Genomic DNA, 115,343 nt, shown 5'->3' with positions numbered 1-115,343 from the left:
AATGAAGCCAACTGTGTCTGTCAGAGTGACATTGAGCTGGCCACTTAGGTTGATGTTCTTGGTCGTGGCGTCTAGCGTCGCAAAGAGTTCGTCAGCCTCATACTGACTCTTACCAGTCAAGCAGTTCATGATCGTAGACTTGCCAGCATTGGTATAACCGATGAGGCCGATTTTGAAAATACTGGATTCCAACCGTTTTTCACGAACGGTCGCCCGATTTTTCTCCACTGCCTTGAGCTGGCGCTCAATATCATGAATCTGATTGCGTACACTGCGTCGATTGAGCTCCAGCTGGCTTTCACCAGGACCACGGGAGCCGATTCCACCAGCTTGACGGCTGAGCATAATACCCTGCCCAACCAAGCGAGGCAGCAGGTACTTGAGTTGGGCCAGGTGCACCTGAAGTTTGCCCTCATGACTCCTAGCCCTCATGGCAAAAATATCTAAAATCAGCTGCATGCGATCAATGACCTTAACGCCCAAGCTTTCCTCCAGATTGACATTTTGGCGAGGTGTCAGACGGTTATTGACGATGACGGTCGAAATCTCTTCGGCATCAACCATCTGCCGGATTTCTTCTAACTTACCAGAACCGACAAAGGTCTTGCTGTCATACTTTTCCCGCTTCTGGCTATAGGAGCCGACTACCTCAGCCCCTGCAGTCTTAGCCAGACTTTGCAGCTCCTCCATAGATAGGTCAAAATTCTCCGTGTCTGCTAGTTCCACACCGACCAGAAAGACTCGCTCTGTTTTTTTCTCTGTTTCTATCATCTCATATCCTTACTAAGACTTGGTCAGCCAGCTACTTGTCCAAAAACTTCCTGATGTCCTCCATAACCTGATTTTTATAGTCTGGATTTCCCACCTGATAAAAGGTCACGGACATCCGGTTGCGAAACCAAGTCAGCTGTCGCTTGGCAAAACGGCGGGTATTCTGCTTGAGCTTGTCCACGGCCTCTTCAAGGCTCATCTGCCCTTCAAAGTAGGGGAAAAGTTCCTTGTAGCCGATACCCTTGCTGGCTTGACTGGTCGGAGCTTTCTCAAACAGCCAACGGGCTTCTTCTAAAAGTCCAGCTTCTATCATCAGATCTACTCGCTGATTAATTCGCTCATAAAGCCGCTCCCGCTCATCATCTAGACAAATCAGCAAGGCTTCATAATCTGGCTGACTGTTTTCTAGCGAACCTCCCAGATGGACAATCTCCAGCGCTCTCATAGCCCTACGTCTATTTATCTGTGGAATCTCGATACCCAGCTCTGCTATTTTCCTAAACAAAGCTTCATCTGACCAACTGTCCAGCTGCGCCCGATAGGTCAGAATCTCCTCGTGAGGGACAGTGCCGCCCAGATGGTAGCCCTCAAGCAAGCTCTGGATATAGAGCCCTGTGCCACCGCAAATGATGGGAAGCTGACCTTGAGCCGCAATCTCACGAATAGCCTGAGCTGCCTCAGTCACAAAATCATAGGCTGAGTAGCTTTCTCCAACCTTCCGCACATCCAGCAGATGATGGGGAATGCCCTCTTGCTCCTCCGGACGAATCTTAGCCGTGCCAATATCTAAGCCACGATAGACCTGCTGACTGTCACCGCTGATGATTTGGCCATTGAATCGCTTGGCTACCTCGATACTCAGAGCCGTTTTTCCGACCGCCGTAGGCCCCACTATCACAATTATCTTGGTTTTCATCTTTTTTCCTTGAAAAAATTTTGATTTTTCGTTACTATTAATTATAACATAAATAATAAAAGTTCAGAAAAGGAGAAATCACATGGCTAAAGGATTTGGAAAAGGCGTTCTTACAGGAGTTGCAGCTACTGTTGCTGCTGTGGCAGGCGCAGTATATGCAGTTAAGAAAAAAGTCATCGAACCTGAAGAACAAAAAGCGGCTTTCATCGAAGAAAACCGTAAAAAAGCAGCTCGCAAACGTGTAGCACACTAAGCCTGCACATTTCACTAAAAAGCCTGGAAAAATCCAGGCTTTTTTTGAAAAAACAGCAATCAAATTGACTGCTGCAAACAAAGCTATTATACTCTAAGAGCCCTCTCTTTCTTGGGCGGTTGAATGCCCTGAGAGCTAAAGATATAATTGCTTAAGAGCAAGAATACTAACAACTCAAGCACAAAAAACAAATCGAAAGCAGGATTGGAAGACAGAGAAACGAAAGGAATTGCGAGACACACAATTGTGACATAAAAGATTTTCAAGCGTTTGATATAAAGCCAGAAGAGGTCAAGGCTTTGCCTGCCATTAATCTGCGACTTAGACTTACTTCCCGAGTACCAGATGATAAATACTTCAGCAAAAAAGAATAGACCTAGCAAAAAGATCATTCTCCAAAAATGAACCTGTAGTAGAATTCCCACTGCTAGCAATAACAAAACACCCAAGCTCAGTGCTAGCACTGCTCGCCTAGTATTAGTCATAAAATCAACTCCTTTATATTACTACGAAGAACAGTCAAATTAATTGTTCCTAATCGATTAGATTGCTCTAGGAGAACATATTTTATTTCGGCTTTATTTTACCACTTGGCAAGAAAACTTACAAATAATACGATAAAGCATTGTAGAAGTTATTGGTTACTGAAAAATAGATTAAGACAGAGCTTTAGAAACGTGTTATAATAAGTCATTATCGAAAGGAAGGTTTATGAAAAACACCTACAGTTTTAACAGACTACTGCTTAGCCTAGCACTTCTTACTTCATTATTTTGCATCTTTGTTCCTCGTCACATATTGGCTGACGATGTCGAGAGCAGGATTACATCCTATGTAGGACAGCTAGAGCTGCATAGCGATAATACAGCCACTTTTACAGAGGAAGTAACTTTTGAATACGACAGTTCCTATAACGGCCAATATATCACGCTGGGCCAGGCTGGCAAGATGCCTAAAGGCTTTCAAATCGAAGACAATCCTAAGATAGATATTATCACCAATGGACAGGAAAAATCACCACAAAAGATAAAAGAAGAGGCTGTAAAAGACGGAAAAAAGATTACAATCTATAATTCTGGTAAATCTGGTGATCAAGTCATTATCACTATAACTTGGAAATTACAAAACATGCTTTGGGTGTATCAAGATATAGCTGAGCTGAATTGGATACCTATTTCTGATTGGGATGCGGATATTCGACGATTATATTTTTCTGTTTCTACGGATCGTTTCGATACTAGTGCTCAGCTTTTCGCCCATACAGGCTTCAATAAAAACCAACCAAAGGTAGAAAAATTAAATCAGATTCTGGCGGTTAGGTCAAATAATCTCACAAAAGGAACAAAACTTGAATTGCACGGCGCTTGGGACAAGAGTATATTTACAGATATTGATACTGCCAGTATTATCCCTTCAACCCACCGCAAGCAATTTGAAGAGAAGGAAAAAGAAATTGAACAAAAACAGAAGCAACATAGCTTTATAATTTATGTACTAGGTCCAGTCATTGCTCTCTCGTTTCTGATTATAAGTCTGGCTTGCTTTCTTTACTATTTACTAAGATTTTATTATCTAAACAAGCTTCCTAAAAATACGCGACTCTATGAACCGCCTCAGAATCTTACTCCTCTGCAACTTGCATACAATATCTATAATATATCAATTGAAAAATCTCTTGCTCATACTAGAAAAACAGGAACTCCTAGCTTTTCTAGTTTAGTACAGGCTACTTTAATGGATCTGATTGACAGAGGAAATATAAAATTTCGCATTGGAAGATCAGGAGAGAAACTGGAAATTGTTCACTTAGATAACCTAAGTCGCTACGAGATAAAACTGTTGGAAATGGTCTTTGGCGATAAGGATAAAGTTACTCCTGATACGATGTTCCCAGATTACCAACAAAGCTCCAAGTCTTCTACACGACAGAAATTTCAAGAGGCTCTACGTACTGTTGCGAACTATGTCCGTCAAGAAAGAGTCGATTTAAATCTCCCTATACGATACCGTAAAATAAGCAAAAAAGAAGAAAGACCTGTTTCATTAGCTTATATTTCCTATTATATTGGTATTATTATTCTCTCTTTAGGTTCTCTTTTTTATAATCCTTTTACTACCGGACAGTTTGATTACTCATATTCCTACATTTATCCTTTGCTTCTATTTGTCGCGTGGTTCCTTGGGAAAGCAGCTCAAATAAAATTGAATCGAATGGCAGATAGATACCTAAAAAAGGAATTTAGAGAAGAAGTAATTGAATGGCAGAGCTTCTCCAACATGCTGCGCGATATTTCTCATCTTAGTCAAACTGAGGTAGAGGGAATCATTCTCTGGAATCGAATTCTAGTATATGCGACTCTTTTTGGCTATGCGGAAAAAGTCAGTCAAACATTAAAAGGAAGAGACATTCAATTAAAAGAAACAAATCTTGAAAGTTTCTTCTTCAGTAATATATCTACAGGTTTTGCTACAGGCTTTAGCAATGTTGATATTTCATTGAATCCTCCCAGCTCAAGTAGCTACTTCAGCTTGTCATCTGGTATTTCAGGTGGCTTCTCAGGTGGTGGGGGCGGAGGAGGCGGAGGCTCCTTCTAACATAAACTATAATACAAAAGGCCGCTGTTTGAGCGGTCTTTTGTCATAGTTATTTCCCTTGCATAAACTCTTGGAAACGATGAGTATCAAAGTAAATGTTGGATGCAATTAATTTGTCTGATTCGTCAAATTTTAAAAATTCTGCGACATCCAATTCTAGTTCCTTTCCGTGTGGCGACTGCAGGCGATAGCGATTTAAAGCCGCTACTTCTCGTCCCTCTACCAATAACTTCTTCACTTCAAGATGCTGGTTCAAAGCATAGAATTGACCTGCACCTTGCAGATAAACATCTCGACCTCGCCTGATTTCCTGACTGTCGCACATACCATAATTAAAGTTTTCAGCTACGAAATCTTCCCAGCCACCTTTATTGACTGCGGTAAAATAGCTTTCTGCTAATCTTCTTGTATCCATTTGGAACCTCCAAAAATAATTTAGGCAAGCACTCAAACAATGAGATCTTCAAGCCATTTAAGATTATACAAAAAGCAATATGACTACAGTCTGTCATATTGCTGAAGATTTTTTTGAAGAGAATCAATTAATTTATCCTGTAGTTTTTTTGGCGATATTACTTTTACTTGATGAGCAAAACTTAAAATCAATTCAAAAAAAGCCGGTGTTAATGCTCTGAAAGCATGGACCTTTATTCTGGTTTGCTCAACAGTGATTTCTTCTTCTGTGAAATGGTCATAAATTTTTGGAAGCGCAGATTCTTCAAAAATTAGCTCTATTTCTTCTTTACTGCTCTCAACTTTATCTTTGGATGGATTGAGAAAAAGCTCTAACTTTTCTTGAGATAAAAGCGGATAATCTCCAACGTCGACAGCCTCCTCTACTAACTGCAAATCACGAATCCTGCTGAGTTTGAAAAAACGAAAATCTAACTTGTCTAAGCAATATCCGATAACATACCAAGCATTTAGCTTAAAAATCAGACGATAAGGAAGAATCGTTCTCCGGCTTTGTTCTTGTTTTTTAGAAAAATAAGAAAAGGAAATTTTCTTCCCAGTTTGTATAGCCTGCTCAATTTCAAGTAAATAATTTGTATTGAGAGACCAGGAAGTAAGATCGAAGTAAAAAGGGTTAACCTTATCGGTCGACTCTTGAGAAGCAAACTTATGCTCAAGGCTGCCAAAACTTGGACGACCAACGATTTTGCCGACATTTTGGCTCATATTGATGATAAACTGCTTTTCTTCTTCTGTGAAAAAGCTGCTGTCCATCTTGTAGTCATCTGGTATATAAAAGCCACCCTTATCTCCGCGTTCTGAGTAGATAGGGATTCCAGCTAAGCTGAGCGTATCCATATCTCGATATACGGTACGAGTAGATATTTCAAAACGTTCAGCAATTTCTTTAGCTGTTATCTGTCTTTTATTCAAAAGGGCTAGCAGAATATAAATTAATCGTTCTAATTTCATGAGTTTTCTTTCCTTATTACAATCGGCACAGCATCAAATAGTCATCTTCCCTCTCTTCAACCGTAACAAAGCCCAGTCTTTGATAAAAGCGAACGGCGGGATTATCTTTGGAAACGGAGAGGGAGACACTTGGGTAGCCTTTGGCCTTGAGCAAGTCCAGCATGGCCGTCATCAACTGCTGGCCTAGTCCTTGCCCTCTGAAGTCAGGCAGGAATGAAATGGATAGAGAGGGTGTCTGGTCGTCAAAATAGCCGTAATCTTTCATGATCCGAACCCAAACTACTCCGACCAGCAGGCCGTCCACTTCTGCTGCTAAAGCCCAATCATCTGGCTGCTGACCAAAGTCCTTGATATACATCTCTAAATCTGGCTCTTTCAGGATGCTTCTAGAAAGCGGCGCTAGACCTGAGGGGATAAAAATAGCTTGGTAAAGAAATTCCTCTAAGAGCGGGATTTCCTCTGGTTTTAAGGGCCGGATCTCGGCCATGATTTCTCCTTCTAGATCAACTGCTCTTCACCTATGCCGGCCTCCGCTAAGATTTTGGCAACTCGGTCAAACTGCAATCGGAAATGCTCCAACTTGTGTCCGTCTGATCCCACTGAAAAGCGCTGACCGCCCAGCTCCTTAACTAGATAGAGAGCGTAGATATAGAGTTCCTCGTGACCATATAGATACATGGACTTGCAGTTGAGCTCAAAGGCCAGACCATGGTCAATCATCTTTTGAAAAAGCTGTCGCAGCTCTGGTTCAAAAGTTTTTAACTCCTCTACGGTAAGCGCAAATTTTCGGAAACCATAGTCAAAGTGAGCTAGTACATCTGCTTGCACAGCCTCAATAGCCTCTTCTAACTCTCTCAGGTAGCGGGGAATCAGCTCCATCTTATCCAGCTGCAAGACTGGATCTTCCAGATAGTCAAAACTGCCATTGTGGTGGACAGACAGGAGCTTGAGGTCATAATCCTTGTCCGCTAGGAAAGCTAGGATATCGTCTTTACGCGGAGCGTAATAGCCAATTTCAATGCCCTTTTTGATGCGGTTGCCATATTGCTGGTTCAGCTCTGCTATTTTTGCTGAATAGGCCTCATAGTCAGGCACATCATCGTGGGGCGAGGCAGCTTCGTAAGGGTAAGGATTGGACAAATCGTAGTGCTCAGTGGTGACAATCTCGCCCTCGTAATGGTCCAGATAGTCACAGAAATCCGCCTCAGAATCATAGGAAAAATAGGTATGAAGATGGTTGTCGCGCATGCTAGACCGCCTTTCTGTAGATCTTATATCCGCTTAGTAATGGTCAATTTCAGGTCGGTCGTGAATCCGGCTCTGCTTGCCCTGACGGGCCTGGAGGACGGTCTCGACCTCTTCCAGACTGACGCCGGTCTCGACGAGAGCGACCGCCAGATGGTAGAGCAGATCAGCTGTCTCATTGGCCATCTCGTTCTTATCAGCGTTTTTGGCCGCAATGACTACTTCAGTCGCTTCTTCACCAACTTTTTTGAGAATCTTGTCCAGCCCCTTGTCATAGAGATAGCTGGTATAGGAGCCTTCCTTGGGCTCTTTTTTGCGTTTGAGGGCTTCTTGATAGAGGTTTTCTAGCATAGTATCTCCTTGTTACTGTCCTTATTTTACTATAAAAAGCAATTCTTTCCAATGGCGGGCCGGAGGCTCGATACTGACCTCTTAGTTTTATTCTTGCATTAACCAAGTACTAAAGTAAGGGAGCTTTTAGTCAGTTTTGCCGTCTTCTTCATCCCAGATTGTATGGAAAAAGCAGGATTTAGCACCGGTGTGGCAGGCTGCTCCCAGCTGGTCTACCTCGATCAGCAGGGTATCTAGGTCGCAATCAGCTGTGATTTTTTTGACAGTCTGGTAGTGGCTGCTGGTGGCTCCCTTATGCCAAAGCTCCTGGCGTGACCGGCTCCAGTACCACATCTGACCGCTTGTGCGGGTCAGATGGTAGGCTTCTTCATTGAGATAGGCTAACATGAGGACTTCTTTGCTGGTGTGGTCTAAGATAATGGCAGGTATGAGACCGCCTTGTTTTTGAAAATCTAACTTTACTTCTGTCATCAGATGCGCACCTCCAATCCAGCTTCCTGCATGGCTTTTTTGGTATCTGAGATGGAGACCTGACCATAATGGAAAATTGAAGCTGCCAAGGCACCTGTCGCTGCAGTCTTTTCAAAAACTTCTAGGATATGCTGGCTACTGCCAGCACCACCAGAGGCGATGATAGGAACGGAAACCACTTGAGAGACAGCTTCCAGCATTGGCAAGTCAAAACCAGACTTGGTACCGTCCTTGTCCATACTGGTCAAAAGAAGTTCCCCCGCTCCAAGACTGACAGCTTCTTGGACCCAGTCTAACAGGTCGCGACCGCTGTCCTTTCGGCCGCCAGCCAGATAGACATGCCAGCTGCCATCCGCTTCTTTCTTAGCATCCACGGCCAGCACCACGCATTGCCTGCCGAATTTCTCAGCGCAGTCAGCTAAAAGCTGAGGATTTGCCAATGCTGAGGAATTAACCGCAACCTTATCCGCCCCAGCCTGCAGCATCCGCTTCATGTCCTCAACCGTACGAATGCCGCCCCCGACGGTAAAGGGAATGAAAACCTGCTCCGCTACGCGCCGGACCATCTCGACCGTCGTGTCCCTCTCCTCATGGGTGGCGGTGATGTCCAGAAAGACCAACTCATCGCAGCCTGCTTCATAGTAAGCCTTGGCCGCATCAACTGGATCTCCCACATCAGTCAGATTGACAAAGTTGATACCCTTGACCACCCGGCCGTCCTTGACATCCAGACAGGGAATGATTCGTTTTTTCAGCATGACTAGCCCCTTTCTGCTTCCTTGATCTGCTCTAGGCTAATTCGTCCACTGTAATAGGCCTTGCCCACAATGGCACCAGCCAAGCCCAGTTTTTTCAGCTCTTCTAAGTCATCCGCTGACTGGATGCCGCCAGAGGCAATGACTTGAGCATGCTTGAGGGACGCCAGCAATTTTTGATAATGCTGGATATTGGGGCCAGTGAGAGTCCCGTCTCTGTCCACATCTGTATAGACGAAGAGACGGACACCGATTTTTTCCATGGCCAGCGCCAGACTGATATAGTCCTGACTGCTGGTTTCTAGCCAGCCCTCAGTCGCAACCAGCCCCTTTTTCGCATCAATGCCAATCACGATTTTGCTGCTTCCAAAGCGCTCCAGCGCAGCCTCAACAAATTCAGGATTCTTAACAGCCATAGAGCCAATAATGACACGGTCAATGCCAACCGCCAGGTAATCTTCAATCTGCTCCAGACTGCGGATGCCGCCCCCGACTTGGATAGCTAGACCAGTTTCCGCTTTAATCTGGGCAATCAAATCTCGATTGGCCGCCCGACCTTCTAAGGCTCCGTCCAAGTCAACCACATGAATCATGGTAACCCCGGCTTCTTTGAAAACTCGAGCTTGCTCCAAAACATCGGGATTGACTACCGTCTTCTGACTAAAATCCCCTTTAAAAAGGCGGACGGCCTGGCCGTCTTTGATATCAATAGCGGGCAGTATTTTCATAGACATACTCCTTAAACTTCTCTAGGATACCGAGGCCTACAGCACCTGACTTTTCTGGGTGAAACTGACAGCCAAAGACCGATCCTCGGTGAATCATGGCTGGGATAGGCAGCCCATAATCAGCCGTCACATCCAAGTACTCCTCCGAAACATCCGTATAGTAGCTATGGACGAAATAGACTGACTGGCCATCAAGACCAGCTGTCAAAGCAGACGACTGCTGGATCTGTAAGTCATTCCAGCCCATGTGAGGCACAGGCAGACCAGCCTGATCCGGAATCCGACGGCAAACACCGGGAATCAAGCCCAGTCCAGAGCTTTGACCATTCTCCAATCCAGACTCCAGCAGGAGCTGCATGCCTAAGCAAATACCCAAGAGAGGCTTGCCATCAGCCACAGCCTGCTGGATGACCGAGACCAGCCCTCGCCTTTCCAACTCCTGCATGGCAGTAGGAAAAGCACCAACACCTGGTAAAATCAAACCATCTGCGTCCAAAATTTCCTGCGAATCTGCTGACAGGCACGCTTCTACTCCGACCTGAGCCAGAGCACGGAGGACATTGGCAGTATTACCCGCGTCATAATCAATAACAATCATCATCTCTGCATCAACTCCTTTCACTCAGAAGGACAAGCTAGAGCAAGCCCTTGGTGGAGTTGACTCCATGTATCTCTGGATTTATGGTAATAGCCTCCCGCAGAGCTCGACCAGTCGCTTTAAAGAGGCTTTCCGCCTTGTGGTGGCTGTTCTTGCCATGAAGGATTTTCAGGTGCAGGTTCATCTGCAGATTAAAAGCTAGGGCTTGGAAAAATTCCTCCACCAGCTCGGTATCAAAATTCCCTAGCTTGGGATTATCAAAATCCGCCTCAAAGACCAGATAGGAGCGACCGGATAAGTCCAAACTAGCCATACCCAGTGTTTCGTCCATGGGTACAAAGCTAGTACCGTAGCGGTTGATACCTGCCTTGTCTCCCAAAGCCTGACGCAGAGCCTGTCCTAATACGATGCCCACATCCTCAACCGTATGGTGGCTGTCCACCCAAAGGTCGCCTTCAGCCTTGACCGTCAGAGAAATCCTACTGTGGCGGGCAAAAAGGGTCAGCATGTGGTCAAAGAATCCGACACCAGTCTCAATAGCTACCGGCTCCTGTTGGTCGAGATTGACAGCCAGTTCAATATCGGTCTCCTGTGTTTTACGCTTGATTTCAGCTTGTCTCATGGCAACTCCTTTTATTTTTCCTGTCTGCGGGCTTCGATGGCCTTGGCATGTCCCTGCAGTCCTTCTGCATAGGCCAGACTGGTAATATCTTTGTCAGCCGCACCTACAGCAGCACGGCTGTACTGGGTGTACTGGATGCGCTTGATGAAGTCATAGACTCCCAGAGCTGATGAAAAACGGCTGGTGCTGGTTGTCGGTAAAACGTGATTGGCTCCCGCATAGTAGTCACCGATTGGCTCACTAGTATAATGCCCCAGAAAGACAGAGCCAGCATTTTCAACCTGATCCAGATAGCTGTAGGCATCATCCATGGCAATTTCCAAATGCTCAGGTGCCACCTGATTCATGAGCTCAAACATGGCTTCCTTAGAAGGTGCAAGGATGATGCGGCCGTTGTTCTCAATCGAAGCACGCGCGATTTCCTCCCGCGGCAGCTCTTTCAGCTGTCTGTCTAGCTCTGCTTCCACTTGGTCTGCCAGCTCCTCTGAATCGGTCACCAGAATAGCCCGAGCCAGCTTGTCGTGCTCGGCTTGCGATAAGAGGTCAGCTGCCACATAGACAGGACTAGCTGAACGATCCGCAATAACTCCAATCTCCGAAGGCCCAGCAATCATGTCAATTCCCACGACACCATAAACCATCTTCTTGGCTGTAGCCACAAAGATATTACCCGGCCCAGTTATCTTATCCACCTTGGGAATGGTCTCAGTACCATAAGCCAGAGCTGCTACACCTTGGGCTCCACCAATTTGGAAAATCCGATCCACCCCAGCCAGCTTGGCTGCGACCAAGATCGCTGGGGTAAAGTGCTCTTGGGGCGGTGTAATCATGATGATTTCTTTGACACCGGCAATCTTAGCCGGGATAACATTCATGAGGACGGAGGAGGGATAGGCTGCGGTGCCGCCAGGTACATAGGTGCCGACCCGCTCAATCGGCCGAATCAACTGACCACGGACAACGCCCTCACTGGGACTGTCCTCAAAACCGGTATCCAACTGCTGGCGGTGGTAGGATTCGATATTAGCTTGGGCATTTTTCAGGGCGGCCAAGACCTCTGGATCAATCTCCTCAAAAGCCTGGTCAATTAGCTCCTGCCCAATCTCAAAGTCTGTCACCTCAACCTTGTCAAAGAGCATGGTATAGTCTCTTAAAGCTTGGTCACCGTCTTGTTTGACCGTTTCAATAATCTCAGCCACCGCTTCTTCCACATCTAAGTTCTGCTGACTAAGCTGCAGCTGCTCTTCGTATAAAATCCGTGAAATTTCTTCGTTACTTCCGCTTAAACGCTTGATAATTGTCATTTAAAAGCCACCTCTCTTCTTCCTACTAGGGATTCAATCTTTGCCACAAAAGGCATGATATCCGGGTTATTTTTCAGGGAAGCCTGATTGGCAATGAGCCGGGCCGACACCCGACAAATGTCCTCAAAAACCAGCAGGCCGTTAGCTGACAGGGTATGCCCCGTCTCCACAATATCAACAATGGCATCCGCCAGACCCAGCACCGGTGAAATCTCCACACTGCCTTGGATGGAGATGATTTCTACATCCTCCCCCTTTTGATTAAAATAATCAGTCGCCACCGTCGGGTACTTGGTCGCAATCCGCTTGCGCTTGTGATCATGAGGGTCATAGCTGGGCACCGAGGCCAGTGAGAATTTACAAAGGCCAAAGTTCAGATCCAGCAGCTCCAGATAGCCAGTCGGATGCTCAAAGAGAATATCCTTGCCGACAATGCCCAAATCAGCGACTCCATGGCGCACATAGGTCGTCACGTCAGGCCCTTTGACCAAAAGAAAGCGAAAGCGACTGTCTGGGCTTTCAAAAATCAAGCTGCGCCCCTTGTCTGCCATGAAGGACATATCAAAGCCAGCCTGGGTCAAGAGCTTGACCGTATCTTCCTCAATCCGCCCCTTGGTCAGGGCAATAGTAATCTGACTCATCTGCTGTCACCTTCCTTTCCGCTCTCGTCAGGTAGGTCATCATGAATGGCCTGATAGACACTGTCAATGTCTAAGGACCAGCCGATAGCTGTCAGCTCTGCTGCCCCGAAGCGCTTGAAAAGTTGGTCATAGCGACCACCAGACAGAAAAGCATCTGGCACTCGGTCGCCAAAGACCTTGAAGGTCAATCCAGTATAGTAAGGCATGGTCGCTACCTGACCCAAGTCCATAATTGTCTGCTCCAGCAAGCCTGATAGGCTCTGCAGAACCTGCTCTACATCATCTAAAGCCGTCAATATCCGCTCGTTGTCAACCAGCTCTCTAGCCCTAGCTAAAACCTGTTGGCTAGGACCAAACAGATAGGGAAGCTCTTGTAAAAAATCATCAAATTCACTAGGCCTGGTCTGGGTGAATTCAAAGATTCCCGTCCTGTTTTTCTTGCGAATATAATCTAGCAGCTGGGCCTCCTCCTGCGGATCCAAAGCCAGACTCTCTAAAATTGTCTGCAGGATTGCTGCATGGGAAAACTCGAACTGATAAGACTTTACCTGCGCCAAATCCAGCGACTGCTTGGCTGTCTTGATAGCCTCAAGCACCGCCTCGCGAGCTGGATAGCCGATAATCTCAATACCAGCTTGACTGAGCTCGTTGGCAAGACCTCGCAGCTCTTCTTGATAGTGAAAGACCTTGCCCGAATAGGAAAACTTGGTCGGCGTATGCACCCTGGTCGAAGCAATAACCCGACCAATCTGGCTGGTCACATCTGGCCTCAGCACCAATAGCTCGCCTTTTTTATCGAAAAGATGATAATGATGGGGCTCCACATGGTCACTGAAGACCTCAAAATGCTCCAAAGTCGGCGTGTCAATCCGATTGAAACCCTGAGCCATCAGGAAATCACTGATGTCCCGCTCAATCTCGTAGGTCACACGCGCCCTCTTGAAAAGCTTGTCATGCATGCCAATCGGAAGGGTGATTTTATTCATAGGCTGCTTTCCTTTCTTACTCTATTCTTACACTGGCTGGCTTTGAGTCAAACTCTCAGCAGCTGCAAATTCCCTTGATAGCTGCCAGGACTGCTTCCATCTCTTCTCGCCGTCCGATAGAGATGCGCAGGAAGTCTTTGATTCGTTCTGCCTTTGGAAAATACCGCACATAAATCCGACGCTCCTCTAACTTCTGGAAAAGCTCTGCTGCAGAGATTCTAGTAGGCTGCGCTAGGACAAAGTTGGTCTGACTAGGCAGGACTTGGAAATCCAGCGCAGCCAATTCTCCAGCAAACCAATCTCGGGTCTCTTGAATGGCTCTACCGGTCTCCAAATAATAATCCCAATCTTCCACTACCGCAAGGGCTAAGCGCTCTGCTAACAGATCCACTGAGTAAGGATTGACGGAGTCCTTAACAGCTTTCATGACAGCTATTAAGTCTGAATGACCGATGCCGTAGCCCACCCGCAGACCAGCCAAGGCCGCATCCTTGGAAAAGGTCCGCGTGATAAAGAGGTTGGGATAGGTTTCTAGAAGAGGCAGGGCAGATTGACCGCCGAAGTGAATGTAGGCCTCATCAACCACCACTACCACATCCTGATTGGACGCCAGAATTTCCTCCAACTGATCCAGCGGCAGATAGATCCCCGTCGGAGCATTGGGATTGGCTAGGATAATGCCGCCATTATCTCCAAAATAATCTGACGGATGGACCTCAAAATCATCTGTCAAAGGGATTTCTCGAAAAGGCACATGGTAAAGGTCCGCCCAAACCTTGTAAAAACCATAGGTCAAGTCCGGAAATAAGACCGACTCGCCGCTGTTAAAGAAAGCCAGGAAAGCCATGGACAAGATGTCGTCACTCCCGTTACCAATAATGAGCTGGTCGGGCGATACACCCAGGTTTGCCGCCAAAGCTTGACAGAGCTCCGCCTGATCCAAACTGGAATATTTGCGCAACTCTTGGGCCTCAAAGTTCTGTAGAGCATCTGCCACTTTAGGACTTGGTCCATAAGCATTTTCATTGGTATTGAGCTTAATCATGTCTGGCTCATTGGGCTGCTGCCCTGCTACATAGGGATTGATCTGCCTGAGACCTTTTAGCTTAACCATCTTGCCACCTCTCTTTCACACACTAGCCATTATCTGACACTTATTTTTGGGCTTCTAAAAAATTGAAGACGAAATTTACCACTTTGCTAAAGGAAAATAGGGAAATCTTCTAGTTTAAATATAATAAAAAGCCCTCGCAAAAAAACTTTGCAAGGACGTTGACACGCGGTTCCACCTTTATTCAGCCCTCAGTCGCCTGAGGACCCTCTGGGAGTACGGGACTCCAGATTGATAACGGCAATCAGCCGTCGGACACTAGTCTCAGACTGCTGACTGATTTCGCATCCGCACTCAAGAATGTGTCGTCTAAGGATTGCATGCCGTCTCACCATTAGGCATTCTCTGTTTCTTGTCTTAGACTTTTTCTCTCATCGCTTTCAATTTATTGTTGAATATTCTACATGAATTTTTATTAAAAAGCAAGAGGAAAATTGAAAAAAATTAATTATTTTTTTCTTTCTAAATAAATTAACGTTCTTTCAGCATAGCACTAGACAAGTCCAACAGATTAATCGCTGTTTCAAAATGCTCCCCCATCAGGTCATAGACAGCATCTTCGCTTAAAACGCCGCAAGCCATATTTTCAGGGAAATCCGGTCCATTCGAGAATTCTAAATCATCAAAAAATTCCTGACCGGTATAGTAGTCCCTCAGCTGGATATAATCTGACTGGCAGCGATCCAGCTCAGCTAAAGCTTCCTGAGCTCTTGCCAATACCTGAGAATATTTATTCAGGTGCTTTTCCATTTTTTGAATGCGTTCTAACTGCTCCATCCGCTTCCTTCCTTTCCAGACACGACAAACTAATCAGTCCACCTGAACTACTTGCAGCTGCTCACCGCCTAGCAGAATCAAATATTTTTCAATCTGCGAAATGCCATAAGAACGGCTGAGAGCTTGAGCATATAAGTCTAGCTGGCCACGGTAGCGAGCAATCAACTCAGACGAATCCTTGTATTTATCCGTCTTGTAGTCAAAGAGAATGATTCGGTCCTCAAAAAGCAGGTAACCATCCAAAATACCCCGCAAAACAAATTCCTGACCGCTAGCGTCATCCCTCTTGAGCATGGCAAACGGTGCTTCTCGACGAACTCTGTCACTGTTCTCAATCAAGAGTCGCCCCAAATCCGTCTCGAAGAAAGATGCAATCTTAGGCAGCTGAATCTGCTTTTTGACCGCTTCATCGGCCTGAACCTGAGCCAAGGCAGAACGAAGTACAGCCATGCTGGGACGGCCATCCAAAGGAATCCGCTGCATGAGTTCATGAACGGCACTGCCGACTTGCGCCCCAGTCACTTTGGCTTTCTTGCCAAAATCAGGCAAGTCAAAGTTAGGCTGAGGCCGAAAAGCTGCTCGCTCATCCATGATATCCAGGCCATCCGTATCCATGATCGGCTCATAAAACTTCTTAATCTGGCTTGGAGTTCGCACACTAGGCAGCTCAATGGCAGAACGGTACTGGCTGTTCAGCCGGTCCACACTTTCTAAAATATCCAGAGCCCGACGGATATCATCCGACTGACGATTATCTGCCAAATCATCCAATGGAAAGAGCACAGGCTCATTAACCTGCCCTATCTCTTCAGCAGTTAGCTCCTCATCAGTGACAAAACGAGTCTCGTAGGCAAGATTCTCATCAGAAAAAACAGCCTGAATGGCATAGAGCCAGTCTTGGAAATTGTTGAGCTGGCTGCGCAGACTGGCAGACAAACGCCCTTGTTGGCTCTTGCCCCACTGACGCTTATCCAAGGCCTCTTGACTGCCCTTGCCGACCAGATAGAGCTTGGTTTCAGCTCGCGTCATGGCCACATAAAGCAAGCGCATCTGCTCAGACAGACTAGCCAACTGCAGCTCTGCTAGATTCTGCTGATAAGGCAGCGTATCCATGGAAATGCGCAGCTGATTTGGCGCATAAGGATCTTCCACAGACACCGATACATCCGCTACATACTTGATGCCAACTCCTTTGGTCCGGCTAAGGATAATAGCAGAGCTGCTATCCTGACGGTTGAAGGCCTTGTCCATATTGAGCAGGAAGACATACTTGAACTCCAGCCCTTTACTCTTATGAATGGTCATGAGACGAACGGCATCCTTAGGTGCCGCCACTGGCACACTAGCTAGATCGTGCTGATTTTCCAAGATACGGTCTATCATCCCGATAAAGCGAGAGAGACCCTTAAAGCTAGATTTTTCATACTCATTAGCCCGCAAAGAGAGAGCATAGAGATTGGCCTGTCTCTGGGCACCATTGACCAGAGTCCCCACCATGTCATAGTAGAAACGGTCCTGGTAAATCTTCCAAATCAAATCATACAGCGAATGCGTCTTGGAATAGGTCCGCCAGCTTTGTAGGGTCTCATGGAAATGCTGCAGCTTTTTCTGCAGTTCCTGGGTGACTAAAGCAGGATTCAAACCTCTACCTTCAAGGGCATTAACCAGCTTTTCATAAAGATTTTCCTGAGAACGCTCTTGACTGGCCTGCAGGGACAGCCGAGCCAGCTCGTCCTCACCAAAGTCAAACATGGGAGACTTGAGAAGGGCGGTCAGGGCATAGTCATTCAGTGGATTATTGATGGTCCGCAGGGTGTCTAGCATGACCAATACCTCTACTGACTGCAGATAGTTTGCTGCGCCATCATCTGGTACCAGCGGAATCTGGTGCTGCTCAAAGGCAGCTAAAATCAAATCATTGCGGGTTCTGGATGCCGTCAGCAGCGTAATATCTTTAAAAGCCACTCCTTCTTCATTGTGCAGGCGGATGATTTCCTTGATGACTAGGTCCACTTCCCCAGCTGATACTGCCTGTGACAAGCCTTCATCAGCCTCCTCTTCCGGACTCTCCTTGGAGCCTTCATAGATTAAGAAAGAAGCGCGATTAACTGGATTAGGCTCGCGTTTGGCTGGATTTCCCGCCACCAAATAGTGGGTTTCATTGTAGTCAATTTCCCCAACTTCTTCATCCATCAGGCGTTTAAAAACATCATTGGTCGCTTCCAGTACCTCAAGATGACTACGGAAATTTTCCTTAAGGACGATTAGCTTGCCCTGACTGCTATCCTCTTGATAGGCTTTAAACTTATCACTGAAAATCTGCGGATCCGCTTGACGGAAGCGGTAGATAGACTGCTTGATATCACCCACCATAAAGCGATTTTGCTCTCTGGCAAGCAAGTCCAGCATGCGCTCCTGCGTGTGGTTGGTATCCTGATACTCATCCACCATGACCTCGTGGTAGCGTTCCTGATAAAAGTGACGCACCTCTGGGAATGTCTCTAAAATCTCAATAGCAAAATGGCTGATGTCACCAAATTCAAAGGCATTTTCTGCTTTCTTCCGCTCCAAGTAAGCCTGTGCAAAGTCCGCCACAAAATCCCGCAGAAGCTCAACCAGAGGCAAACACTCCTCCTGATGCAGCTCGATAAAGTCCAGTTGATAAAGCTGCTGGTCAAAGCTTCGCAACCGCTCAATCATAGGCTTCCTAGCTTCATTGTAGTCCTTGGCCATTTCTTTTTTGAGCTCGTCTGCATTCTTGCCAACCCGAGCTGTAAAGGCCTGGCCATTGGAAAGTTGGGAAAGTGCCACGATTTGTTTGAGAATCTGACCTGTTTCTTCTATCGGTGACAGTTCATTCAGGACTGCTAAGATGGTCAGAGCATCTTGGACATTTTCCTGATACTTGGCGCCCACAAATTCTCTTCCTTCATGCTCCAGATGGGCAGAAAAGAAAGCTTCCAGCTCCCAAAGGGCTGATTTGATTTGGTCAAATACCCGCTCTCTTTCTGCTGCAAAGTCGCTGTGCTCATAGCCATAGAGGAAGGTTTCTTCCAGCCAGCGCTGAGGACTGCTAGTTGACTGCAGAAAGCTGTAAATCCGATAAACTTGCTCTCGGAAACCTGATAAATCCTTGCGCTTACCAGTAAAGTTCTTTACCAAACGGCTAAACAAAGCCTGACGCTCGCTGTCATAGTAACGATCAAACACTTGACTGAAAACTTCATTTTGCAGAATCAGCTGCTCACTGGCAGACTGGAGAATCCGAAAATTCGGCGCCAAACCAAGCAGGTAACCATAGCGACTAAGCACTTTCTGGGTAAAGGCGTCCATAGTACCAATATCGGCATTTGGCAGGTCAGCTAATTGCTGGGCTAGGTGTTGCTTGAGTTCAGGACTCTCAGCCTCTTTCAAGGCCTGCCCCAGTTCCTTCTCCAACCTCTCTTTTAGCTCGCCTGCCGCCTTGACGGTAAAGGTTGAGATAAAGAGCTGACTGACAGCAACACCTCTAAGAATCTGGTCGATAATCCGCTGGACCATGACAAAGGTCTTACCTGATCCGGCCGATGCGGAGACCAGAATATTCTGGCCAGAGGAGTAGATGGCCTCAATCTGCTCTGCCGTCTTTTTCTGTGGCTTGTCCGAAGCAGCTTCTTGGGCTTGCTTAAGAGCAATTTCTTCTGCAGTTAAAAAAGGAATTCTCTTCATTTTTCCAGCTCCTCCCTCATCTTTTCTAGCCAGGCCTGGCGCAACTTCTCACCAGTTGGCCGCCTATCAAACTTGCTTGTATCCAACTTTTCTAGCTGCCGAGCCTGTCCCAAATGGAGATTGGCTTCAAAGCCAGTAATGGCCTTAAACTGCTCCACATAAGGTGCAATGCTGCGCCCATTCTCTGTATAAGGATTGACTGCAAAATGGCCTGATAGAATGCCTTCTGCAGCTTTTTTGTAGAGATAAGCATTATAGGCCAGCAGCAAGTCCAAGTCTTCCTGGCTCAGCAAGTTGGTCTTATTTTTCTCATAGAGCGGACCAAGCTCCTTGACAGCATCAGCCACAAAAAGTCCCTTGTACTGCAGTGGCTTCATAGACTGATTGACTGCATCAGCCAAGGTCTTGGTATCTTTAAGCGCCACAATCGGATCGGTCATCTGCAAATACATGGCGCCAAAAGTTCCCTTATCCTCTTTATAGTCTGCTAACTCCTCAATCGCTGCCAGATAGGTCGGCAGCTGAGAATTCAGTCCATTAAAGAACTTATCAAAGCTGAACTTAATATCGCCAGACTTATAGTCCACCACTCCCAGACTCTCTGTCTTAGTCAGACGGTCAATCCGGTCCACCTTACCGCTCACGATCACTGCTCTGCCATTTTCCAAAGTCAGGAAAGGCTTAGAAGCTGAGCCAAAGCCAGTCTCCTCACCAATGGTCTCAATCCCGGTGGGATGAGCCAGCACACGACCGGTCGCCCGCGCTGTATCTAGCAAGAGCTGGCGCGCAAAACGGGTCTGTCCTGACTCACTGTAGACACTCTCAAACTCGGCCTCTCGGCTGGTCTCTTCCATAGCCTGCGCTAAACGCCGGTCAAAATCAGCTGACGAATCATCCTGCAGGACCTTTTCAAAGATCCGATGGAGGAAAATCCCATGACTGCGAGCATCAGGATGAATAGTCCACTCTTCCTGTAATCCCAGAATATATTTGATGAAATAGCCATATTGATTTTTGAAGTATTCGTTTAAAGCAGACGCTGAAAGTCGGATAGGCTGCTCCTGAGGGTAGAGGGCTTGCAGAGTTTCCGGCTGCAGAGACTCCGTTTTCAGTTCCTTGCTGATTTGCGGAATGCTGATACCTTCTGCTGCTAACTTCTTGCGGAGAACCCGCACAGCTACTGCCCAAAAAGTCTGTTCCTCTACTGTCCACTCTCGGTCAATCTCCTCTTGGTGGAGCTCGATGATTTGAGAAAGTAGAGCTCGGTAGCTGCCAATATCGTCACTGGAAGCCTGAGGCTTTTTGACAATGATGGGCAAGGAAAGCGGAGCTGCAGTCAATTCCAGCAGATAGGTCGACATACTATCCTCTACTTCATTGACCAAGGCTGGCGCAGACAAGACCAGCTCTTTAGTAGCAGAATTCATCAACGACAGAGCCGTATAGCGATTCTTCTTGAGATTTTCTGAGCTGGCAATCTGCAGTTCTGCATGAGAATCCGTTGCGTCATTGAGCCGAGCGCGATCTTCATCACTAAGCAGACTCTTGTTTTGTGCGATTTTAGGGAAACGCTCCTGTGTCAGTCCAATCGCGTAGACATAAGGTGCTGCTAAAGGCTCTATCAGGTCATAAGACTGGACCTTGACCACATCTACTGTCGCTGGCACTGTCCGATAGTTGGACAAAAGCATACCTGACAAGACTAAGGCTAGAAAATCGTCTAGTTTGACCTTGCTATCTGCAAAAACCTGAGCAAACTGCTCTAAGACATGGCTGAAAGCCTTCCAGACTTCCTCATGGCGCTCCTGCTCCTGCTGACTTTCTCCCTGCAACAGAGCCGTCAAATTGTCCGACAAACGAGCTACTTGGACAAACTCCGTAAACTTAGCTAGGAGACCAGACGCCGTCTGACTGCGGGATTTGAAAAAATCTTGCAGCGGAGCCATGACCCGGCGGCGAATATGATTGAGATGATCTAGGTCAAATTTCCCTTGGCTATTGGCCGTGAAATCCTTAGCTAGCTTGCCGGCTCCCTTAATGTCCGCAAAGCGCAGATATTGCTCAAAATGATCCAGCTCTTCTTGAGTCAAATCGCCATAGAGCCCCGTCTTTAAGAGATTGAGCAGGTCTTCCAGTTGGAAATTATAGCGTTTGAGCCGCTCCAAAGATTCGACAAACTGGACCAGCGGATGCTGGGCCATCGACTCGCTCCGCCCCAGATAGTAGGGAATCTGATACTGATCAAAAATGGTCTTGAGCTGAAGCTGGTAGGCTTCCACATCTCCCAAAAGCAGACGAATATCCTTATAGCGCACACCATCATGAACCCGCTGTCGGATGGACTTAGCCACATACTCCAGCTCTTCTTTCTGGTTCATAGTAGCCCAAATTTGGAGCTGCGAGCGGTCTGTCTCACTAAGACTAACCGTTGATTCTGAAAAGTCATAACTACTCTCTAAGATCTTAGAAATCCGTCCAAAGGCATCTTCTGCTTCTGCATGAGAGATATAGTCAGGCTTGACCTGATAGTCCTCGGCTAGCTTTCTCAAAAAATCCACGCTGGCCTGATAGAGATTGCCCTCACGAAAGGCTGCTCGATAGGCTTTTTGGCTGGCATAGGTCCCAATGACAATCTCCACACCTTTCCGATGCAGAAGACCGACTAAGTATTCCTCTTCGGCAGAAAAACGAGTAAAGCCATCAATGACCAGGGCCAAATTCTCCAACTCCTCATCCGTATCACCAGCCAGAATATGCTGGGCAAAAGCAGCAATCTGAGAAGACGAATCAAAATCGCCCTTATTCAGAGCAGCAGTCACCGCTGTAAAAATCTTGACCAGATCCTCCCGCTTCTCAGGCTCCTCGAGAAATTCCAGATCCGCAAAGGACATCTGGGCAGTCTGCAGTTCATTATAAAGATCCATCAATTGCTGGATAAACTGGGCATCCTTCTTAATCCGGCCATAGACCTTAAGCTCTCCATCATCCAGCTCTGTCAAGGTCCGATAAATCAGCATTCCCAGACCAATATCGTCCAAACTATGCCCTTGCCGAACATGATTGAGGACAAAATACCGAGCCATCTGGGCAAAGCGCGTCACCGTAATGGCAAAGGAAGCCTTGTTCTTCAGGCACTCCAAAACCGCCCGCTCCTTCTCAAAAGATAGCGAATTTGGCGCAATATAAAAGACTCGCTTACCGTCCGCCACCAAGCTCTCAGCCTCCGCCACCAAGACCTTGGTCAAAGAATGGCGAATATCTGTATAAAGTAATTTCATAGCCTGCCTTTTCCTCTAGAAAATATAGGAACATTATACCATTTTTACCGATAATTCTCATGGAGAATAGTCCCAAGGCCCAATTAGAACTCAACGTCCAAATAGAGCTTTAATAACTAGCCTCATCATGCTAAGAAACAAACGAAAAAGCCACTGCTTCCAGTGACTTCCTAAGGCTCTCATTTTTTTCAAAGTAAGAGTTCATTTGATTTTATGCTTATTCATCTTTTCTTCAAAAATGCTTGTCATAATCACGCGCAATTCTTCTCTTTCCTTGTCGGGAAGTTCGCCTTGTTGCTTAGCAACAGCGTATAGTTCAGGACATTGCTTGGCAACTCGCTCAACCGTCTTGGTCGTCGCATGCCCTCTCACGAAGAAAGGAATCCTCTTAATCCATTCCTTGGGCACAAGTGCCAGAATCTTTTTGGCAGCTTCCTTATCGGAAATTTCTGCAGTGCTGAGCCCTTGATTAATCTGCTCCTGTTCCTTTTCTGTAAAATCTTTTAATTCCATACGCTTAATCTCCCAGTTCTATTTTCTTAATGCTAACTAAAGCACATTATTTACCCTCTACCCACTTCTCATTGTCCATGATAAAAGGTTTGGCCAGTCCTTCTCCTGTGTAGTCTTTATATTTGGTCTGCAAGTATTTGTAGACATCTTCCTTGGTCGCAAATTTGATTGCCTGATAAGGCTCTTCAAATGTCAGCTTTTCGATAAATAAATATCCGTCTTTATCTGGAACCAAGACGCCGACATGCCCGACAAAGAGAGAATCGCCGTCAAGATTGTCGTGAACTATGACAGAGAGCATTCGAGCCTTCTCGCTAAACTTGAACTGTTTGAAATATTCCTCCATTTTCTTAGCATGGACTTTTACATCTTGAGTCGCTTCAGTCTTGACTCTTGAAAACAGGATATTAAAATCTTCCTTATCTTTTGCATCAAAGAGCTTGCCCTTGTCAATCGCGTCATTATCGATAAACAAAAGTTCGTCATCTTTTTCAATTTGAGGGATATCGATGCTATTTTTCAGCAAAGTATAGGTATTAATCCGACAATTTGTCCCAATAAAATCGCCCTTCTTTGCCTGCCATAGAGGATTGATTTTTTCTACATCATACTCGGTTTTGGTAAACTTAGTGAAATCACCCCTTAATCCAGTAGAGCCAACAAGTCCATTGTAGTCATTGACTAGATTGACAAAGTGTTCGACACTGTCTTTATCCAAGTTGGCTGCCAACAAACTCTTGACTTCTTCGACACTCTTTTTACTATTTAGATTTGAATAAGTCGATGTAGTTTGACTTGTTTGATTATTTTTCTGCGAACTAGCACATGCTGCCATCCCAAAAGCTAAAGCCAAGCAGGCGCAGGACATGATTATTTTGCTGTATTTCTTCATTCTTATTTCTCTCTAATTCTTGTCTTCTACAGACTATTTTGCTTTACAATTTTTCTGATGAGCCTTCAACTTTTTCATGGCCCAGTCATAATGGCTGGAAGTTGCACTTACAAAATAGGAGCCCAGTACAGTCCCTCCGACCCATTTATAGACATTTTTTGAAAATAATTCTTCGTTTGTAAATGTGTCTGCCAAGTGCAAAACATCTTGATGGGACTGATGAAAGATCTCAGTTGCCTCTTTTAGAGAAGTCTTTTGATGCTTCTTCCAAAATTCCAGATTCAACTCTCCATAAGTCTTCCAGTTATAGGGCGCAGGAAGAAAGGGCTGCTCTTGACCCTTTTGATTGGAATGCACCCAATCTAACAAGAGCTGATGCCATTCATAGAGGTGAATCAAAACATCTCTTACATTTTTATCTCGCCTCCAATGGGCCTCTTTCTTCTTTTCATCCCGAGAAAAATCAAAGGGCGTATTTAACTCTTGATCAGATAAATTGGAAATGAGAGTTTGTAGTTTCTCATAGTTTTCCTTAGCAGCTAACAGCAAATCTTCTTTAGTTTTCGGTCTAGGCATAAGATTGCACTCCTTTGCAACTTTCAGCTCTTGGAAATCATTTTGCTAATACTTAGCATTTATAGGATTTTCTCAATTTCCTTTGCAATTTTACTCTTTTTCAATTTCCTATGTCGAAAGTATCTCCATAAAACAGCAGGATTTAAGCTGTAGGACAATTGCAATAGATAGTAATTTACCCACTCTATAAGAGCAAACATCCAAATCCCTAAAGAAATGAACAATATGGAAAATTCTCCGTGATTCAATAATATCACAAAAATTCCCGTAGCTAGTAAAATAAAATCCAATTTCTTCAATATCTTGTAAATCTTTCCAGTATACTTTTCAGCAAATCCTGGATTGGAGATCCTCTTGATTAAAATCCACCAAAAAATGGAACCTTGTATCAAGATAAAAGTTAGCAGAAATAAAGAGAAGGAAATAGAAATGAAGTCTTTAGTAGTGAGAATCCACTTTTTAAGCAGGAAAAAATTCATCCAAAATACTAAAACAGCTACCAATTCCCCGCTAGCTAAATTAATCAGCCTTTTCTTCAGAAGTTCTTTTGATTTCATCTTACACCACCATGAAAAAATTCTAACACTTTTAAAGAAGGAATTTTTAAGACCTTGTTTGTCCGAGTTCCTTTGTTTCTACTCCATTACCTTTTAGACTCATCACAATAAACTACAAATCCCTTTGGTAAGATGACAAGTTTCTCGTCATCAGTTTGGCATCGACTCACCAAATCAGCTGAATCTCTGTCTAAGAGATAATTCTCTTTGGACTGATTAAAAACAGCTCGGATTACTTGATGATCATGTTGCAATTCTAAAGCCAGCACATCAGGAGCGATTTCTTCTAAGCTAAATTTTCCATGCTGAATAATGTCCGCAACATCCTTACGAAGCTGAATCAAGTTCTTCATAAAATTGAGCATATCATTGTCATTGGAAACCCGGTCCCAAGGCATGACCCGTCTACAATCCGGATCCATACCTCCACCCAATTCTAGCTCGGTCCCATAATAGATACAAGGCGTCCCTCTTTGTAAAAAGAGAAAGGCGAGTGCGGATTTGACAAGCTGGATATCACCTTGAGCTGTCGCCAAAATGCGCTCCGTATCGTGCGAGTCCAAGAGATTAAACATAACCTCAGAAATCTGCTGCTTGTAATACATGGACTGGCAGTTAATCTCAGCTATAAATTGACTGGTCTTCTTGCTCCTGCTCAAAAAGTAGTCCTTGATACTATCGGATAGAGGATAGTTCATGACCGCGTGAAACTCATCTCCATTTAACCAAGGCTGAGAGGTATGCCAAACTTCTCCAAGAATATAAAGGTCAGGCTTTTTGGCCAAAACTGCCTTCCGAAAATCACGCCAAAATTGGTGATCGACCTCATTAGCCACATCCAGTCGCCAAGCATCAATATCAAAATGTTCAATCCAATAGGTCGCAACGCTTAAGAGATAGTCTTTCACCTCAGGATTTGCCGTGTTTAACTTAGGCATATAGGTGGCAAAGGCAAAGGTATGATAAGGGAGTTCTTTGGGATTCTCAAGTTTGTCATTTGTCACTGGGAACTCCTGAATGTGGAACCAGTCTTTGTAAGCTGACTTTTCACCATGCTTGAGAACATCCTGCCATTGAGCGGATTGATCGCCCATATGATTGAAAACCGCATCCAGCATAACCTTCATGCCACGCTGATGAGCTTGCTCCACCAGTTGACGGAAGGTTTCCTTGTCCCCAAAGTGTCGATCAATTTCAAAGTAATCCGTCGTATTGTACTTATGATTACTTGGCGATTCAAAGATGGGACAGAGGTAAAGCCCTGTAATCCCTAAGTCTTGCAAATAATCCAGATGGTCAATAATCCCTTGTAAATCCCCACCAAAGAAATCACTACTTTTAGGTGTGATTGACGAATCCCAATCTAGAGCTCCTTCTGGTGAAAGTTCAGCATTTCCATTGGCAAATCGTTCTGGGAAAATCTGATACCAGACCGTTTTTGAAACCCAGTCAGGAACCTGGCAGCCATCGATTTCGTGAATATAAGGGAGTTTAAAACCATTGCCCTCTAAAGCAAGGTTTTCTGGACTATTGTCAGCGAAACCTTTATCTCCATACAAGATGCTTTGACCTTCTTTATCCTTAAGCTCAAAAAGATACTGTAGCCTAGCAAAGCGCACAGAGACAGCCACTTGCCAATGATCAAATAAGGCATCAGAGGTCACTTTGACCATCTCTTTCACATCTTCATAAGAATCCTCAAGAAAAATAAAGGGATCGCCATAGTGCAAAACGATTTTCTCTACATCCTCTTTCTTAGTCCTAATTCTGATATGCACTTGACCTTCTTTATAAAGATAGGCATACTCCGACTCCGGTCTATGATAAATGGCTGTTAATTCCATACTTTTCATCTCCTAGATTTCTCTTTTTAAATTCATCGCAACTTTATGCAAACGATTCCATAGCTTAGCCCTAGTATACTATTTTAAAAAAATGATTGCAAGCTATTGTTCAAGTTGGGAAATAAAAGGTATAGTGGGCAATATTAAAAAGCCTTGAGGACAAGGCTTTTAGTAGTTTTCTATCTTGAGATTTTATTTACTTCTATTCTTTTTCCAAATTGATATTCCAACGCTTATTCAGTATTATTCTTGTTCATATACCAACTTGGGACTAATCGGTTCATATCATCATACCATTCTAAAATTTCCTTAGCTTGATTTTGCATTACTGATATTTCCTCTTCTCCATAAGGAACAGCCCATGGAAGAGCACCAACTAGATTACTTAGAATGTAAACGGCAAGAAGTTTCCAAAATAAATCTGGAACCTTGTCATCAAAATATCCATCTATCATACCTGATGCAAAAGAGGGAGATACTTGAGCTGACCACACGATACGATTGAACTCCTCCCAAGGATCTCCAACATCAAAACGATCAAAGTCAATCACATAAATCTCAAAATCTTCTCCAATCATGAAATTCCCAATATGATAATCTCCATGTTGGAAAACTTGGGGTCTGTTCTTTAGCAGTTCACGGTTTTCATTCAAAAAATCAATAAAGATTTGACCACTTTCATATTGGACGGGACATTCTTTGTATTTGGAGATTTTATCGTCAATTTTTCGATTAAAAAAGATTTCCCAGTCTTCACATACTTCTGTAGCAGGAATTGTATGAATCTTTCTAAGTATCCTTCCTGCTTCTATCCCGTAAGTGTATTGTTGTTTTTCTGAATAAGTTAAAATTGTATCTATTGCATCTCTTCCGTCTATCCACTCGTGTATAGAATGTACTTCGTCACCGCAGAATTCAAATTTAATCGGTTTACACATACGAACTCCAAGAGATGCAACTTTCTCCATCATATCAAATTCAATTTTCTTAGAATCTAACTTCTCTTTATCAGAAACACGCAATAAATATTTTTGCTGGTTCTGGTCTGTAACACAATATTTTTTATCATCTGACCAGCCTTTACTTATGGCTATCTTACTAATAAACTCCATCAATAACTCCTCGATTAACTTTACAAGATTACTATATAGTTCAAACTCTAATTCAAGAAAATCGCTTTATTTTTTAAGCTTTTAAAATTATTCAGTCGTTCATCAAGTTCTTCAACATAATCTTCGTTTGACATTTTTGTACTAATATTTTCAAATCTATCCAATTTTATCACCTTATCATAGCGCTTCAAGTCCTCTTCGCTATAGTGATGAATCACTTCTACGAGTGCTTGTGGGAGAGAGAAGAGAAGTTGATTGATTTTCTCTTGGTTTTTAAGATCCAGATTGGCCTTGACCTCATCAGCCAGGATAAATTGGCGATTGTGATAGAGAGCACGGGCAATTTCTAGCCGCTGCTTCTCACCGCCTGACAGAGTTTGATTGCTGGGTGTTTTGCCTTGGAGAGCTTTCAAACCGGTTTGCTGCAGAATCTCTTCCATCCTTCTGGAATCAAGTTCTTGTCCCAAAGCGATATTTTCTTCTAGTGTCAATCCATCAAAGATATGACTTGACTGGAGAATGTAGGCTCCTGCCTGATAGAGTTCATCCGAGTTTAGCTCTTGTCCATGGTAGCGAATTCGACCTTGACTAGGCATGATTTCACCATAGATGAGGTTCAGTAAGGTCGTTTTCCCAGACCCGCTTTCTCCGATAATGGCAATCTTTTCCCCTTCCTCAATAGTAAGGTCGCAAGGGGCTAGTATTTCTTGACCATCACGCTCTACGCCGACTTGCTCCAGCTGGATAGGAAAGACGGAACTTTCAAGAACAGAAGGCAGCGTCAACTCCTCTCCCAGCAATTTTTGATACTTATTACAGAGAGACTTGGCTGATTTTCTAGTATTGATAAAGTAAGATAGCTCCTGAAATTGGTAGCCGATATTATGCGATACTAAGTAAATCCCAACAAAGCTGGCTGCAGATAGGTAATTATAATAGGTCATGAAACCACCAATCACAATCGGCGCGACCGAGCAAAAGGCATCAATCCCATTGATAAAGAGACTGTTTAGCGTCCGTTGCTTTTCATAGGCGACTTCTTGCTCTAAAGCCTTGTGTAAATCTTTAGAAAACAGTTTGTAAAACAAGCTTTGTCCCCGATAATGCCGTATGGAACGAGCACCCGCAATCATATTGGTCACTTGAGAGACGTAGCCTTGGTTAGCTAGGGACTTCTGCTTAGTAATCGTATCCAAGTGTTTAGAGCCAATTCCACTACAAAGAACCGGTATCGAATAAAAAATGATAAAGAGCAAGCCTAGATAAAAATTTGTCCAGAGAGCATAGCAGATGGAGACGGTTGTAAATCCCAAAGAAGAAATGATAATGACAGTCGGCTCAATATAGTTATCTTCTAGCTGTTTCACATCATTTTCCAGATTGGACAAAACCTCTTCATCCGCTATCCGACGGCTATATAAGAAAGTCTGAAAGATAGCCTGCTTAATCCCCAACTTGAAGTCCGTCAGCACTCGTGCATAGTAATAGCGTTTCCCCGCCAAACCTAGCAAGAGAATCAAATTCCCCACAATCCCCCAAATCAAGACCTGCCACAGCAAATGCAACTGGTGATTGGTAAAACTAGAGACAATATACTGAATCAAAGCTGGTGTAATAACAGCCTCCAGCCAAGTAATCATAATTGCCACAAAATAGAAGAATAAATACTTTTTAGTTACATAAGATCTAAGCATAGCGTATAAACCTCCTGAAGTTATTTACCAACTTAGATGGTCGTTTTTTTCTCTAGACAGGGATAAAATAGGAGCTTGAATATTTGAATGAAAGCATTAAACGTAGGGCTGCTATTTTATAATCTTTCGAAAAAGACTTAAATAACTAGTTCTAAACATATCAATTTACTTTTATTTTTTATTCAAAAATATATCCAACACATCTGCATAGCTAACAAAGGGAGCAGGAAATACTAGTCCAGAATAAAATAACATTATGGTATTAAATAAATTCAATAGGACGGATACTCGTTTAAAGCGTTCTGTTAACTTAATTGCCATGGTATATAAGACAAAAAATACAGCATAATTAAGTATTGACATCAAAATCAAATCCACTAAATGTAATGAGGGCATAAAAAATTTTCCATTAAAAAACAGATGCGATAGAACGATTGAAATCAAAAAAATGAGTGTCGACCAAATAAAATAAGTTGTTGATCTAGCAATATAAATCATCATTGGTGTCCGTCTAGTTGTTTTGATATTTATATATTGATTAGTGCGAATTTCAAATTCCAACTCCTCATTAGCAATCAATATCACATTAGTTATAGAATAATAAATAAAAAAATAGAGTAGGTTTATCGGTTTATCACTATTGAAAATAATAATGATTCCTGTAATAAAAATCATCGAATAAATCACTTCGCAAATACTATCAAACGTGTATCGAACTCTATAATTAAAATATCTTCTTAATTCACTAAACATGGAAAAGGCTCCCCCTTTTTTTAGCAATGTTCAATAAAGTGAAAAATAGGAAAGTTCCAACTGACCAATATACTGCACAATAAACTATAATTAAAAAAACACTCTGATAGGACGGAGAAATAATAAAACTCCTCAAGGCATAGTAAGGGAAAAGCTTTCCTATAAAGCCAAATAAACCACCTAGCGGTGTTAGTATACCAGTAAAATACAGCATGAAATAAGAAATTAACGATGTAATGCTAGAAGTACGATTAAAAATGAAGCAGAGACTTGATAGGCAAAAACCCAAACCATATATGCTAATAATAGTTAGCATACATGCAGCGAAGCTTGCAACTAACTTTAAGATACTATCCGGAAAATCAATATCATTTAACGTGGATAAAACGATGAATATAGGTATAGCTTTAACTAGATCCACCAATATCTGAACCATAATTTTAAACATTAATACATGAAAAACACTCTTACTACTCTGGATTACACTAATCAAAGTTCTATCATAAAGGTCATCCTCAATAAAAAAAGTTGGATGCGTAATACTATGACTCGTAAAATACCAAGTAAATAATAAACATAACAATAAAAATTTACTTTGTGTATTTTTAAAATATTGAAGATAAGCTGAAACCATTATCAAAATTCCAAAATTTGAAAAAAATAAATTAAATTTAAACAGCATCATCTCCTGCAGCTGTCTCTTTAACTCCCTTCTTATTTCTTTAATCATCATTGATAACCTCATACAATATTTCTTCTATGCTTTCTTCAACTTCTTCAAAAAATATCATCTCAAAATTATTAAAGATATTATTTTTTACCTGACTATCTTTCACTTCAACAATCAATCTTTTATTTTCTACTTGATAAGATAAATCAGGAAACAGTCTCTCAAAAGCATCTTTATCAGAGTTTGAAATACCAATTCTATATTTAACCCACCTAGTATTTTTCCCAAAGATTTCTGAGAAACTACCTTGCTGTATTATTCTCCCGCTACGCATGATACAAATTCTTGTTGATATTTCTTTTGCAAAATAGATATCATGAGTCGTCATGAGAACAATGGTTCCTTTTTCTTGGCTGAGAGTTAGTAACAATTTCGCAAACTGCTTTTTGGCAATGACATCCAGACCATTGGTTGGCTCATCTAAACACAATACTTTTGGCTTACAAAGTAATGCAATAATCAAAGACAATTTTTGTCTCGTTCCTTGTGACAATTCGGACACCAAGACATCAACATAGGGATGGAAAGCTAGTTTATTAAATAAATCCTCCAATTCATCCTTAACCTGACCACGCGAAATTTTATTCAGATGTAAAAAGTAATCAATATTTTGATTTGCCGTCAGATATTCATAGTAGCCTCTACCGCTTTCTAGTACGAGCTTAACATTGTTATGAATATCTTTCGAAGTATTCTTACTGCCAAAAACAAATACATCACCTGCATCTTGTAACATTAAGCCAGAGATAATTTTTATGAAAGTTGATTTACCCGCACCATTGGTGCCCACTATAGAAACAATCTCTCCTGAATGCGATCCAAAGCTAGGAATGTCCAATACAACTTTACCACGAAAATTTTTCTTTAGATTGCTTATAATAATTTCATTCATACTCGCATTAACCTATTTCGATTACTAATACTTACACTGTCAAAAATTTACAAACAAGGATTTTTGAATTACTTTCTCTAAAATGTTCCTACGTTTTCACCAGCAAAGCTACACACTCAGCGGTTCGGACTTACCGTATCATTTCGTCGGTTCCCCTCCTCATTCTACGAGTCCTATCCCATGGGCGGAGCATCTACTTCTACTTCGCTGATACCTCAGCTCGTACAAGCAGTGATACCGCCTCGACATGATGCGTTTGAGGAAATAAGTCCACCGGCTGTACTTTCTTCAGTTCATAACCCAGCTCTTGATAGAGTTTGATATCACGCGCCATGGTTGCGACATTGCAGGAGATATAAGTGATTTTCTTGGGCTCCATGCTGACGCTGGCTTTGATGAAGCTCTCCGTCAGTCCTTTTCGTGGTGGATCGACTAGGATGACATCCGCTTGGATACCCTCTTTAAGCCAGTTTTGAATGGCTTCTTCAGCAGGGGCGCAGACATAGCTGGCGTTGGCAATTCCGTTGATTGCCGCATTCTTTCGGCTATTTTCGACAGCTTCTGGAATCACTTCCACACCATAGACCTGCTTGACCTGCTTGGCAACTGATAGACCGATAGTCCCGATGCCAGAGTAGGCATCAAGCACCACATCATCAGAGGTCAGCTCGGAAAAGTCAATGGCTGTCTGATAAAGCTTTTCTGCCATCTCGGTATTGACTTGATAGAAAGCTGGTCCAGAGATTTGGAAGTTATTTCCCAGCATCTGGTCGGTAATGTAGTCTTGACCATAAAGCGTTCGCCAGTCTTTTCCGAAAATCGCATTGCCGGGCTGGTCGTTGATATTCTGCATAATGGACTTGATAGCTGGAAAAGCCTCTGTCAAGCGCTCCATCAGCTGCTCTACTCGGAAAATTTTAGGTCGGGTTGTGACCAGAATTACCATAATTTCCCCTGAATAATGGCCACGGCGAACAACTAGATTGCGAATGAGTCCAGTCTTTTCTTGCTCATCGTAAGGTTTGAGGTCAAAACGACGGAGCAAATCACGTGTAAAGAGGATAACTTGGTCAATGACTGGATCCTGAATATAAAAATCTTCAATCGGCAGGAGGTCATGGGAATTTTTGCGGAAAAATCCTGTTTCCAGCTGACCATTGACACGGCGGACAGGCACTTGAGCCTTATTGCGGTAGCGCCGCGGCTGCTCCATACCAAGTGTCGGCGGCACTTCAACATCAGACAAACCAGCAATCTTATAGAGACTGTCCTTGACCTGCTTACGTTTGAAGTCCAGCTGGGCTGAATAGTTCAGATGCCCCAAGTCGGCAATCCCCGTACGAAGATAAGCCATATCAAGATTTTCATTGCGCTGGTCTGAAGTACGAAGAAATTCCTCCACCTTGCCAAAGCCGATTTTTTTGTTGACTTTGAGCACACGCATGCGGATGAGTTCACCCGGTAAGGCATTTTCCACAAAGAAAACCAGGCCTTCTGCCTTGGCAATTCCAGCTCCCTCATGGCTCAGATCCACGATTTCAACTTCAATCATATCATTCTTTTTTAACATATTTTTCTCTTTCTGCTTTATCGCTCTGCCATTTCCCAAAAGAAAAGGCAGGACATCGTCCTACCTTTCATTATATCATATATCTTATCTGAGACCCATTTGCTGCAGTCTTTCTTTATAGGCTTCAAAGTCAATCAAGAGTCCTTGGCCACCGTACATGTCATAGGTATCCACCCAGTCGCCATTTTCCGGAATCGTCAGGCGCTCAACCCCATTGCGGGAATCTCCTGCCATAGAGAGACCATTGGTCAAAAGGAAGCTGTAAGGCACATTGGTCGAAGTCAAGGCAAAGACCTTACCAAGAGCCTCTGACCCAGTAAAGAGCTTAGTCGGATCCTTGACCTGCTGGAAAACAGCTGTCAAAACTTCCTGCTGGCGGCGGGTACGGCCAAAGTCGCCCTCATCATCCTTACGGAAGCGAGCATAGTTGAGCAAGGTTCGACCGTCCATCTGCTGCTGACCAACCTTGATTGTTTGGTTGGGTACCACACCGTCTTTCATATTCAGGTCATCTGGCACTTCAACTTCTGTCACTTTCTCCCCATCAATCGTTGAGAACTGGGCATTCATGCTGACGCCATTTGGGAAAAGGGTGTCAATAGCTGTCGCAAAGGTCTGGAAATCCACCAGTGCATAATATTTAATGTCCAAATCAAAATTATCTTTGAGCATCTGGCGGACATAGTCTGCACCGCGGTTGTGGTTTTGCTCCCCAATCGTATAGGCAGAATTGAGCTTTTGGTCATAGTAATCTGCCTGCGACGGATCCGTGTACTCATTGCTGACGCCGTCAATGTGAATAAGTGTATCACGCATAAAGCTGACCAATTTCACCTTGTGGTCCTTATTACCAACATTCAAGACCATAATAGAGTCAGTCCGCGTCTCAGTCGAGTCGTCACCAACCCGGCCATCTGTTCCGAGAATGAGGATATTCACTCCGTCCTTAGTATCCTTGCCGTCAAAAAATTCCGTTTCTGCTGGTTTAGAATTGCCAGTATGAGCTGTCGTCAAGCCTTTGATAAACATGAAAATCATGCCCCCCAAGACCATCAGCAGGAAAATCCCTGCCCAAAGCAGAATTCGTTTCAAGCGGATTTTTTTGCGGGGCTTCTTGGGCTTGTCTTGTCCTAGACCAGCTCCTGCCAGAGCTTCCGGCGCCTTCTTTTGCTTTCTGCTGCGAGAAGAACGCTCAGGGTACTTGGGCAAGATGCCAGAAGAATCCATTTCCACAGGCTCTTGTTCGTAGGCGTCACTAACTGTATGCGGCTGCTCTTCATGGTTCGGCGCACTGGCTGAACTGCCAATTCCCTTGGACTTCTGACGCAGATAGTCAAATTCTTTCTTTTCTTTATCGTTTAGATAATAATAATTTTTATAGAGATAATCTAAGCGGAGCTGTTCATGATGGCTAAGATTTTCTGGTTTCTTCATCTCTTCTCCAATCTACTGCTACTTGTCCTGAATCAGAAACACACTGTAGCTACCAAAAATTTTATAAGTAATTCCAAGACTTGTCAACTCTTGATAGGCAAAATCCGCCAATTTTTTCTGCTCGTTGTCAATGTCAATAATGAAGAAATACTCTCCCAGAGCCGTTTTTAGAGGCCGACTCTCAATCTTGGTCAGGTCAATCCCACGCCAAGCAAAGGTCGACAAAGCCTTATAAAGGGCACCAGGCAAATTATCCGGCAGGGTCAAAGCCAGTGTCTGCTTGTCTCCCGTCTTAGCCAGTTCAAGCTCAGGCACCTCATGGCCTAGAATCCAGAAGCGGGTATAATTTTCTTCCATTTCCTGAATGTCGCTGGCTGCTACTTTAAGCCCGTATTCTGCTGCAGCCGTGCGCGGGGCAATAGCCGCAAAATTCTTTTCAGGATGCTCTGCCACAAAACGAGCTGCATAGGCCGTACTAGCCGTCACCTCAATGGCAGCCTGCGGATAATGCTGGCGGATATATTTCTTTCCTTGGGCAATAGCCTGCGGATGAGAAAATATCTTCTCGATTGGCTTCTCCAAATCCGTCACCAAGAGCTGCTGCTTAATGGGCTGAACGATTTCTGCCACTGCCTGAATGTCTGCTTGATGAAAGAGATAGTCCAAGGTCTCGTGGACACTGCCCTCAATGGAATTTTCCACCGGAACGACCGAGTAATCCACTTCTCTAGCCTCATAAGCCTTCATGACCTCGGTGATATTCTGATAGGGCACCAAGTCCTCGCTGGGAAAGGCAGCTTGGGCTACATGGTGAGAAAAGGAGCCTCTAGGACCTAAAAATGCTATTTTCATTGAATTTCCTCAATAATTTCCTGGGGGCTTTTGAGCCTCGTATCGACAATCTGGGTCGCTACTTCCTCGTACCAGGCCTGACGCTGTTCAAAAATCTGCTTCAAGTCTGACTTGCTCTGGTTTAAGAACAAGGGTCGCTCCTGCTCAGCATCCTGCTGAATTCTCTGATAAAGCGTTTCAAAATCTGCTTTCAGGTAGATATTATCAGCATTCTGAGTCAGTAATTTGCGATTTTCAGGGCTGACGACTACACCGCCGCCAGTTGAGACGACCAAGTCCGTATCGATCAACTCAGCCAAGAGCTGGGCTTCTGCAGTCCGAAAGGCTGCTTCACCATGCTGATCAAAATAGTCCTTGATTGACATGCCCAGCCGCTGGCAGAGCAGTTCATCCATATCGACAAAGTTTTGAGCTAAGCCTTTGGCCACTGTGGATTTCCCGGCTCCCATAAAGCCCAGTAATATCTTAGCCATGCATCAAGCCCTCCAAGTCACTGAAGAAGCTTGGATAGCTGGTTTTAATGGCTTCAGACCGCTCAAGTTCAACCTGACCACTTTGAGCCAATAAAGCAGCAATCGCCGTCATCATCCCGATGCGATGGTCACCAAAGGTGTTGATCTGTGCGCCGTGTAGAGGTGTTTTCCCTTCGATAATCATGCCGTCTTCCGTCGGGGTAATAGCTGCGCCCATACTATTGAGAGCGTCTGCCACTACCTGGATCCGATCGGTTTCCTTGACCTTGAGCTCCTCTGCATCACGAATGACAGTCCGTCCCTGAGCCTGAGTCGCCAGAAGCGCAATAATCGGCAACTCATCAATCAAGCGCGGGATAATCTCGCCGCCAATCTCCGTTCCCTTAAGCTCAGAAGTCTCAACGGTGATGGTAGCAGACTTGGATACTGGATCGACATCTGACAGCGTCATCCGTCCGCCCATAGCCTCTATCACATCTAGAATACCTGTACGAGTTTCATTGATGCCGACATTCTCTAAGACAATCTTAGAGTCCGGTACAATCAATCCAGCCACCAGCCAGAAAGCCGCACTGGAAATGTCGCCTGGGACTGTCACTTCCTGAGCAGTAAATTCCTGACCACCCTGAATGCGAATTTCCTTGCCTTCAACCTCAATCTGCCCGCCAAACTGGGCAATCATATCTTCTGTATGATTACGGGTGATTTCCTTCTCTACAATAACTGACTCTCCCTGAGCCTGCAGGGCAGCAAAAATCAAGGCCGACTTAACCTGAGCAGAAGCGACTGGCTGCTGATAGTGAATAGGCTGCAGTTCCCTGCTGCCCTTCATCTTGAGCGGTGGTAAATCACGCTCAGTCCGACCAGCAATCTCTACTCCCATCTGCCGCAGAGAGATGGTCACCCGATCCATAGGCCGCTTGGATAGACTGTCGTCACCAAACATCTCCACTTCGAAATCCTGACCAGCCAAAACACCAGAAATCAAACGGATAGACGTTCCAGAATTGCCCATATCCAGCTTATTTTTCGGTGCTTGCAAACCTTCAAATCCTACGCCATGTATCTTGACTAGATTTCCATCGTCCTCAATCTGCACGCCTAAGTCACGAAAAACCTGCATGGTAGACAGCACATCTTCTCCTCGCAAAATGTCGCGAACAGTAGTGATCCCTTTAGCCAAACTGCCAAAAATAATGGAACGGTGACTGATAGACTTATCTCCCGGTACGCGGATACGGCCCTTCAGGCCTTTTACATTGGTTGATAATTTCATAGGTGACCTCGTACTTTCCTTTGTTGCTTCTTATTTTATCATAAAAAGACCAGAAATTCTTAAAATTTCTGGAATCCAGGCTAAAGCAAAAAGAATCCGGGTATTCAGCCCAGATTCCTCTTTTTTATTAGCTTACTTAAGCAAATCCTGCACCGGATCAAAGATAATACGCTCAATGTCCGCCAGATAGATGGACAGTTGCTGCTGCTTATTGAAAAATTCAGAAAGAACAGCATTGCCCTGAATCTTCTCACCAAAGGAAGTCATCTTGTCCTGTACCTCCTGAGTCGGTACCTGACCAGTCTGAGCCAGCTGTTGCAACTCCTGCTGGAAAGCTAGATAGTCCGCAAAAATAGCCTTCGCTTCGCTATCAGCATCCACTGCTTTCTTGCTTTCTACAACTGCCTTATACTCAGGCAGATCACGCAGATTTCTGCTTAGTTCATTGGCTAAATCATAAATATTTGACATAGAGTTCTCCAATCTATATTAGTCTACGGACACTAGGTAATCCGTATTTTCTCTTACTATTTTAGCAGATTTTTCCAAATCTTGGTGATTTTTAAAGGTGATTTGCAGAATACCATTGATATCTTCTCGGTTTTCCTCGTTGATACGAATGTTGACGACTGAAATTCCCCGCAGGAGCTCCAAAATACCCAAAATCGCATCTTCTTCGTCGGGCACCTCAATAAAAAGGTCATAAAAGCTATCCACACCAGCCCGTTTATGAATTTCCATCTGCTTGCGACTCTGCCGTCCTCGGTCGAAAAATTCCCAGATAGCTGTCTCGTCCTTAGCCTCAATCGCTGCGGCAACCTTGTCTAACTGGTCTTTAAAATCTTCCAGCCGCTCCAAGATAGCTTGAGGATTGGTCAAGAGAATAGAGGTCCACATACCAGGCTCACTCTCCGCAATCCGCGTCATATCTCGAAAACCACCGGCTGCAAAAGACTGGGTCAGCTCATGCTCTTGGCTATAAGCTGCCGCTTGCTCCATCAGGCTGGAGGCTAGGATATGCGGAAAATGACTGATTTGACTGGTCACTCGGTCGTGCTCGGCTGCGTCCACCTGGATAAAGCGGGCATGAAGACCACTTAGCAAGTCTTTCATTTCCTCAAGAGTACCAGGCTTGGTCAGGCTAGAGGGCGTGAAGATATAATAGGCATTTTCAAAGAGGGTGACATGGGCAGCCTTGGCTCCGGTCTTGTGACTTCCTGCCATAGGATGAGCTCCGACAAAGCGGAAGGGCTTATTCTTCAGGTACTTTTCTGCTGCTGCCACAATCTCAGCCTTAGTCGATCCAGCATCTGAGATGATAACATTTTCCTTCAGTTCCAGATCTGCTAGCTCCTTGATAAATGCTATGGTCTGCTTGATGGGCACAGCCAGAATAATCACATCAGCCAATGGAGCAAAGGCAGCAAAATCATCCGTTACGCGGTCTACCATTCCTCGCTCTAGGGAAACCTGTCTTGATTCTTCACTTCTGTTATAGCCGAGAATCTCTATCTTAGGATGAGCTCGCCTGATGCCCAGAGCCAAAGAAGCTCCAATCAGTCCCAGACCTACGATATAGACTATTTTTCTCTCCATGCCCACTCCTTTCTTCTAAAAGTTCTTGACAAATTCCCGATGGCGGGCTACCGCATCCTTTAGTTCTTCCAGATTGTCTGAAGAGAACTTCTCCAGAACTTCGGTGGCTAAAACTGTCGCCACCACGCTTTCCATGACAACACCCGCCGCTGGCAGAGCCGTAGGATCGCTCCGCTCCACTGTCGCCTTATAAGGCTCGTGGGTCTCAATATCCACACTCATCAGTGGCTTATAAAGGGTTGGAATGGGCTTCATAACACCTCGCACCACGATTGGCTGACCATTGGTCATACCGCCCTCAAAGCCGCCTAGATTATTAGTCCTGCGAGTGAAGCCATCTTCCTCAGACCAGAGGATTTCATCCATTACTTGACTGCCCTTGAGACGACCTGCTTCAAAGCCCACACCAAACTCAACTCCCTTGAAAGCATTGATGGACACGACTCCCTGAGCAATCTTAGCATCCAGCTTCTTGTCCCATTGGACATAGGAGCCCAGACCAACCGGCACACCACCAACGACAGTCTCAATGACACCACCGATGGTATCCCCGTCTTTCTTAATCTGGTCAATGTAGGCCTTGATTTCTTCTTCGCGATCGGGATTGACAATGGAAACCTCTGACTGGGCAGCTCTTTCCTTGATTTCTCCTACAGTCAGATTGTTCGGCACATCAATATCAATACCACCAAAGGTTACGATATGGCTGGCTACCTCTACACCGATTTCTTCCAGCAAACGCTTGGCTACTGCTCCGACTGCCACACGCATAGTCGTTTCACGCGCAGAAGAGCGCTCAAGGGAATTTCGCAAATCGTCAAAGCGGTATTTCATACCACCAACCAAGTCCGCATGGCCAGGGCGTGGTTTGGTAATCTTGCGCAGCCCTTTTTTCTTTTCATCCACATCTGCTGCGCTCATAATCTCCAGCCACTTCTGATGATCCAGATTCGTGACATTGAGAGTAATCGGGCCGCCCATGGTCAAGCCATGACGAACCCCAGACGTAATCTCGACTTGGTCGCTCTCAATCTTCATGCGGGCACCACGACCATACCCACCCTGGCGTCGCTTGAGCTCAGCATTGATATAATCAGCGGTCAGAGGAAGACCAGCCGGCACTCCCTCAATAATAGCTGTCAGACGTGGTCCGTGCGATTCACCTGCTGTTAAATATCTCATACATTTTCTCCTATTCTGAGATGGAAAAAACTGGACATTCTGTCTATTTTTTCATCCAAACTGTCCAATCGTCTTAAACTCCATCTGGCACTTATTTCTTCAGAAATTCTTTCATCTCTTCCAGCGGAATCTGGTGAATACTAGCCGAACCCAACTCAGGCACCAGTACTAGCTTGATAGAGTTGCCTCTAGCCTTCTTATCATGAGTCAAGGCCTGATAGAGAGCATTCTCATTCCAAGGCTGATAATCCACCGGCAAGCCAAACTTCTGACACATACGGACGATGTCTTCTGTAATTCCAGCTGGCATGAGGCCTTTCTTTTCAGCGACGCGGGAAACCTGTACCATGCCAATCGCCACTGCTTCACCGTGCATGACTTTTCCATAGCCTGCTGTCGCTTCGATAGAGTGCCCAATAGTATGACCGAAATTCAGATAGAGGCGGACGCCATTATCCAGCTCGTCCTCGACCACAATCTTACGCTTGACATCGCAGGAATGGTAGATGATGCTTTCAGCATGCTCCAAAATCGACTCAGGACTGCCATCCATTTCTGACAGCTCATCCCAGAGTTCCTTATCCTCAATCAAGCCGTACTTGACCACCTCGCCCATGCCTTCGATTAGTTCCCGCTGACCCAAAGTATGCAAGACTTCAGGGTCAATCAGAACTCCGTCAGGCTGGGTAAAAGTTCCGACCATATTCTTGGCCCAAGGCGTATTGACACCTGTCTTACCACCAATAGAGGAGTCCACTTGAGCAGTCAGACTGGTCGGAATCTGCACGAAATGCACACCCCGCATGTAGGTCGAAGCGGCAAAACCTGCCAAATCACCAACAACGCCTCCTCCCAAGGCTACGATACCATCACTGCGGGTCAGACCAACCTTGACCAAAAACTCATAGACTTTGTTGACCGTCTTTAAGTTCTTGCTGGCTTCACCCTCCAAAAAGTCAAAGACAAAGGCCTCAAACCCAGCCGCTTCCAAGCTCAGCTTGACCTTTTCCGCATAGAGTCTAGCCACTCGATTGTCCGTGACGATAACTACCTTCTGAGGCTCCCAAAGCTGACTCAGCCAACTTCCAGCCTGAGATAAAGACCCCTTTTCGATGAGAATATCATAGGGATGATGCGGGAGATTCACATTCAGTTTCATAAGCGCCTCCTTATTTATACAATTCTTCTAAACACTGCCAAATTTCCTGACTGGGCATGGTCTTGCCGGTCCAAAGCTCAAAGGCTTCTGCTCCCTGATAGAGCAGCATACCAAGTCCATTGATTGCTGTGACATTTTGATTTCTGGCCCATTTGAGAAAGGGCGTTTCGAAAGGTTGGTAGATAACATCTGCAACTAAAATCTGGCTGGGCAGCTCAAGCTGTTCAGGCAGGGGCATGCTGATACCATCCATGCCTAGACTAGTTCCATTTACCAGAAGGTCTGATTGATTGATTTTATCCTGCAAACTATCCGCATCTTCCAAAGTTAGTACCTGGATACGACTCTTGGTTTGGTGGCTGATAGCTGCCATCTTTCTGACAGTCTTCTCATAGGAAGCTTGCCGAGTAAAGACAAAAATTTCCTCTGCATTGTCCAAAGCTGCTTGAGCAATAATCGCTGTCGCTGCTCCACCTGCTCCCAAAATCATCATTTTTTTGCCCCGAATAGCAAAAGAAGGCAAGCTCTTAAAAAATCCCTTGCCATCTGTGTTATAACCAACTAAAATTCCATTTTTATTCACAACGGTATTGACCGCTCCGATAAGGCGGGCACTGACATCCAGCTCGTCCAGATAAGGTATCACTTCCTGCTTATAGGGCATGGAAAGATTGACACCAAACATATCATATCTGCGGATATTTTCTATACTGGCCTGCAGATCCTTTGCCTCTACTTCCCAAGCTAGATAGACACCATTGACACCAGTCTTTTCAAAAGCCATATTGTGAATAAGAGGAGAAATACTATGCTTAATTGGCTTGGCAACCACAGCAGCCATGCGGGTGTGGCCATTAATTTTCATTCAAAATCTCCTGGATTTTCTTCATATTGCTCAGAGAAATCTGACCGGGTGCTGACGCCATATCCTGACTGGCAAAAGACCAGCTGGAACCTGTCAAATCAGCCGCAATGCGTGAAATCTTGCCAACTTTTCCCATGGAAATGGTGACAAAATCCTGCTCAGGATTTAAAGTCTTGAAACCGCGAGTATAGTTCATCAAGTCCAGCACATCCTGCTCATTATGAGCCATGACAGAAACCTTGACCACCTTAGGGGTCAGAGAAGTCAGCTCAGACAGGATTTCCATCATATTTTCAGGCGTTTCCTCGAAGTTATGGTAGCTCAGCACCAGATTAGGAAACTCTAGCATTTCTTCAAATTTCCCCTTGTGAGAGAAATATTCAAAGTCGATATAATCCGGCTGGTAAAAACCGGCTACTTCCTTGATGAGAGCTACGTATTCATCATCGGATAGTTCGATTTCTCCGCCTTCCTGACGGGTCCGCAAGGTGAAAATCAATTCACGTCCGGCAAATTTTTCAAAAATAGCTGGCGCAACATTTAAAATGTCATCTTTGGCCAGAAAATCTGCCCGCCATTCAATAATATCCGCATCTTCATAGCGTGATACATCAATTTCTTGAGCTTCTTCTAAACTCTTGGGCATTACAGAAACGACTAATTTCATTGGTCCACCTTTATTGTAAATACCTTGAGGTAATTACTGCTCCCGTCTTTTTTATTATAGGCAAAGTCTGCTGGCAAGCCATACTCCGCAAGATAGCGGTGCTTTCTGCCGGCAAGGCCTTTTTCAATTTCTTGTTTAAACTTACTTTTGGAAAGATTAGCTGCATTGGTACTTAAAATCATGATTCCCTGAGGATTCAGGATTTCCAAAGCTTGTGCAACCAAACGATGATAATCTTTAGCAACTGAGAATGTTCGCTTTTTATTTCTAGCAAAGCTAGGCGGATCTATCACAATGACATCAAAGCTTAGATCGTGACGCTTAGCGTACTTGAAATAATCAAAGACATCCATCACCTGAAAGCGATGCTGATCCAGTGTCAGACCATTGGCCAGAAAATGAGCTTCCGACAGCTCACGGCTTCGCTTGGCCAAATCAACTGATATTGTCTGACTGGCACCGCCCATGGCTGCTGCAACTGAAAAAGCAGCTGTATAGGAAAACATATTGAGTAAACTTTTACCAGCAGCCAGACCATCTACCAGACTAGCACGCACATCGTGCTGATCCAGAAAGATACCGGTCATGAGACCGTCATTCAGAAAAACTTGATAGCGAACACCGTTCTCCAAGACTGTGAAGGTTTCCGGTGCTTCCGCTCCATAGAGATGAGCCGATTCGTAGTTCAAACCCTTGAAACGAATCTTTTCATAAGCTCCCTGAATCTCTGGGAAAATCTTAGCGAAGGCTATCAGAATCCGCTCCTTGATAGCAAAGACAAAGTCATTGTACCAAGAAAAAAGCGCAAAATCATTGTAGAAATCCACTGTGAAGCCACCAAAGCCATCCCCTTCTTGATTAAAGAGTCGAAAGGCTGTCGTGTCAGACGAATGGAAATAAGTAGAACGTCTGCTCTTAGCCTGCTCAAAGAGAGTTTGAAAAAAATCCGAGTTCAGCTCTACCTTCTTCTGGGAAATCAGCCAGCCAACTCCCTTATTCTGCGGAGAGAGATAAGCTGTACCTAAAAACTTTCCCTGACGGTTTTGTAGCTCCACACATTGATTCTGAAGCGAAAGAGCACCAAAATCCTTTTTATCTAATAAAAGAATGCCCTTTCTCAGTTTTTCTTCTGCCTGTTGAGTAACAGTAAGTTTATTCATAAATTATATTATACCAAAGATTGTGAAAATTCTCAAAACATATTTTACATTTGAGTTAATAAAAGATTTCACAAACAAGTGCAAAACGACTATAAACCTCTCCATAGAGAGGATAAGGCTTTTATAGAAATATTACAATTTCGCCGATTTAAAATATCTCAAATGCGGCTCAAATTTTCCTTAACTGGAGAAATTATGTTATACTTAGAGGAGAAAATTTTTAGGAAATAAGACAAGGAAGTAACTTTTTGTGAAAAAAATAACCAAGAATTTACTCAATTTCATGAGTACGAGACTAGGTTTTGTCTTGATTTTACTGGTCCTCTATTGGATAAAAACCATGTGGGCCTACACGATTGATTTTAACCTTGATATCCAAGGTGCCTATCAAGTATTTTTAGCTATTATCAACCCTTTCCCTATCAGCCTCTTGCTGCTGGGACTGGCACTTTATGTAAAACGAACCAAATTATTCTACAGCCTAGCCTTCGGAATCTATCTGCTCCTCTTTGCTTGGCTGGTATCTAATTCCATTTACTACCGCGAGTTCAGTGACTTTGTTACAGTCAATACTATGCTGGCTTCTAGCAGCGTTTCAGCTGGTCTTGGGGAAGCAGCACTTGAGCTCTTCCGCCCTTGGGATATTCTTTATCTGATTGATTTCCCGATTTTGGCCTTCTTATTCTTTAAGAAATACATCCGTATGGATGACCGCCCTTTCAATAAACGCGCCAGCTTTGCTGTGACATCACTGTCCGCCATGCTATTCTCTGCCAACTTATTCTTGGCTGAAATTGACCGGCCTGAGCTCTTGTCACGTGGATTTTCAAACTATTATGTCGTTCGGGCTCTGGGCTTGCCAGCCTTTCTAGGTTACAGTGCCAACCAGACATATACCGCTAATCGTGAGCGTTCCAAAGCTTCTGAAAAAGACTTGGAACCAGTAACAGAATATATTCAATCCCACTATGCGGAGCCTAATCCAGAATATTACGGGATTGCCAAAGGCCGCAATGTTATCTATGTCCATCTGGAAAGCTTCCAGCAGTTCCTGATTGACTATAAGCTGCAGGCAGATGGGAAAGAGTACGAGGTGACACCTTTCCTTAATTCCCTCTACCACTCCAATTCGACTCTGGCTTTCTCTAATGTCTTCAACCAGGTCAAGGCTGGTAAGACTTCTGATGCTGAAACCATGATTGAAACTGGTCTCTTCGGTCTCAATCAAGGGTCCTTCATGGTCAACTACGGTGGTACCAATACCCAGCAAGCTGCACCTTTTATTCTTTCCAAAAACGGCGGCTATACTTCTGCTGTTTTCCACGGAAATACAGGAAGCTTCTGGAACCGTAATACTGCTTATAAGCAATGGGGTTATAACTATTTCTTCGACGCGTCTTACTTTACCAAGCAGGATGACACCAACTCTTTCCAGTACGGTTTGAACGACAAGATTATGCTGAAAGATTCCATCAAATATCTGGAACACCTGCAGCAGCCTTTCTATGCCAAGTATATCACGGTTTCCAATCACTATCCTTACACGACTAGCTTGATTGGTGACGAGATTGGCTTCCCGCTGGCTAAGACCAAGGATGAAACCATCAACGGCTACTTTGCTACTGCCAACTATCTAGATTCTTCTGTCAAGGCCTTGTTTGACTATCTCAAAGAATCCGGCCTCTATGACAACTCTATTATCGTTCTCTATGGAGACCATTTTGGAATTTCCCAAACCCGTAATCCTAACTTGGCCCCTCTTGTAGGAAAGACCTCTGAGACTTGGTCTAATTATGACAATGCCATGATGCAGCGCGTGCCTTACATGGTAGTGGTGCCTGGCATAAACAAAGGAAAGATAATAGATACATACGGTGGTCAAGTAGATATGCTGCCAACATTGGAGCATTTACTGGGCATTGACTCTAAGAACTACCTTCAAGTTGGACAAGACCTGCTGTCATCTCAGCATCAGCAAATCACAGCATTCCGATCCAGCAATAACTTTGTCACTCCAAAATACACTAGCTTCAACGGACGAACCTACTACACCCAGACCGGTGAGGAAATTACCAATCCAGACGAAACCATCAAGAAAGAACTGGATGAAATTCGTAATGCTGCCAATACCCAACTGAAGATTAGTGACGCTATTCAAACGGGTGACTTGATTCGCTTCTACAAGGGAAATGACTTAGGCAAGGTCAACCCTAAAGATTACTCTTATCTTAATTCAATGAAGGCCTTGTTGGCTATTGAAAAAGAAAAAGGCGACCAATCGACCAGCCTTTACTCTAAACGAGGCAATGTCTCCACTGTGGACCTCTTTAATTCGCCAAGCTACCGGGCACTGCATCCAGAGCAGTTCCAAACTAGCAGCGACGAAGATAGTAGTCAAGAAGACTCGAGCTCTTCCAGCTCTAGCTCCACAGCCAATCCATAGATAGCAAGAGCCTTAAGTCCAATGGACTTAAGGCTCTTCAGGCTCTATAATTTCTGCAGTGGGTAACACCACTGTAGGAATGATGGAGCCTCTTTTGTTGTAGAAAAAGTCCCATAAGCCCTATAATGAAAAGCGATGAAACTATCATTAGAAAGACTCTTATGGAACAGTTAAATTTTATCACAAACTTACTGGGAATAAAAGACCAGAATATCACTATCTTGGATGTTCTAGATGCTGGTACACATAAAGAAATCATCGCTAAGCTAGATTATCCCGCTCCTAAATGCCCTCACTGTCAAGGACAAATGGCTAAATATGACTTCCAGAAAGAAGCAAAAATTCCCTATCTAGAGTGTGTGGGATACAAAACGCTGATTCGGTTAAAGAAACGACGTTTGCGCTGTAAAGTCTGTAGGAAAGTGGCGGTCGCTGATACTTCCTTAGTCAAGAAGAATCACCAAATCGCAACCATCGTCAAGCAGAAAATCGCTCAAAAACTAATCGAGAAAGTCCCTATGACAGCCTTCGCTGAAAACTTAGCTGTCTCTACTTCCACCATCATTCGTAAATTGAAAGAATTCAAGTTCAAGACTGACCTTAACTGCCTTCCAGAATACATGAGCTGGGATGTGGAAACAGTCAGGGAAGTGACTGTTTCAATCGGCAGATAGAGATGAGCTTTATTGAACAGGATTTCGATTCCAGAAAGATTATAGCTATCTTAAGATGGGCGGACCCAAGCAACGATTCGCAATCACTTCCTACGCTACTCCAGACAAGTCCGAAACGGAGTGAAAGTCATTACCATGGACATGTTTAGTCCCCACTACGATATTGCCAGAAAACTATTTCCAAACGCTAAAATCGTCCTCGATCGTTTTCACATTGTACAACATCTAAGTCGGGCTATGAACCGCCTTCGTATCCAAATCATGAATCAGTTTGATCGAAAATCTCACGAATATAAGGCACTCAAACGCTACTGGAAACTCATTCAACAGGATAGTCGTAAACTAAGCCATAAACGTTTTTATCGTCCAACTTTTCGCATGCACTTGACCAGCGGAGAGATTCTAGAAAAACTTCTCTCTTGCTCTCAAGAACTCAGAGAACACTATAAACTCTACCAACTCCTGCTTTTTCATTTTCAAGAGAAAAAAACTGAGCATTTCTTTGGACTCATTGAAGATACCATTTCTTATGTAAATCCTATTTTTCAAACTGTTTTTAAGACCTTCTTGAAAAACAAGGATAAGATCCTGAACGCACTGGAACTGCCCTACTCAAACGCAAAACTAGAAGCTACTAACAACCTCATCAAAGTCATCAAGCGAAACGCTTTCGGCTTTCGGAACTTTGACAATTTTAAAACTAGAATCCTCATCGCTTTGAACATCAAAAAGGAGAGGACTGATTTAGTCCTCTCCAGATTATAACTTTTCATCAATCCACTACAGTTGACAAAGAGCCCGAAAAAGAGGGATAAGTTGCAGATAAGTGAAAACCTCTAAAGTTGGAAAACTTTAGAGGTTCATGCTAAGGTTGAAAATGCTGGTGCAAGATAGCAAAGTAGTCTTCTGGATTGTGGAGAAATGGGAAGTGGCCGCTGTTTTTAATGGTGAACACCTGAGCGCTGGGATAGCGGCTGATGACAAAGTGCATGCTAGCACCAAAAATATCATTGTCACCGAAAGTCACGGTAATAGGAAAAGCAGGATCTTCTAGTCGGGGCAAGAGAGGATAGGCCATAATTTCCTTTCTTGTCTGATTGCCTGCTTGGACTGAAACATTGCTCATGTCTAGTTTCACATCATGAAAGGCTGGATAGTCGGCATTGTAATTACGGACAACTTGGCGAAAGAGAGCTTGCGAAGCCTTGGAACTACCAAGATTGCCGAGCAGAGAATAGATTCCCATTTTTAGCCATTCGATAGTCGTGCAGTGATTTTTATTGTAATTCATCATCTCTTTTTCCATTTGCTGCCACTGCTTGCTCGTGCCTGTTCCCGGAGAGGAAAGAAAGAGACTAAGAACCCGCTCAGGGATTTTGCTGGCGTAGATTTGCGCGTACAATCCGCCCCAGGAATGTCCCAAAAGGTGAAATTTATCTACATTGAAGTGGTCGGCAATCGTGTTGATGTCCGCAATGTAGGCTTCCATGCTGTAGTCGCCACTCAGGCAGGGCGATTTTCTCGTTCCCCGCTGGTGAAAGACAATCAGTTGATAATCTTTTTCGAGCTTAGGGATAAAGAGCTTGAAGTCATCAGGCGTTCCCGGTCCACCGTGCAGCAGGATGATCGTTTCCTTGTCAGGATTGGGATAGCAAACGGTGTAGAGTTGGTCGGATCCGTTTTGAATCATTGTTTCGATTTTTTGAGAATGGGTCATAGCTTTCCTTTCTATTAAAGTGCCCACCATTGGTAGAGGCTCCAGTAGAGGATATTGAGAACGACGATAAGTGAAGCGCTGCTGGTCAAGTAGGTCAAGATTTTTCGACCCTTGCTCACTTGGAAGGTTGAGCGCAGGAAGATAGGCAGCGCAGCATTGACCAGAAAAATCAGTGCTAAGAAGGCAAAGAGAATGGCTTGCCAGCGATAATCGGGCATGTACTTGCCCGAAACGGCAACGATGACGAGACCTGCTAGATTGACTAGGCTAACCAAAATCAGTCCGCAAGTGCCATAATGCCAAATTTTCCAACTTCTTGGAGTCGCTCTTTTACTTTCTTTCCTAAAAAGCAAGCGATACACCTTACCCAAAGCAGCTAACAAAAGAACAAGCACAGCATAAACAACTGCGAGACCCAGCAGAGCGACAGAACCATAATCCTTTACCACCTCCCAAAGCGAGAGCTTTTCTAAATGATTATAGGTTGTTTCAACTTCTGTTCGTCCTTGGCGATGTTGCCAAAGCCAGTAGTTGCTGAGTAGCAGATGACCGTCTTTGATCACATCTTTCACATAAAAAGTATAAACAGGAGTAAGGCGCGAAATAGAGGTCGGGCCTTGCTGAATGGAGCGGGAAGTCCGATACATGCCCTCCTGAAAGTCTTTTTGAGACTGGTTAGGGGCTTGCTTTTTCTTGCCAAAGACTAAATCGGGCAGACCGAAAGAAAAGGTGGCTTCTTCTCTCTGATTTACCATGGTAACCATGCCGATACCCGTCTTGAAATCCAGCGAAATCATGGTTGAAAAACCGGCAAAAGAATGACCGCCGTGCCCTAAAATAGAGCCTATCTCATACTCTGTCACCCAAAAGCCGTGGGCATTCTTAGCGACTGCTTTATCTGAGAATGTAGAAGTTGTCTGATACAGTTCATTCCAGGTTTCTGGGCGCTTAAAGAGCTTTTCCTTTCTCAAAAGAGCTTGCGCGAACCGCTTGAAATCGGCAAAAGTCCCTGTCGCCTGCCCCGCTGGATAAATATCCGCGGGAAGCAATTTATCTAGATATAAACTTCCGTTTGTATCATAGGTTTTCTCACCCTGCCGCTTGTCTCGGACATAGGTATTGTCCGACAAATCAGGTAAGAGAGCGGTATGGTTCATGCCCAAAGGCTGGAAAATATGCTCGTGGACATAATCCGCAAAGTCCTGTCCGCTGATGCGCTCCACGATATAGCCTGCTAGAGCTGTACTGTAATTGGAATAGGATGTCACCGTCCCTGGCTCATAAGTTTGAGCGGGCTGGCTTTTTAGTAATTCTTCCAAGCTCTTGCCTGTTCCTGTGTTCAGCGGCGTTTCATCAAAACCCGCTTGGTGGTTCATCAGATCCAGCATGGTAATGGGCTTGTCGTATTTGAGGTGTTTCAGGAAATCCTTGGGCAAATACTCTTTTATATCTGTTTTTAGGTCAATTTTTCCTTCTTCCCAGAGCTGCATGACGCTGAGCCAGACGGTCAATTTGGTGGCAGAGCCCCACTCAAAAACCGAGTTGTCGTCCACAGCCAGCTTCTTTTCCTTGTCCATATAGCCAAAGTTCTTTTGGTAAATGGTTTGTCCGTCCTTATCAAAGACTGCTGCCGCCAGTCCCGCGCTGGTTTTTTCGTGTTCCTTGTGGAAATTTTCAATTTTCTGACCGATTTGGTCATAAGGCGTGCCCGACGGCAATTTTTGCTGGTCAGCTCGAACTTGCGCTGCTCCAAAAGCCACCAAGCCACATGTTACCAGCGCCACAGCGCTTTTCAAAAATGATGTTTTCATGATTGCCTCCTTAGAATTTAAACTGCCTTCCCCTTTGCACCCTTATCCTAACAAATGGACGATAGCAAATCTACCCCTTTTCGGTAAGTGGTAAGATTTCCTAAGTAAGTGGTAGAAAAAGTAGCTCTATAATTTCTGTAGTGGGTAAAACCACTGTAGGAATGAGCGAAACGCTTTCGGCTTTCGAAACTTTGAAAACTTTAAAACTAGAATTCTCATCGCTTTGAATATCAAAAAGGAGAGGACTCATTTAGTCCTCTCCAGATTATAACTTTTCATCAACCCACTACAGTTGACAAAGAGCCGCTTGTCATGTAGCTAATAACTTATTGAATAACTTCAAAAACAGAAACCGTCAGATTTTCAACATAGAAAGGCTTCTTATGACGGCTATTGCCAACTAGGAGGCGCAGCTTATCTGCATTAGGCAGATAGTAAGGCAGGCCGCTGGCATTAAAAATGACCTGATAGTGCTTGTCATCCTTGATTTCAAAAATAATCAAGCCACTGCCCTGCTCTGCTGATTGGACAAAGACATGCTTATAAATGTCTTCATAGGTCTGATAAGAAAAGGCCTTGCAGCTTGTCTTGAGACGAATGATGTCTTTGATAAAATCAATACTCTCTTGATGATCCTGCAAAATATCCCAATTCACCTGATTGACTGCATCTGGTGCATTGTAACTGTTCATAGCCCTTTCGCGATCGCTATGCAGGACTTGGCCGTCCTCCCCCGTAGCTACGAGCTTAGTACGGGAAAATTCCTGTCCAACCTCCATGAAAGACATGCCCTGCATGAGCAGGTTCATAGCAGTTGCCAGCTCAATCCGCTTGGTGCGAGTCAGAACATCATCGTCGGGATGCAGCTCCGCAAGCAAATCATGTAAATTGAAATTGTCGTGAGCCTCCACGTAGTTAAGGACTTGATCAGGACTGAGATAGCTGCCTAGCTCACTGCTGCCAAGGATAGACTTAGCAACGATATCCTCCGTCGCCTGACCACTGACAAAACCAGCCTTGATGCCACCGTAAACTTCTGCTCCCTTAACCGCATCCCGCTCTGTATCATTGAAAAATCCAATCCGCGGTAACTGATAAGCATTGTCCTTCTTAGCCTTGTCTTCCGGTCTCAGGCCCGTTCCCATATCCCAACCCTCTCCATAGAGCAGGATTCGCGGATCTACCTCATCCATAGCTTGACGGATAGCATTCATCGTTTCTACATCATGAATTCCCATCAGGTCGAAGCGGAAACCATCTACATTGAACTCCTCCACCCAGTACAGCAGAGAGTCAATCATAAACTTGCGGAACATCTCGTGCTCGCTGGCCGTCTCACTCCCCACTCCAGTTCCATTTTGGAAAGAGCCGTTAGGATTCATCCGATAATAATAATCCGGTACCGTAGCCTGAAAAGCTGAGTCATAGGTCGAGTAGATGTGATTGTAGACAACATCCAGTGTCACAGAGATTCCCGCATCATGGTAGGCCTGAATCATTGTTTTCAAATCACGGATAGCCTGCGCTGGGTCAGCAGGATTGCTGGAAAAGCTCGTCTCTGGAGCATGATAGTTCTGCGGATCATAGCCCCAGTTGTAGATTAGCTCTCCATTTTCATCATAGTCCTTGTGACGGTCAGAGACAGGCTGAAGCTGGACGACATTAACGCCTAAATCACTGATATAGTCAAAGCCTGTCTTTTGCCCTTGATGATTGGTAGTGCCTTGTTGACAGGCTCCCAAGAAGGTCCCGCGCAGCTGACTGTCCACGCCAGAAGTTTCCGACTTGGTCAAATCCCGAATGTGCATCTCATAAATCACTGCTTGATTTGGATTGTCCAAACGCCATACGGCTTCTTTGCCTTGCCGGACCTGAAAACCGGCTACTTCTGTCTCATCTGCTCCAAGAATCGCTGAGCGCTTGCCATCTGGACTGGTCGCAACAGTATAGGGATCGCGAGTATAGAAATTGCGGTATTCAAAGCTAACATGATAGTGATAGGTCTTGCCGGTCAAGTCTTCTGCTATTTCAGCTGACCAGACACCGATGGTATTTTCCTTATGGTCGTGAGAATATCGGTCACCCTTTTGCATTGGGAAGATTTTATAAACAGGAGCTCGATTGGCAGCCGATTCATAGACTACCAACTCTACCTTCCTAGCTGTCGGTGCCCAAACTCTGAAAATATGTGCGCCGTCCATCTGACGGTGTCCCAACCAGCCTTGATAGCCCCAACATTCATCAAAGTAGTCTGTTCTCAGGGCCACATCAAAGTTATGCGGACGCCGACGTGAATACTGGTGACTCGTCGTTGCAGCCTGCAGGGAATAGTAAACCTGCGTATCTCCCTCAATCAGCCAAATTTCCGTTAGCAGATGAGGCGGTAACAAATCAATATGATAGTCATAGGACTGGCTAGACCAGTCTGAACGTTTGATTATCACATGAGCATGATCTAAGGGCTCCCAGGTTTGAAATGATAATTCCCCCTGAATACCAAAATAATCAAGTTTGGAAAAGGATGCTTCCTGTCCCCATTGGTTTATTTGCCACTGCCACATATCATAGGAGAAATAATCTCCAGTCGGATTGTGATAATGGACTAAGACTTTATAGTCTAGCATGTTCTTTCATCTCTTATCTAAAATTATTCTATTGAAAGGGCTGTCTGACTTATTTCATCAATATTGGCAAAAAATTCCAAATGACCGTGCAGCACTTCCAGTTCAACAGGCGTATCGCCGCCGTATTCTCCATCCAAATTTAGCATAAATGGACCTTTTTTATCTAAAACTTCCAGCTGCAGCTTGCTTGTTTTGAGGTATTCTACATTGATATCGCCAACGTGCTGACCGCCATTGATAGCCTGCATCATCAGACTCAGCATGTCAAAGAGATTGGCTGTCTTGACCAAAATCAAGGTAAAATTTCCATCGTCTAATTTAGTGTCTGGCGCTAACTTTTCAAAACCACCAATGGAGTTGGTCAGAGCCGCAAACATCAGCGAAATCTTCCCTTCAAAGACACCGTGGTCGTGCTTGATACGGACCTTGCGGAACTTAGAGCGAGGGAGCTTTTTTGCTCCTTCTGCGACATAGGCAAAGTAGCCTAGGCGGGATTTGACCTCGCTAGGTACGCTATAAGTCAGCTCCGTTAGGGTTCCAGCTGCCGCAATATTTATAAAATACTTGTTACCATAGGCCCGGCCAATATCCATCTTAATGGTCTGGTTCTTTTCGATAATGCGGGCCGCCGCTACTGGGTCTCCCATGGGAATCTTGAGAGCACGCGCATAATCGTTGGTTGTGCCAGTTGGAATAAAGGCCAATTTAGGCCGTTCATCCAGATTCGCTACGCCATTAACTACCTCATTGATGGTACCGTCGCCGCCTGCCGCAATAATCAAATCAAATCCTGCTTTTGCTGCTCTTTCAGCTTCTTTTTGAGCAGAAAGAGGCGCTGGAGTGGTTTGATAGGCGCTGGTTTCATAGCCCACATCCTCCAAAACATCCAAAACTTCTGCTATATTTTTCTTAATAATTTCCTGTCCCGAAGTCGGGTTATAAATCAATCGTGCTCGTTTAATCTTATCCTTCATACTTCAGCCTCATAAGCTATCAAGCCAGTCTTCATCCCGAATTTCAATTCCTAACTCCTGAGCCTTGGCCAGCTTGCTGCCAGCATCTGCGCCAGCCACTACCAGATCCGTTTTTTTAGAAACAGATCCAGAAACATTAGCACCCAGACTCTGCAATTTTTCCTTGGCTTGATTGCGGGTCAATTTTTGTAATTTACCAGTCAAAACAACCGTCATACCTGATAGGGCTGCATCAGCCGCTGCCTTTTGCCCTAGATAGTCTAGATTCACACCTGCTTCCTGTAATTCCGCCAAAAGAATCTGGGAGCCTTCCTGCTCAAAATAGGTATGCAGGCTTTGGGCAATCACAGTTCCAAGGCTGTCAATAGCCGCAATCTCTTCTTGGCTGGCCTGAGACAGCTTAGGAATATCATGAAATTTCTCCAGCAAAATCCGACTGGCCTTGCTTCCCACATGGCGAATCCCCAATCCGAACAAGAGGCGTTCAGCCGAGTTTGCCTTGGAAGCTTGAATAGCAGTATACAATTTATTTGCTGATTTTTCCTTAAAGTTCTCTAGTTCTAGTAAATTTTCTACCGTCAGCCGATAGATTCCAGCCACATCTTTGACTAGATTTTGAGCAAAGAGCTTCTCTACCACTGCTGGGCCAAGGCCAGCAATATTCATGGCATCCCGGCTAGCAAAGTGAATCAAGCCCTCCTTAATTTGGGCTGGACAGAGCGGATTGATGCAGCGCAGAGCTACTTCGTCCTCGAAATGCACTAGCTCACTCTCACAGCTCGGACAGAGACTTGGTATTTCCAGAGGCTCCTCTGAGACACGCTTGGACTCCACCACTCGCAAGACAGCAGGAATAATATCTCCCGCCTTATAGACGATAACAGTGTCCTTCTGACGAATATCCTTCTCTGCAATATAGTCCACATTGTGCAAGGTTACTCGGCTGACAGTCGTTCCCGCTAGCTGCACTGGCGTCAGATTGGCTGTCGGAGTCACAACTCCCGTCCGCCCCACTGTCCAGTCAACAGACAGAAGCTGGGCTTCCTTTTCCTCAGCCGGAAACTTATAGGCAATGGCCCACTTGGGTGCCTTGACAGTAAAGCCAAGCTCCTCTTGCACCGCCAAGTCATTAACCTTGATGACAATACCGTCAATCTCATAAGCCAGACTGTCTCGCTCCTGAGCAATCTTTTCGATAAACTCCCAAACTGCTTCGATAGAATCCGCCAGAATATGTGTAGGATTGACTGAAAAGCCTAAATCTGCCAGCTTGTTTAAGACGGCTTCTTGGCTGCCAACCTGAGTTGGACTGGCTTCTTGGTAGAGGAAGGTTGCTAGATTACGCTTGGCCACAACTGCTGTATCCAACTGCCGCAAGGTTCCTGCTGCCGCATTGCGGGGATTGGCAAACTCAGGCTCACCATTCTCCTGCCGCAGCTGATTGACAGCATCAAAGGAAGCCTTAGGCATGTAACACTCTCCGCGAACCGTAATGTCCAGCGGCTCTTTCAAAGTCAGTGGAATATCCTTGACCCGCTTGAGATTTTCAGTGATGTTTTCTCCAACAGAGCCATCCCCCCGTGTCGCACCTGCTACCAATATTCCCTTTTCATAGGTCAGGGAAATAGAGAGCCCGTCAATCTTGAGCTCACAAAGATAAGATACCTGAGGAAATTCCTTGCGAATCCGCTGGTCAAAGGCTATTAATTCTTCACGTGAAAAAGCATCCTGCAAACTAAAGAGAGGATACTGGTGTGGATATTTTTCAAATCCTTCTAAAATCTTCCCACCCACCCGATGCGTTGGGCTATCAGGTAGGATATCGGTTGGGTACTTTTCTTCTAACTCCGCTAATTCACGATAGAGTCTGTCATACTCGCTGTCCGATACACTTGGCCTGTCTGCCGTATAATATTCATGAGCATATCGGTTGAGCAATTCTACTAATTCTGACATTCTTTCTTTCATACTTCTATTTTATCACAAATACACAAAATCTTCCTCTATTTGTTCCGAATTCTTCCTAAAAAAGAAAGGGATACAAAAAGAGCGGAAATTCCGCTCTCTGCTGTCTTATTTTGTCAAATCAATACTTTTCGCAATCTGGTTAATAATAATAGCTCCAGCAATCAAGGAAGCAAATTCTCCAATGGCCGTTGTAAACCAAGTCAGGAAGAATGGCAGGCCTTGCAAGAAGTGTAATTCTGCAGCAATGGTCACCATTGAGATAGAAAAGAATACTGCAAAATAGAAATGATCCAAACGAATCAAGCCTTTAATCAGATATTGATTCTTATAGCGACCAAAAAGGTAGACACCCAGTGACAGGAAGACCAAGGTGGACCCACCGCCAACAAAGACATCAACGATTCCAAAACTATATAGATTGGCAATCATACAGCCAATAGTCACACCCATGATATATTTCCGATTATAAAAAGCCATAAAGTTCATCATTTCAGAAATTCTGAACTGGTAAGCACCATAGCTTATAGCACTTAAAGGGGGCGTAATCGTAAGGGCTACATAAATGGCAGCGACAATGGCAATCTGAGCCAAATCACGAACTCTCAGTTTTTCTTGTTTCATGTTTTCTCCTTTAGCGGCTTTACCGCGTGTAATATGCTTGGCGAAAGAAGCTAAGCGCCAAGGGTTGCGTCGCATGAGAGGAGCATCATTAGATGATTCCCCCACAGATTTGGCAACCCAACTAGTATAGCATAAATCCCAGAAATATGATAGACTATCTTTATGAAAACTTTAATCAAAAAATTCTTTGACAATGAGGTTCTGTCCTATCTTTTCTTTGGTGTGGCAACAACTGTCGTATCCGTTGTCAGTAGGATGCTCTGCTATGAATTGACGGGAAACGAACTACTGGCTACAATAATAGGTGATATTCTTGGTATTCTCTTTGCCTTTGTAACCAACGATACTATCGTTTTCAAGCAAGCAAGGAGTGGCTGGCCTTCTAGACTTATCAAATTTTTCACTGCACGTTTGGCTACTATGGGCTTAAATTTACTGCTAACCTTTATTTTTGTCACTAGTTTCCCACAGATCATAGGCCGGTTTGTCAATAACAATATCAAAATGGTCAATACCATCGAAACTTTCATTGCTCAAGTACTGATCATCGTTCTCAACTATGTCTTTAGTAAGATTTTTGTCTTTAAAAACAAGAAAAACTAATTGACTATGATACTTCAACCTTAAAATATCAAATCTGGACCAGATAAATCTGATCCAGATTTTTTTATTCTCAGATTTCCAAGCTTGGATTGTCAAGCGTCAGATGAGTGATTTCACCCTTAACACCAAAATAGTCCTCAATCAGAGTATGGAGTTCTGTCATAGCTGCTTGGGCACGCGCTACTTGCTCTTCATTGATGGCCTCAATGACCAGGATGGCATCCTTGGTCTCTTCCGTCAGCATAGTTCGCTGGGCTTCTCGCCAGTTAAGGCAACGGCAGACAGCCCCTTCTTCATCATAGTAGATGATTTCTTCTGGCAGTGCCGGTGCGTCACTCTCAGCACCCAGCGGGAAAAAGGATTCCCCACCCTTGGCTTTACCTAAATAAAGACCTCCGACAATCTTATCCAAATCCTCACCGCCACATGGAACCGCATAAGACAGCGAGACACTGTTATAGATATCAACCAAAGGATTGATTGGATGAAATTCACGCCCCTGACTGACCCGCTTGAGCAGAGCTTCAATAGAGGATCGTGCTCCTTTCTTGGTCTTGAATTGACTGAAGGCCTGCCGCCACTCCTGAATGACTTCATTCTGAGTGAAGTTCTCGTCTGGGATAAAGTCCTCAGCTCGCTTCGCTCCCTTATCCAGCAAGGATTTGAAATAAGGATCCTTACTTTCATCCACACTATTATCAAGCACCTTGACCACTAAAATACTAATCTGAGCTTCCGGGAATGCTTGCCAAAATTCATTTTCAACTGTAACTTTCATGATGCACCTCTTCAATCTTAATAGTTTCTTTTTTGTCCTTTTTTGACTGCTTCCCAGTCACCTGTGATGTTTTCACGCACTCGAACCAGCATTTTCTCCAAAGCTTGAACTTCCGCCTGAGAAAAGCCCTGCAGGGAGGTCTCTTCAGAATAGTCATTCTCCGATAGGATAAAAGGATAAAGTGTTTCCCCTTTTTCCGTCACAAACCATTCCTTGTTCTTCTTGTTGTCCTTGGCTGCCTTCTGCTGCACCAAGCCCTTGGCCTCAAGCTTCTTGACAGAACGGGCAACCGTTGAGCGATCCACCTTGAGCAGCTCCGACAGCTCCTCTTGGATAATCCCCGGATTCTCCGCGATTCGTACCAGATAAAGATATTGCCCCCGCGCCAGCTCTATGTCGCGGAACTCAATATTAGCAATGGAATCCAAAGCTCGGGCGATAATCCCAATTTCCCGCAATACTGACATGTCCCCTCCTTTAATTTTTATTTGACTCTATTATAACACATTTTATTGCAAATGCAATAAAATTAACTAAAAAGAAAAAGAGGAAAATCCTCTGTAAATTTGGCAAAAATATCCTCTCTAGTTTTCTTCCTCCTTATAGTATTTTTGTAATTCTTCCGCTGAATTAATGACATGTTCCTGCCCATCTACTGAATATTTAGCTGGTATAGTCACGCTCTCAAATACATTCGTTCCAGGCGGAAAGAAGAGTTCGGTTACGTTTTTTACTAATGATACGTCGGTTTCTTTATTTAAGAAAGCAATACGAGCATCCTCACCTTGCATAATTTTGTATATTTGGGGATGTTCTTTTGCTAAAATTGTGTTTCCCATGTTTTTTTCATTATAGACATCGTTGAAATAGATTCCTTTTGAATATATACTTACTCCTAGATTCATAAGTCTATCCGAAAAAGAAGTTTGGTATATAAAATTATTCGGACCTAATCCCTTTTGTATAGTCACTTCATCAACTGAAACAATCTTCCCCTTTTCCAAATCAACATAATAATTTTTATGTTCTTTGCTGATTTTATTATAAAGAAGAATCTTTACATACTTCTTCTGTGTACCAATATCCACAAATATCGAATATGGCTTTATTTCTGAAGGAATTAAATCTTTACTATAAGAACGAACCATCTTAAAAATATCTAACTCATTCTTTTCCAACTCTTGATTCTTTAATTGATAAACTACTAATTTCCAATATTCCCCTTTTTGAGGAATATTCCGGTTGAAATTTTCAGAATTATAGCTGACAGGGGATTCTTTTAATTTCATATAACTATTTATAAACACCCCATTTTCAAAATGTTTTACCGCTGTAACACTTTTTATTAGATTCGTTGGCTTTATATTTTGTTGATCGTTTGATTTAACTACTTCCCAAGAGTAAGCTATAGCTTCTCCATTTTCAAGAAAAGCATATTTAGGCTTATATTCAGGAGAATAATACGTAAACTGCCCATACTCTTCTTGGAACTTCTTTGCCTCTTCCTTGCTCCAAAGGAAATAAACCGCTGCTCCTAGAAGCAAGAGCAGAGTGATCAAAATACTCTTCCATTTAGTTATTTTTTTACTTTTCATACTTATTTATCCTTTTCCACTCCAAAACAACATCATTCCTCTTCTTCATCCTGCTCTTTCTTCTTGAAAGTAAAACGTCCTGTGCTTTCAACTTGAAACCCTGACTCACAGCAGCTCTGGATACTGGCATTGAGCACTGCGCCAACAATCAAAATTTTAGCAATCATGATAAACCAAAACATCATCACAACCATAATGATGGAGCTGAAAAATCGAACATCAACCAGGTGATTTAAATAATTATCCATGTAAACGGAAAAGATATTCAGCAAAGCCAGAATGGTCAGAAGCACGAAGGCGCTTCCGGGCAGAACATAGCGTTTCTTGCTGATTTTCACGTTAGGCAGGAAATAATAGAACATAACCAAAACCGCAAAGAGTAAGGCGTAAATCAATGGCTCCGTAAAATTCTGCAAGTGTTGATAAAGCTGGTTATCTAGCTTCCAGTAAGTACGGAGGAAATCAAGCGACATATGGCCAAACATGGTCAGAAAGAGGGCCAAGGCAAAGAGAATCTGCAGACCTAGACTCACAAAGAGACTCATGACGCGATGAGAAATCAGCCCTCGGCTCTTAGCTACCCCATAGGCTTTATTAAAGGCAATTTGTAGGAAATTCATGGACTTGGAAAAAGTCCAAAGAGCCGACAAGACTGAGAAACTCAGCAGGCCAGTCGAGGGCTGGGTCAGCACTTCACGCATGACTTTTGCCACAACATCATACAAAGTCTCTGGCAGCATGTCCTTGATAGCTGTCAGAAAATCCTCCACCGGAATGTGAAAATAGGGCAAAATATTCACCACAATCAAGAGCAAGGGAAAAACGGAAATCAGCCAATAATAAGCAACTGCAACGCTGGTCAGCTCACTATCCGCTGCCCGATAAAAACGGAAAAATGCTCTTAAAAACTGATTGTTGCGAACCTTACCAAATAATTTCTTCACTCTCTTCTCCTTCAAAAAAAGCTGAGACAAGTGCCCAGCCTTTGATTTCTAATAAGTCCCTTCTTCTCCCTGGCTGGTCAGAATGACAGGTCCATCTTTTGTAATGACAAACTGATGCTCATACTGACAGGACAGGCCGCCATCCAGCGTTTTATGTGCCCAGCCGGTCTCAAAGTCCGTATCAATTTCCCAGGTACCTGTATTGATCATGGGCTCAATGGTCAGAACCATCCCCTCACGCAAGCGCAAGCCGCGTCCTGCTCGACCGTAATGCGGCACCATAGGCTCCTCATGCATAGTTGGGCCAACACCGTGCCCCACCAAATCTCGCACAACGCCATAGCCATGACTTTCAGCGTATTCCTGAATAGCTGCGCCAATGTCACCAATACGATTGCCAACCTTAGCAGCCGCAATTCCACGATAGAGACATTCCTTAGTCACATCCATCAGCTGCTGAGCCTCTGGGCTAATCTTCCCTACTGCATAGGTCCAGCAAGAGTCTGCCACACCGCCCCGGAAGCTCTCTGTGTGCTGCTTCATCTCTGCTACATTGTCAAAATCTAGCTTGGACACATCCAGCTCTGCCTTATCGACCAAGCCAACCACCATATCAACGCTGATGACATCACCTTCTACCAGCTTCTGATGACGGGGAAAGGCATGGGCTACCTCGTCATTAAGAGAGCAGCAGGTCGCATAAGGATAGTCCATGACAGAGCCTTCAACACCAATTTGCAGAGGCAGGGCATTGTCTTCTTTACAACGCTTGCGGACATACTCTTCGATGTCCCACATGTCAATGCCTGGCTTAATCAAGTCTCTCAAACCAATATGGACAGAAGCCAGAAAATCTCCACTCTTGTCCATCAAGTCAATTTCACGCTGTGATTTTAAAGTAATCATTCTTTCTCTAAATTCCTCTTCTTAATTAATTTTCACTGTAATCGTGGCTTTGGCAACCAGCATCGCTTCCAAATACATCTCAAAGTCAATAATGGCTGTCCGCCTAGTCTGACGGATAATACGCGGCTGGATATGCAGCAGGTCATCAATCTGGACCGCCTGAAAGAAATAAATCATCAGCTGGTCGATTATCAGGCTGCGGCCGCTGTTGACCATGAGCTGCTGGGTAATCCGAGTCAAAATTTCTGTCAGCACACCGTTGGCCAGCACACCATTTTGCTCCAGCATAAATGGCTCAACAGTAAAGGAAAACAAATCATCCTGACGGCTAATCTTCTGTCCCACTTGCTCACTGAAAGTCGGCAGGCTGGAAATCTGAGAACGGCTCATTTTTTCCATAATGTCCCGCCTCGTAATCACACCCAGCAAGGTCTGGTTGCTGCGCACTACTGGTATCATTTCAAAATCTTCTGCAATCATGCGCTGGCTGATATTGGCAATATTGGCAGATAGGCCTGTCATAAAGACATTTTTCGTCATGACCTTGTCCAAGGTTGTCAGAGGAGACTTATCCCCCGCGTCCCGCATGGTTACTACTCCCACCAGCATCTGTTGCTGGTTGATAACCGGAAACCGGCTGGCACGATTGCGACGAACCAAGTCCAGATAGTCACGAACAGTATCAGTATCATGCAAGAAGCCGTACTCGTGGCTGGAGCGATAGACCTGCTCCACTGTTAATATATCGGTCTTGATCTGCATATTGGACAGGGCACGATTAATCATGGTTGCAACAGTGTAGGTATCGTGCTTGGTCCTGAGAACCGGTATATTGAGCAAATTAGCCATCTTCAGAACTTCCGAGCTGACTTCAAAACCTCCAGTAATCAACACCGCATTCTCATTTTCCAGAGCCAAGAGCTGAATTTTCGTCCGGTCTCCAACAATCAAGAGACCACCCTCTGTCAGATAGTGCAGGATATTCTGCTCCGTCATGGCTCCGATGGAGAACTTATTAAACTCTTTTTCTAGACCATCTTCTCCAGCCAATACTTCTGAGCCAGTAATATCAACAATTTCCTTGTAGGTCAGATGCTCCAAGACAACTTTCTTGGACTTGACCCGAACCGTACCACTCCGAGGCCTGGTCTCAACAATACCTCGGTTCTCCGCTTCCTTGATAGCTCGATAGGCTGTACCATCACTAACTCCCAGATAGTTTGAAATACTGCGGACACTGACCCTCTTGCCAATTGGAAGATTTTCAAGATAGGTTAAAATTTCCTGATGCTTACTCATTAAAATCTCCTCTCTCATAACGGTACTCCAGATAATCTCTCATCTTCCTCGTGTACCGGTCGCTCCCTTTAAACTGCCGGTAGAGTCTGAAGCCAGATTTTTGAGCTACCTTCTGACTGGCTAGGTTCTCTGCATGAGTGATAATGCTGAGACGCTTGAAGTCAAAGCGGGTAAAAGATAGAAAAGCAATCTCTCGGACAATTTCTGTCATCAGCCCTCGTCCCCAGTAGTCTTGCCGCAGGAAATAGCCTAACTCAGCTTCTTTCTTGATCTCGTCCATTTTTTCAAACTTGACAGAGCCAATCATTTCCTGCGTTTCCTTGTGGCAAATGGCCCAAATCCCCAGAGGATTTTTCATAAAGAAATTGGCAATGACGTATTCACTTTCCTCTAGGCTTGCTTCTGTCGGAAAAATGAACTGAGTATTTTCCGGATTGGACGCGATCTTATATAGAGCCCCTGCATCTTCAAAGACAATGGGCCTCAAAAAAGCATGCTCCGTCTCAATAAATGAACAGGCCGCCAAATGTGTCCATAAATTCATCTGCTACCTCTACAAAAAATAAGCGAAAAACGCTTATTCTTCTATCAACTGGATATCTGCACCCAGACTTGTTAATTTTTCAATAATATTAGAATAGCCACGCAGGATAAACTCAATATTAGTAATTTCTGTCTTTCCCTGAGCCATCAAACCTGCAATAACCAAAGCGGCTCCTGCTCGTAAATCGGTCGCCTTGACCTGAGCTCCCTGCAGTTGATTTGGCCCCTCATAGACAATCTGGTCGCTGCTGGTCGAAATCTTGCCTGCCATCTTAGCCAGCTCCGCCACATGGTTAACCCGCTTCTCATAGATGGTGTCCGTAATCTTACCATGGCCATTAGCCGTCAGCAAGAGCGGAGTAATCGGCTGTTGTAGGTCAGTTGCAAAGCCTGGATAAGGGGAAGTCTTGATGTTTATAGCTCGCAGGTTTTGCTGCTCTTCGACAAAAATGCTGTCTTCAGAAACCGTCATCCGAACACCCATTTCCTCAAGCTTGGCAATAAAACTCTCCAAATGCTCATAAAGGACATTATTAATCTGAATTCCCTGACCAATAGCCGCAGCAAGGGCGATATAAGTCCCTGCCTCGATACGGTCTGGAATTACTTGATGACGCGTTCCATGAAGGTGTGGAACCCCCTCAATCGTGATAATATCAGTTCCTGCTCCACGGATGTGCGCTCCCATATTATTCAAGAGAGTTGCCACATCAATGATTTCTGGCTCCCGCGCTGCATTTTCAATAATAGTCCGACCTTTGGCCTTGACAGCAGCCAACATAGTATTGATGGTGGCACCCACGCTGACCGTATCCATATAAATGCTAGCGCCTTTCAGCTGCTGACCTCCTGTGGATAGGTTCATGTAGTTGCCGTCCATGGTCATCTTAGCCCCCATCGCTTCAAAAGCCTTGAGATGCAAGTCAATAGGACGCGGCCCCAAGTCACAGCCACCAGGCAGACCTACCGTCGCTTCACCATAGCGACCAAGCAAGCTGCCATAGAAATAATAAGAAGCCCTTAGACTGTTGATTTTCCCATAAGGCATAGGGACGTTTTGGATACCACGCGGATCAATCGTCAGATTGTCCTCAGAGCGAGTAACACTAGCCCCCATGGCAATCATAATATCAATCAGGCTATCCACATCCGAAATATCTGGAACACCATCCAACGTTACAATATCATCCGCCAGAATCACAGCCGGAATCAGGGCAACGACACTGTTTTTAGCACCATTAATAGTCACCTCTCCTTTTAAGGGGCGACCACCATGTATTACAATTTTTTTCATGTTTAAAATAAAGCTCTTTCAAGGTATTGCCATTTATTATACCACAGATTCGGGAAATTTCCTATACTTTTAGATAAATAAGACAATTGAAATTAAAATGAAACAGGGAAAATGGCTTTTTCAACAGTACTTTCAGAAAAATACAGTATTACCAGGAATGAGAGAAGCGCAAGGCTAGACTGCTTGCCTTGCAAATATTACCTATATAAAAAAGCTCTCAACCATTACGATTGAGAACTGTCTTCTTACTGCACTGATGCTTTCAATGCCTCTACCTTATCCAACTTTTCCCAAGGCAGGTCAATGTCTGTCCTACCCATGTGGCCATAAGCTGCTGTCTGACGATAGATTGGGCGTTTCAGATCCAGCATTTGAATGATGCCGGCCGGACGCAAATCAAAAATCTGACGAACCGCTTCCTGCAATTTGCTTTCTGCAACAGTACCAGTGCCAAAAGTATCGATGCGTACAGAAACCGGCTGAGCCACACCAATGGCATAGGCTAACTGTACTTCTGCTTTCTTGGCCAGTCCAGCCGCCACGATGTTTTTAGCGATGTAGCGAGCTGCGTATGAAGCTGAGCGGTCGACCTTGGTTGCATCCTTACCAGAGAAGGCACCGCCACCGTGACGAGCATAACCGCCGTAAGTATCCACAATAATCTTACGTCCAGTCAAGCCAGAGTCACCTTGCGGGCCGCCAATTACAAAGCGACCTGTTGGATTGATGAAGAATTTCGTCTTATCATCCAAATATTGGGCTGGAATAACTGCTTTAATTACCTTTTCAATCACATCACGATGAATCTCTTCATTGGTCACTTCTGGGTCATGCTGGGTCGAAATAACTACCGTATCCACGTGCACTGGCTGGTCATTTTCATCATACTCAACGGTCACCTGAGACTTGGCATCTGGACGCAGATAGGCAATCTCTCCTGATTTGCGCAACTCTGCCAATCGACGGACTAGCTTGTGACTAAGCGAGATAGGAAGCGGCATGAGCTCTGGCGTTTCATCCACTGCAAAGCCAAACATAAGCCCCTGGTCTCCAGCACCAATCAAGTCCAATGGATCTTGGTTCGCATTCCCACGAACCTCCAAGGCTTCATTGACACCTTGAGCGATATCTGGTGACTGCTCCACCAAAGACGGATGCACACCGACTGTCTCAGCTGAAAATCCATACTCTGTATTGGTGTAGCCAATCTCTGCAATGGTATCACGAACCACACGGTTAATATCTACATAAGCTGTGGTCGAAATCTCACCAAAAACATGAACCGAGCCCGTATAAACGGCTGTTTCAGCAGCCACATGGGCATCTGGATCCTGACTCAAGACAGCATCCAAAATAGCATCGGAAATTTGGTCTGCAATCTTATCAGGATGCCCCTCCGATACAGACTCAGACGTGAAAAGTTTACGTTCTGACATAGAAATGTCCCCCCTTAAATAAATTGTTATAGAGTTACAAAGTACTGATAGAAAAAACTACCACCTTATCGGGACTATATAACTTCTTCATTATACCACTTTTCGCTAAAAAATTCAGAATTTTTTTAATAGAAAAAGCTATAGACGAAAACTATAGCTTTATTATTTAGATTTACTTCGAATAAGAAGACTACTAATCTTAAAAAATTAAAGTACACTAAACCAAATCCGTTTGAGCAATGGCCTTCTTGACATCATCCAGCGGCAAATGAACCAGCTCTACTTCTTTTTCTTTGTATAGATACTGAGCATAGTCATCTATCCGATATTGGTTGATGTAGACTACCCGCTTGCAGCCGACCTGAAGCAGTTGCTTGGTACAGTTGAGACAGGGAAAATGAGTCACATAAGCCGTAAAGCCCTTGGGAACGCCCCGCTCGGCTCCCTGCAAGATGGCATTGACCTCAGCATGCAAGGTCCGTACGCAGTGACCATCAATGACCAAGCATTCATGGTCAATACAGTGCTCAGTCCCTGAAACTGAGCCATTGTAACCAGTTGAAATAACCTTATTGTCCTTAACCAATACAGCGCCAACCTTTGCTCGCTTGCAGGTTGAGCGATTAGCGATTAAGAGAGCCTGAGCCGCAAAATACTGGTCCCAAGCTAAACGATTCTCTGACATGATTTCTCCATTCTACTGATTTTTTATTTACATATACGTCTGTTTTTATCTATTATATCGCAAATTCCTATTTTTAACTAGCTTTACCATGAAAGCTATCTTATCAGCAACAAGCCTTTATCTATACTATAAGTGGCATGGCAGGCTATTTCTCTCTTCAAACTTTTCATTAAGAGTTATCAAAAAAGAACCAAGGAAATCCTCAGTTCTTATTTTAATTATTTACCAAGCTTAGCTTTAGCTGCATCTGCAAGAGCTGTGAAAGCTGCTGCATCGTTAACAGCTAAGTCAGCCAACATTTTACGGTTAACTTCAATCTCAGCCAATTTCAAACCATGCATCAATTGTGAGTATGAAAGTCCGTTCAAACGAGCTGCCGCATTGATACGAGTGATCCAAAGTTTGCGGAAATCACGTTTTTTCTGACGACGGTCACGGTATGCATAGTAGTAAGAGTTCATTACTTGCTCTTTTGCAGTACGGAACAAGATATGTTTTGCTCCATAGTAACCTTTAGCTAATTTTAAAATACGTTTACGGCGTTTGCGTGATACAACGCCACCTTTAACACGTGCCATTTATATTTCCTCCAATATTTCCTAGATAATCGTTACAGTAGCTCTTATTTCAGACCTGTAAGCATTGCTTTGATACGCTTGAAATCTCCTGCATGCACCATTCCTGCTTTGCGAAGATGACGGCGTTGTTTCTTAGTCTTTCCGTGGAAACGGTGAGAAGTGTAAGCACGGAAACGTTTCAAGCCACCAGAACCTGTACGTTTGAAACGTTTAGCTGATGCGCGGTGTGTTTTTTGTTTTGGCATAATGTTTTCTCCTTTTTCTATCTTTCTGACAATCTATTTTTTGTCAGGAATTGGCGCCATCTGCATGAACATCTGACGTCCATCCATCTTAGGCTTTTGCTCAATAATAGCAACATCTTGAGTCGCTTCAGCAAAATCTGCTAAAACTTTAGCCCCGATTTCTTTGTGGGTAATCATCCGGCCTTTGAAGCGGATAGATACCTTTATTTTATTTCCTTTTTCAAGGAACTTGCGTGCGTTGCGAAGTTTAGTGTCAAAGTCTCCCTTGTCAATAGTTGGACTCAGACGAACTTCCTTCACAGTAACAACACTTTGTTTCTTGCGTTGTTCTTTTTGTTTTTTCTGGTACTCAAATTTGAACTTACCGTAGTCCATAATTTTTGCAACAGGTGGTTTAGCTTGTGGCTGAATCAGGACCAAATCGACATTTGCTTCATCCGCAAGAGACTGCGCTTCGCTCAGTGGTTTAATACCTAATTGTTCGCCGTCAAGACCGATCAAGCGAACTTCACGCACACGAATTTCATCATTGATGAATAAGTCTTGTTTTGCTATGGTTTTCACCTCTTTTTTTATTTTTAGAGAAAAACAAGTGCGGACCTGCTAACGCAAACCCGCACTACATGATAGTATTTCATCACTGAAACTGAATCCTGTAGAGCCAGACAACGTTAGTCGCAAGGCGAGAAGCTCTCACTTCTGCTTTTCTCAACTCTACTATCATACCAAGTTTCATTTTATTTGTCAATGATTTTTTTCGCTTTTTCTTCGATAAATGCAACAACTTCAGAAATACCTACACCAGTGGTATCAAAATGTATGGCATCGTCTGCCGGTCTCAATGGCGAAACCTCGCGATGACTGTCCTTATAATCTCGCTCTGCAATTTCTTCTTTCAGTTTCTCCAAATCAGCTGGAATACCTTTTGATAGATTTTCCTTATATCGGCGCTCAGCTCTTTCATCAACCGAAGCTACCAGATAAATCTTGAGCTCAGCCTGAGGCAAGACAACCGTTCCAATATCACGGCCATCCATGACAATCCCTCCCTGAGCTGCAATTTGCTGCTGCAAGGCCACCAGTTTCTCACGAACTTGAGGAATGGCTGATACCCAGGAAACATTATTAGTAACTTCATTTTCCCGAATAGGGTGAGTCACATCCACATCGCCGACAAAGACTAGCTGCTCGCCATCTTCTGCTCGGCCAAAACTGACCGAATGATTATTGAGCAAGTCTACAATTTCAGTGGCATCTGCTTCTGTCAGATGATGCCGCAGAGCCAGATAGGTTGCAGCTCGGTACATGGCTCCTGTATCTAAATAAGTATAGCCAAAGTCCTTGGCAATAATCTTGGCAACAGTCGATTTTCCACTGGAAGCAGGACCGTCAATCGCAATTTGAATCTGTTTCATAGCTGGCTCCTACTCAATCTTCACAACGTCACCTGGATTGGCATACCAAGAACCAGTGGACATATGAGAAGGGTTAAGCTGTTCAAGCTTGGCAATAGAAATACCTGCACGCGCTGCAATGGCTGCCTCACCTTCACCAGGCTGGACAGTCAAAGTTCCTTCAGATGATTCTGTGGTATTTGCCGCTGGCTGTTCTGCTGTAGAAGACGCTTCACTGCTGGAACTTGCTGCTGAAGTGCCGTAGAAACCTTCCATTTGGGTTTGTCTATTACTTCCTCCAGTAGACAGATAGGTCAGGAAGCACACCACCGCAACCACTAAAATACAGAAAATAATGGTTAATATGGTCAACAAGCGGTCTGCATTCAAGGCGCTAAACTTCTTAGTTCGTTTCAACTTATCTTCTCCGTTATCGTATACATCTTCTTCCCATGGTTCTTTTTCCATGACTTCCTCCTTGAGTTTTTCTTAAAATCTTATTACAATATGGGTATGAAAGTAACACTCATTCCCGAACGGTGCATTGCCTGTGGGCTCTGTCAAACCTACTCAGATCTTTTTGACTATCATGACAATGGCATCGTCAAATTTTACCAGGACGACCAGCTCCTAGAAAAGGAAATCGCTGAGGATCCCGATGTCGTGGAAGCCATCAAAAACTGCCCAACCCGAGCTCTTTTGAAAGACTAGGATTTTTTGGACTGACTGCCATAGTAAGCTTCAAAATAGTCAATATGGGTAAAATTATCTACTAATTCTACCTCACCCTTAAAATGCTCATTAAGGGCTAGGGCATTGACAAAATATTTCTTAGGCCACTTGCGCATACAAAAACTCCGGCTGCGGTTCTGCCCTTTAAAATATAAGGTAATTGACGTCTTAGTCACTTCGACTTTTTCAATATCTGAAATCTTGACCTTTATCGGAGTAAAGGGATTGGCTGTGATAATTCGCAAGGTTCCATCGTCATAAATGGTAAAATAACGATGGACTCCCATTCCCAACAAAACCATGAACAAGAAGAAAGAAAACAGAACAAGAGTCGGCACTCGTGAGCTTTCATACATCAAAGCCAGGCCAACAAAAATCGGAATGACCGATAAAGACCAATATATTATCAGGATAGCTACATCTGGCTGCCAGTGATAGCGAACCTTACCGAAAATCTTTATCATGCTCACACCCCCATACTACTAGTTTAGCATAAATTAAGAAAAAATAGAACAGGTAGACTTGCCTATTCTATTTTTTTATTTATGATTTTGCTGTCTTAAAGAAGCTATCAGACAAGTAGCCCTTTCCTCTGACCATATCATACTCAATCAGTTTCAAATCATCTGCTATTTCTTGAGCTTCTTCGTCCAATTCCTTTTTATCCACGCTGGCCTTATGCAATACTTCTGTCAATAAAGCATAGTAAGGTGATACTTTGGAATTTGTCTGCTCCAGTAAGAGAGCGGAGAAATCGCTAGAATTAACTCTTGGATAATCAAGTTTAGGAGTTTCATAATTGCTCCAAACGAAATAATCTGTCAGATATTGGCTTTCTGGATCTTCTTTAAAGGCTGACTGAGGATAGAGACCAGGCAGATGATCGCCATAAAAGACGACCGTTACCTTTTTATCTACCTTTGAAAGCTTCTCCAAAAACTCCTTGGTGGCCTGATCTGTATGGTAAAGCATTCTGACATAGCTGGAAAGAGATTCGTTCCCTTCCTTGCTAAAGTCAGGATAGCTGGCAGACATGTAGACAGGATTGGGCTCACTCCAAGGCATGTGATTCTGCATGGTCATGACAGAGAAAAATTGCCCCTGCTTGCCATTCAAATGCTCCAAGACTTGATTATAAGTCGTTTGATCGCTGTAATTACCACCTATATTATCACCTTTCAGGCCTTTAGTGCCATAGTGAATAAAGGTATCAAATCCCAAATCCTGGTAAATGACATTTCTGGCATAATTGCTAGGGGAGGCCAGATGGATTACTGTCCGATTCTTAGATGAATAAGCATCGCTAATGGAAGGAAATCTATTCATCCTCGGGACAATTTCAGTATAGAGAACCGAAATAGATGGAGACAGATTATAAAAAGGCAAACCTGTCAGGGTCTGAAATTCCATGTTGGCCGTTCCTCCACCATAGCCGTCTGACTTCATAAGTCCACTGGTGGTGCGAGTTTTAACTTCCTGAATATAAGGAATTGGATTCTCAGACATGGTAACGCTGTCAACCCGCGCTGGATCAGAAAAACTTTCACTCAGAAGATAAATTACCGTTTGATCTTCGATTTTATTCTGGCGTTCTTTGTTAATAGCTTCCGCAACATTCTTATACTTTTTTTCTATCTCTTGAATCTTTTCCTTAGAATAGCCACGTGGCTCAATCATGGTTGTATCCGACATCTGTGAAAACCAGACAAAAGAAAGGGAGCGCAGCTGTGAATTGACAGTATTTCCCATCCAAGTCAGGTCATGGTAATTATTTAAGACCGAAATAACTGGAATATTCTCTACTATTTTGCCATTCTTTTTAGTGGCAAATATATCCATGACTCCCAAGAAAAAGACCAGAGGCAGGACTAGCAAGAGGAGCTGGTATTTAAGAACGGTAATGAGCCTTCCTGGCAAGATTTTCTTGCGCAAATACCAGTAGAGAGCGCCTAAAGCAACTAGTCCCAAGATAGCATAAAATCCATAATTGCCTCCGAGAAAGTCAAAGAGGGTCTTAGGATTTCTCAGCCAGACCATATCACTAGGCAATATTGGCTCTTGGCGATACTGGAATTTCAGACTGCTGGCTATGGTAGCAACCACTACTAGCGCTGTTATCAGCATGGTTGGCAGAAGAAAATGATTGAAAATCAGGTAAAGAGCCATAAAAATCATGAAAAAAACGATGATCTGAAAGAGACTGGCTCCAGTGAAAAGATACTGATCCAAAACAATCACATCTCCTCGGATACTATTTTGGATTGTATAGTTAAAGACAAGAGCAAACACTGCACTCAACACAAAAGCAACAGAAACACTGGCTTTATTCTGAGCGAGATCGCGCAATCCCTTAACAGCTAGAAAGCTGGGGAAAGAAAGCAGGATAAAGATAAGTGCGATTAGGCAGAGGAAAGTTAGCACAAAGTTCTGCGTTATTTCCAACTTGCCTTCCTCAAGGAAATTCACTAAATAGCTTTGGTGGTGTAGCAATTCCGGCATCTTATCGTCCATCAAAGCAAGAAATAGGAAGAGTTGGGATAGAAAAAGATTTTCCAGTACCTCTCTATTTTTCTTAGTAACTTGCAAGAACTTACCTGGGAAGCGTTTTTTAAGCTTTGGAAAATGGATAAAAATATACGCAAATAAGAAAATCAAAAGCAAGCCAGGCAGGGAGTTAAACTGCCAAAAATGATTGCTGAAAACCCGTTCTGCTTTGAACTCAAAATCATTGACGTGCTGAGTTACTGTCAGTAAGTAAGAAAATCCTGTATAGAGAGCGTAAATAATAGCTGACCATACGAAGAATCTTTTGCTGAAGAGCTGAGACAAAAGCTTACCCAAGCAAAACAAAAGAGGGAGCAGCATCAGAAAGGCCAGCCACAAGGCTGGATAATTCCGCAAATCTTCGCCTTCCTCCAACAATAAAACCATCGTAACAGCGACTATATCTAACAGTAAAAAACTAATCAGCAGGTATGAGAACTGCTTATAGTGGTTGAGTAAAAATTTCATTTTTCTTTCTGGTAAATAGTTATATTCTCTAGCGAGATTTTTGTGAATTAAGAATCTCACTTTTTCTTTAAAAGATTTGACAAACGATTTCTAATCTTTTGAGATAAATTTTTCTGACTTAATTTTTCTTTTTGCTCGGTCAATTCTGCCTTTTTCCTCTGCCAGTCCAGTAAAGAGGGGAGGGAAGATAAGGGCATAATCTTGAAATCATAATGACTGTCCCAAGCTATATAAACTAATAAATGCTCTAAAACATCTGAAAACTCCTGCTCAGAGGATGGCAAGCTTTCTAAACTCTTCATCTGGAACAAACTAGCCAAAGCAGAATTTTTGAACCATAAGAAGCCGCCATAGACTCTCGTCAGAGAAGGGGTGGTCATAAAGTCAAAAGACTTATGTAAACCGACTTCCTGCCAGACAGCAGCCAGCCTTGGACGCGGCGGTTCTGACTCAAACAAGCCATCCCTGACTAGGCGCGGTAAATCCGGAATAACCAGCCCTACAGCAGACTCCTGCTCCAACGCTTCTATGCTTGCATCTGCATAATCAACCATCATATTTATCAAATCAGAGCGCATGGTCTGGTCAAAAACCGCCTGATTCTCTACCAATCGATGAGTAGATAGATGGCCGATATAAGCATAGTCTTGCAGAATTTCCTTCTGGTCTAGCATGGCAAGCCAGGCATGCGATGCCTGACTTAGGACAAGCTGAACTTTATCGCCCAGATGTGCCAGCGCTGTCTGCAGCTGTTTCAGCATTTCTGGCTGCGCTACAGTCACTAAATACTGATACTGAGATGACAGAGAGAATAGCTTGTCCTGATAGTGCTGAAAAATAGGAAAATCCGTTACATGAATATGCAGGAGGACAGGCTGATCAGCCCGATAGTTCGAAGTTGCCTGAGACGAATACTTGTCCTGTAGCAAACAAGGAAGGTCAGGACCAAAATGATAGAAAAGGTGTTCCCTAATAAGCGAAGTTGGATAGGATGAGTTGGTTTCAAGTTCTTCCAGCAAATACCTAGCTAAAAAAGGATTACCCACGAGAGCCTTCACCTTTAGAAAAGGAACCTTTGCTTCCAAAATCCTAAGTGGCTTATAGTATGAAAAGTCTGGATGAACCAATTCTCCTGCTTCTTCCTGACGGGTATCAAGGAGAGATTGATATCTGAATCCTGCCTCTACAAAACGCTTGGTAAACCTAGTCTCGTAATGGTCTATCACATCTTGAACGTCAGCAAAATCTTCTACCTGCGACCAAAATTCTCGGAAAGCCTTGTCTTTAAGAACTGACTGCTTAAAGGTGACAAAGTAGCTCTGCAGGTGTTCTTCAAAGTATCTGGTCTTGCGAAAATTAGTCATTCCCCAAAAATCTGCTTGCGAATCCTCTTCAAAGCGCTGATAAATCGTTGATAAATCCCATAGAGGCCCGAAGCAAGTGTCGTTCATGAGAGTCAGAGAGTCTGAGTTCTGCAAAGTGTCAAAACCCAGCCAGTTCATACCGTCACGCCAGGCTGCAAAATCAAAGCCTCGATTATCACGCTCAAGCAAGTCAGAAATTCCCAAGTCTTCTCTCAGCCGGCATTTGTCCTCATTGCTCAAAGGACTATTTGAAATAAAAAGAATCTTAGAAAAAAGCGGCTTTAGCTGCTTCAATTGATAGAAGACATGACCGCTTATATGATTGCATTTATTGAAATGAACATAGAGTAATATTCGTTCCATGAAAATACCTTATTCTTTATGATTGAGAAATCTTCCAACTGCCATTACGCTGGATTAAGCCAGTGGCAGAATCCTTAGCAGAGACATCATCATCCTTAATATCCTGACGATTGATTAAGATAACTGGGTTGTTCTGAGAGTCTGCGAAGGCTAGAATTTGTTCTTCCTGATCCCGCACTGAAACCTGCAGCTTTAACTTAGCGTTATTTATCTGTGACACATGGCACTTGTAAGTCAAGCGCTTCTGTCCAGGTCCTTCTGTCGGCTGATCCATGGAATTATCATTATAAAGCCAGATGGTTCGATCGATATCTGTCAGAGAAAAGGAAACATAGGTCGGTAGGTCTTGATTTACCTGATAAGAAATTTCAAATTCAATCTCTTGTTCAGGTGAAATCTGAGGCGAATGCAAGAGCTTAACCTTCAAATCAGAAACTGCCGCATTCTCAACCTGGAATCCTTCGTTCATGGCTTTTGTTTCAGTCGCATTGTCCAGACTATACTGGTTGGCCACATCATCTGGATTGCCGATAGCCTTGACCAAGCCATTTTCAATCAAGACGGCCTTATTACAATATTTTTTAACAGCTCCCATGTCATGGGTCACCAGAATGGTCGTCTTACCTGACTCCTTGCGATCTTTGAAGTAGTCATTACACTTACGCTGAAAGGCTTCGTCCCCAACAGCCAAGACCTCGTCCAAAATCAGAATATCACCCTGAGCCTTGATGGCCACAGAAAAGGCCAAACGCACCTGCATACCGCTGGAGTAGTTCTTGAGCTTTTGGTTCATAAACTCTCCCAACTCAGCAAACTCCACGATATCATCGTACATGGCATCTACTTCTTCTGTTGAGAATCCCAGCATGGCACCATTCATATAGACATTTTCGCGGCCAGTTAGTTCTGGATTGAAACCAACACCCAGTTCGATAAAGGAAACCAACTTACCATCAATAGTTACCTTGCCCTTCTCCGGAATATAAATCTCAGAGATAATTTTCAGGAGGGTGGACTTACCAGATCCATTGCGGCCAACAATCCCGTAGAAGTCACCTTTTTCGACCTCAAAGGAAATATCTTTCAAAACATGCTGTTCTTTGTAGCCTTTGATCCCCTTAAAACGATTGACCAGACTGGTTCTCAAACTCTGAGTAGCCTCAGTAGGCAATCGAAAGAATTTACTTACATGGTCGACTTTTACTGCAATATTATTTGACATTATAAAATCTCCGCAAATCTCTTAGCATTTTTATTAAAGAAGAACAAACCTAGAGCCAATATCACAAAAGGAATCAAGTAAGGAATGAGGGCGATTAGTTTGTTATTCACGATATCCCAGCCTCTAACATTGACAGGAGAAACGATGAAATGGCGCATATCCTGCAGCATCTGAGCAATCGGATTGAGCATCATAATTTTAGCGACAAAGAATTGCTTCCGCTGCAAAAGAAAGGTCAGAGAGTAAATAATAGGACTAGCATACATTCCTGCTTGAAGAGCCACTTCCCAAATCGGTCCAATATCCCGATACTTCACAAACAAGGAAGACAGCATGAGGGCACAGCCCATTGCCAAGACCAATACCTCCAGAAAAAGAGGAATAATCACTAGCGTATGCAAGCCGAATTCCACCTGATTGATCAAGGCGAAAAGGAAAACAACGACCAGATTAATCAGAAAATTGATTGCCGCTCCAAGAACCGATGAAATGACAATGGTATGCTTGGGAAAGTTTAATTTACGAAGCAAATCTCCCCGAGAAACGATGGAAAGCATGCCCATATTGGTGGCTTCGGTAAAGAAAGACCAGAAGACCATCCCCAGCAAGAGTCCTACTGTATAGTGGGGCGTTCCGTCATCAAAGCGCAAAAAGCGGACAAAGACCAGATACATGATAGTAAACATCATCAATGGCTTCAAAATCGACCAAAGATAACCGACCAAAGACCCTTGATAACGCAACTTAAAATCCGTCTTGATTAATTCTTTCAAAAGAATACGATTTTTTTTACTAAAAAAATCCATGAATATTACTCCTTATAAGCAAACTTTGTGAGAATGAGGCTCGTAAAAACAAGGGTATGAAAAGCACGGTTTTTACGGTAGCCATACTGGCGAATCCTGCGCCAGCGCTCCTTAAAAGGCGCCTCCATAATGGTCACAAAGTTCTCAATTAACTCTCTATTTTCAGCAGTCAGCGGCAGGACCAGCAAATTTCTAGCCTGAGTCTGACTGTCTTTTATCAATTTCCAATATTTAGCAAAAAGAACATGGGGACGCACCCAGTTTTTTACGCGTTTTCTGAGCGTTCGAGCTCCCAACACATTATTCGAATGCTGCCGATAGAGCTCACCCGGCTTGTCAATATAGACCAACGTTCCAAAAGCCGCAGCCAGCAAGCCCAGATACCAGTCGTGCATGAGCAGTTCATGCTCTTCCTTCCCAGTCCAAAGTTGAGCCAAGGCGCGATTTATCATAGAAACACCACCCGTCACTGTATTCTCCGTCAACTCTTGGACTAGTTCTGTATTAGCGTGATCTGACTGAGTGCGAATCATACTTTCATGAACAACCTGTAGCTCTTGATCCACGACCTTCAAGTCAGTATAAACCAGTAAGGGCTGACTGCTATCATATTTGTCTGCCTCAGCCAATTGCATGGCAATCTTGTCTGGCAGCCAAACGTCATCTTGGTCGCTAAAGAGATAGAAATCCGAATCTTGGTACTGAAGCAGGCTATGAAAACTTTGAATGACACCTAGATTTTGTGGATTTTCCCGATTGATAAAGGCAATGCGGTCATCCTTGCGGCAAAAGTCCTCGATGACTGCCCGCGTCCCATCTGTAGAGCCATCATCACGAATCAGCAGCTGCCAATCCCTGTATGTCTGCTCTTGGATACTCTTAATCTGCTCGGACAGAAACTGCTCCCCATTATAGGTGGACAGAAGAATGGTCACTTTCATGATAAAAATAAATCCTCGTATTCACCCACAATTTTTTCCCAGGTGTAGTTTTCTTTCATATTTTCTTTGGCGGCTTGACCTAGCTCCGTAAAATCTGTTTGAGCATCTACTCGATCAATCAGCTGGGCCAGCTGGCCGGGTTCTTTTTTCCAGTAGAGAGCCGTTTCTTTTGCTACCTTACGGTTAAAGTCCACATTCAGCACCAAATTGGCATCTGTCTGAGCCAGTGCTTCCAAGAGTCCCGGATTGGTCCCACCAACCTCGTGGCCATGTATGTACGCAAAAGCATGATTACGGATATATTTGAGCAGATTCTGATCATAAACCGTCCCGACAAACTTAATGCGAGAATCACGGTCAAAGCCTGTTTTCTGCTTGAGCTCTTCAAAATAGGGATTGCCCTCATGATTGCAGATAATCAGCAAATCACGTTGGGTCTTGGATTTCATGAATTCTTGAATGATGGTTTCATAGTTGTTTTCCGGAACAAAGCGTCCGACAATCAGGTAATAGTCTTTTTCCTTACTGGTCCACTTTTCAAAGAAGACCCTGACCTTGCCTTCGTTTTCCGTCAGATTGGACAGATAAAGGTCGGTTCCATAAGCTATACAGGTCGTTGTAGACCAAGGATAAGCTTTTTGAATATAGCTTTCGATGCCTTGATTATCCGCAATAACCAAGTCTGCATGCTTAGTCATGACCTTTTCAGAATACTTGAGATAGGCTTGAACTGGCTTAGACCATTTGGCCCGCTTCCACTCCAACCCGTCAGGATTGATAAAGAATTTACCGCCTGCCTGATGGATACGACGAGCAAAGGGAAAGATAAAAGCACCAATCGTATTTCCAAGAATATAGAAAATAGGCTGTTCAATCCGCTCTTTTTTAGCAAACTTGAGGGCATAGGAGACAGCCATCATATCATAGGCAATTACGCGGGCTGGGCCAAGCTTAGGTGGCTTGACTGTAAAACAGTCAACTCCCTTGTAGTCAAAATGATGAAAAGCTTCATCATCTGATAAGCAAGCCACATGATACTGGATTTGAGAAGAGATTTGATGCTCTGTCAATTTTTCGACAAAGGTTTCAAATCCTCCATATTTGGCAGGAAGTCCCCGACTCCCAATGATGAAGACATGTTTCATGATTTCCCTCAATTCAAGATTTTACAATCCATTCTATTATACCACTTTCTAGTGTGTTTGTATAATACAAAAAGGACAGGTAGAGCCACGGCTACACTTGTCCTTTTCTTTCTTTAACCTCTTCTACCAGAAAGCAGCTTATTTTTCACTTTGCGTAAGAAAGAGCTGGCTGGTTGAGAAGGTAAATTTGTATCCAATAAGCATTTGACATGACGCAAGGAGTTAACCTGGTACATTTCAGTGTTTTCAATCTTATCCAATAAGGTTTGGTAAACACTCTGAACTGTGTAACGCTCTTGAATCTTGTCAAGATTGGCCACCGACTGGTCTTTTAATCTCTCAAAGTTTGCCAAGGCAATGTTTATCTTATCAGCCAACTCCTCGATATTGCCAGATGAATAGAGCTGACCTTCTTCAAAGATTTCATAGGCGGATAGATGACCAGGATTGTCCGACAAAATGGTCGGAAGGCCATTCATAATCGCTTCAATATAGACTAAGCCAAAGGTTTCCATTGCAGACGGAAATACCGCTAGGTCTGCTGCCGTCACCTCTGCCCAAGGATTGTCCTTGTGCCCCAAGAAACTAATATTTTTGACCTGGTGTTCAGAGATATAAGTATCGCATTTTTTCTTGTACTCCTCATCCCAGGCACCAATAAAAACCAAAGCCGGTTTTGGCTGAGATAGCTGGTTATAGGCTTTTATCAATTCTAATTGATTCTTCCGCTCTGTCAAACGTCCAACAGACACGATACGCCTTTCGGCTCTATCCCTTTCTCCTGTATCAGTAGGATGAATTTTCGTAAAAGGGGCAAAAGACAAGACTTTTCTGTCTGGCAGCAGCTCCTGTAACTGTCTCTGCAAGGCACCTCTAACTGCAAATATTTCCTGTGAATAATCACTGATAAAATCCAGCTTTTCCTTATAGTAGCCAAACTCTCCGTCAGGAAATTCATGAATCAGCCAGAAATGCGGAACATCCTCGCAGGCCGCTGCCACTGCACCTTGAAACATATTGACCGTATTGGTAATAACCAAATCAATCTTTCGCTCCGTTAGTATCTTTCTGAGCGCTGAGGTATTATCCTGATATGACCGAGCTCTAGTCTCAGGACTATCTGGCAGGCCACCAGGCGCATCCTCCCACCACCATTTAACTGACGGCAAGGCTATAGTCTCAATAGCCAAGGCAGCCAAGCTGGATATATAGTCCTGCTGAACGGCTACATGATAATCCGGAATCGCATTGATAACCTGATGGCCCGTCTGGACCAAGTATTCCATCAAATTGACAATAGAGATTTCAGCTCCATTATCCAGCGTTCCAGTCGGCGAAATGAATAATATCTTTTTTTTCATAGCTTATCCTAGTACATTCCAATAAAAGGGCACCATCAAGTAGAGGGAAACCAAGAAGTTAGCTACCAGAGTCCCAACCATCATTTGATTCACCACTCTGTCTTTAATATCCAAGGTTCCTAGATTAGCAACAGTTGGTAGCAGTAAGATCAAGAAGGGTGTAAAATAACGTCCCTGAGCACCAACTGATATCATGGCACCTTTACCGAGGACAATGGGTGTCCACTGCAGATACATAATTGACACAACAGCAATCACTTGAACCAGAAACAGATAACGCGACATGACTGTGTAGCCCATGGTCATAAAATCTTTCTGCGACTGCAAAAAGATAAGCGCCAAAACTGCCACATCGATAAAAATCAACCAAAGCGGCAGCTGGATAGTAAAATTCCCCAAAAAGCCAAACATACCGATTGTCAAAATCGTATTCAAGTCGCCATTAACACTTTGCTTAAAGAGCGTATTCAGCAAGACTTGACCATAGTGCAAGAGCCCTCCCTGATTGCGAAATGCCAAATGCAGGGCAAGAAAGAAAGCTGCAAAGCCAAGTATATAAAAGATAATGCGATAACGAGCTACAAAAGCTTTGGTTGCAACAAAAGGCTTGTTCAGAACCGCAAGGAATCCTTCAAACTCAAAATGAACAAAAGGTAGCAAGCCTAATAAAAGGACATTATTCGGTTTGGTGACAAAGAGGCCTATAGAAATCACCAAAAGCTCCAGTACATTTCTATTAGTGAATTTCTTATGGTAGGCAATATTGGTCAAAAAGCCAACCGCCAACATAATCTCCAGATAGCTCATCACATCGTAAGAGAGAGAAGCAGCCTGCTGGACCATAATAGGCAAAAGAGATAGGAAAAACAGAGCTTTTTTGCCATATTTGAAGTATTTAATCAGCAGATAAACCCCGATGATATATGCCAAAGCATTAAAGAGCCTCCCCATCATCACGATGAAGCCTACTGACGGATAAAGCATGCTTCCCAAGGTCATACCTAGTAGCTGAGGCAGAAAAGAGATAGCCTTGAGATTAAAGCCAAAGGTAAACTCTTCTTGCGCCAGATCTATCTTCTCTGAGAACAGCTGCTTGTACTCTGCCGGCGAAACATTCGGAGTGGATGGGATTTTGTCCATCCATTTATATGTTCGGCTGGTAGGTTTATGGAAGATTTCCCATGTCATACGAGCGTGATTGGTCTCATCAGGCACTCGATTAATCGGCTGTGCAATCATAAAAGTCAAGACAAAGATACTTGCCAGCAGCAAGAAAATATTCTCAACTTTTACTTCTTTATTTCTTTTCAAAATAAGTCACCATTTCATCTTTTTTATCTAAACTGCAATTTTCTAATACAAAAGCGTAGGCATTCTCCGCCAGTTCTCTGCGTAAATCCGTAGAAAGAATCAGGCTTTCCAGCTTTTCTTTCCATTCACCATCTTTAGCCAAAAGTCCAGTCTGACCGTCAATCATCATATCAGAAAAAGCACCGATATGACTGGCAATCGTTGGCACCTTGACTAGAGCTGCTTCTATCCACTTGATTTCTGACTTGGCCCGATTAAAGACTGAGTCAACCAGCGGAGCTAGATTAATATCAACCTGACTAATCAACTGAGGCAAGGCCTTCCAGTCCACATACTCATGGACAACAATACGCTGCGTATATTGTTTCATATCCTGCGGGATATCCAAGTGCCCTACAATATGAAGCTCCACGGATGGGTAGTTGTCCAGCACTTCTTTGATAGCCGGCTTGATGAGCTCAAAATTTTCATTGTGGCTGATGGAACCAGAGAAATAACCGATTTTGATTCCGTCGTCTGCACCAAAGTCTTCCTTCAAGAACTGCGAGCTAACCGCAATCAATTCGCTGGACGCCAGATTACGATTCAGCAGAACTGAGTCCTTGTATTTGAGCAATTCCTCTTTTAACTGATTAGTGGAGGTAATCGCCCCATCACAAGCCGCCAACATTTTCCAGTAATTCTTCACCCCAGCATCGTAATTGCCCTTTTCCTTCTCAGACAAACCTTGGGTATAGCTAAGCTGATCCGTATAAAGGGTATCAAAGACCAAATCATCAATATCAAAATAGACTGGCTTATGCTCCTCCCGAGCCAAATCGCATAAAAGCTGGAGCTGGGCGGACCAAGGAGCGCGGTAGATAATGATGTGGCTGGCATACTGGGCTTGAGTCAGACTAAACTCAGACGCATTGACCGCTTTCACTGCAAAGCCATTCTTTCTAAGCTGCTCTGCCTTATTGAGTACACGGTAGCGCGTACACTGTGGAATGATATTCTCTACGCCATCAATGATGAGAATATATTGATCACGGGGCACTGCTTTAAATTTTTGAACTATATTTTCAAGAATCTCGACTGGATAATCTGTCTTCTCCCGAACATAGTCCAACAAATCAGGAACTTCCGATTCTCTTTCCAAACCTTGCCATAAAAACTGCTGATCATCATAATTCTTCAAAGAAGTATACTTAATCAGAGGACAGCCTGCCTTTAACATCCTTAATGGATGAATATACATAGCCGAATCCCGATTTTCGTGAACCAGGGCATCGTAACGATAGCCCAAGTCAGCAAAGTACTTGGTAAAAGTCGTTTCATGTTTTCCAATAGCCTCTTCCCTTGAATCCGTATCAGTCAGCACTTGCCAATAGTCGTAGAATTCTTCGGACTGAAGCAGCAAAGGCTCAATCACCAAAAAATAAGACTGTAGGTGGTTGGGAATGTAACCATAGCGGTTAAATCCAGTAATATCTTCCTGGGTCTCACCATAGGAAATTCCCCAAAAATCAAGATTTCGGCCAGCCATAGTTTGAAAGACAGCCGCTAAATCACTCATAGGTCCGATATTGGTGTCATTGACGAGCATCAGCTGAGAACAATGCTGCAACGTTTCCTTTCCCAAGGAAAGAATACCTTCACGAAAAGCTGCTGTATCATAGCCGGTATTATCCCGCACCAAGACTTGACCATACTGTCCTAAAGTTTCTAAATCTTCTGCAACCAGTACGCCGTTAACGACGATGAAAGTCTTATCAGCCAAAGCTGCTAACTTTTCTAAAAAGATAAGTTTGTACTGCTGCAAGCGTGGCTCGGATTCAAAAATGACATAGACTAAGACTTTTTCGCCGCTTGAAACTGAAGCAAGAGCTTTTTCTCGTTGAGAGTTCCGCAGCCATTGATAATAATAAACCTTAGGAGACTTAACTTGGCGTTTCAAACGAACCAGCTGTTGCTTAATCCGACTTAAAACAGCTTTGATACTGCGAGGATTTTTGACTAATCGAGCCAGACGTTTCAATGGCGTAATCACACCATTCCCCAAGCGATAGGAAATAGATCGGCGAATACGAAACTGCTCCTGAATAGCCTCATCTCGCTGTTCTTTTATCGTTCTCAGTCTGGATTTCAAGGAGTCTAGATTTTTATGTAACTGCCGCTGATCCTCCTGCAGTTCAAGAACATAGTCGTTCACTTTATCCATATGCTGAATCAGTTCATCCAAACGACCTTCCAGTGTAAATATGTTCTTGCCCAGAGCTTGGTAAATATCATCTGGTATCTTTCTCACATACTTACGCAATATTTTCAGATACATTTCGTAATGATATCTCGTAGAATCCCGTTTAGAGATTGATTCCTTATCAAAGACCCGATAATTCAGCTTTGTTTTTGCATCATAAACAGGTTTCGCTCCTTGATTGATAATTAAGTTTAAAAGGAAATCATAGTCTTCCAGTTTTTCACGATTCAGAGCTTCATCATAATAAATACCATCAGCAACCGAACGACGAATGAGAGAACAGTTGGAAATATAATTCTCCGTTAAGAAAGCTAGCTTGTCAAATGGCCGTGATTTAAGGTAAACTTCCTTTTTATCAAGATCATACAAATCACCATAGACAATGTCTGCCTCCTCTTGCACCATGCTTGTGTAGAAGCTCTCAATATAGTCCGAATCCAGAAAATCGTCACTATCCACAAAAATAAAATAAGTGCCTTGAATTTGCTGCAAAGCCTTGTTTCTTGTCTTGACAACCCCCATATTTTCATGGCTTTCAAACCGCGTCGAAAAAGGGGAATCCACCAAGACAGACTCTATGATTTCAGCAGAATGGTCAGAGGAGCCATCATCCAATACCAGTAACTCAATATTTCGATAGGTCTGCTCAAAAATACTGCGCAAACACTGTTCAATGTAATCTTGATGGTTGTAACAAGTTACAACAACAGATATTAAATCTTTCATATACTTTCCTTGTAAATAACTCTATTAGTTTGAGTTAGCATCTTGACTCTTCATGTATGCTTTATTTATCAGATTTGCCACCCACTTTGGCCAGAAAAGCTGATACATGAACAAATCTTCTTTAGTCCGAGTGTTATCTGAAATGGTCTTGGTTGTTTCAGACTCTCCATGAATCCGGTGGCACATAAGCTTCTCAGAAATATAAGCAAAGCGACCCTTATAGGCGCTAATCTTGTACCAAGCATACCAATCCAGACTCACGCGCATTTCCTCATCAAATCGAAAATCCCTTAATGCCTCTAAGTTGTAAGTCACCGCCGGACAGGAAATGGGATTGCCAAAAGCTAAGATCCGATTTCTCCAAAAACGGCTAGCCGGCATCAGATTCAAGGTTTTAAGCATGAGAGTCTTGATTTTCAGATTGGTATTAGCCGGAATTTTAACTCCATTTTTCTCTTCAAAATAGTCTGTATAGGCAATGAGAATGTCCTTAGACTGCTCTATCTTCTGCATCACTGCTTCTAGATAAGTTGGCTCATAGTAGTCATCTTGATGAGCAATGGTAGCATAAGAAGTCTCAACAAAGGAAAGGGCATTGTTCCAGTCCTTACCGATACCGCCTCCTTCTTTCGTGTAAAAAGGAATACCGTACTTCTGGCACAGCTGCTTGATTGAATCCAACGGTGTTGAGCTATAGCAGATAATCTTTGATGACAAGGTTTGGGCTTGCAGAGACAGGATACAAGCTTCTAAAAATTCACTTTCGCCATAGGCGCAAATCACCCAGGTATGGTTATTTTTCATCTTTTTCACTCTCTAACTTGGACATTCTTTGCTTCATGATGGACAGTTCTTGCACCAACTGCTTGATTTGCTCCTTTTGCTTGGAAATGGAAATAGTATGTAAAAAAACAATAACCAGCAAGAAAAAGATGGCCAAGGACATGACAAAGTTTGAGGTCAACTCAAAACCTAACAATTTGGCAATCGAAACGGGAATCCAATCAAAAATAGAAATAACAATCAGAACGAAGCCAATAATAATCCACATAAAGGCTTGCTCAAATAAAATATTGTTTTGATTGATATTCCGAAAGACAAAATACAGGAATAGGACTGAAGCCACTAGCATAACAATAGACAAAATGGACATTATTCACTCTCTTTCATAAAAGCAGCAATCAAGATCGAAGAGCAAACTTCAATCATATAACGAATGGACTTAATCGGAGTGATCGAAGAGACTCCTCCTGCACGTTCAAACATATTGGCTGGTGCTTCCACCACTTTATATTTCCGCTTCAAGATATGGACGATTGATTCTGGCTCAGGATACTTGATAGGATAGCGCGCAGCGAATTGTCTAATAATGTCTCGATTAGCCAATCGATAGCCCGATGTGGTATCCAGAATCCTTTTGCCTGTTGTTAATTTAATAAAAGCTGAAATAATGGTAATGCCAAAACGCCGCATAAAAGTCGTCTGAAACTCCGAAGACTTGTCACCGATAAAACGAGAACCAACAACCAAATCCGCCTGCTGACGACGAATAGGCTCCAGCAAAGCATCCAGCGACTCAATATCATGCTGACCATCTCCATCAAACTGTACGGCCACATCATAATTCTTCTCAAGAGCATACTTATAGCCCGTCTGAACAGCCCCGCCAATCCCTAAATTCATAACTAAATGAATAGCATTCAGATGATGGCTGTCCAAAATCTCCTTAGTTCTGTCAACTGACCCATCATTGATAACTACGTAGTCTAAGTCAAAATCAACTTTCTTCCGATATTCTATAATGCTCATAACCGTATTTAAAATACTTTCTTCCTCATTATAAGCAGGAATTATCATTAAAACTTTCATTAATTTAATCTATTCTTTCTATAACTTGTCATCACATTATTTTTGTTTTTCTGCAACTGTTTTTTCCTATATCTCATAAAGCTTGGAATTAGGGAATTGATAATCTTATATCTTAGCATTGGAAAAGGCTTCATAACAATATTAAAGATTCTAAAACAAACAAAATACAGCTGCCAACCTTCTTCCATTGGTGTATTCTTCCATGGAGTTTTGTGGAGATAATGGAGATACTCCTTTTTAAATCTATGTGTATTCCCCTTCCGCCAAGGTCTCTCTTCACCAAGATAGTGAATAATTGTAGGTGCTTTTCGGAAATGATTAAAATCTTCCTGTGATATAAACTTAGTTGGCTTACTTAATTCACTCAACGTTTTGTAAGGATAAACATCATAAATATTAAAATAATTAAAGGAAATTGGCAAGGTAAAAATTTGCTCTTTCAAGGCTCCATTTAAGGCATCTTGGTCTGGTGCGAATAGCTTCCCTTCATGAAACTGATAAAATTCTATGACCTTTTTACCAATCTCTTCCCTACGCCATTTTTTTAGATCGATCAATAGGACACCCGAATTATGATAGGGGTACTCTTTCAAAGCTAGAAATTCCTTTCTTGACTTATCCACAGTTGGTTCGGGACACATACCTATTACCTTATCTCCCAAGTCGCTATAAAACAATGAACCTAAATCTTCTAGAACTAGTGTATCTCCATCGAGATATAAGATCCTATCAACTTCTTGTGGAAGAAGTTTATCTAAAAAAAGACGTGCTAAAATAATTGAAGACCAACCGTTTGTATCAAAATCAAAGTCAATATAGTCTGCGATATTATTTATAGAAATAATACAAACTTTTCTATCGTAACTTTTAACGAATTCTTTTAATTTATTTTGATTCTCTTGGCTTATCCTCTCGCCAATTAAATATACTGTAATATTCTCAGCAGATTTATTATTCTCAAATATAGAACACATACAGGTTGCAACTTGAGGTACAAACGCATCATTTAATGTAAATAAGATATTCATAGAATTCTACTTCTTTCTTTTTTCCTGATTTTTAGCAACGCCATAAATAATCAGACTTGTTGCATAAAAGACGCACATGGAGATTAAAAAGGAATTAGCAGCTCCCAGCAATTTTTGATCACGGATAAATGGTAAAGTAATAAATTTTGAAACAGCAAATGTCAATAAATAGGCTATCATCAGATAATGCTGTTTTCTAAAGATGGTCATAATGATATCAACCACTAGAGCAAAAACATTCAAAATACCGCCTATAAGTAATATTGTGAAAGGAAGTTTATACTCCTGTAATTGGATACCATAGACAGCACTAAGCACTTCTGTACCAATCAGATAGCCCAAAATAACAATAACAAGTCCTAAAACAGTCATTACTAGATTTAACGTATTGACCTGTTTGAAAAATAGTGTAAATTTCTTTTCATTCCAATAAATGGAAAGCTGTGTAGTCAACGGTCTCAGAACGAAGAATAAAAGGGATAGGACAAAGACAGGCATGAATAGAACATTAAAGTCTCTTTGAACCCCAGATGAAAAATAGCCATTTGTCAAAAGGAAATCAATATCAATTTTTGGCTCGTTATAGATATACGTTATCAAAAATCCATTTAAAAACAAGGGAAAACTATTTTTCAAAATAGAATACACATTTTTTCTGTCATCATGGAGTTTAGGCGAAAACTTTTCCTGAGAAAAATGTAATCTACAGTTTCTGAAATCTAAGGGGAAGGTCAGAATGAAATTCGCACAGCAAATAACAATACTAGCTACCATCAATGATTTTGTAAGCAACAGGACTATCGCAAATATTAACATGCAAATCCAGCTCCTATAGAATTGCACCTTTCCGGCTAAGTCTGATCTATTTTTTTGCTGAAATAATCCTTGAAAAACATCTGAATACGCATCTATAGCCCGATAAAGAACAAGCAATAAAATAATACTAGATTTATAAACATCATACCCTTGCCATAGAGTATAGAGAAACGATGTAAAAATCATCAAAAAGACCGTAAAAAGTCTCGTGTTATGATAAGAAGCAAATTGGTATCTTTCTTTTACATCCGTAGATTGCAGATTTCTAACTTGAAAATAACCTAGAACAAAGAACTGCTGACCAAGAGCATAAGCAATACTAAAAATATCAGAATCTCTTGAATCTAGAAATCTAGAAGCTAGTAGAAGCAAGACGACGGATATCAATGAGGATGAGACTGTTCCCAGCATGTTCCATATATAGTTATTTTTCAGTCCTTCTTTTGAAATTATTTTTTCTATTTCTTTATTACCGTCATTATTTTTAGCATAAGGTGATGATCCTGATTTTGAGGGCATTTTTCTTCTCCAAATGTATTCTATTTCTTATTATACTATACTTTCAGTGAAAAGTGAAAATCCTTCCTGAAAGAATCTCTGTTTTAAGTGATACTTCCTTCCCCAACCTAACCAAAAAGGGCAAAACTTCCATCAAGCTTATATCTATACTTCTTGCCTTTCCGTCTCCTAAATCATCTTCAAGATGCTTCTGCAAAATCGAGCTATCTACTCTGGAGATTACCGGCCGCCTTCTATTCTTCCTTATTTTTTAAAACAATTACAATATTAAAAAACCCCGTTTTCACGGGGTTTAGTGTCTGACTATAATTGTTATCTGGGAACGGAATCGAATTAAGCTTCGATTTCTGTAACCATACCTGAACCAACAGTACGTCCACCTTCACGGATAGAGAAAGTAGTACCTTGTTCAACGGCGATTGGGTGGATCAACTCAACGTCGATTGTTACGTTATCACCAGGCATTACCATTTCAGTACCTGCTGGAAGTTCGATTGAACCTGTAACGTCAGTTGTACGGAAGTAGAACTGTGGACGGTAGTTGTTGAAGAATGGAGTGTGACGTCCGCCTTCTTCTTTAGTAAGGATATAAACTTCACCCTTGAATTTAGTGTGTGGGTTGATTGAACCTGGTTTAGCGATAACTTGTCCACGTTCGATTTCATCACGTTGGATACCACGGAGAAGCACACCTACGTTGTCCCCTGCAAGACCTTCGTCAAGCTGTTTACGGAACATTTCAACACCAGTAACAACTGCTTTTTGGATTTCTTCTTTGATACCAACGATTTCGATTTCGTCGTTGACTTTAACGATACCACGGTCGATACGTCCTGAAGCAACTGTACCACGACCAGTGATTGAGAATACATCTTCGACTGGAAGAAGCAATGGCTTGTCAGTATCGCGTTCTGGTTCTGGGATGTACTCATCAACAGTGTCCATCAATTCCATGATGATGTCTTCATATTTAGAGTCACCTTCAAGAGCTTTAAGAGCTGAACCTTGGATAACTGGAAGATCGTCACCTGGGAAGTCGTATTCTGACAAGAGGTCACGGATTTCCATTTCAACCAATTCAAGCAATTCTTCATCGTCAACCAAGTCAACTTTGTTCATGAAGACGATCAAGTGCTTAACACCAACCTGACGTGAAAGCAAGATGTGCTCACGAGTTTGTGGCATTGGTCCGTCAGTTGAAGCTACTACAAGGATAGCTCCGTCCATTTGAGCGGCACCAGTGATCATGTTTTTAACGTAGTCCGCGTGTCCTGGAGCGTCGATGTGAGCGTAGTGACGCTTAGCAGTTTCATACTCAACGTGCGCAGTGTTGATAGTGATTCCGCGTTCGCGTTCTTCTGGAGCAGCATCGATAGACGCATAGTCTTTAGGTTGGTTAACTGCTGAAGGCAAGCGACGTGCCAATACAGTTGTGATAGCTGCTGTCAAAGTAGTTTTACCGTGGTCAACGTGTCCGATAGTACCAATGTTAACGTGTGGTTTACTACGATCGTATTTTTCTTTTGCCATTTGAGTAAAAGCCTCCAATAAAATATATTTTATAGATAGACAGTAGGCAATACAGTCTAACTTTCCTTACTATTTTATCAAATTTAAATGAAAATGCAAGTCTTTTAGCATTTTTTTGTGAATTATTCCTTGTCTGATTTTTAGTAAGGTTGATACAAAGAAAAGCGGTTGAACTGTCACTAGTATAACGAATTAAGTAGCCCTTTGGTTACAAAAATAGAAAAAACCGGAAAAATTCCGATTTTCTCTTTGTATTAGCCAGAGTTTCGCAGACCAGTTGCAATACCGTTGATGGTGATGTGAATCAGCTTTTCTTGATCTGGTGTAAGTTGACCGTTGCGCTGACGCTTGATTAGCTCTAACTGGATATAGTTCAAAACATTAAAGTAAGGCATACGATAGTGCAAGCTATCTCTCAGATATGTGTTTTCTGCTAGGAGCTCATCATGACCTTCAATCTCTAGAATGACATCCTTAGTTAGCTGCCACTCATCCAAGATAATATTGAAAATATCTCGCACATTCTGATCTTCACAAAGCTGCGCATACTCAAAAGCGATATTCATATTTGACTTAGACAGAACCATGTCTACATTTGATAAGAGTGACTTGAAGAACGGCCATCTCTTATACATAAATTGCAGAAAGGCTAAGTTATTTTCTGGGTCTTCATCAATGAATTCCTTGAAACTCGACCCGACACCATACCAGCCTGGGAACATAACCCGACTTTGAGACCATGAGAAGACCCATGGAATCGCCCTGAGGCCACCGATTTCAGTGATGGTTTTACGGGCAGCTGGACGAGAACCGATATTAAAGCTAGAGATAGCCTTGATAGGGCTGGATTCAAAGAAATAATCGTAAAAACGCTCGTCACCAAAGACCAAATCACGGTAAATCTGATAACTGCGATTGACTACTTGGTCCATGATTCGCTCATATTTATCAGAAGTATGGCTATCGCTCTTCTTATGAGTTACCATGCGGTTAATGGCAGCAGACACCAGCATTTCCAAGTTATAGTAGGCTGCGTCTTTGTTTCCATATTTATTTCCAATAACTTCGCCTTGCTCAGTCAGACGGATCCGGTCATTGATACTGCGGAGTGGCTGAGATGTGATTGCTTCATAGGTTGGGCCGCCACCGCGTCCCACCGTACCACCCCGGCCATGGAAGAAGGTGATTTTCACGCCAAACTTATCACCGATAGCTGTCAGCTGCTGTTGAGCCTTATAGAGAGTCCAGCAAGAAGATAGGTAGCCACCGTCCTTATTACTGTCTGAATAGCCCAGCATGATTTCCTGGTAATTATCCTTAGAGGCAATCCACTTCTGTGCAATCGGTAGAGACAGGTATTTCTCCATAGTATCGCAGGAATTGTCCAAATCCTCAATGGTTTCAAAGAGCGGAACAATTTGGACACGTGCCCCATTTTCATCAATCAGCCCCACTTCCTTAAGCATAATAGCCAACTCAAGTAAATCTGATACACTGGTCGAGTGAGAAATAATATTTTGCTTAATCACTTCTTCACCAATGGCATCTTTTAGCTGACGAGCTGTTTTGAAAATTTCCAGTTCTTTTTGCAGAAGTTCGGATTTAGTCTCATGGGTGGCTGATAGGATACGAGGATCTTCTAGCAGCTGTTTGAGGAGGATCCGGCATTTTTCTTCTTCCGACAGATTGCTATAGTCCTGGACAATATTAGCTGATGCCAAGAGCTCAGCCACACAGGCCTCATGAACGCTGGAATCCTGTCGCATATCAATGCTGGCTAAGAAGAAGCCGAAAACATCAACAGCTTGGAGAAGTTCAGTCAAGTCCCCACTTACCAAGGCTTCCCCATGATGTTCGATAAGAGAATCATAAATGACCTGCAAGTCTTCTTTAAATTCCTGAGCTGTTTTGTAAGAAGGTGTCTCCTCCTTCTTGAGCTCAGTCAGGGTCTCGCTGATACGAGACTGGATATAATTAGGGATGATTTCTCTTCCTTTATTGCTGACAGAAAGGTTGGCTTTCGCAGACAATTTTTCCTCAGCTCGGTCAGTCAATCGCTGACCATCATTTGAGAAATTACCTTCTTTTAAGTAAAGCAAGGTTTGAATCAGTTTGGACTGGATATAGTGGAAAGCTCGGCGGTAAGGCTCATTTTCCCGATAAACAGACTTGTCAGTAGACAGAGCTGCCATTTCTGCTACTGCCTGACTGGTTTCTGAGAGGTTGGTCGAGAGCGAGAAGGTACGATAGAGTGTATAAACCTTGTCAATGTAATAGTTGAGAATGACTTCACTCTGGAGAGTGGCAGATAGTTTAAGGGTTTCTGCGGTTACAAAAGGATTGCCATCTCGGTCTCCGCCAATCCACATTCCCATGGTAATAGGCTTAGGATTATCCAGCTTGATACCGCGCTCTTCTGCCAAGCGTCTGTATTCAACCATAAAGTTGGTGATTGCTTGCAGAAAAGAACTGTTGTAGTACTCCATGACATTGGTAATCTCATTGGTCACTTTCAGCTTCTTCTCACGGATCATATCTGTCTGCATCATAAGCTCAATGTAGCGGCGGAGATTTCCTAGCCACTTCTTCTCATTGACTAGTCCTGCTTTAACATCTCGATGCTGACGCAGTAAACTATGGATATGATTGGTTAAGTCCAGAATAGTCTTGCGCTGAACTTGCGTCGGGTGAGCAGTCAGTACTGGCACAACATTCAGATTTTCCAAGATTTCCTGAGCATTTTCCCGCGTTGAAATCAGGTCAATAGTTGTTGATAGCTTTCCAAGATAATCCTGATTGATATTGTTTTGATGGTTGATTTCATAAGCTAGGTCAACATCTTCTGAGATATTAATCAAAAGCGGCAAAATAGAGAAATAACGGGAAATATAAACCATTTCATCTGTCGACAGTTCTTCTACAATCTCTTTTAGCTCATGATATTTGGAGTTAACCGCCAACTCCTCCATGAGGGAGATTTTTTCAAAGGTCTCAGGGCTGAGAAGATTCCGAGTAATGTCGGCAAGCAAGTCTGTTAAAATGGCGACTTCTTCTCGAATCACTTCTTTATTGCTGTAGCTTTCTAATTTGTTAAATGACATAATCTGCACCTTTCATTTTTGCAACAACTGTTCACACTAACTGTGATTAAGTTTCCTCAGACTGGCCTTGCGCCTCCGCTTCCATCTGTTCATAGAGGGCATCACGTCGCTCATTGGCATCAATATTAAGTACCAAGGCGATGGCTACTGACAAGACCAGAAGACTGTTCCCTCCTTGCGATAGGAAGGGGAAGGTTACTCCTGTAGAAGGAATGAGACCTGAGATTCCACCGATATTGATGAAGGTCTGCATGAGTATCATACCGCCAATTCCCAAAGCCATCATGGAGTTAAATGGATTCTTTGCCCGAATCCCTACCAAGATAATTCTCAAAATTAGGAAAAAGAGTAAAGCCAGAATCAGACTGGCACCAAAGAAACCAAACTCCTCTATCACGATAGAAAATACAAAGTCAGTATGAGCTTCCGGCAAATAGCCGCGCTTCTCAATAGAGTTCCCCAAGCCTAGACCAAACCAGCCGCCATTACTCATAGCATAGTAGGAATTAGCCAATTGGTGGCCTGAGCCAGACAGGTCCTTGAAAGGATTGAAGAAAGCGCTGAAACGCTTGGCCACATACCCAAAGACTGGAATCTTGGCCACGCGCTCAACCCCAATTATCCAAATGCTAGTTAAAACCAATCCCGAAACACTGACAATGGCTCCCAGCATCGTAGAAAACCATCGATAGCCAATCCCGCTGACAGCTATCATTATTACGACGGTCAAAAATAGAATAGTCGCATTTCCAAGGTCTGGCATAATCGCTACAATCCCAATCAGAATAGCCACCATGGTCCGCCAGTCGTTAAAAGCTTTAGGAAACCAATGGTTGTGAGTCAGAGCTTGATAATCATAAACCTTTATCTCCTCCTGCCTCTTTGTAAAGCGAAAGGCTAGATACCAGACCAGAATAATCTTCAAATACTCAGCAGGCTGAATACTGAAAGCTCCAAGCTTGAGCCAACCATGGGCGCCGTTAATAGTCCCAGTTATAAAACGAGATAAAAGCAAGAGGATAATCTCAGCAAAGATAACTATAGTCAGGATGCCTCCTTTTTTCAGGAAACCCAAGCGAATTCTATATAGGAGCGCAATTATAAAGAGACTTATTACCCAAAAAATCCCCTGATTCAAGACCATGCCAAAACCATTTCCTCCGGCCTGAATCGAGGTAGGACTCGTCGTTGAATAGACCACAATCAATCCCAAAACAGATAAAATCAAATAGGGAATCAAGATGGAATAATTCAACAAGTGCTTCTTGTCAATTTTCATATTTCACCATTAAACTTCTAAAAATTCAATTCTCATTATACCACCTTTTGGATTGAAAAAAAAGCATTAGTGCAGAGACTGGAATAATATGACCTTGCTTTCTCTCTTTTACATAAAATTGTGATAAGATAGGAAGCAAACAAAGGAGGATAACATGACAAACATTTATGATATCGAAATCCAAAAACAAGACGGAATTCTGCAAAAAATGAGTGATTATAAAGGAAAGATTCTGCTGATTGTCAATACAGCGACCGGCTGCGGCTTCACTCCTCAGTATCAAGAACTGCAGGAACTCTATGAGCGCTATCAGAAAGACGGATTTGAAATCCTGGATTTCCCCTGCAATCAGTTTGGCCAGCAGGCTCCTGGAGACGCCGCAGAAATCAATAGCTTTTGCAGCCTTAACTACGGAACGACCTTTCCCCGATTTGCTAAGATTGATGTCAACGGTCCTCATACTGCTCCACTCTTTGACTGGCTCAAAAAAGAAAAGGGCGGTCTTCTGGGTGAAAAGATCAAATGGAATTTCACAAAGTTTCTGGTTAGCCGAGACGGAACAGTCATCAAACGTTTCTCTCCGCAAACTTCTCCCAAAAAGATTGAAGAGCTCATTCAAAAGCTATTATAAAAGGTAAGAAAAAGCAAAACGATTTATCCAACGGCAACTCACCGTCCACAGCTTCGCTAATCTCTTAAAAAACAAGACATTTTGAGCTTTCAAAACGTCTTGTTTTTGCTTTATAATATTTCAATTATATTACATTTTATTCATTTTCTAGCAATTCTGGGGATATTTTTTGCTTTTTTATTTGTTTTAAGTTAAAATAAACCAGTATGAGGAAGAGGATTAAACCGCTTGCAATCCTAATTTTCTTTGCTTCTTTTATCGCTTTTATTTTGATAAGCAAGCAATTTACTGACTCTCAGGAAAAGCAAGCACAGGCAAAAATTTCACAAACTAAACAAACTCCAAGTTCCTCAAAAAAAGAGGAAACATCTGAAGATTCGTCCTTAGATGAAGAGTTTATTTCCAGACCAATCATTGACATTTCTGGCTGGCAGCTGCCAAGTGAGATTAATTACGACTTACTCGCACAGAATGTTTCAGGAGTAATTGTCCGTGTTCATAGTGGAGCGCAGGCCAAAAAAGAAAATGCAGCAACCCATCTGAATGGTCTGGACAAGTCTTACGAAAGACATATCAAAGAATTTCAAAAGCGCAACATCCCTGTTGCTGTCTATGCCTATGTAGCCGCCAATAGCAAAAAGGAAATGGAAAAAGAAGCTGAAAGTTTCTACAAGGCTTCTGCCAAGTACCATCCAACCTATTATTGGCTGGACGTGGAAGAAAAGACCATGTCTGACATGAATGCGGGAGTTGAAGCTTTCCGAGCCAAGCTAGAGTCACTTGGTGTTAAAAATATTGGTATCTATATTGGAACTTATTTTATGGAGGAGCATAGCATCTCTACCGATAAGTTCACAGCAATTTGGATTCCGACTTATGGTAATGACGACGGCTACTACAATGCTGCGCCAAATACTGAGCAAGATTACGACTTGCATCAGTACACATCACAAGGTCAGCTGACTGGTTTCTCCCATTATCTTGATTTGAACCAGCTGTCAACCTTGAAAGATCAGACAGCTACCTATCAAAAGCTATTTACAGTTCCTAAAGAAAGCCAATAGCTCCGAACGACAGCTCAAGTCTTAAAGACTGCTGTCGTTTTTTATTGTCACAAAATAGGAAATTTCCAGCCGTTTCCTCTTAATAAAGCCTATATTTTATGATATAATGATTTGATAAATGAAATTAGAAAAGGAAAATACAATGATTTCTTGGTTGAATAGAATTTTCAAAGGAATGGTCATTGCACTTGGCTTTATTTTGCCGGGAGTTTCAGGCGGTGTTTTAGCAGCTATCTTAGGTATTTACGAGCGCCTGATTCATTTTTTAGCACATTTAAAAGAAAACTTCGTCGAAAATGTTCTCTATTTCATACCAGTTGGAATCGGAATGATTTTAGGAATAGCTGCCTTCTCCTATCCTGTCAATCTGCTGCTGGACAACTACAAAGTGATTGTCCTTTGGGGATTTGCTGGAGCCATTATTGGGACTGTTCCCAGCCTCATTAAAGAGTCTGTCGCTAAAAGTGAGCGTGATCGGACTGATATTCTCGTTTTCTGGGTCAGCCTCATCCTTTCAGGAATCTTTCTTTATTCCCTAAATGGGATGGTCGGCACCTTGCCAGCCAACTTTCTCTCTTTCATCCTAGCAGGAGCCTTGATCGCACTGGGCATTTTAATTCCCGGACTCAGTCCGTCCAACCTTCTCCTGATTTTAGGACTCTATACCCCTATGCTGAATGGCTTTCGCAAACTGGATCTCTTGGGCACCTTTCTTCCAATCGGAATCGGAGGAGCTTTGGCACTGATTCTCTTCTCTAAGCTCATGGATCATATTTTGAAAAACTACTACTCTCGTGTCTATCACTTTATCATTGGCATTGTCCTATCCAGTACACTTCTCATTGTAGTGCCTCAAGCAGGAAACAGTGAAAGCATCAGCTATCATGGAGTTTCTATATTGACACTTGTTCTTGCAGCCTTTTTCTTCGGTCTAGGAACCTGGCTGGGACTCTGGATGTCACAATTAGAAGAGAGATATACTAATGGTTAAAAAAACAAAAATCAAAAAAACACTGGTCGAGCAAATTTTAAGCAAGTCTAAGATTGAACATCGAGGCCTGCAGCTAAATGCCTTAGCAGAACAGCCAGCCGAAGGCTTGGATCGTTCGCAGATTTATAAAACTTTGGCCTTGACAGGAGACAAGACCGGCACACTAATCGGTATCCTACCTATCACAGAACATCTGTCCGAAAAGAAAATGGCCAAGATTTCCGGCAATAAAAAAGTCAGTATGATTCCCCAGAAAGATTTGGAAAAGACAACGGGCTATATCCACGGAGCCAACAATCCTGTCGGTATCCGGCAAAAGCACAACTTTCCAATCTATATCGACCAGTCGGCTCTAGAGCGAGACAGCATCATCGTGTCTGCTGGCGAAGTCGGCCGCAGTATCGAAATCAAAGCTCAAGATTTGGCGGATTTTGTTCAAGCTGACTTTGCAGACCTCAAGGAAAATCCTAGCTCATAATTCTTCAATATTGCACCTAATATTCTCAATAAACCCTAAATAAGAAAGAAACAATCAACCACTATGAAATTATACTTTGTCCGACACGGAAGAACGGAATGGAATCAGGAAGGCCGATTTCAGGGAGCCAGCGGTGATTCGCCACTGCTGCCAACCGCCGTTGAAGAACTGCAAACCCTAGGAAAACATCTGTCTCAGACACAATTTGACAAGATTTACAGCAGCGATCTCCCACGTGCCGTTCGCTCTGCTGAAATTATTCAAGAAGAAAGCCAGTTTCCGACTGAAATCGTATCAATACCTGAACTGCGAGAATGGCAGTTGGGAAAACTAGAAGGCGCAAAAATTTCTACCATTGAAGCCATCTATCCACATCAGATGGCTGCCTTCCGCCACAACCTTTCGCAATTTAATCATACGTTTTTTGACGCTGAGTCGGTTTACCATACAACCCACCGGACCATTTCCTTTATCAAGACCTTAAAGGACAAGGACTATGAGCAAGTACTCATTGTCGGACACGGAGCCAACTTAACCGCCAGTATTCGAACCATGCTGGGCTATGACACACCCCTCCTACGCAAGAATGGCGGTCTGACCAATGCCAGCATCACCATCCTTGAAACAGAAGACTTTGAGAATTTTGAGCTGATCACTTGGAATAATACGGATTATTTAGTTGAAAAGGCAGAAAATTAAGGCTGGATTTCTAGCTTTTTTTCTTACTTTATAGCCAAATATAGATGAATTTCCCTATCTTTTGTGATAAAATAGGTAGGAAAACTTTTGGAGGAAAAACATGACTACTGAACATATCGAGGAATTAAACGACCAGCAGATTATCCGCCGTGAAAAAATGGCTGCGCTGGCTGAGCAGGGAATTGACCCTTTTGGCAAACGCTTCGAGCGGACTGCTAACTCTGCTCAACTAAAAGAAAAATACAATGATAAAGATAAAGAAGAATTAAACGAACTCAATGAAACAGCTATTATCGCTGGCCGTCTCATGACCAAGCGTGGCAAAGGAAAGGTTGGCTTTGCCCACATCCAAGACCGTGAAGGCCAAATTCAGATTTATGTGCGTAAAGATGCTGTTGGTGAAGAAAATTATGAAATCTTCAAAAAGGCAGACTTAGGGGATTTCCTCGGTATCGAAGGTGAGATTATGCGGACGGATATGGGGGAGCTTTCTATCAAGGCAACCCACCTTACTCATTTGTCTAAGGCTCTGCGTCCCCTTCCTGAAAAATTCCACGGCCTGACAGATGTTGAAACCATCTACCGCAAACGTTATTTGGATTTGATTTCCAACCGCGAAAGCTTTGAACGCTTTGTAACTCGTTCAAAAATCATCTCAGAAATCCGTCGTTACTTGGATGGACAAGGCTTCCTTGAAGTTGAAACTCCTGTTCTTCACAATGAAGCAGGTGGTGCTGCTGCTCGTCCATTTATCACCCACCACAATGCTCAAAACATTGATATGGTGCTTCGGATTGCAACTGAGCTTCACCTTAAACGTCTCATCGTCGGTGGTATGGAGCGAGTTTATGAGATTGGCCGTATCTTCCGTAACGAAGGGATGGATGCTACTCACAATCCAGAATTCACTTCCATCGAGGTTTACCAAGCCTATGCAGATTTCCAAGATATCATGGACTTGACTGAAGGTATTATCCAACATGCAGCCGTCTCTGTAAATGGAGATGGACCAGTCAACTACCAAGGAACTGAAATCAAGATCAATGAACCATTTAAACGCGTTCACATGGTTGACGCCATCAAGGAAATTACTGGAGTTGATTTCTGGCAAGATATGAGTTTTGAAGAAGCTACTGCCTTGGCTCAGGAAAAGAAAGTTCCGCTTGAAAAGCACTTCACCGAAGTTGGCCATGTTATCAATGCTTTCTTTGAAGAATTTGTGGAAGAAACCTTGATTCAGCCAACCTTTGTCTACGGTCACCCTGTAGCAGTATCACCTCTGGCTAAGAAAAATCCAGAAGATCCACGCTTCACGGACCGTTTCGAGCTTTTCATCATGACCAAAGAATATGCCAATGCCTTCACCGAGTTGAACGATCCAATCGATCAATTATCTCGTTTTGAAGCACAGGCAAAAGCCAAAGAACTGGGGGATGACGAAGCAACTGGCATTGACTATGACTTTGTCGAAGCTCTGGAATACGGTATGCCACCAACTGGAGGTCTAGGAATCGGTATCGACCGGCTGGTTATGTTACTAACAGACGTGACTACCATTCGTGATGTCCTGCTCTTCCCAACGATGAAATAATCTGTATTTTATAGGATATTAAGAAAACAAATCCTGTTGGAATTCCAGCAGGATTTTTACATCACAAAAAAGTCTGGTTTCCCAGACTTTTATTATATTATTCATACCTCAGTGCTTCAATTGGATCTAGTTTAGAGGCCTTGTTGGCTGGCAAGATACCGAAGAGAACACCGATGGTTGCTGAGAAGAGAAGGCTGACGATGCTGACTGGCAGGGATACCGTTACTGGAGTTCCTTCCAGCATTTGACTCATGGCTGAGCCTAGCACAGACGCAAGTCCCGCAGCTAGAACCAGTCCAATCAACCCACCAATCAGTGTCAAAATCATAGACTCAATCAAAAATTGCATCAGTATGTTGCCACGTGTTGCTCCTAGAGCTTTTCGCAGACCGATTTCACGAGTCCGCTCAGTGACCGATACCAACATGATATTCATAACGCCGATACCACCAACAAAGAGAGAGATTCCGGCGATGGCACCGATAACTCCTGTCATGGCACCATAAATATTTTGTACTTCCTGATAGAGGGCACTATCATCTGTCACTTGATATTCGCCCTGTTGGAGGCCAGCAATTTCTGTTAATTTCTTGGCAACCTTAGGGCCAAGTTCTGGAACTAAGCTAGTATCATTCACTCGAAGAACAATCTCTGAAATTTCATCTACTCCAAAGTTAGCAGCTATAAGAGTGTTGGTCGTAATGGCATTACCACCATAGACCTGCATGGAGCCAGATGCAGCAGCAGTTTCAGGATCTCTATAAACCCCAATCACTCGATAGTTACTGGCACCCACTGTCACAATTTTATTGATTGCCTCTTCAGCGGAAGAAAAGAGGTTCGCAGCCAGATCTTCGTCCAGCAGCACAACACTTGCAAAGCCTTGATAGTCTTGCTGCCTCAAAGCACGACCAGCAATGATTTTGTATTTTTTTACCTGGATATAGGTCATGTTTGCGCCGACAAAGTTGACGCGCTCAGCCTGCTTATTTTCGTAGCTAAAGGTTTCCATAGCAGAGTTGGTCACATAGTAGCCATCCACTCCCTTGATATGGGTCAATTCCTTAACCCATGCTTCCTGGGCCTTGGGGGGCTCCACCACTTCTTCGCTTTCATCTTCCACATTTACTGAATAGAGATCAGCTGTTTGTGTGTAGGAGCCGTCCTTGCTCTTTTTAGGAGAAAAAACGAGGCGCATGTTTTTCTGACTTTTGGTAAAACTCTCATTGACCCGCCGGGTAATGGAATCTCCTAAAGCCATGATAACCACAACCGAAGCCACTCCGATAATAATCCCAATCATGGTCAGGAAAGACCGCATCTTGTGTCCAAGAATGGAGCTAATGGCAAATTTCCAGTTTTGCATTAGGCTAGTCCTCCTTCCTTAGCGCTATCAGATGAGATGACGCCGTCACGAATGACAATTTGCCGTTTGGCATAGGCAGCAATCTCAGGCTCGTGGGTTACCATGATAATGGTTTTCCCTTCTCGATTGAGCTCAGTCAAGAGCTCCATAATCTGCTCACCAGTCTTAGTATCCAAGGCTCCTGTTGGTTCGTCAGCCAGAATCAAAGAAGGATTATTGACCAAAGCACGCGCAATAGCTACCCGCTGCTTCTGTCCTCCGGAAAGCTCTGAAGGCAGGTGATGCATCCGCGTGTCCAGCTCCACCTTGGTCAGAAACTGCTCGGCCAAGGACTTACGTTTAGATAGACCGACACCTGCATAGATTAAGGGCAGTTCCACATTTTGCAAGGCATTGAGCTTAGACAAGAGAAAGAACTGCTGAAAGACAAAGCCGATTTGCTTATTTCGAACCTTGGCCAGCTTCTTATCACCTAGCTTAGCGACTTCTTCGCTTCCTAGATGATATTCACCAGTGGTCGGACGATCCAGCATCCCAATGATATTCATCAAAGTAGACTTACCAGATCCAGACGGTCCCATGATGGCAACAAACTCGCCCTCTTCAACCTCCAGACTGATGTCTTTTAATACCTGCAGTTCCTGGTCTCCATTGCGATAGCTCTTATTAATATTTTTTAACTCAATTAGCTTCTTCATAAGATTTCACCTCTTGACCGTCTTTCAAGCTATCTGTCGGATTGATGATAACTTTACTATCCTTTGTCAAACCAGATGAGATTTCTTGATTTTCAGCATCAGCATTTCCGAGCGTTACTTCTGTCTTCTTAGCAATTCCTTTTTCCAGAACCCAAACATAGTTCTTGTCTCCGTCCATTACCACACTGCTGACTGGCACAATGAGTCCCTGAGTATTGTTTTTAACTTCAATGTTGACAGAGAAACCTTGCTTGAGCTCACCAATCTCGCTGGTAATGTCAATTGTAAATGGATATTTAGAACCTGAAGCTGTTCCGCTGCCACCTGTTCCAGATGGCTGAGCTGCTGCTTGCTGGCCGTCTTTTGGATAGTTGGAAATGTAGCTGATTTTACCAGTCCATTTCTTGTCTGGGTAAACTTTTGATGTAATGGTCACTTCTTGACCGACAGACAAGTTAGCCAGGTTGTATTCGGACAATTCTCCCTTAATTTGCAGATTCCCATTGCTGACGATATGAACCAAGGTTTGAGTGGCACCTGTTGTTGATTTTGAAACATCGCGATTGACTTCTACAACCGTACCATCTGCAGTGCTGGTCACTGTTAAGGCATTGAGAGTAGCTTGTGCTTTGTTCATATTATCAACTGCATCAGCCCGAGCATCTCGCAGGTCAGCTGCCTGAGACTCTACAGAACGCTGAGCCTGAGCTTCAGACGCACCATCTGCTTCTTCGTCGCCAGTCGTATTTACAGTCACACCATTGGTTTGCAAGTCATGCAATTGACGATCGGCTTTGCTAACCGCCCGAGCAGCTGCATCATAAGCTGCCTGAGCCTCTGCACTTTTATAAGTGACCAAAGCTTGACCGGCAGTCACTTGGTCACCGACATTGACAAGCACATTTTCCAAGTCACCCTTGGTACTGTCATAATAGATGTACTGCTCATTGCTGGCTGTGACATTTCCTGTCAGTAAGACTGAAGAAGCCACTGAGCCTTCCTTGGCCTTCTGAACCAAGGGAGTCGTATCGACCGGTGCCTCAGAAGGATTCCCTCCATTTAAAAACATGAAGAGAATTGCTCCTGCAACAACTGCAATCGTAGCTCCAATAATGCTAAATAATTGCCATTTCTTTAACTTTTTCATCTCTTTTCCTCCTCTTGATGAAAACGATTTTCTTTTGTTATATTATATCACAAGGCTATCATAATTCTTCTAAAAAAATTTACAGTTTTTCACAAATGGTTGCTATTTTATCTCAGATAGTCACTCCACTTAAATCCGTAGCAGATTATTGCATTCACCTGCTAAAAAAGGTACAATTACCTCATATAATAGAAGGAGATTCTAACAAGATGAAAGAATTTGATATGATTGCTATTGGCGGTGGCAGCGGGGGAATTGCTACCATGAATCGAGCCGGCGAATACGGTGCCAAAGTTGCCGTTATTGAAGAAAAGAAACTGGGTGGTACCTGTGTCAATGTCGGCTGTGTCCCAAAGAAGATTATGTGGTACGGAGCTCAAATCGCTGAAGCTATCCATCATTATGGACCAGACTACGGATTTACCTCTGATAATCAAGCTTTTGATTTTGCTACCCTTCGGAAAAATCGCGAAGCTTATATTGACCGAGCACGTTCGTCCTACGATGGTAGCTTCAAGCGGAATGGTGTCGAGCTGATTGAAGGCCGTGCCCGCTTTGTAGATGCAAACACTGTCCAAGTCAACGGTGAGCTTATTCGCGCCAAGCACATTGTCATCGCGACCGGTGCTCATGCAGCTATCCCCAAGATCCCTGGCGCAGGCTACGGAGAGAATTCCGACGATGTCTTCGCTTGGGAAGAGTTACCTGAATCTGTTGCCATTGTCGGAGCAGGCTATATAGCAGTTGAGCTAGCCGGCGTGCTCCATGCTCTGGGAGTTAAAACTGACCTTTTTGTTCGTAAGGACCGACCACTGCGCAACTTTGACAGCTATCTGATTGACGGTTTACTCCAAGAAATGGAAAAGTCTGGACTCCAGCTTCATACCCATAAGATTCCACAAAAGCTGGAAAAACTTCCTGATGGTCAGCTCAAGCTCTACTTTGAAGATGGCAGCAGTCACACAGCCCAGCATGTTATCTGGGCAATCGGTCGTAAGCCAAATGTTCAAGACCTCAATCTAGAAACAGCTGGCGTCACTCTCAATGAACGTGGCTTCATCGCTGTAGATGAGTACCAAAACACTGTGGTTCCAGGTATCTATGCTCTTGGTGATGTAACTGGTGAAAAAGAATTAACTCCTGTTGCCATCAAGGCTGGGCGAACTCTGTCTGAGCGTCTTTTCAACGGCAAAATAGATGCTAAGATGGACTACTCAACTATTCCAACCGTCGTCTTCTCCCATCCTGCTATTGGGACAGTCGGCCTGACTGAGGTAGAGGCTGTTAAGACTTACGGAGCAGAAAATATTCACGTTTACACATCTAGCTTCACATCCATGTATTCAGCTGTCACCCAGCATCGCCAACAGGCCAAGTTCAAGCTCATCACTGCCGGTGAGGATGAAAAGGTCGTTGGCCTGCACGGTATCGGCTACGGGGTAGACGAGATGATTCAAGGTTTCGCAGTTGCTATCAAAATGGGCGCTACCAAGGCTGACTTTTATGCTACAGTTGCTATTCACCCGACAGGCTCCGAAGAATTCGTGACCATGCGATAAAAAATTCAAAATCAGAAGAGGTTTGGTATTCCAGCCTCTTTTTGACTTCTGCTACCATTTTATAATAAAGATGATGACCATTCCATAACCTAATCTTTCATTTTACAGACGAATCTTACATTTTTGTAAGATTGTAATTAAAGCTATTTCAGCTTCATTTGATATTCCTTTGAAATATCCATCAAGAAATTCCAAAGATTAGAAAAAGCGATTTTTTTATTAGTTATTATATGCGAAAGGGAGCCTGAAATGAAATCTCAGACTCCTTTTTCTTTATGGTAAAATAGCTACAGCCCTCACTGGTGATCCGCTGGCTTGATGCCAATTGGGAAAGCTAATTGAGATGAGAGCACCCTTAGCCGGCAGCTGATCCAGATTGGTCATAACTTCTAGCTGATAAATATCCTGCTCTAACAGATAGTATTCATTGAGCAGCCCATGCTCCGCTGTAGGAATACCCGCATCTGTATCAAAAGTTTCGTGACCTACCGCCTTGACACCACGCTCATGGATAAGGAACTCTAGAGCATCACGTCCCCACCCAGGAGTATGCTGAATCTCCTGGTCATCCAGATTGCGCATAGCAGATTGACTTGGCCAACGCTTGGACCAGTCTGAGCGAAAAGCAACAAACGTTCCTGGCTCAATCTGCCCGTGCTCCGCTTCAAAATCTAAAATATCCTGCTTGCCCAGAATAAAGTCTGGATTCTCTGATACTTCCTTAGACTTATCAATAACTACCAAAGGCAGGAAAAGATCTTTTAGCTCAATCTCTTCCAACCAGCGACCACCCTCCACAAAGTGAATCGGAGCATCAATATGAGTCCCGTATTGGCCAACTACAGAAAACTGCTGAACATGAAAACCGTCTTTCAAAGTGAAAATATCCTTCTTCTCCAAGGCAGGCAGAGCTGGAAAATGCGGACTGTCTTCCCTAATCTGATGGGACAAATTAACCCACTTTTTCTCCTGTAGTTCCTGATAAATTTTTAATAAATCTGTCATAGCCTTCTCCAATCTAGTCAGTCTTGCTTTGGGAAGATGTTGATTACGCACCCACACCTCTAGCAAAAACTCTTATTTACTTTTGCATTATTATATCAATCAAAGTGTGCTGCTGCAATTCTTTATAGCACTTTTAGATAATCCTTTTTTATTGATAAGAATATAGTTTGAAGCTATAGCTAATTTTTCTAATGAAGCCTATTCAAACATTGAAAATTTTGATATGATAGTACAAAGCAATCCAGAAATGAGGAAAACTGATGAGTAAAACAAAAAAACTTCTTGCGGCCTTGGGCATCCTTTTCTTTAATATTTTTGGTCTTATCGCCTTCTTCGTCTTGCTCATCAGAAGCAAGAAACGAAAATAAGAATCTGTCTGTATAATTGTCTCGTCCGATTAAGAAGGACTTGACTTTTTTTATTTGGTCTTTAAAATAGTTACCATAAAATCAAAAAGAGGTTTACTATTTATGAACAAGAACAAAGCTTTTCTTCTTGCCCTCCCAGCTATCGGAGCTGCTTTCCTAGCAGTCCTGTCCCAATTTACTATTTCCATCGGCCCCATTCCCATCACGCTACAGACTTTTGTTATCGGCTTAATTGCGACGATTTTCAAACCTCGCGAAGCGGTTTTGTCAGTCATTATTTATCTATTGCTGGGAGCTATTGGTCTGCCGGTCTTTGCTGGAGGAAGCGGTGGTTTTCAGGCTCTCTTTGGCCCTAGCGCCGGCTATCTCTGGTTCTTCTTACCCTTTTCGTTTGTGACATCCAGTCTGACTCATAAGGACAGTCCTTTCTATATGATTTTTATAGCCAATGTATTGGGTGCCGCTCTCGTCTTTGTCGGTGGTATCTTAGGGCTGCAGTTTTTTGGAGGACTTGATTTCTCTAAGTCAGTAGAGGTTGGCCTAACTCCTTTTATCCTGCCTGGATTGATAAAAATTATTGCCATCACCATTATCAGCATCCCTATTTTTAAGAGTCTGAAATTTCATCCCTACTTTTCAGAGAAATAAGAATCTGTCTGTATAATTGTCTCGTCCGATTAAGAAGGACTTGACTTTTTTTTATTTAGCTTTTAAAATAGTTACCATAAAATCAAAAAGAGGTTTACTATTTATGAACAAGAACAAAGCTTTTCTTCTTGCCCTCCCAGCTATCGGAGCTGCCTTCCTAGCTGTCCTATCCCAATTAACTATTTCCATTGGTCCCGTTCCCATCACGCTGCAGACTTTTGCTGTCGGTTTGATTGCAACGATTTTTAAACCACGCGAAGCGGTTCTGTCGGTCTTTATTTATCTGCTGCTGGGAGCTATTGGCCTACCAGTCTTTGCTGGAGGAAGCGGTGGTTTCCAGGCTCTCTTGGGCCCTAGCGCCGGCTATCTCTGGTTCTACTTACTCTTTGCCTTTGTGACATCCAGTCTGACCCATAAGGACAGTCCTTTCTATATGGTTTTTATAGCCAATGTATTGGGTGATGCTCTCGTCTTTGTCGGTGGTATCCTAGGACTGCATTTCTTGGGGGGACTCGATTTCTCTAAGTCAGTCGCGGTTGGCCTAACTCCTTTTATCCTGCCTGACTTATTAAAAATGGTTGCCATCACCATTATCAGCATCCCTATTTTTAAGAGTCTGAAATTCCATTCCTACTTTTCTGAGAAATAGAAAAAACTGATAGAGCTTTCTCTATCAGTTTTTAAATGCATCCACGAGAACTTGGAATTCTTCATTGGAAAGGGTAATCCCCTTGCCCATTTTGCTGTGGTCTGGGCTCCAAGTCCGAATATCATACTTAGCTGGTGCACCGTTAAAGCTAACTCGGTTGAGTTCCTTGGTCCATCCCTTATCATTTTCAGACAGAACCAGAAGTTTTTCTTCGATTTCGAATGTAAATTCAGCCATATTTCACCTCTTGTTTTATTTTCCAACTAATAATTCGTAAAAGAATTTACAATTTAGGGAATTTTGTTATATAATATATTGTAACAAGTTATGGAGATTTTAGCTATGAAAAAATATCTCGAAATGATTTTACAAAGAGCCAACGAATTTATCAGTGGCAAAAAGAATGAACAAGGACCAGAGGACAGCGGCCGCATTCTGCTTACCATCGAGCTAGCTCTGCGAAAACAAGCTGGTGTCCACGTTATCTTTCTGGATAAAAGCTTCACTGGCGATATTGTCAAATACGATCGCGAGCGCCTGCAGCTGATTATCAAAAATTTCAAGAAAAGTATGACCACTATTATCCGCGTGCAGGACATCAAGCGAATCAGCCTCGTACCCAATAATATCCGTGAAGCCCAAAAGAAAGACATTCGCATCACTAACCGTCGTTTCAAAAGATAACTCTTCTATCCAGCTGGATGGAAGAGTTATTTGTTTATCTGAAAATAAATCGATCGATGCTTCTTGCAGCCTGGATTAAAAGGATGAGTACAGATAGGACAAGCATCCTCACAGCCAAGATACTGGGAAATAGTCAGTTCTGTCCTGCAATGACCACAAAGAACAACTCGATCTTCTGATCGACTCACAGGATAGGCCAGAAAATCATGAGCTTCGTAGCGATTATGACAGAGAAAGCAAGGATAGTATTTCTGACAATTAAAGCATTTAAGAGCTATGATATCTCTCTCACTGTGATAATGCTGGCATCGAGTCTCCTCATCAAGAATATCTCCGTAAACCTGAATCATGCTATTTCCTCTCTGATAACCTCTATTCATAAAAATGGCTTTTAGATTAAAAAGCCATCTATGAATATAAGATTAAGCTCGGACGGTCACGCTAGTGCCATCTTCCTTATAAAGATTAATCAAGCCTTCCTTGCGAGCCCGCACCATATCGCCGGCCTCTACAGGCTGCTCCAAGTGAATGGTCAGAAGCTCCATCGGATTAGGAGCTCGATCAATTTTGTTACCATCAGCATCACGAAGGTCTGTAATAAAGGTTTCAAAATGACGGAAACCCGGTCCGTAAAATTCAACCTGATCGCCTTCATGGATAACATTTCGCTGACGAATAGTCGCTGTCTGACTGTCTGCGTCATAAGCTACTACTTCAGCTACAAATTTGTATTCTGGAATCTTGCGTCGCGCTCCGAACAGCTGCTCATTCTCAGTTGGAGTATGATAGTAGAATCCTGTGGCCAATTCACGTTGAGCAACCTTCCACATCTCATCGACCAAGTCCTGCTTGATAGCTTCGAACTTTTCAGGACTTTCCAGATAAGCGTTCACTGCTGCTTTATAGCAGTTAGTCACCGTAGAAACGTAATGAATCGACTTCATCCGTCCCTCAATCTTCAAGCTATCCACTCCATTTTCAATCATGTCTGGTATACGGTCAATCATGGACATATCAACTGCGGACATAGAAAATTCTTCTGGAACTTCCCCCTTCAAGCTCCTACGTTCTTGACCAAAGGGCATATCGTAGAGGTCATATTTCCAACGGCAGGATTGCGAGCAGCCTCCACGATTGGCATCGCGCATACTCATGTGATTGGATAACGTACAGCGTCCAGAGTAGGAAATGCACATCGCTCCATGGACAAAAGCTTCTATTTCAACGTCAGTCCGTCGGCGAATTTCAGCCAGCTCAGCCATAGAAACTTCGCGAGCTAGGACAACGCGTGTTAGTCCCAGATTCTTCCAAAACTCAAGTGTTTCATAGTTGGTCGCACTGGCCTGAGTCGATAGGTGGATTTCTAGACCAGGAGCCTCTGATGCTGCAATAGCAATCAAAGCAGGATCTGAAACAATGACAGCCGCAATCCCGATGTCTCGCAAACGGCGGAACCACTCACCAGCTCCCTCTTCATTGCCCTCGTGCATGACCATATTGGCGGCGACATAGACCTTGGCACCATAACTAGCCGCAAACTGAACCCCTTCTTCCATCTGTTCAAAGGTAAAGTTCCCAGCTCGACTGCGCAGACCATAGGCCTGTCCGCCAATAAAAACAGCATCTGCTCCATATCGAACAGCTACTTTTAGCTTTTCCAAAGTACCAGCAGGTGACAATACCTCTGGTCGTTTCAACTTTCTTGCCATCATTTTCTCCTATTTGCAATATAAAAGTGTTGATGTCTAATCCTTATTATTTTATAGTAATTTACCCCTAAAAGCAAGGTTCTTTGAATTATTTTCACAATTCTAATTTTCAGATTATTCGAATTAATTCAAATAATAGTTTGAAGCACTTATTTTTTACTCATGTTTTATAAATCTCATTTTTGTTTTTAAAAAAGAACTCCTAAAAAGAGTTCTCGTTTCTAATTTTATTTTACCATATCGGGGTCATAATCATAAAATCCGGTATCGAGAAAACGATTTTTCGGATGCAGTTTGTGAATCGCCTCATCCAGCACAAAGGCTTGATCTGAGCTAAACTTGCCTGCTTCAATCAAATCTCTCGCCTCTACAAAAATCTTAGCAATCTCGACAAAGTTGTGACCAGGTGTGTAGAGACCTTCCAACTTCCAGTGGCAGAAGCCATGGTCAACCAATTCTATCAGCTTGGTCATCAAATCCAAGTCATTATTGGCAAAAATATGAGTACCATGATTGTCCTCAAAAATCGAGTAATGGCTCTGCGGGTCACTTGGTTCTGCCAGAAAGAGGTCCCGTTCTCTCGTCTTCTCATCATCGATATGAGTAAAATTATAGTAATTCTGCAAAAGAGGACGCTTGGAGTGATGGATGACACTAGCCCCATAGACCAAGACTTCAGCAGGAATTTCCAGAATCTCTGGCATCTTAAAAAGCTCAGCAGAAGGAATCTCACGCGCCAAGACAGCTTCTGAAACTCCAGCGTTCTTTGCCCAAAAGTTAATCTGACGGCTGCTGGTAACCATGGTAGAGGCATCGTAAATAGTCTTTAATTTATAGCCATCTCGCTGCAGCACATAGAAAACACCAGCATCCCCAACGGTAATATAATCTGCCCCAATTTCCTGCAAGAAATCAAGATAGGGCTTGATATTATCCATCATTTCCTGATGCATGAGCGCATTCACCGCAACGGTCAACTCTTTTCCTGCTTGGTGAACCAAGTCAGAAATTCGAGTTAATTCGTCTAAACTAAAATTATGAGGCAACCGAAGGCCATAATTTTTCTCACCGACATAAATTCGATCGACATTTGCCTCTAATAGTTCCTCAACTTGTTCTATGCTTTCAGCTGTTGCTGTAATAATTATCTTTTTCATAAAACCATTATAGCAAAAAAATATAAAGGAGTGGTTTTTCATTCGAATTTATTCGTTTTGTAATCCTTTTGTAATATTTAAAACTGCAAAAAAATGGTAGAATTAGAGGGTACTGTAAGGAGAGAGAATTATGCACGTAAGAAAATACCAACAATATGATGACCCAACTGACTACTACTACCAAGAAATTGAATCTGAACAAACACCACTCTATCAAGAATACCTACCTGAAGCAGAAACATCACCAAGATTAAGTGAACTCTTTTTCTTCTTAAATATTGCTGTTTTCTGTGTCTTGACAGTTTTGTTTAGCTTTGTATTTTTGAGTTTAAAAATGAATACATTTATGTCCTTCACTTTGGCCATTGCTTCCAGCTTGATTAGCATCCAATCTTATCGCCTGTTCGCAAAGAAACGCCAAACTAGCAAATAAACCAACCTTGTGATTCTACGATTTTAAAATATAAGAAAAAACCGAAGATGCTTTCTATCCTCGGTTCTTTTTTTCGTTCTTGCAAACAAAGAAGACTAGCAATTTTGCTAATCTTCTTTATTTTATTTTTCTTCTTGATTATCAGTTTCAGCAGTCTTTTCTTCTTGACCTTCTGTCGCTTCTGCTCCGAAGTCAATGATGATTTCTTCTGAAGGTTCCTCTTCTTCCTCTTGGAAGATCACAGGCTCTTCCTCTGCAAAGTTACTTTCTTCTTTATCAAATTTTTCTTTGATTTCGTTAAACTTATCCTGCGAGTAGTCCACGACTGATTTTGTCGTTTCTTTGACAGATTCGATGACTGTTTCAGTTGTAATCTCGCCTTTCTCAACTTTTTCCTTGGTTTGTTGAATTGCGCTGACAGCTTGATTTGAAAAGTCTTTAGCAGACTGAACGACAGCTTCGTGAATATCATCAGGATTTTCTTGGTATTCCTTAACAAAGTCCCGAACCTTATCTGTCGTTTCCTTTCCTTTCTTACTGGTCAGAAAATAGGCAGCAGCTGCACCTGTAACGGCGCCCAATAACAGTGATGAAAATTTTCCCATAATAGACCTTCTTTCTTATTTTTTAAACAATTTTGAAGCAAAACGCAAAGCAGATAAACCAGCTGTTGTCTTGACAGATCCCTTGCCAACAGACACAGCTTTTTTACTCAGCGTGCGCGCCTGAACGTTTAAATCTGAAACAGACTCAGACAGGTCCGCTACAGCTGTAAACAAAGGATCAATAGTTGCGACTTTTTGATTGATGTCATCAGTTAAGACATTGACCTTGGCCAGCAAATCATTGGTTTGGTGAAGGGTCACGTTGACATCAGAAGTCAAGACCTTAATGGTATTTTCTGTTTCATCTAGCATCTTACCAGCTTTTTCGCCCAGATTTTTGACAGTAATCGTCAAGTAAATCACGAAGATAATGAGGGCAACCGCCAGTAAAGCATAAGCAATTTCAATTATCATATTTCTCTCCTTTCATTGCAGACATCTCTTACAAGAGTCAGCGGATCTATTATTTCTTATTCTTGATAATAAGGGGCTTGCTTTTTTCTTTGGTAAATGATGATGCCGATTCCGACAAAAATAAGAATCAGCGACAGCCATTGGGAAACACGCAGACCAGCAAACATGAGGCTGTCCGTCCGCATCCCCTCAATAATCATCCGACCAAAACCATACCAAATCAGATAGAAAGCAGCGATTTCTCCCTGCCTCAGCAACTTAGGCCGACGGCGGAGAACAATAATCAAGATAAAGCCAATTAGGTTCCATACAGATTCATAGAGGAAGGTTGGCTGTCTGTAGCTGCCTTCGATATACATATTTTCCCGAATAAAGCTAGGCAGATAGTTCAAACTCTTAACTGCCGCACCATAGGCCTCATGGTTGGCAAAATTTCCCCAGCGACCAATACTTTGAGCAATCATCACACTTGGTGCTGCGATATCTAGAAAATCAACCGGATGAATCAGCCTTCTCCGACAGAAAAAGTAGAGAACGATAGCACCAGCTATCAGCCCGCCGTAAATAGCAATACCTGCTATTCCACCATTCCAAAAATCAATGATTTTTATCAGATTCTTACCGTAATAATCCCATTCGAAGGCTACGTAATAAAGTCGGGCACCAACGATAGCTACGGGAAAAGCCACTAGGATAAAATCCAAAATGTCATCAGGAATAATCTTCCGACGCGGAGCCTCTTTCATGGCAAGATAAACGGCTAATACTAAGCCTGTGACAATACAGATGGCATACCAGCGAATACTGATAGGCCCTAGTTGGATAGCTACTGGATCAATCATGTTTCACCTCATTCCGGCTAATTAAATCGGTGAGGCGCTCTTCAAAGATCTTAGTAGCATCATAGCCCATTTGCTTAGCTCGATAGTTCATCGCTGCAGCCTCGATCACGACTGAGATATTGCGGCCAGTCTTTACAGGAATCCGAATACGTGGAATTCTGACACCGGCAACCTCCAACTCCTCTGTATCATTACCTAGACGGTCAAAAGTTTTTTGAGTGTCGTAATTCTCCAAATAAACAGCTATCTGAACTTGAGAAGAATCTTTGACAGCACTGGCTCCGTATAAGCTCATGACATCGATGATACCAACACCACGAATTTCCAATAGGTGGCGCAGAATTTCAGCTGGCTCTCCCCAAAGGGTCACTTCATCCTTGGCATAGATATCCACTCGGTCATCCGCAACCAAACGATGGCCACGCTTAACCAATTCAAGTCCTGTCTCACTTTTACCAATTCCACTGTCCCCTTGGATGAGAACTCCCATGCCATAGATATCCATCAGAACCCCATGAACACTGGTTCTCTCAGCTAGCCGAGAATCAAGATAACTGGAAATTTCTCCAGACAAGCGGCTAGTAGAGGCTTTGCTTCTAAGAATAGCAACCTGCTTCTCATCAGCCGCATCAATCATTTCTTTAGGAATCTCTAAATTTCGAGCAATGATAACCACTGGCGTCTCAGGCTGGAACATTTTCAGCAGTACTTGATGGCGATTATGAGAGCTCATCTTCATCAGATAAGACCACTCTTTCATCCCAATCAGCTGTATCCGCTCGGGTGTATAAAAATCAAAATATCCAGTCATTTCAAGTCCAGGCCGAGAAATATCTGAAGTTTTAATTTCTTTTTCCAGTAATACTTTATCACCGTACTCCTGAGACAGACGAGACATTTTTAAGAGGTCTTTGACCTTTACTGACATTGTCTTCTCCCTTCAAATTTGTCTGCTTCTATTATAGCAAATTTTTACCTCAAAAGAATCTTTAAGATTGATTTTAGAGCGAAAAAATATTTTGATTTAAATCAACTTTTTAGTAAAAATAGAAAAACAGCCATGGTCTTAGTCAAGCAGGCTGTTAAGAATCTTCTTTTGGTTATTAAAACAAGGATGGTTTTCTACAAAATCTGGGACCTCTTTCAGAGGCAACCAGACATGGGCATCTGTTTCGCCTTCCTGATAGCGGACTTGACTCTTATCGCCAGACACAACCACCTCATAGTAGTCGAAATGGCACTGATCATTGACAGAGCACACCTGCTCCAAAAGTCTGATGCTGTCAGGAACCAGGCCTGTTTCTTCTTCTAATTCACGTAAGGCGGCTGTCTGACTATCCTCTCCTGCCAGCACACTGCCTCCTGCTCCGAACTCATAGTAGCCAGGATAGAGGCTTTTATTGGCTGACCGCCGCATAAAGAGAATATCACCATCCTGATGGCGAACCAAGACATTGACGCAGAGATGAAACTGTCCTTCAGGAATTTGTTCGCCTCGAACCAGGAGATGAGGGAGTTGATTTCAATTTAAGTCATAGGCATTCCAAATTTCTGTCATATTTCCTCCTTGAATAAATGTTTAGGATTTCGTTGAATTTTCCAGGTTTAGTCTATTTCAGTTTGAGATATAGATCGCTTTTTATAGTTAGAAAGATTGATTGAATGAGCTATATAGTAGACGATTGTATTTGAAACTAGCATACCAAAAATATAAAATAGGCTAGTAGGCAAGGAGCTTATTATTATTTGGAAACCTCCAACAAAACCATAAATT

Annotated in this window: 111 protein-coding genes, 1 pseudogene, 1 riboswitch and 1 other annotated feature (2 of these 114 running past the window's edge); of the genes and pseudogenes, 17 read left to right on the top strand and 95 right to left on the bottom strand. The window is 43.2% G+C overall.

What is annotated here, in order from left to right:
• Both hflX and miaA read right to left on the bottom strand, forming a co-directional pair.
• A protein-coding gene (hflX, locus tag DQM55_RS04795; RefSeq protein ID WP_111675649.1) for a GTPase HflX crosses the window boundary here: on the bottom strand, nt 1–771 show its 5' portion. The gene continues 468 nt to the left of window position 1, outside the view; the window shows 771 of its 1,239 coding nt (coding positions 1–771); the start codon lies at nt 769–771; its stop codon lies beyond the left edge, outside the window.
• A gap of 31 nt (nt 772–802) precedes the next feature.
• Nucleotides 803–1,687, bottom strand: coding sequence for a tRNA (adenosine(37)-N6)-dimethylallyltransferase MiaA (gene miaA, locus DQM55_RS04790; RefSeq protein WP_111675648.1), 885 nt, complete (start codon nt 1,685–1,687; stop codon nt 803–805).
• An 82-nt stretch (nt 1,688–1,769) separates the two neighbouring features.
• Between miaA and DQM55_RS04785 the strand changes: the two genes are divergently transcribed.
• Nucleotides 1,770–1,940 carry a DUF3042 family protein gene (locus DQM55_RS04785; protein WP_002895160.1) on the top strand — a complete coding sequence of 57 codons (171 nt, stop codon included), beginning with the start codon at nt 1,770–1,772 and terminating at the stop codon, nt 1,938–1,940.
• Between the two features lie 86 nt (nt 1,941–2,026).
• Here DQM55_RS04785 and DQM55_RS11815 read toward each other — a convergent pair whose 3' ends face one another.
• Nucleotides 2,027–2,425: a hypothetical protein gene (locus tag DQM55_RS11815; RefSeq protein ID WP_111675647.1), complete on the bottom strand. Its 399-nt coding sequence runs from the start codon at nt 2,423–2,425 to the stop codon at nt 2,027–2,029.
• Nucleotides 2,426–2,651: 226 nt separating this feature from the next.
• Between DQM55_RS11815 and DQM55_RS04775 the strand changes: the two genes are divergently transcribed.
• Nucleotides 2,652–4,535, top strand: coding sequence for a DUF2207 domain-containing protein (locus DQM55_RS04775; RefSeq protein WP_111675646.1), 1,884 nt, complete (start codon nt 2,652–2,654; stop codon nt 4,533–4,535).
• 49 nt (nt 4,536–4,584) lie between these two features.
• On the opposite strand, the gene DQM55_RS04770 is transcribed toward DQM55_RS04775, so the two are convergent.
• The 39 genes from DQM55_RS04770 to DQM55_RS04575 form a co-directional block, all read right to left on the bottom strand.
• Complete coding sequence (locus tag DQM55_RS04770) at nt 4,585–4,950, bottom strand: nuclear transport factor 2 family protein (RefSeq protein WP_111675645.1); 366 nt, start codon at nt 4,948–4,950, stop codon at nt 4,585–4,587.
• Nucleotides 4,951–5,033: 83 nt separating this feature from the next.
• Nucleotides 5,034–5,960 (bottom strand): helix-turn-helix transcriptional regulator, encoded by a 927-nt coding sequence (locus tag DQM55_RS04765; RefSeq protein ID WP_111675644.1) that lies wholly within the window; start codon nt 5,958–5,960, stop codon nt 5,034–5,036.
• Nucleotides 5,961–5,976: 16 nt separating this feature from the next.
• Entirely contained in the window at nt 5,977–6,447 is a 471-nt protein-coding gene (locus DQM55_RS04760) for a GNAT family N-acetyltransferase (protein WP_111675643.1), read from the bottom strand.
• Nucleotides 6,448–6,458: 11 nt separating this feature from the next.
• Nucleotides 6,459–7,208, bottom strand: a complete 750-nt coding sequence (locus DQM55_RS04755; RefSeq protein WP_111675642.1) for a PHP domain-containing protein — start codon at nt 7,206–7,208, stop codon at nt 6,459–6,461.
• 33 nt (nt 7,209–7,241) lie between these two features.
• Entirely contained in the window at nt 7,242–7,556 is a 315-nt protein-coding gene (hisE, locus tag DQM55_RS04750) for a phosphoribosyl-ATP diphosphatase (protein ID WP_111675641.1), read from the bottom strand.
• A gap of 126 nt (nt 7,557–7,682) precedes the next feature.
• Nucleotides 7,683–8,027 carry a phosphoribosyl-AMP cyclohydrolase gene (gene hisI / locus DQM55_RS04745; RefSeq protein WP_111675640.1) on the bottom strand — a complete coding sequence of 115 codons (345 nt, stop codon included), beginning with the start codon at nt 8,025–8,027 and terminating at the stop codon, nt 7,683–7,685.
• On the bottom strand, nt 8,027–8,785 hold the full coding sequence (hisF, locus tag DQM55_RS04740; protein ID WP_111675639.1) for an imidazole glycerol phosphate synthase subunit HisF: 759 nt from the start codon (nt 8,783–8,785) through the stop codon (nt 8,027–8,029). The genes hisI and hisF overlap by 1 nt, the downstream gene beginning before the upstream one ends.
• Before the next feature lie 2 nt (nt 8,786–8,787).
• Entirely contained in the window at nt 8,788–9,510 is a 723-nt protein-coding gene (gene hisA, locus DQM55_RS04735; RefSeq protein ID WP_172454719.1) for a 1-(5-phosphoribosyl)-5-[(5-phosphoribosylamino)methylideneamino]imidazole-4-carboxamide isomerase, read from the bottom strand.
• Complete coding sequence (gene hisH / locus DQM55_RS04730; RefSeq protein ID WP_111675637.1) at nt 9,488–10,111, bottom strand: imidazole glycerol phosphate synthase subunit HisH; 624 nt, start codon at nt 10,109–10,111, stop codon at nt 9,488–9,490. Before hisH ends, hisA begins: the two co-directional genes overlap by 23 nt.
• 34 nt (nt 10,112–10,145) lie before the next feature.
• Nucleotides 10,146–10,730, bottom strand: coding sequence for an imidazoleglycerol-phosphate dehydratase HisB (gene hisB / locus DQM55_RS04725; protein WP_002912765.1), 585 nt, complete (start codon nt 10,728–10,730; stop codon nt 10,146–10,148).
• Nucleotides 10,731–10,741: 11 nt separating this feature from the next.
• Nucleotides 10,742–12,034, bottom strand: a complete 1,293-nt coding sequence (hisD, locus tag DQM55_RS04720; protein WP_111675636.1) for a histidinol dehydrogenase — start codon at nt 12,032–12,034, stop codon at nt 10,742–10,744.
• A complete protein-coding gene (hisG, locus tag DQM55_RS04715) occupies nt 12,031–12,675 on the bottom strand; it encodes an ATP phosphoribosyltransferase (protein WP_008809347.1) in 645 nt (214 codons plus the stop codon). The genes hisD and hisG overlap by 4 nt, the downstream gene beginning before the upstream one ends.
• Complete coding sequence (locus DQM55_RS04710) at nt 12,672–13,661, bottom strand: ATP phosphoribosyltransferase regulatory subunit (RefSeq protein WP_111675635.1); 990 nt, start codon at nt 13,659–13,661, stop codon at nt 12,672–12,674. The genes hisG and DQM55_RS04710 overlap by 4 nt, the downstream gene beginning before the upstream one ends.
• A 55-nt stretch (nt 13,662–13,716) precedes the next feature.
• The gene (hisC, locus tag DQM55_RS04705; RefSeq protein ID WP_111675634.1) at nt 13,717–14,775 is read right to left on the bottom strand and encodes a histidinol-phosphate transaminase; all 1,059 of its coding nucleotides are present in this window, start codon (nt 14,773–14,775) and stop codon (nt 13,717–13,719) included.
• Between the two features lie 468 nt (nt 14,776–15,243).
• Nucleotides 15,244–15,549: a DUF4298 domain-containing protein gene (locus tag DQM55_RS04700; RefSeq protein ID WP_111675633.1), complete on the bottom strand. Its 306-nt coding sequence runs from the start codon at nt 15,547–15,549 to the stop codon at nt 15,244–15,246.
• Between the two features lie 33 nt (nt 15,550–15,582).
• Entirely contained in the window at nt 15,583–19,257 is a 3,675-nt protein-coding gene (gene addA, locus DQM55_RS04695; RefSeq protein WP_111675632.1) for a helicase-exonuclease AddAB subunit AddA, read from the bottom strand.
• The gene (gene rexB, locus DQM55_RS04690) at nt 19,254–22,535 is read right to left on the bottom strand and encodes an ATP-dependent nuclease subunit B (RefSeq protein WP_111675631.1); all 3,282 of its coding nucleotides are present in this window, start codon (nt 22,533–22,535) and stop codon (nt 19,254–19,256) included. Before rexB ends, addA begins: the two co-directional genes overlap by 4 nt.
• Nucleotides 22,536–22,736: 201 nt before the next feature.
• Nucleotides 22,737–23,048, bottom strand: coding sequence for a hypothetical protein (locus DQM55_RS04685; RefSeq protein WP_111675630.1), 312 nt, complete (start codon nt 23,046–23,048; stop codon nt 22,737–22,739).
• A 46-nt stretch (nt 23,049–23,094) separates the two neighbouring features.
• Complete coding sequence (locus DQM55_RS04680) at nt 23,095–23,940, bottom strand: DUF4300 family protein (RefSeq protein ID WP_111675629.1); 846 nt, start codon at nt 23,938–23,940, stop codon at nt 23,095–23,097.
• A 33-nt stretch (nt 23,941–23,973) separates the two neighbouring features.
• Complete coding sequence (locus DQM55_RS04675; protein ID WP_111675628.1) at nt 23,974–24,516, bottom strand: ClbS/DfsB family four-helix bundle protein; 543 nt, start codon at nt 24,514–24,516, stop codon at nt 23,974–23,976.
• Between the two features lie 59 nt (nt 24,517–24,575).
• Nucleotides 24,576–25,073: a hypothetical protein gene (locus tag DQM55_RS04670; RefSeq protein ID WP_111675627.1), complete on the bottom strand. Its 498-nt coding sequence runs from the start codon at nt 25,071–25,073 to the stop codon at nt 24,576–24,578.
• 86 nt (nt 25,074–25,159) lie between these two features.
• Entirely contained in the window at nt 25,160–26,917 is a 1,758-nt protein-coding gene (locus tag DQM55_RS04665) for a glycoside hydrolase family 13 protein (protein ID WP_172454718.1), read from the bottom strand.
• A 233-nt stretch (nt 26,918–27,150) separates the two neighbouring features.
• The gene (locus DQM55_RS04660; RefSeq protein ID WP_111675625.1) at nt 27,151–28,029 is read right to left on the bottom strand and encodes an aminoglycoside phosphotransferase family protein; all 879 of its coding nucleotides are present in this window, start codon (nt 28,027–28,029) and stop codon (nt 27,151–27,153) included.
• Between the two features lie 47 nt (nt 28,030–28,076).
• Nucleotides 28,077–29,723, bottom strand: coding sequence for a streptosactin export ABC transporter GggC (gggC, locus tag DQM55_RS04655; protein ID WP_111675624.1), 1,647 nt, complete (start codon nt 29,721–29,723; stop codon nt 28,077–28,079).
• A gap of 171 nt (nt 29,724–29,894) precedes the next feature.
• Nucleotides 29,895–30,476, bottom strand: a complete 582-nt coding sequence (locus DQM55_RS11810; RefSeq protein ID WP_111675623.1) for an ABC transporter permease — start codon at nt 30,474–30,476, stop codon at nt 29,895–29,897.
• Nucleotides 30,469–31,209 (bottom strand): ABC transporter permease, encoded by a 741-nt coding sequence (locus tag DQM55_RS04645; protein ID WP_111675622.1) that lies wholly within the window; start codon nt 31,207–31,209, stop codon nt 30,469–30,471. Before DQM55_RS04645 ends, DQM55_RS11810 begins: the two co-directional genes overlap by 8 nt.
• Complete coding sequence (locus DQM55_RS04640; RefSeq protein WP_111675621.1) at nt 31,199–32,098, bottom strand: ABC transporter ATP-binding protein; 900 nt, start codon at nt 32,096–32,098, stop codon at nt 31,199–31,201. Before DQM55_RS04640 ends, DQM55_RS04645 begins: the two co-directional genes overlap by 11 nt.
• Before the next feature lie 199 nt (nt 32,099–32,297).
• A complete protein-coding gene (gene rlmD, locus DQM55_RS04635) occupies nt 32,298–33,668 on the bottom strand; it encodes a 23S rRNA (uracil(1939)-C(5))-methyltransferase RlmD (RefSeq protein ID WP_111675620.1) in 1,371 nt (456 codons plus the stop codon).
• Nucleotides 33,669–33,752: 84 nt separating this feature from the next.
• Complete coding sequence (locus DQM55_RS04630; RefSeq protein WP_111675619.1) at nt 33,753–35,102, bottom strand: LCP family protein; 1,350 nt, start codon at nt 35,100–35,102, stop codon at nt 33,753–33,755.
• A gap of 18 nt (nt 35,103–35,120) precedes the next feature.
• Nucleotides 35,121–35,954, bottom strand: coding sequence for a prephenate dehydratase (gene pheA / locus DQM55_RS04625; RefSeq protein ID WP_060975893.1), 834 nt, complete (start codon nt 35,952–35,954; stop codon nt 35,121–35,123).
• On the bottom strand, nt 35,951–36,427 hold the full coding sequence (locus DQM55_RS04620) for a shikimate kinase (RefSeq protein ID WP_111675618.1): 477 nt from the start codon (nt 36,425–36,427) through the stop codon (nt 35,951–35,953). Before DQM55_RS04620 ends, pheA begins: the two co-directional genes overlap by 4 nt.
• The gene (gene aroA / locus DQM55_RS04615; RefSeq protein WP_111675617.1) at nt 36,420–37,703 is read right to left on the bottom strand and encodes a 3-phosphoshikimate 1-carboxyvinyltransferase; all 1,284 of its coding nucleotides are present in this window, start codon (nt 37,701–37,703) and stop codon (nt 36,420–36,422) included. The genes DQM55_RS04620 and aroA overlap by 8 nt, the downstream gene beginning before the upstream one ends.
• A 132-nt stretch (nt 37,704–37,835) precedes the next feature.
• Nucleotides 37,836–38,174: a YlbF/YmcA family competence regulator gene (locus DQM55_RS04605; RefSeq protein WP_111675615.1), complete on the bottom strand. Its 339-nt coding sequence runs from the start codon at nt 38,172–38,174 to the stop codon at nt 37,836–37,838.
• Nucleotides 38,175–38,192: 18 nt separating this feature from the next.
• Nucleotides 38,193–39,299: a prephenate dehydrogenase gene (locus DQM55_RS04600; protein WP_111675614.1), complete on the bottom strand. Its 1,107-nt coding sequence runs from the start codon at nt 39,297–39,299 to the stop codon at nt 38,193–38,195.
• Between the two features lie 15 nt (nt 39,300–39,314).
• On the bottom strand, nt 39,315–40,481 hold the full coding sequence (gene aroC, locus DQM55_RS04595; RefSeq protein WP_111675613.1) for a chorismate synthase: 1,167 nt from the start codon (nt 40,479–40,481) through the stop codon (nt 39,315–39,317).
• 91 nt (nt 40,482–40,572) lie between these two features.
• A complete protein-coding gene (gene aroB, locus DQM55_RS04590) occupies nt 40,573–41,640 on the bottom strand; it encodes a 3-dehydroquinate synthase (RefSeq protein WP_111675612.1) in 1,068 nt (355 codons plus the stop codon).
• A gap of 10 nt (nt 41,641–41,650) precedes the next feature.
• Nucleotides 41,651–42,505, bottom strand: a complete 855-nt coding sequence (locus DQM55_RS04585; protein WP_111675611.1) for a shikimate dehydrogenase — start codon at nt 42,503–42,505, stop codon at nt 41,651–41,653.
• Nucleotides 42,495–43,172 carry a type I 3-dehydroquinate dehydratase gene (gene aroD, locus DQM55_RS04580; protein WP_002906180.1) on the bottom strand — a complete coding sequence of 226 codons (678 nt, stop codon included), beginning with the start codon at nt 43,170–43,172 and terminating at the stop codon, nt 42,495–42,497. Before aroD ends, DQM55_RS04585 begins: the two co-directional genes overlap by 11 nt.
• On the bottom strand, nt 43,169–44,332 hold the full coding sequence (locus tag DQM55_RS04575) for a class I SAM-dependent rRNA methyltransferase (protein ID WP_111675610.1): 1,164 nt from the start codon (nt 44,330–44,332) through the stop codon (nt 43,169–43,171). The genes aroD and DQM55_RS04575 overlap by 4 nt, the downstream gene beginning before the upstream one ends.
• Nucleotides 44,333–44,582: 250 nt before the next feature.
• On the opposite strand from DQM55_RS04575, the gene DQM55_RS04570 reads away from it, so the two are divergent.
• Together DQM55_RS04570 and DQM55_RS11770 are read left to right on the top strand one after the other, a co-directional pair.
• On the top strand, nt 44,583–46,775 hold the full coding sequence (locus DQM55_RS04570; protein ID WP_111675609.1) for an LTA synthase family protein: 2,193 nt from the start codon (nt 44,583–44,585) through the stop codon (nt 46,773–46,775).
• 161 nt (nt 46,776–46,936) lie between these two features.
• Nucleotides 46,937–48,214, top strand: a pseudogene (locus DQM55_RS11770) (ISL3 family transposase).
• A 100-nt stretch (nt 48,215–48,314) separates the two neighbouring features.
• On the opposite strand, the gene DQM55_RS04560 reads toward DQM55_RS11770, so the two are convergent.
• The 6 genes from DQM55_RS04560 to DQM55_RS04535 all read right to left on the bottom strand — a co-directional run bounded on the left by DQM55_RS04560 (nt 48,315) and on the right by DQM55_RS04535 (nt 57,164).
• Complete coding sequence (locus DQM55_RS04560; RefSeq protein WP_002903110.1) at nt 48,315–49,196, bottom strand: alpha/beta fold hydrolase; 882 nt, start codon at nt 49,194–49,196, stop codon at nt 48,315–48,317.
• On the bottom strand, nt 49,181–50,977 hold the full coding sequence (locus tag DQM55_RS04555; RefSeq protein ID WP_111675608.1) for a serine hydrolase domain-containing protein: 1,797 nt from the start codon (nt 50,975–50,977) through the stop codon (nt 49,181–49,183). The genes DQM55_RS04560 and DQM55_RS04555 overlap by 16 nt, the downstream gene beginning before the upstream one ends.
• 326 nt (nt 50,978–51,303) lie before the next feature.
• Nucleotides 51,304–53,601 carry a type I pullulanase gene (gene pulA / locus DQM55_RS04550; RefSeq protein ID WP_111675607.1) on the bottom strand — a complete coding sequence of 766 codons (2,298 nt, stop codon included), beginning with the start codon at nt 53,599–53,601 and terminating at the stop codon, nt 51,304–51,306.
• Between the two features lie 23 nt (nt 53,602–53,624).
• Nucleotides 53,625–54,575 carry a diacylglycerol kinase family lipid kinase gene (locus DQM55_RS04545; RefSeq protein ID WP_002914839.1) on the bottom strand — a complete coding sequence of 317 codons (951 nt, stop codon included), beginning with the start codon at nt 54,573–54,575 and terminating at the stop codon, nt 53,625–53,627.
• Nucleotides 54,576–54,584: 9 nt separating this feature from the next.
• Entirely contained in the window at nt 54,585–56,543 is a 1,959-nt protein-coding gene (gene ligA, locus DQM55_RS04540; protein ID WP_111675606.1) for an NAD-dependent DNA ligase LigA, read from the bottom strand.
• A 105-nt stretch (nt 56,544–56,648) separates the two neighbouring features.
• Nucleotides 56,649–57,164 (bottom strand): QueT transporter family protein, encoded by a 516-nt coding sequence (locus DQM55_RS04535; protein WP_111675605.1) that lies wholly within the window; start codon nt 57,162–57,164, stop codon nt 56,649–56,651.
• A riboswitch (PreQ1 riboswitch) is annotated at nt 57,162–57,298 on the bottom strand. Its footprint overlaps the gene before it by 3 nt.
• Before the next feature lie 28 nt (nt 57,299–57,326).
• Here DQM55_RS04535 and DQM55_RS04530 point away from each other — a divergent pair.
• Entirely contained in the window at nt 57,327–57,767 is a 441-nt protein-coding gene (locus DQM55_RS04530; RefSeq protein ID WP_111675604.1) for a GtrA family protein, read from the top strand.
• A 70-nt stretch (nt 57,768–57,837) separates the two neighbouring features.
• On the opposite strand, the gene DQM55_RS04525 is transcribed toward DQM55_RS04530, so the two are convergent.
• From DQM55_RS04525 to DQM55_RS04455, 15 genes are all read right to left on the bottom strand, one after another.
• Complete coding sequence (locus DQM55_RS04525; RefSeq protein ID WP_111675603.1) at nt 57,838–58,545, bottom strand: B3/B4 domain-containing protein; 708 nt, start codon at nt 58,543–58,545, stop codon at nt 57,838–57,840.
• Between the two features lie 17 nt (nt 58,546–58,562).
• The gene (locus DQM55_RS04520; protein WP_111675602.1) at nt 58,563–59,012 is read right to left on the bottom strand and encodes a MarR family winged helix-turn-helix transcriptional regulator; all 450 of its coding nucleotides are present in this window, start codon (nt 59,010–59,012) and stop codon (nt 58,563–58,565) included.
• Nucleotides 59,013–59,129: 117 nt separating this feature from the next.
• Nucleotides 59,130–60,140, bottom strand: coding sequence for a hypothetical protein (locus DQM55_RS04515; protein WP_111675601.1), 1,011 nt, complete (start codon nt 60,138–60,140; stop codon nt 59,130–59,132).
• 32 nt (nt 60,141–60,172) lie between these two features.
• Nucleotides 60,173–61,099, bottom strand: a complete 927-nt coding sequence (locus DQM55_RS04510) for a YihY/virulence factor BrkB family protein (RefSeq protein WP_172454782.1) — start codon at nt 61,097–61,099, stop codon at nt 60,173–60,175.
• Between the two features lie 33 nt (nt 61,100–61,132).
• A complete protein-coding gene (locus DQM55_RS04505; RefSeq protein WP_111675599.1) occupies nt 61,133–61,990 on the bottom strand; it encodes a methionyl aminopeptidase in 858 nt (285 codons plus the stop codon).
• A 21-nt stretch (nt 61,991–62,011) separates the two neighbouring features.
• Nucleotides 62,012–63,289: a CBS-HotDog domain-containing transcription factor SpxR gene (gene spxR / locus DQM55_RS04500; RefSeq protein ID WP_172454716.1), complete on the bottom strand. Its 1,278-nt coding sequence runs from the start codon at nt 63,287–63,289 to the stop codon at nt 62,012–62,014.
• The gene (locus tag DQM55_RS04495; RefSeq protein ID WP_111675597.1) at nt 63,282–63,833 is read right to left on the bottom strand and encodes a GNAT family N-acetyltransferase; all 552 of its coding nucleotides are present in this window, start codon (nt 63,831–63,833) and stop codon (nt 63,282–63,284) included. The genes spxR and DQM55_RS04495 overlap by 8 nt, the downstream gene beginning before the upstream one ends.
• Nucleotides 63,834–63,866: 33 nt before the next feature.
• Nucleotides 63,867–65,126 (bottom strand): UDP-N-acetylglucosamine 1-carboxyvinyltransferase, encoded by a 1,260-nt coding sequence (locus DQM55_RS04490; RefSeq protein ID WP_111675596.1) that lies wholly within the window; start codon nt 65,124–65,126, stop codon nt 63,867–63,869.
• Nucleotides 65,127–65,371: 245 nt separating this feature from the next.
• Nucleotides 65,372–66,562, bottom strand: coding sequence for a methionine adenosyltransferase (metK, locus tag DQM55_RS04485; protein WP_111675595.1), 1,191 nt, complete (start codon nt 66,560–66,562; stop codon nt 65,372–65,374).
• A gap of 217 nt (nt 66,563–66,779) precedes the next feature.
• The gene (locus DQM55_RS04480) at nt 66,780–67,247 is read right to left on the bottom strand and encodes a deoxycytidylate deaminase (protein WP_002895042.1); all 468 of its coding nucleotides are present in this window, start codon (nt 67,245–67,247) and stop codon (nt 66,780–66,782) included.
• Nucleotides 67,248–67,465: 218 nt separating this feature from the next.
• Nucleotides 67,466–67,825, bottom strand: a complete 360-nt coding sequence (gene rplT, locus DQM55_RS04475) for a 50S ribosomal protein L20 (RefSeq protein WP_000124830.1) — start codon at nt 67,823–67,825, stop codon at nt 67,466–67,468.
• 44 nt (nt 67,826–67,869) lie between these two features.
• The gene (rpmI, locus tag DQM55_RS04470; RefSeq protein ID WP_002895038.1) at nt 67,870–68,070 is read right to left on the bottom strand and encodes a 50S ribosomal protein L35; all 201 of its coding nucleotides are present in this window, start codon (nt 68,068–68,070) and stop codon (nt 67,870–67,872) included.
• Nucleotides 68,071–68,103: 33 nt separating this feature from the next.
• Nucleotides 68,104–68,634, bottom strand: a complete 531-nt coding sequence (gene infC / locus DQM55_RS04465) for a translation initiation factor IF-3 (RefSeq protein ID WP_002895037.1) — start codon at nt 68,632–68,634, stop codon at nt 68,104–68,106.
• Between the two features lie 16 nt (nt 68,635–68,650).
• Nucleotides 68,651–68,781, bottom strand: a sequence feature (ribosomal protein L20 leader region).
• Between the two features lie 26 nt (nt 68,782–68,807).
• Nucleotides 68,808–69,485, bottom strand: coding sequence for a (d)CMP kinase (cmk, locus tag DQM55_RS04460; protein WP_002909356.1), 678 nt, complete (start codon nt 69,483–69,485; stop codon nt 68,808–68,810).
• 9 nt (nt 69,486–69,494) lie between these two features.
• Complete coding sequence (locus DQM55_RS04455; RefSeq protein WP_002897255.1) at nt 69,495–69,932, bottom strand: SAG1386/EF1546 family surface-associated protein; 438 nt, start codon at nt 69,930–69,932, stop codon at nt 69,495–69,497.
• 45 nt (nt 69,933–69,977) lie between these two features.
• On the opposite strand from DQM55_RS04455, the gene DQM55_RS04450 reads away from it, so the two are divergent.
• Nucleotides 69,978–70,175 carry a ferredoxin gene (locus DQM55_RS04450; RefSeq protein WP_295345912.1) on the top strand — a complete coding sequence of 66 codons (198 nt, stop codon included), beginning with the start codon at nt 69,978–69,980 and terminating at the stop codon, nt 70,173–70,175.
• On the opposite strand, the gene DQM55_RS04445 is transcribed toward DQM55_RS04450, so the two are convergent.
• The 18 genes from DQM55_RS04445 to ftsW all read right to left on the bottom strand — a co-directional run bounded on the left by DQM55_RS04445 (nt 70,172) and on the right by ftsW (nt 94,831).
• Nucleotides 70,172–70,660 carry an EbsA family protein gene (locus DQM55_RS04445; RefSeq protein ID WP_002900006.1) on the bottom strand — a complete coding sequence of 163 codons (489 nt, stop codon included), beginning with the start codon at nt 70,658–70,660 and terminating at the stop codon, nt 70,172–70,174. The two genes, DQM55_RS04450 and DQM55_RS04445, sit on opposite strands and share 4 nt — an antisense overlap.
• A 79-nt stretch (nt 70,661–70,739) precedes the next feature.
• On the bottom strand, nt 70,740–73,208 hold the full coding sequence (locus DQM55_RS04440; RefSeq protein WP_172454715.1) for an LTA synthase family protein: 2,469 nt from the start codon (nt 73,206–73,208) through the stop codon (nt 70,740–70,742).
• 56 nt (nt 73,209–73,264) lie between these two features.
• Nucleotides 73,265–74,935, bottom strand: coding sequence for a rhamnan synthesis F family protein (locus DQM55_RS04435; RefSeq protein ID WP_111675593.1), 1,671 nt, complete (start codon nt 74,933–74,935; stop codon nt 73,265–73,267).
• A gap of 16 nt (nt 74,936–74,951) precedes the next feature.
• Nucleotides 74,952–76,157, bottom strand: coding sequence for an ABC transporter ATP-binding protein (locus DQM55_RS04430; RefSeq protein ID WP_002895026.1), 1,206 nt, complete (start codon nt 76,155–76,157; stop codon nt 74,952–74,954).
• Nucleotides 76,157–76,963, bottom strand: a complete 807-nt coding sequence (locus DQM55_RS04425) for an ABC transporter permease (protein WP_002895024.1) — start codon at nt 76,961–76,963, stop codon at nt 76,157–76,159. The genes DQM55_RS04430 and DQM55_RS04425 overlap by 1 nt, the downstream gene beginning before the upstream one ends.
• Nucleotides 76,964–76,968: 5 nt before the next feature.
• Nucleotides 76,969–77,904 (bottom strand): glycosyltransferase family 2 protein, encoded by a 936-nt coding sequence (locus DQM55_RS04420; protein ID WP_002914802.1) that lies wholly within the window; start codon nt 77,902–77,904, stop codon nt 76,969–76,971.
• Nucleotides 77,901–79,049 carry a beta 1-4 rhamnosyltransferase Cps2T gene (gene cps2T / locus DQM55_RS04415; protein WP_111675592.1) on the bottom strand — a complete coding sequence of 383 codons (1,149 nt, stop codon included), beginning with the start codon at nt 79,047–79,049 and terminating at the stop codon, nt 77,901–77,903. Before cps2T ends, DQM55_RS04420 begins: the two co-directional genes overlap by 4 nt.
• A 113-nt stretch (nt 79,050–79,162) precedes the next feature.
• Entirely contained in the window at nt 79,163–80,410 is a 1,248-nt protein-coding gene (locus tag DQM55_RS04410; RefSeq protein WP_111675591.1) for a glycosyltransferase family 4 protein, read from the bottom strand.
• Nucleotides 80,411–80,413: 3 nt separating this feature from the next.
• Nucleotides 80,414–81,721 carry a DUF2142 domain-containing protein gene (locus DQM55_RS04405; protein WP_111675590.1) on the bottom strand — a complete coding sequence of 436 codons (1,308 nt, stop codon included), beginning with the start codon at nt 81,719–81,721 and terminating at the stop codon, nt 80,414–80,416.
• On the bottom strand, nt 81,708–84,689 hold the full coding sequence (locus DQM55_RS04400) for a rhamnan synthesis F family protein (RefSeq protein ID WP_111675589.1): 2,982 nt from the start codon (nt 84,687–84,689) through the stop codon (nt 81,708–81,710). Before DQM55_RS04400 ends, DQM55_RS04405 begins: the two co-directional genes overlap by 14 nt.
• Nucleotides 84,690–84,713: 24 nt before the next feature.
• A complete protein-coding gene (locus tag DQM55_RS04395) occupies nt 84,714–85,493 on the bottom strand; it encodes a glycosyltransferase family 2 protein (protein WP_111675588.1) in 780 nt (259 codons plus the stop codon).
• Nucleotides 85,483–85,842 (bottom strand): DUF2304 domain-containing protein, encoded by a 360-nt coding sequence (locus DQM55_RS04390; RefSeq protein ID WP_002912850.1) that lies wholly within the window; start codon nt 85,840–85,842, stop codon nt 85,483–85,485. Before DQM55_RS04390 ends, DQM55_RS04395 begins: the two co-directional genes overlap by 11 nt.
• On the bottom strand, nt 85,842–86,558 hold the full coding sequence (locus tag DQM55_RS04385; RefSeq protein WP_002912852.1) for a glycosyltransferase family 2 protein: 717 nt from the start codon (nt 86,556–86,558) through the stop codon (nt 85,842–85,844). Before DQM55_RS04385 ends, DQM55_RS04390 begins: the two co-directional genes overlap by 1 nt.
• Nucleotides 86,558–87,586 carry a glycosyltransferase family 8 protein gene (locus DQM55_RS04380; RefSeq protein WP_111675587.1) on the bottom strand — a complete coding sequence of 343 codons (1,029 nt, stop codon included), beginning with the start codon at nt 87,584–87,586 and terminating at the stop codon, nt 86,558–86,560. Before DQM55_RS04380 ends, DQM55_RS04385 begins: the two co-directional genes overlap by 1 nt.
• A gap of 6 nt (nt 87,587–87,592) precedes the next feature.
• Nucleotides 87,593–88,921, bottom strand: coding sequence for a lipopolysaccharide biosynthesis protein (locus tag DQM55_RS04375; RefSeq protein WP_111675586.1), 1,329 nt, complete (start codon nt 88,919–88,921; stop codon nt 87,593–87,595).
• A gap of 333 nt (nt 88,922–89,254) precedes the next feature.
• Nucleotides 89,255–90,451 carry an elongation factor Tu gene (tuf, locus tag DQM55_RS04370; protein ID WP_002895003.1) on the bottom strand — a complete coding sequence of 399 codons (1,197 nt, stop codon included), beginning with the start codon at nt 90,449–90,451 and terminating at the stop codon, nt 89,255–89,257.
• Between the two features lie 254 nt (nt 90,452–90,705).
• Nucleotides 90,706–93,552 carry a phosphoenolpyruvate carboxylase gene (gene ppc, locus DQM55_RS04365; RefSeq protein WP_111675585.1) on the bottom strand — a complete coding sequence of 949 codons (2,847 nt, stop codon included), beginning with the start codon at nt 93,550–93,552 and terminating at the stop codon, nt 90,706–90,708.
• Between the two features lie 46 nt (nt 93,553–93,598).
• Nucleotides 93,599–94,831 carry a cell division peptidoglycan polymerase FtsW gene (gene ftsW, locus DQM55_RS04360; protein WP_111675584.1) on the bottom strand — a complete coding sequence of 411 codons (1,233 nt, stop codon included), beginning with the start codon at nt 94,829–94,831 and terminating at the stop codon, nt 93,599–93,601.
• A gap of 154 nt (nt 94,832–94,985) precedes the next feature.
• On the opposite strand from ftsW, the gene DQM55_RS04355 reads away from it, so the two are divergent.
• The 6 genes from DQM55_RS04355 to lysS all read left to right on the top strand — a co-directional run bounded on the left by DQM55_RS04355 (nt 94,986) and on the right by lysS (nt 100,285).
• Nucleotides 94,986–95,462, top strand: coding sequence for a glutathione peroxidase (locus DQM55_RS04355; protein ID WP_111675583.1), 477 nt, complete (start codon nt 94,986–94,988; stop codon nt 95,460–95,462).
• A gap of 206 nt (nt 95,463–95,668) precedes the next feature.
• Complete coding sequence (locus DQM55_RS04350; protein WP_111675582.1) at nt 95,669–96,526, top strand: glycoside hydrolase family 25 protein; 858 nt, start codon at nt 95,669–95,671, stop codon at nt 96,524–96,526.
• Between the two features lie 142 nt (nt 96,527–96,668).
• Nucleotides 96,669–97,517: a DUF368 domain-containing protein gene (locus DQM55_RS04345; protein ID WP_023916480.1), complete on the top strand. Its 849-nt coding sequence runs from the start codon at nt 96,669–96,671 to the stop codon at nt 97,515–97,517.
• Entirely contained in the window at nt 97,510–97,995 is a 486-nt protein-coding gene (locus DQM55_RS04340; RefSeq protein ID WP_111675581.1) for an aminoacyl-tRNA deacylase, read from the top strand. The genes DQM55_RS04345 and DQM55_RS04340 overlap by 8 nt, the downstream gene beginning before the upstream one ends.
• A gap of 63 nt (nt 97,996–98,058) precedes the next feature.
• Nucleotides 98,059–98,694, top strand: coding sequence for a histidine phosphatase family protein (locus DQM55_RS04335; RefSeq protein WP_111675580.1), 636 nt, complete (start codon nt 98,059–98,061; stop codon nt 98,692–98,694).
• A gap of 100 nt (nt 98,695–98,794) precedes the next feature.
• Nucleotides 98,795–100,285: a lysine--tRNA ligase gene (gene lysS, locus DQM55_RS04330; RefSeq protein WP_111675579.1), complete on the top strand. Its 1,491-nt coding sequence runs from the start codon at nt 98,795–98,797 to the stop codon at nt 100,283–100,285.
• 97 nt (nt 100,286–100,382) lie between these two features.
• Here the strand turns inward: lysS and DQM55_RS04325 are convergent, their stop codons facing one another.
• From DQM55_RS04325 to DQM55_RS04315, 3 genes are read right to left on the bottom strand one after another with little or no spacing between them, the layout of a single operon-like run.
• The gene (locus DQM55_RS04325) at nt 100,383–101,651 is read right to left on the bottom strand and encodes an ABC transporter permease (protein WP_061592583.1); all 1,269 of its coding nucleotides are present in this window, start codon (nt 101,649–101,651) and stop codon (nt 100,383–100,385) included.
• Nucleotides 101,651–102,349: an ABC transporter ATP-binding protein gene (locus tag DQM55_RS04320; RefSeq protein ID WP_002897232.1), complete on the bottom strand. Its 699-nt coding sequence runs from the start codon at nt 102,347–102,349 to the stop codon at nt 101,651–101,653. Before DQM55_RS04320 ends, DQM55_RS04325 begins: the two co-directional genes overlap by 1 nt.
• Nucleotides 102,333–103,496 (bottom strand): efflux RND transporter periplasmic adaptor subunit, encoded by a 1,164-nt coding sequence (locus tag DQM55_RS04315; RefSeq protein WP_111675578.1) that lies wholly within the window; start codon nt 103,494–103,496, stop codon nt 102,333–102,335. The genes DQM55_RS04320 and DQM55_RS04315 overlap by 17 nt, the downstream gene beginning before the upstream one ends.
• Before the next feature lie 209 nt (nt 103,497–103,705).
• Between DQM55_RS04315 and gorA the strand changes: the two genes are divergently transcribed.
• The gene (gene gorA, locus DQM55_RS04310; protein WP_172454714.1) at nt 103,706–105,055 is read left to right on the top strand and encodes a glutathione-disulfide reductase; all 1,350 of its coding nucleotides are present in this window, start codon (nt 103,706–103,708) and stop codon (nt 105,053–105,055) included.
• Between the two features lie 273 nt (nt 105,056–105,328).
• On the opposite strand, the gene DQM55_RS04305 is transcribed toward gorA, so the two are convergent.
• A complete protein-coding gene (locus DQM55_RS04305) occupies nt 105,329–106,060 on the bottom strand; it encodes a cyclase family protein (RefSeq protein ID WP_111675576.1) in 732 nt (243 codons plus the stop codon).
• 470 nt (nt 106,061–106,530) lie between these two features.
• Here DQM55_RS04305 and DQM55_RS04300 point away from each other — a divergent pair, with 470 nt between their 5' ends.
• Together DQM55_RS04300 and DQM55_RS04295 are read left to right on the top strand one after the other, a co-directional pair.
• Nucleotides 106,531–107,076, top strand: a complete 546-nt coding sequence (locus tag DQM55_RS04300) for a biotin transporter BioY (RefSeq protein ID WP_032912859.1) — start codon at nt 106,531–106,533, stop codon at nt 107,074–107,076.
• A 103-nt stretch (nt 107,077–107,179) separates the two neighbouring features.
• Nucleotides 107,180–107,725 carry a biotin transporter BioY gene (locus tag DQM55_RS04295; RefSeq protein ID WP_032912856.1) on the top strand — a complete coding sequence of 182 codons (546 nt, stop codon included), beginning with the start codon at nt 107,180–107,182 and terminating at the stop codon, nt 107,723–107,725.
• A 24-nt stretch (nt 107,726–107,749) separates the two neighbouring features.
• Here the strand turns inward: DQM55_RS04295 and DQM55_RS04290 are convergent, their stop codons facing one another.
• A complete protein-coding gene (locus tag DQM55_RS04290; RefSeq protein ID WP_002897227.1) occupies nt 107,750–107,962 on the bottom strand; it encodes a YdbC family protein in 213 nt (70 codons plus the stop codon).
• A gap of 90 nt (nt 107,963–108,052) precedes the next feature.
• Between DQM55_RS04290 and DQM55_RS04285 the strand changes: the two genes are divergently transcribed.
• On the top strand, nt 108,053–108,409 hold the full coding sequence (locus DQM55_RS04285; RefSeq protein ID WP_002918707.1) for a hypothetical protein: 357 nt from the start codon (nt 108,053–108,055) through the stop codon (nt 108,407–108,409).
• A gap of 26 nt (nt 108,410–108,435) precedes the next feature.
• On the opposite strand, the gene DQM55_RS04280 is transcribed toward DQM55_RS04285, so the two are convergent.
• The 3 genes from DQM55_RS04280 to DQM55_RS04270 all read right to left on the bottom strand — a co-directional run bounded on the left by DQM55_RS04280 (nt 108,436) and on the right by DQM55_RS04270 (nt 111,275).
• Complete coding sequence (locus DQM55_RS04280; RefSeq protein ID WP_172454713.1) at nt 108,436–108,759, bottom strand: CHY zinc finger protein; 324 nt, start codon at nt 108,757–108,759, stop codon at nt 108,436–108,438.
• 72 nt (nt 108,760–108,831) lie between these two features.
• Nucleotides 108,832–110,118: a peptidase U32 family protein gene (locus DQM55_RS04275; RefSeq protein WP_061589144.1), complete on the bottom strand. Its 1,287-nt coding sequence runs from the start codon at nt 110,116–110,118 to the stop codon at nt 108,832–108,834.
• A gap of 227 nt (nt 110,119–110,345) precedes the next feature.
• Nucleotides 110,346–111,275 carry a peptidase U32 family protein gene (locus DQM55_RS04270; protein WP_061589145.1) on the bottom strand — a complete coding sequence of 310 codons (930 nt, stop codon included), beginning with the start codon at nt 111,273–111,275 and terminating at the stop codon, nt 110,346–110,348.
• A gap of 130 nt (nt 111,276–111,405) precedes the next feature.
• Here DQM55_RS04270 and DQM55_RS04265 point away from each other — a divergent pair, with 130 nt between their 5' ends.
• Nucleotides 111,406–111,708, top strand: a complete 303-nt coding sequence (locus DQM55_RS04265) for a DUF3270 family protein (RefSeq protein ID WP_002894977.1) — start codon at nt 111,406–111,408, stop codon at nt 111,706–111,708.
• A gap of 122 nt (nt 111,709–111,830) precedes the next feature.
• On the opposite strand, the gene DQM55_RS04260 is transcribed toward DQM55_RS04265, so the two are convergent.
• From DQM55_RS04260 to DQM55_RS04235, 6 genes are all read right to left on the bottom strand, one after another.
• Nucleotides 111,831–112,313, bottom strand: a complete 483-nt coding sequence (locus tag DQM55_RS04260) for a YtxH domain-containing protein (RefSeq protein ID WP_002906111.1) — start codon at nt 112,311–112,313, stop codon at nt 111,831–111,833.
• A 15-nt stretch (nt 112,314–112,328) separates the two neighbouring features.
• The gene (locus DQM55_RS04255; protein WP_002894975.1) at nt 112,329–112,727 is read right to left on the bottom strand and encodes a DUF948 domain-containing protein; all 399 of its coding nucleotides are present in this window, start codon (nt 112,725–112,727) and stop codon (nt 112,329–112,331) included.
• A 56-nt stretch (nt 112,728–112,783) separates the two neighbouring features.
• On the bottom strand, nt 112,784–113,569 hold the full coding sequence (gene lgt / locus DQM55_RS04250; RefSeq protein ID WP_002914774.1) for a prolipoprotein diacylglyceryl transferase: 786 nt from the start codon (nt 113,567–113,569) through the stop codon (nt 112,784–112,786).
• Entirely contained in the window at nt 113,562–114,497 is a 936-nt protein-coding gene (gene hprK / locus DQM55_RS04245; protein WP_002894971.1) for an HPr(Ser) kinase/phosphatase, read from the bottom strand. Before hprK ends, lgt begins: the two co-directional genes overlap by 8 nt.
• Before the next feature lie 138 nt (nt 114,498–114,635).
• Nucleotides 114,636–115,073 carry an NUDIX hydrolase gene (locus DQM55_RS04240; protein WP_231909460.1) on the bottom strand — a complete coding sequence of 146 codons (438 nt, stop codon included), beginning with the start codon at nt 115,071–115,073 and terminating at the stop codon, nt 114,636–114,638.
• A gap of 101 nt (nt 115,074–115,174) precedes the next feature.
• Nucleotides 115,175–115,343, bottom strand: partial view of a preprotein translocase gene (locus tag DQM55_RS04235; RefSeq protein WP_111675574.1) — the final stretch only. The gene runs 266 nt beyond the window's last position; 169 of the gene's 435 nt are visible here — the last part of the coding sequence; the start codon falls outside the window, past its right edge — the gene reads right to left on this strand; its stop codon occupies nt 115,175–115,177.

Origin of the sequence: Streptococcus sanguinis, assembly GCF_900475275.1 — a bacterium.
Taxonomy (GTDB): domain Bacteria; phylum Bacillota; class Bacilli; order Lactobacillales; family Streptococcaceae; genus Streptococcus; species Streptococcus sanguinis_N.
This window is presented reverse-complemented; position numbering and strand designations above follow the sequence as displayed.

Bases quoted from the DNA above. Each gene is read 5' to 3' on its own strand.
- miaA (WP_111675648.1), bottom strand. From the start codon at position 1,687: ATGAAAACCAAGATAATTGTGATAGTGGGGCCTACGGCGGTCGGAAAA.
- DQM55_RS04785 (WP_002895160.1), top strand. From the start codon at position 1,770: ATGGCTAAAGGATTTGGAAAAGGCGTTCTTACAGGAGTTGCAGCTACT.
- DQM55_RS11815 (WP_111675647.1), bottom strand. From the start codon at position 2,425: ATGACTAATACTAGGCGAGCAGTGCTAGCACTGAGCTTGGGTGTTTTG.
- DQM55_RS04775 (WP_111675646.1), top strand. From the start codon at position 2,652: ATGAAAAACACCTACAGTTTTAACAGACTACTGCTTAGCCTAGCACTT.
- DQM55_RS04770 (WP_111675645.1), bottom strand. From the start codon at position 4,950: ATGGATACAAGAAGATTAGCAGAAAGCTATTTTACCGCAGTCAATAAA.
- DQM55_RS04765 (WP_111675644.1), bottom strand. From the start codon at position 5,960: ATGAAATTAGAACGATTAATTTATATTCTGCTAGCCCTTTTGAATAAA.
- DQM55_RS04760 (WP_111675643.1), bottom strand. From the start codon at position 6,447: ATGGCCGAGATCCGGCCCTTAAAACCAGAGGAAATCCCGCTCTTAGAG.
- DQM55_RS04755 (WP_111675642.1), bottom strand. From the start codon at position 7,208: ATGCGCGACAACCATCTTCATACCTATTTTTCCTATGATTCTGAGGCG.
- hisE (WP_111675641.1), bottom strand. From the start codon at position 7,556: ATGCTAGAAAACCTCTATCAAGAAGCCCTCAAACGCAAAAAAGAGCCC.
- hisI (WP_111675640.1), bottom strand. From the start codon at position 8,027: ATGACAGAAGTAAAGTTAGATTTTCAAAAACAAGGCGGTCTCATACCT.
- hisF (WP_111675639.1), bottom strand. From the start codon at position 8,785: ATGCTGAAAAAACGAATCATTCCCTGTCTGGATGTCAAGGACGGCCGG.
- hisA (WP_172454719.1), bottom strand. From the start codon at position 9,510: ATGAAAATACTGCCCGCTATTGATATCAAAGACGGCCAGGCCGTCCGC.
- hisH (WP_111675637.1), bottom strand. From the start codon at position 10,111: ATGATGATTGTTATTGATTATGACGCGGGTAATACTGCCAATGTCCTC.
- hisB (WP_002912765.1), bottom strand. From the start codon at position 10,730: ATGAGACAAGCTGAAATCAAGCGTAAAACACAGGAGACCGATATTGAA.
- hisD (WP_111675636.1), bottom strand. From the start codon at position 12,034: ATGACAATTATCAAGCGTTTAAGCGGAAGTAACGAAGAAATTTCACGG.
- hisG (WP_008809347.1), bottom strand. From the start codon at position 12,675: ATGAGTCAGATTACTATTGCCCTGACCAAGGGGCGGATTGAGGAAGAT.
- DQM55_RS04710 (WP_111675635.1), bottom strand. From the start codon at position 13,661: ATGAATAAAATCACCCTTCCGATTGGCATGCATGACAAGCTTTTCAAG.
- hisC (WP_111675634.1), bottom strand. From the start codon at position 14,775: ATGGTTAAGCTAAAAGGTCTCAGGCAGATCAATCCCTATGTAGCAGGG.
- DQM55_RS04700 (WP_111675633.1), bottom strand. From the start codon at position 15,549: ATGGAGCAGTTAGAACGCATTCAAAAAATGGAAAAGCACCTGAATAAA.
- addA (WP_111675632.1), bottom strand. From the start codon at position 19,257: ATGAAGAGAATTCCTTTTTTAACTGCAGAAGAAATTGCTCTTAAGCAA.
- rexB (WP_111675631.1), bottom strand. From the start codon at position 22,535: ATGAAATTACTTTATACAGATATTCGCCATTCTTTGACCAAGGTCTTG.
- DQM55_RS04685 (WP_111675630.1), bottom strand. From the start codon at position 23,048: ATGGAATTAAAAGATTTTACAGAAAAGGAACAGGAGCAGATTAATCAA.
- DQM55_RS04680 (WP_111675629.1), bottom strand. From the start codon at position 23,940: ATGAAGAAATACAGCAAAATAATCATGTCCTGCGCCTGCTTGGCTTTA.
- DQM55_RS04675 (WP_111675628.1), bottom strand. From the start codon at position 24,516: ATGCCTAGACCGAAAACTAAAGAAGATTTGCTGTTAGCTGCTAAGGAA.
- DQM55_RS04670 (WP_111675627.1), bottom strand. From the start codon at position 25,073: ATGAAATCAAAAGAACTTCTGAAGAAAAGGCTGATTAATTTAGCTAGC.
- DQM55_RS04665 (WP_172454718.1), bottom strand. From the start codon at position 26,917: ATGGAATTAACAGCCATTTATCATAGACCGGAGTCGGAGTATGCCTAT.
- DQM55_RS04660 (WP_111675625.1), bottom strand. From the start codon at position 28,029: ATGGAGTTTATTAGTAAGATAGCCATAAGTAAAGGCTGGTCAGATGAT.
- gggC (WP_111675624.1), bottom strand. From the start codon at position 29,723: ATGCTTAGATCTTATGTAACTAAAAAGTATTTATTCTTCTATTTTGTG.
- DQM55_RS11810 (WP_111675623.1), bottom strand. From the start codon at position 30,476: ATGTTTAGTGAATTAAGAAGATATTTTAATTATAGAGTTCGATACACG.
- DQM55_RS04645 (WP_111675622.1), bottom strand. From the start codon at position 31,209: ATGATGATTAAAGAAATAAGAAGGGAGTTAAAGAGACAGCTGCAGGAG.
- DQM55_RS04640 (WP_111675621.1), bottom strand. From the start codon at position 32,098: ATGAATGAAATTATTATAAGCAATCTAAAGAAAAATTTTCGTGGTAAA.
- rlmD (WP_111675620.1), bottom strand. From the start codon at position 33,668: ATGTTAAAAAAGAATGATATGATTGAAGTTGAAATCGTGGATCTGAGC.
- DQM55_RS04630 (WP_111675619.1), bottom strand. From the start codon at position 35,102: ATGAAGAAACCAGAAAATCTTAGCCATCATGAACAGCTCCGCTTAGAT.
- pheA (WP_060975893.1), bottom strand. From the start codon at position 35,954: ATGAAAATAGCATTTTTAGGTCCTAGAGGCTCCTTTTCTCACCATGTA.
- DQM55_RS04620 (WP_111675618.1), bottom strand. From the start codon at position 36,427: ATGGCTAAGATATTACTGGGCTTTATGGGAGCCGGGAAATCCACAGTG.
- aroA (WP_111675617.1), bottom strand. From the start codon at position 37,703: ATGAAATTATCAACCAATGTAAAAGGCCTGAAGGGCCGTATCCGCGTA.
- DQM55_RS04605 (WP_111675615.1), bottom strand. From the start codon at position 38,174: ATGTCAAATATTTATGATTTAGCCAATGAACTAAGCAGAAATCTGCGT.
- DQM55_RS04600 (WP_111675614.1), bottom strand. From the start codon at position 39,299: ATGGAGAGAAAAATAGTCTATATCGTAGGTCTGGGACTGATTGGAGCT.
- aroC (WP_111675613.1), bottom strand. From the start codon at position 40,481: ATGAGATATTTAACAGCAGGTGAATCGCACGGACCACGTCTGACAGCT.
- aroB (WP_111675612.1), bottom strand. From the start codon at position 41,640: ATGAAACTGAATGTGAATCTCCCGCATCATCCCTATGATATTCTCATC.
- DQM55_RS04585 (WP_111675611.1), bottom strand. From the start codon at position 42,505: ATGAAAATTAATGGCCACACCCGCATGGCTGCTGTGGTTGCCAAGCCA.
- aroD (WP_002906180.1), bottom strand. From the start codon at position 43,172: ATGAAATTAGTCGTTTCTGTAATGCCCAAGAGTTTAGAAGAAGCTCAA.
- DQM55_RS04575 (WP_111675610.1), bottom strand. From the start codon at position 44,332: ATGAATAAACTTACTGTTACTCAACAGGCAGAAGAAAAACTGAGAAAG.
- DQM55_RS04560 (WP_002903110.1), bottom strand. From the start codon at position 49,196: ATGGTGGGCACTTTAATAGAAAGGAAAGCTATGACCCATTCTCAAAAA.
- DQM55_RS04555 (WP_111675608.1), bottom strand. From the start codon at position 50,977: ATGAAAACATCATTTTTGAAAAGCGCTGTGGCGCTGGTAACATGTGGC.
- pulA (WP_111675607.1), bottom strand. From the start codon at position 53,601: ATGCTAGACTATAAAGTCTTAGTCCATTATCACAATCCGACTGGAGAT.
- DQM55_RS04545 (WP_002914839.1), bottom strand. From the start codon at position 54,575: ATGAAGGATAAGATTAAACGAGCACGATTGATTTATAACCCGACTTCG.
- ligA (WP_111675606.1), bottom strand. From the start codon at position 56,543: ATGAAAGAAAGAATGTCAGAATTAGTAGAATTGCTCAACCGATATGCT.
- DQM55_RS04535 (WP_111675605.1), bottom strand. From the start codon at position 57,164: ATGAAACAAGAAAAACTGAGAGTTCGTGATTTGGCTCAGATTGCCATT.
- DQM55_RS04530 (WP_111675604.1), top strand. From the start codon at position 57,327: ATGAAAACTTTAATCAAAAAATTCTTTGACAATGAGGTTCTGTCCTAT.
- DQM55_RS04525 (WP_111675603.1), bottom strand. From the start codon at position 58,545: ATGAAAGTTACAGTTGAAAATGAATTTTGGCAAGCATTCCCGGAAGCT.
- DQM55_RS04520 (WP_111675602.1), bottom strand. From the start codon at position 59,012: ATGTCAGTATTGCGGGAAATTGGGATTATCGCCCGAGCTTTGGATTCC.
- DQM55_RS04515 (WP_111675601.1), bottom strand. From the start codon at position 60,140: ATGAAAAGTAAAAAAATAACTAAATGGAAGAGTATTTTGATCACTCTG.
- DQM55_RS04505 (WP_111675599.1), bottom strand. From the start codon at position 61,990: ATGATTACTTTAAAATCACAGCGTGAAATTGACTTGATGGACAAGAGT.
- spxR (WP_172454716.1), bottom strand. From the start codon at position 63,289: ATGAGTAAGCATCAGGAAATTTTAACCTATCTTGAAAATCTTCCAATT.
- DQM55_RS04495 (WP_111675597.1), bottom strand. From the start codon at position 63,833: ATGAATTTATGGACACATTTGGCGGCCTGTTCATTTATTGAGACGGAG.
- DQM55_RS04490 (WP_111675596.1), bottom strand. From the start codon at position 65,126: ATGAAAAAAATTGTAATACATGGTGGTCGCCCCTTAAAAGGAGAGGTG.
- metK (WP_111675595.1), bottom strand. From the start codon at position 66,562: ATGTCAGAACGTAAACTTTTCACGTCTGAGTCTGTATCGGAGGGGCAT.
- DQM55_RS04480 (WP_002895042.1), bottom strand. From the start codon at position 67,247: ATGTCAGAGAATCGTTTAGCTTGGGACCAGTATTTTGCGGCTCAGGCT.
- rplT (WP_000124830.1), bottom strand. From the start codon at position 67,825: ATGGCACGTGTTAAAGGTGGCGTTGTATCACGCAAACGCCGTAAACGT.
- rpmI (WP_002895038.1), bottom strand. From the start codon at position 68,070: ATGCCAAAACAAAAAACACACCGCGCATCAGCTAAACGTTTCAAACGT.
- cmk (WP_002909356.1), bottom strand. From the start codon at position 69,485: ATGAAACAGATTCAAATTGCGATTGACGGTCCTGCTTCCAGTGGAAAA.
- DQM55_RS04455 (WP_002897255.1), bottom strand. From the start codon at position 69,932: ATGGAAAAAGAACCATGGGAAGAAGATGTATACGATAACGGAGAAGAT.
- DQM55_RS04450 (WP_295345912.1), top strand. From the start codon at position 69,978: ATGAAAGTAACACTCATTCCCGAACGGTGCATTGCCTGTGGGCTCTGT.
- DQM55_RS04445 (WP_002900006.1), bottom strand. From the start codon at position 70,660: ATGATAAAGATTTTCGGTAAGGTTCGCTATCACTGGCAGCCAGATGTA.
- DQM55_RS04440 (WP_172454715.1), bottom strand. From the start codon at position 73,208: ATGAAATTTTTACTCAACCACTATAAGCAGTTCTCATACCTGCTGATT.
- DQM55_RS04435 (WP_111675593.1), bottom strand. From the start codon at position 74,935: ATGGAACGAATATTACTCTATGTTCATTTCAATAAATGCAATCATATA.
- DQM55_RS04430 (WP_002895026.1), bottom strand. From the start codon at position 76,157: ATGTCAAATAATATTGCAGTAAAAGTCGACCATGTAAGTAAATTCTTT.
- DQM55_RS04425 (WP_002895024.1), bottom strand. From the start codon at position 76,963: ATGGATTTTTTTAGTAAAAAAAATCGTATTCTTTTGAAAGAATTAATC.
- DQM55_RS04420 (WP_002914802.1), bottom strand. From the start codon at position 77,904: ATGAAAGTGACCATTCTTCTGTCCACCTATAATGGGGAGCAGTTTCTG.
- cps2T (WP_111675592.1), bottom strand. From the start codon at position 79,049: ATGAAACATGTCTTCATCATTGGGAGTCGGGGACTTCCTGCCAAATAT.
- DQM55_RS04410 (WP_111675591.1), bottom strand. From the start codon at position 80,410: ATGAAAAAAAAGATATTATTCATTTCGCCGACTGGAACGCTGGATAAT.
- DQM55_RS04400 (WP_111675589.1), bottom strand. From the start codon at position 84,689: ATGAAAGATTTAATATCTGTTGTTGTAACTTGTTACAACCATCAAGAT.
- DQM55_RS04395 (WP_111675588.1), bottom strand. From the start codon at position 85,493: ATGAAAAATAACCATACCTGGGTGATTTGCGCCTATGGCGAAAGTGAA.
- DQM55_RS04390 (WP_002912850.1), bottom strand. From the start codon at position 85,842: ATGTCCATTTTGTCTATTGTTATGCTAGTGGCTTCAGTCCTATTCCTG.
- DQM55_RS04385 (WP_002912852.1), bottom strand. From the start codon at position 86,558: ATGAAAGTTTTAATGATAATTCCTGCTTATAATGAGGAAGAAAGTATT.
- DQM55_RS04380 (WP_111675587.1), bottom strand. From the start codon at position 87,586: ATGAATATCTTATTTACATTAAATGATGCGTTTGTACCTCAAGTTGCA.
- DQM55_RS04375 (WP_111675586.1), bottom strand. From the start codon at position 88,921: ATGCCCTCAAAATCAGGATCATCACCTTATGCTAAAAATAATGACGGT.
- tuf (WP_002895003.1), bottom strand. From the start codon at position 90,451: ATGGCAAAAGAAAAATACGATCGTAGTAAACCACACGTTAACATTGGT.
- ppc (WP_111675585.1), bottom strand. From the start codon at position 93,552: ATGTCATTTAACAAATTAGAAAGCTACAGCAATAAAGAAGTGATTCGA.
- ftsW (WP_111675584.1), bottom strand. From the start codon at position 94,831: ATGAAAATTGACAAGAAGCACTTGTTGAATTATTCCATCTTGATTCCC.
- DQM55_RS04355 (WP_111675583.1), top strand. From the start codon at position 94,986: ATGACAAACATTTATGATATCGAAATCCAAAAACAAGACGGAATTCTG.
- DQM55_RS04350 (WP_111675582.1), top strand. From the start codon at position 95,669: ATGAGGAAGAGGATTAAACCGCTTGCAATCCTAATTTTCTTTGCTTCT.
- DQM55_RS04345 (WP_023916480.1), top strand. From the start codon at position 96,669: ATGATTTCTTGGTTGAATAGAATTTTCAAAGGAATGGTCATTGCACTT.
- DQM55_RS04340 (WP_111675581.1), top strand. From the start codon at position 97,510: ATGGTTAAAAAAACAAAAATCAAAAAAACACTGGTCGAGCAAATTTTA.
- DQM55_RS04335 (WP_111675580.1), top strand. From the start codon at position 98,059: ATGAAATTATACTTTGTCCGACACGGAAGAACGGAATGGAATCAGGAA.
- lysS (WP_111675579.1), top strand. From the start codon at position 98,795: ATGACTACTGAACATATCGAGGAATTAAACGACCAGCAGATTATCCGC.
- DQM55_RS04325 (WP_061592583.1), bottom strand. From the start codon at position 101,651: ATGCAAAACTGGAAATTTGCCATTAGCTCCATTCTTGGACACAAGATG.
- DQM55_RS04320 (WP_002897232.1), bottom strand. From the start codon at position 102,349: ATGAAGAAGCTAATTGAGTTAAAAAATATTAATAAGAGCTATCGCAAT.
- DQM55_RS04315 (WP_111675578.1), bottom strand. From the start codon at position 103,496: ATGAAAAAGTTAAAGAAATGGCAATTATTTAGCATTATTGGAGCTACG.
- gorA (WP_172454714.1), top strand. From the start codon at position 103,706: ATGAAAGAATTTGATATGATTGCTATTGGCGGTGGCAGCGGGGGAATT.
- DQM55_RS04305 (WP_111675576.1), bottom strand. From the start codon at position 106,060: ATGACAGATTTATTAAAAATTTATCAGGAACTACAGGAGAAAAAGTGG.
- DQM55_RS04300 (WP_032912859.1), top strand. From the start codon at position 106,531: ATGAACAAGAACAAAGCTTTTCTTCTTGCCCTCCCAGCTATCGGAGCT.
- DQM55_RS04295 (WP_032912856.1), top strand. From the start codon at position 107,180: ATGAACAAGAACAAAGCTTTTCTTCTTGCCCTCCCAGCTATCGGAGCT.
- DQM55_RS04290 (WP_002897227.1), bottom strand. From the start codon at position 107,962: ATGGCTGAATTTACATTCGAAATCGAAGAAAAACTTCTGGTTCTGTCT.
- DQM55_RS04285 (WP_002918707.1), top strand. From the start codon at position 108,053: ATGGAGATTTTAGCTATGAAAAAATATCTCGAAATGATTTTACAAAGA.
- DQM55_RS04280 (WP_172454713.1), bottom strand. From the start codon at position 108,759: ATGATTCAGGTTTACGGAGATATTCTTGATGAGGAGACTCGATGCCAG.
- DQM55_RS04275 (WP_061589144.1), bottom strand. From the start codon at position 110,118: ATGGCAAGAAAGTTGAAACGACCAGAGGTATTGTCACCTGCTGGTACT.
- DQM55_RS04270 (WP_061589145.1), bottom strand. From the start codon at position 111,275: ATGAAAAAGATAATTATTACAGCAACAGCTGAAAGCATAGAACAAGTT.
- DQM55_RS04265 (WP_002894977.1), top strand. From the start codon at position 111,406: ATGCACGTAAGAAAATACCAACAATATGATGACCCAACTGACTACTAC.
- DQM55_RS04260 (WP_002906111.1), bottom strand. From the start codon at position 112,313: ATGGGAAAATTTTCATCACTGTTATTGGGCGCCGTTACAGGTGCAGCT.
- DQM55_RS04255 (WP_002894975.1), bottom strand. From the start codon at position 112,727: ATGATAATTGAAATTGCTTATGCTTTACTGGCGGTTGCCCTCATTATC.
- lgt (WP_002914774.1), bottom strand. From the start codon at position 113,569: ATGATTGATCCAGTAGCTATCCAACTAGGGCCTATCAGTATTCGCTGG.
- hprK (WP_002894971.1), bottom strand. From the start codon at position 114,497: ATGTCAGTAAAGGTCAAAGACCTCTTAAAAATGTCTCGTCTGTCTCAG.